This is a genomic window from Pseudomonas sp. NKUCC02_KPG (genome assembly GCF_019345465.1).
GTDB lineage: Bacteria > Pseudomonadota > Gammaproteobacteria > Pseudomonadales > Pseudomonadaceae > Aquipseudomonas.
Genome location: NZ_JAHKRC010000002.1, coordinates 55,577 through 167,303, shown reverse-complemented (window position 1 = coordinate 167,303; position 111,727 = coordinate 55,577). Strand labels below are relative to the sequence as shown.

The window sequence follows — 111,727 nt, the reverse complement described above, 5'->3', positions numbered from 1 at the left end:
TTAAACAGGGTTTGCGGAATCATTGAACGCCTCCTTAGGCTTCCAGAACTTCAGTCAGCCACTGGTTCGTGACCTCGATTTGGAAAATCGGGTTTTCCGCCGGCGGCACATCGGTAAAGCGAATGGTCCAGTACACCTTGCCCTGCTCGATCTGCGTGGCAGTGGTCTTTTCAAGGTCGGGGTAGACCTCAAAATTGATCACCGCGCCCTGGGCTTTCAGGTCACGCATAAAGGCATTGATCGTCTCGGTCACATCCTTGACGTACGTCTTGGTGATACCCCGGTCGACCGCCCATTTCATGCCCGCCTGAATGGCATCCATCACCATGTCGGTGGTGCGCACGCGGGTGACAAAAGCCCACTTGGCATCACTCGACAGGGTGCGGTTGCCCCACAGGCGATAGCCCCCGTCACGGATGATGGTGGTGATATTGGCGCCGTTGAGCAGGTTGGCGCGGCAGGTCTTGTCGCCGTCCAGGTACTCGACTGGGCGCACCGTGCCGGTGATGCCAGCAATTTCCTTGTTCGATGGTGACGACCAGAAACCAAAGCGCGAATCCGTTTGCGCGAACAGGCCTGCAGCGATAGCCGAACCTGGCACCGATACGTCACCGTTGAGGGTGGTGCTCCACTGTTTGACCGCCGGATCAACCATAAACAGGCGCTTAGAGCCGAAGTTTTCGGCGTAGGCGATCGCGGCCTCGTCGGTGGTGTTTGGACCGTCGATGATGCCGATGGCCTTTAGCTTGCCGGCCAGTACATCCATCGCGGTGGCCACCGCTTCCGTGGCGCTGTGCTTGGGTGCAATGACCAACCGCGGCTGCAGGTTGAACAGGCTTTTGCCATCGAGCAACGCCTGCATGCCGGTGCGCTTGCCGTCCGCCGCCACACCGCCAATGATCGAGCTGGTGAGTGCTGCGGCCTCGGTGCCGATCGGCACGCCTACAGCCACAATCGCCGCTGCCGACTGATTGAAAATAGCCTTACAGGCCCGGGTGATGGACGAGTCAGCGCCGAACGCAGCCACCGCTTCGCTCTCACGGGTCAGCAAAGTGGGTACGTTGGACTCCACCAGACCCAGCCCCGGGGCGAAGGTATCGACCAGGCCGATGATCGAGGACGAAGGCAGCGCGATGACACGGGCGCCGGTCTCGACCAGGGCCACGGTAATGCCGTGAAAGAAGTCGGTAGAACTCATGGTTTTCTCCATAGAAACGAAAAAACCGCCCTATAGGCGGTTGCGGTAAAGCAGTAAAACGGGGGCTTAAGGGATAACCACGGTGGAGTTTTTGCGGGTCAGATTTTTATCCCGGCACAAAAAAAACCGCTTTCGCGACTTTGTGTGCTCAACAGTGCAGTGGCTATAGGGCAGCGAGACGCTCGATCACCTGAGCGCTTGCAGCCTGCACTTCGTCCGCTGTCCCGGCGTTGGTTACCAGGGCTTTACCACTGATGCGGACGCCTTCGATTTCCCCTGCTACCTGATGCCACGCATCCCTGGCCGCGATGACTTCCGACGCCAGAGCGGAGACCGTGATGCCACGGGCTTCGGCCTCAGGCTTCAGCAGAAAATAAGCGGAAGCATCAGCCGGGCTGCCGGCCTGCAAGAAAGCCTCGGCCTCGCTGGCCTTCGCCAAATACGTCGAGTCTTGGCCGATACCCGAAGTCAGGTAGCGGCCGCGCGCTGTACTCGCCGCCGCATCAATGGCCACCAACGCGCCAGGCTTGAGAGCACCGGCCAGAACCATGGCAGGCACGCCCATTTCGACAGCCTTAGCCAACGGCCAGGCCTCGTAAGAAGCGCCGTTGTATTCAAAGCTCAAAAGCACATCGCCCGATAATTCTCGAATAATCTCTCCCATAACTTTCTCTCCTTAAACCGTCGCTGGCAGCGGCACGTTGCACAAAATATTGATTGGATTACCGTTAATGTCACGAACGATATTACCGATCAAATCACCCAACTTTACGCCCGCAGGCAAGGTCATCGTAGCAAAGGACGCCTTGATCGGCACTCCACTATCGAGGTCAACTAACTTACCTGTACCAGGCGTGCTGATTACGACACTATAGGCCGAAAAGTTAATATCAGAACCGCCATTTGGAAGACGTAGAAATGACGTCTGACCAAGTTCCACATCGCAGACAAATACCGCCACATAACCACTAGTCAGGTCTTGACGGACGATGATTCCAGAGCCATTTGACTGAACGTCAGGATACCCCTCCGGGCGATCAGACGTTTTTAGCTTTATGTACGAGAACAGCAAAATAGAGTTTCTCAGCACGAACCCAGAACTAGCAACCCCATTGGTCGCCGGCACATAAACCGATTCATTGGTAATTGACGGCTTGGCCTTGTCTACTTTCCCAACAATTGCTACACGCTTATTGATCAGCTCGATATTTTTCCCATAAGGAATAATATGTGCCTGATCCGGAATCAACTCAACACTTCCGCTACCCCCTACAGGAATAGTATCAACAGCCTTTTTGATAGTTTTAAAAGGCGCAGCAGAAGTGCCTGAATTATCATCGTTACCCAGTACAGCATCGACATAATAATATCGACTCATCGAAATCGCTGACAAAGCCGCCGCCACCGCAGCAGTAACTTTATTTTTCTCCGCAGTGAAGGATGCCAACAAGCCAGAGGCTTCGTTAATAAGTTGCGACATACCCATCTGATAACTCTCCTAACAACCCTGTTTATTTTTTAAGGTCTTGTTGACCAAGCCGCCCTTCAATAACTTGTAAACGACGCTCAATACTTTCAGAGCGATCCTTTTCATTAAGAAGGGCTCGCTGGGTTTGCAGCAAATTGACGCCATAGTCCGCCGCCACCGCTTCTATTTGCGCCGCTGCCCAACTACCTTCGTGATACATCGGATAAATCGGAAAACGCAGGCGAAGCGAGCCAGCGCCCTCAATGGCGGGCAAAACCGAGTACAGGCCCGATGCCCTGACAGAACGCGCCACACCGCCACCATCCAACATCCACCGCGGCGTTGCACCGGTATCCGCAGGATCAGGATCAGCCACAGCCCCCGCGAACAATTCCGCGGGCGTCAGGTAGTGACGAGACGAGTCATTGCGGCCGTTATAAGCCGTTGCGGCGCTCAAACCATCGCCCGTACCACCCACCACGGTCTTAATGCCGTAGGGGTTCCAGCTCTCCAGCGGCGTGCGCAGAATCAACTCCAGGGGAATGGCATAGCTGCGACGGTAACTTTCTGCCCCATCGGTAAACGCCGCGACCTCAGGCCGGGTATTGGCTGCCACAAACAGCATAGGGTCGTTGTAGCCACGGATGACCTTGGAGCGACCACTGGCATTGGTCGAGCTGCCATAACGGCGGTTGTAGTTGGCGGCATTGAGCAGAACGCCAGGCTTGCCCCACTCCGCCATTTGCGTTTGCACGCCGGCATCGGTGTATTTCTCGGCGATGTTGGTGCCTACGCCATTGAGCCCCGGCACCTTCGCCATTAGCTCATCCAGCAGATCGATCGTCGCCGAGTCCGTATAACCGCCCCAGTGCGGGTCCTCCGACAGATCGCGGTTAACCCTCCAGCGCGCACTTCGCGTGTTTGCCAACTGCTGGGCGTTCCAGTTGAAGTTCCAACGCTGAATCGGCAGATCCAACGGGGTCAGCAATTTTTCAACCGGATAATCGCCAATCGAACCGACATCATTCGCGGTAATCCGATAGCGCCACGCCACAAACTGCGGCTGACCTTTTGCGCTGATCTTCCGGACCGAGCCAGGTATATAGCTCCCGTTCTCGCCCGTCATGCTGTGACCGGCAGAATTGAGCATCAGCGTCCGATTTAGCAACTGCAGATAATCGGACACCTCTTCATGGTGGCGGAAAGAGTCGAATGTGTCGGTGACATCCCCGGTTAACAGCTCCGGCCAGATTTCCAGCACTGAGAGCGTCCAGCGAAAGTGCGGACGGTAATCGCGAATGCTGATGTCTCTCGCAGCGAACGCCTCGAAATACTTGCGCATTTCCGCGACCTTGTCCGCCACTGCAGGGGGTGCATTGACGCTCGCAGGAGTTGCCGGCGGAGGTACATCCGCCATGGCCAAGTACGCGCCCTGTACAGCCTGGCGCAGGCGATAATCATTGTGCCGCGTGCGCAGGTACTGGCCATTCATCAGCACCGCAATTTCACCCAGGCCCGCCGTCGCCAGCAGGTTCGGATGGTTATGCAGGTTGATCGCCGCATAGGCGTTATCGAACGTCCGGTTAAAAGCCTCGGTGCCGCCGCGACCATACTGCCGGCTGCCAAGCACCCCCGACTGGCCCATGTGACGAAAAATTTCAGCGAAGCATTCCGCTTGGCTCGACTCCAGCATCCAGTCGGTTTCGATGAAGTTGGTCAGCGGGAAGTTATACGACTCCCCCTCGGGGTGCTCCCCCGACAGATCACCCTTGATCTTGGTCAGCTCGACCTCAACAAAATCCTTCACCCAGGCCCGGGTTGCCTGAATGACCGATCCGTCGAGCACCAGCGTCACGTTGTCGGCATTACTGGTGGTGAAAATCGTGCGAATGTTGACTTCGCGCCCAGCACCGGAGGCAATCAGCGGCTTGAACGATTCAGGGTATTTGCCGATGGCGTACAGCACACCCGTGTCTGTCCAGACAGCAACCTCACGAATCCAGAACCCTCCCACGCTTTGGGGGATAATCGCTTCGACCACCAGCCAGGCCGTGTTCGTTTTGTCTTGATACAGGTTGCTGAAGTTGCCTTCCCAGACCGTTCGCCTCAAGGCAACTTGCGTATCGACTGGGTTGTAGGTGGCTCCATTGCCGTCACCCACGCTCATTTTTACCAGTTTGATCGGCTTGCCTGAGGCCTTGCAGGCGGCTTCATATTGCATGCCGGCCTTGGTCAAAATCGTGTAGAACTCTTGCGCTGCCATCACGCCTCCAACGGGTAAATAGTGGTTAACTCCCCCGCGTCTGCGGTGATGGACTGGCAGGCCGGTTCGGCCTGTTGCTCCAGCTCAGTGACCTGCAAGGGGTGGATTGTGGTTTGCTCGCTGTAAGCACTGCCAGCCGCCTCTTTGGCGGGGTAGGCGTGTTGTTCCAGCAATGTGGGTTGAAGCGGGTAAAGCGTGGTGTCTTCGGCGGTCATGGCAATGTTCGCCGCCTCTCGAACTGCGCAGGTGAGGTCCATCAACGTGACTTGTAACGGGTAAATCGTGGTGACTTCACCCTCTACAACACAGGCACCGAACCGCAGGGTGCTGGTTGTTTCCAGGCTGATGCGCAGGAGATTCATGTGCCGACTGACCGGCTTGGTGTCCTCAATAAGCCGGATCAGCTCCTGGCACACTTTCTCGGTGAAGCCGCTATCCCGAACCTCGACCTTCAGCGCATAGGTGCCCGGCTCGCGTTCAGGTAGGGTCTGCCACCACTCTTCCACGTCAATGACGTAGCCCAGGGACTCGGCCACCCGCTTCAACGCGCCCACGGTGCCCTTACGCTTGTGGATCTTGAAAGAGTCTTTAATCACCTTGCGCTTGATCGCTTCCGACCAGTCAGGGTCCCAGCGATCGACACTGCGTTGAATGGCCAGCCAGGGCAGCAACTCCACAGGACAGGTGTCCGGTGAGTTCATGCGGCGAAGGACGTTCGGCAAATCCGGGTTTTCCATCGACACCAGAGCCAGCGCCTGCTCCAGCGTCGTGCGATTCGACGGCAACAGGCTGGCATCACTCATCGGTGCCACCGAACGCTACGCTAAAGCCCGTGCAATTGGCGGCCTGATGGTCCAGCACCACCACATCCTCAACCGGGTGGATCAGCTCCACGTGCTGCACCCGCGACGCATGCAAGGCGGCATGGATAGCCGATCGACGGATATCCCGCCCCAAGCGGCGCTGGGTGTTGATGTAGCGATCCAGGGACGACCGGGCTTCAGCCAGGATCAGCTCAATCTCCGGGCCCGGGTAGAGGTACAAAACAGCCTCGATCCGGTAGTCGATCAGACCGGCGGACTGGACGATCACGCGGTCGCCTAACGGCCGCACATCCTCATCACTGAGGGCCACCCGCACCACTTCAAGCAAATCCTCAGACGCCACGCCATCGCCAATCCGGCTAAGAATACTGACCTCAACAATGGCCGGGCTTGGGCTGACGACTCGGGCATCCGCCACCCGACCATCGGCCGACATGGCGTGAAACACGTAGGCATCCCGAGGGCCTGCAATCGATAGGCCCTCAAACGCAAACAGCGTGCGCTCCACCAGTGAATCGTCCGACTCGTACTGCGCCTCAATCGGCGGCACCGCACCAGGATCAGCGGCGACTACCAACAGCCGTTGCACGTTGTAGTTGGCCGCCAGGTGATCCAGATCGCTGTCCCGGGCGAAGGCCAACAGCAGCGCCTTGGCCGCATCGTTGATGCGCGCCCGCCCCATCATCTTGTCGTAAGCGGCCTTTTCCAGCAGCTTGACCACCGGATCGGACTCCAGCGCTGCCGACCAGTTGCCCCCCATCAAGGCGCGAAAGTCGGTCAGCGCTTCCTGATACAGCGCCTCAAAATCCAGTGGTTCCAGTACAAGCGGGGCCGGTAAACGGGACAGGTCAAGGGTGCTCATACGTTCACTTCCAATAGCTGGCTATCGCCCTTGTAGATACCCGACAGGCGAAAAGTGATGCGCCCATCAAGAACGGATAGGACTTGAACCTGCGTCAGTTCAAGACGCGGCTCCCAGCGTTTCAGGGCGCGGGCGGCCTCAGCCTGCACAGCGCTTTTCCAGCCCTCACTGACGGGCAGATCGACAAAGCGCCGGATTGTGCTGCCGTATTCCGGGCGCATCAGCCGGGACCCCAACGGCGTGGTCAAAATATCTTCAATGGACTGCCTCAGGTGCTTAACGCCTGAGATAGGCAGCCCGGTACGGCGGTCCATTCCGATCATGGGACTACTCCGGCAGACGCTCTAAATCAGGGTGTTTGTCGAGAAAGGCTTGCGCGTCGGCGTCCGGCGCCTCGACGTGGTGCTTGCTGACCTGCAGCAGGCGGCTGTCGCTCATCACCAGAGTGCGAGAAATAAAGGCCCGATCACGGTAAACGACCGGGCTGACAGGCTTGTCGATCGAGAGGGGTTTGCTCGTCATCGTTTTCTCCAGGCAGAAAAAAGCCCGCATAGAACGGGTTAGTTGAAGGTTGGTCTTAATGCGTGTGGTGGTTCGAGTTTCCGGCAACATCGATCAGCGCTCCATCGGTGCTGATATCAGCCGTTGCGTGCAACGCGCCGTTGATCAAGACGTTCCCGTCAATCTGCACATCCCCCTTGAGCAGCGAAGGACCATCCAGAGTGATATGCCCAGACGTCACCAATATGGTGCTATCCGCCACTGTCGCCGATGAACCACCAACCTTGATATCCACCGAGCCGGTCGGCAGCACAATGCTGTAACTGTGGGCCTGCCAGTCATAGGTCAGCGACCCGCCATCGTCGAACAACCAGCGTTCGACGTGATCACGGTTATCCGGGGCGGGGCCGGCATCACCAAACAAGCCCGGCACAAAGGTGCCTTGTGACACGTCGCCGCTCGGGCTAAGCAGAGCGCCCTGCTCGCCCATGCTGGGTACCCGCCAGTGTCGCGCCTTACCTGCCGCCTGACTGTGCCAGCGTACCCAGGCGCTGACCCACTCGCCGTCAGACACCCGGCACACCGGTGGCCTGACCGTCAGATCCAGAGCAACCACATAGCAACTCTTGACCACCCCGGCGATCATGCGGTCGTGCTCGGCCAGGGCGTGGCTCACGGATCAACCTCATCGCCCACACTGAACACCAATGAACCGGGCGGCTCGTCGGGCCACAGCCATTCCGTTTCACCGAGGTAAATCGTCTGCGTCCACTCCACCAGCCAAACGGTATAGCCATCCAGCTCCGGACGGGTCCAGTCTTGGGTCGAACGCTTGAACTCGGCAGGCTCGACCGCTAGGCCCCACGTCTGGGTGCGCAATAACACCGCCAGTTGCGTGGCCAGATGAATGGCCTGCTGGTAATGCTGATCGCGGATCACGTCGACAATCACTCGTGCTTCAAAGGTGACGTTCAGGGTGCTTTCCCCTGTGCCGATATCGGTACCGGGCTCAATCTCGGCGATGTCGAGAAACACTGCCGGCAGCGGGATATGCTGCTCGATGTCAGGCCAGAAGCGGACCAACTGGACACCTGACAGCTTCTCTAGCAAATGCTGTTCAATGGTTTGATACAACAGGTCGAGGCTAAACGGCTGCTCAGACACGGCGTGTCCCCTTCAGGTATTTCTGTAGCTCAAAGTTCATTTCCTGCCGGAGGATTTGCAGCAAGCGCTCATCGGCCTTGCGGCTCCAGGCTTCGAAGTGAGGTCGCACCGAGTCGAGCGAAATCTTGGCCTTGGCCAGTGGATAACGGTCAGTGTTTTCAGCAATCCAGCCCGAGCTGTCACCCTTGCTCGAAGTGACTTCACTGTCGGGGTAATCGGCTCGGTCAAAATGCTTACTGGCGGTACGAATCCAGATATCGGCCTGATTGCCGTACACCTTTTTGTAAAAGGCACCGCGATAGCGTCGACTGCCCACCGACACACCGGCCTTGGTCTGCCGTGGACGCCCACTCCGACTGGCTTCCAGCGGGTTGATGCCGAACCAGAGCTTGCCGCGCATCGCGCCGCCCGCGATCGGGTAACTGCGCAAACGCTGCCGCACCGCCTTGACCGCGATCCGCTCCTGCTTGCCCACGGCCCGGGCGATATGTGTAGCAAGCCAGCCCAGGGTTTTGTTGATAGCGCGGCGTTGCGCGTTAGCCGCAGCCTTTGGCACCAACGTGGCCAAGTCCGCAAATGCCTTCACATCCTCGGCCGAGACCTGAATATTGAACATCCCACTGCTGGCCCTATTCTCACTGAAGCTACCAATGCTCATGCGCGTTTCCTCAAGATCAGCGACACCAGCCCATCACCGCTGGGCTCCAGCTGCAGCAGGTCGTAATCGCCGCCACCGTCCAGATCGGGCAGATCGATGGTGACCAGCAATCCCTTGCTCAGGCCATCAGAGTCCGCCACCCGCACCACAAGGTGCGGTTCGCGAAGGCCGGTGTTGAGACGACCAATCTGCGGCTGTTTCCACGGTGCCGAGAACATCCCCAACACCGGTTCGGCGCGACCTTCGATACGCGCACTATCGCCCAGCACATCGAAAATCACGCTGTCGATATCGGCCACCAGATCACGAATGCCCACGGTTACAGCTCCAGCAGGATCTGAGCGCGTGGACGGGTGCAGATATGCAGCGGGTTGGACTGGGCTTCGCCGGCCATGCCCTTGTTGAAGGCCATCGGCTCGATCTTGCTGTAGTACGGAATGCCTTGGGTGTTGACCGTTTCCATATAGTCAGCCGGGGCGAAGGCAGAGATATACAGGTCCGGAACGCCTTCAGGGATCAGCAGTGCCTTGTCGTCATGGACGAACGCAACACCCGCGACCTTGCCGCGGTAGCGCTCCCACACAATGCCACCGAACTCGAAGCTCTCACGGGCATCACCACGCAACGCGGCAGCCTGTGCCGAGTTGACATAGGTGTCCTTGATGGCCTTGAGTCCCATCATCTTGTTCCAGAAATTCTTGCCACAGAACGCCCGGGCACCGGTACTGGTGACACTGCCCAGCGCATCTTCCTGCAAGTCCAAGGCTTCGCCGCATTTGACGCGGAAGTCTGTGTCCGCGACGGTCAAACCCATCGACATTTTTTGCCGTTGAACGCCAAAGCGCTTGTACAGATCGAGCAACACCGTTGTGCCGTCTGCATCGAGAATCTGGCCATTCAACGCGCCCATACGCTGATATTCGTGGGTGACGTCCAACTGGCGGCGGGCCTTCAAGAGGCGTGCATTGACCACGTCCTGCACGGCCTGCAATTCGCTGCGGGTACCGAAAGCCCGGATACCTTGAATCTCATCCGCCTTAATGGTGAAGCGCTCCGGCAAATGCACGGTGTTGAACGGGATCAAGGTGCGCTTGCTGGCACCCACGACCAGACCCGAAGTCCCGCGCTCACCGGCCGGTACCAGAGCCAGGGTGTCACCGTCTTTTTCGATCTGCACGGTCAGGGTGGTGATGCCCTCTTCCTGAAACAGGCCAAGGCTGCTCAGGCGCCCGGGCAAATATTGCTGTTCGTTGATGGCAGCGGTCAGCGAGGAAACAGAAAACGCTTCGTCGTCAAAGATGGCGATGTCGGCCATTGGGGACTCTCCAGAATGTAAAAACCCCGCTCAATGGCGGGGTGCGATGAAGGGGCGGTCGGCTTAACGCACGATCACAAAATGTTCAGCCAGCGATTTCTCACCCTCCAGATCTAGGCCGGTCAGGTGGGCTTCACTGACTTCGGCAAGGCGCACCACAGCGCGGCCACGACGCACGATGTCGGATTCGCCCAGCGGGCCGTACAAGATGGCCACGGCGTTTTGGGTACCGTCTTCAGCAGTCGCCTCATACGGTGCGAATTCGCCCGAAGCGGTCACCAGCCCAAGGACTTGCCCGGGATACAGCGCCGGTCCTGCCGCGACGTTGATGGCTTCGCGGGAAATGTTTCCAGCTCCTTCAGACAGCAGGAACTCACCCGCGTGCATCGGCTCTTTTTTAATAGTCATGCTTTTACCCCTGTCTGGGCGGCGCGACGGGCCGCATAAATGGCGTTGGTGTCAGGCTGTTTGGCCTGGGTTTTCGGCGCCGGGTCATCGTTGATCGGCAGGCTGTTATCGATTTCAAACCCGCCGCCACTGACCAGTTTGTCGAACAGCCGACCGCGCACCGCTTCGACCGTCAGTCCTGCGGAAACAAACTGCTGGGTGAACTCCGGCAAGCGCGCCGCCACGCACAGGTCGCGCACGGCCTTAGCGTTGGTGAGCGCGGCATTAACCGTAGCCTCATCGGCCAGTTTGGTGGTGCTGATCAGAGATTCGATCAGGTTGCTGATACCGGCCGTGTTGCAGCTCTGTGTGATCAATAAAGCCAGCTTGGCCGAATCGACGATGGGCGGATTTTCCGGTTCTGGTTTCACAGGTTCCGGGGTAGGTTCCGGCTCAGGCGGTTCCTCCAGCTGGGCCAGCAACGCTTGCGGTGCATGCTGGTAACGCTGCAACGCACCGCCCTGGCCGAGGCAGGCTTTGACCGTGACGCCCTCGCCCACTTCGTCGGCCAGGCCCAAGGCCACCGCCTCACTTGCCGTGAGCCATGTTTCGGCATTGACTAGGCGTCGCAACTCGACCTCGTCTATGTTCGGCGCCTTGGCTTTGTAGGCCGCGATGATGGCCTCCATTGCTTGATCCAGCGCCGTGGCGACTTTACGCAAGTCCTCGGCATCGCCGGAGGCGTAGGTCCACGGGTTGTGGATCATCAGCATGGCATTGGACGCGATCACGACCTTGTGCGCGCCGCACACCGCGACACTGGCCGCGCTGGCTGCCAAGGCATCGACCCGGCCGGTGCAACGCTCGCCCAGCCGCGACAGGGCGTTGTGAATGGCCAGGCCGTCAAACAAGTCACCACCGACGCTGTTGAATGCCACCACGATTGGCGACACACCATCATCGAGTGCTGCAAGGTCGCGGACAAACTGGTTGGCAGTGATGCCCCAGGTGCCGATCTCGCCGTAGACGTAGACCTCGATGCTGCGGGTCTCAGCCTCGCCGCTGGCTTTCAGGCTGTACCAGTGTTTGTTCTGCGGCGCCGGTGGGTCACCGGCTTTGTTGAAAATCCGTAGTAGGTGCTGCTTGATCATGGTGTCTCCTTGTCAGCGGCCGGTTCAGGCTGGTCGACGAGCGTTTTGTAGTTGAGGCCCAGCTTTTGGGCACGGGCCTGATCGGCAGCGTTTTCAGCGTCGACGGTTTCGGCGTCATAGCCCGAACGCAGGACCATTTCGCTGCGAGAGTTAAAGCCCGCGTTGACCTCCATCATCCGCGCCTGAATGTCTTGCACCGGCTGGATGTAGGCCCAGCCCTGCGGTACCCAGCGGGTGCGCAGGTATTCGCGGCGCCGTTGCGCGTAATCGTCCAGCTTCAGGCGCCCGGCCAACACCGCCATGTCCATCCAGGCGGCCCGCACTGGGCGACACAACTGGTGCACGTACACCCCGAACTGCAGTTGTTCCAGGCGACGGCGGAACTCGTTGAGCACCACCCGTAGCGCCCGGTCGTTAACCTCGCGCATATCGCCTGTGAGGATTTCGTAGGGTGTGCCGGTACCGGCGGCAGCGGCCATCAATTGCTGCCGCATAAAGTCCGGGTAGTTGTTGCCGGCGTCCGGTGGTTTGGAAAACTCCACCTCTTCACCGGGCCCCAGTTCCTGCATGGTGCCGGGTTCCAGCGCGACCATCGGGGTAAAACCGTCACGGTCATCGTTGAAGGGCTGGCCGGTCACCGGGTCGAGCGCAAGCTGCCTGCCCTCCGGCGGCGGCCTGCTGATAAAGCCGGCAAACAGGTTGGCCACCTCCTGACGAAACAGCACCGCGTCGTCGTAGTTGTCCAGGCTGCGCAAGCGCTTGAGTACTGGTGCCAATCGCGGCACCCCGCGCAACTGGCCAGGCTCGACGGGCTCAAAGATATGCAGCACCTGCTCGGCCGGAACCCGCACCAACTGGTTGTAACCGGCGTTTAGCGACGACGCATCACGGGGATGCACCCGGTACATGTGATACGCCACGCGCTGGTGAGCCGGGTTGAATTCGATACCGGCACGGATGCTGTTGCCATTTTTGGCCGGCTCAAATTTGTCATGGGGTACAAACTCGGGGGCCAATACCTGAAGCTGAAGCGGTACCGCCAGATCCTCATCCTGGCCGCGTGGGCGCAAGCGCACAAAGCATTCACCGGCAGTTTCGACGGTGCGGGCAATCAATGCCTGCTGGCCGTAGAAGTCGGTCAGGCCATCGGCGTCCGACTCATCGACCCAGTCCTCCCACAACTCCTGCTGCACTTTGCGCAAGGCATCGTCATCGATCTTGGGTCGAGGGGTGATGCCAGTACCGATCAGGTTGCTGACACGCTTGTCGATAACGTTGAACGCATACGGGTCGTTGCGCACTGCAGCCCGCGAACGTGCCCGCAGGTTGCGCAAGGCCGGGGTATTGATGCTGTTGATGCCGATGTCGGGGGCGTCCCAACTGGCCGAACGCCTGCCCTCTCCGGCCCCTTCGTAACTGGCTTTGATCCGCTCCGGCAGTAAAAAGCCGTTGCGAGTCAGGGTTGGATATTGGCGCGCCATTAGAGTCCCTTGCCTCCGTGGTAAAGCCTCACCACTTTTGAACGTGGCCCAGCGGACGCGACCAGCGAAGTGCGGATCTGATCGCGGGCTTTGAGCAGCTCATCCACCGTGCGGTACTCCACGGTGCGATCGGCATAGCGCACGGTTTTCTCGCCACGTGCGATGGCCGCCTCAACCGCGTCGAGGTGCTTCTGGGTAAAGGACATAATCAGCGTCTCTTGAGATAGCCGCTTCGACTGACGCGGCGAGCCGGGGCTGCAGCGACCGGTTTAGGAGTAGTTACCGGATGTGCAACTACAGCCGGAGCAGAAGGTAGTATTTGCACAACTTCAACAGGGGGTGCTGCAGGGTCCTCTGGTGAGGGGTCGACATGGGCATCGTCGGCAGGCAGCGTTTTGTCTTCAAACAAATGATGCTGCATCAACGATTGTCGAACCTTCTCCCAGTCGCTTTCGTGATAACGGCCCAGTCCCAGGTACTCGGCCATTGCCAGGGCGTACACCATCAAGTCGAGAGCTTCGTTACGCTCAGACTTGCTCTTGGTCCACTCAACACGACGTTTGCCTTTGACGTAGCGTGCGACCTTGCGCTCAGCTACGCACTGGGCGAAAAAGTCGTCCGGAAGGTCTTTCGCAAAGTGCAATGCACCTGGGCCGGACTCCAGCGGATACCGGTTATAGATCCAGTCCTTGGCCGTGTCGGTTCCTATCATCCACAGCTCGGCACCGTTCTTTTCGATGTTGCCGCGCCAGTTCACATCCACCCGCGAAGGACGCTGGGCAATAATGTTTTTACTGGAGTGGCTATCTCCTTTGACTGCGAACACGTTGCGCCATCGACGAATGCGGCAGAACTGGTAGACCTCATGGGTATGATGACCGCCTGAGTCCACAGCAGTGGCCAAAATACCCAGGCCAACACCACTCGCATGCCGATAGCGCACTTTGAGTTTGTCATCTAGCACTTCCCAGGTTCTGGAGTCAGAGGGGTCACCCATGATCACCTGATGGTCGATCACCCAACGCTCCATGCCCATACCCCAACCGATGACGATGAGTTCAAGGCGGTTCCCCTGAACATCCACCGCCGCCGTGAGCATCAATGCTCCAATAGGAACAGTTCCCAGCACGTAATTCTCAGCACGCGCACGCGCCTGCAAGACATCCGCTTTGGTTTGCTCCATTGCGTTGTCCCAAGGCAGGGCAAGTTTGGTGTTGTAAAACACCTGCATGGTGGCCTGGTCACCTTGTTTTTGCATGACCAGGGCGTCATCAAAATCCTTGGCCAAAGACGCCCAACTGGTCCAGCCCAAAGGCGCATAAAGGGCATTGAGGTGAAAGCCTACTGTTTCACCATCGCCATGCGCGTGGGAACGCCACTCGCCTTTAGAAAGCATGCTGGCCTTGGCGTGCTCATCAATCATTGCGCCGCACTCAGGACCGCTGCAGAGGTACTGCACCAACCGATAGATTTCATCCCACTTGAGGTTGGCCCATTCAAGCACCTGCATATGGCCACAGTGAGGGCATGGGACGTAGTAGTGACGCTGGTCACTGATCTTGAACAGGTCAGCGATGCGCGAAGCACCTTTGATCGTGGGTGAACTGGAGAAGTAAAACTTGGCGTTGCGGCCGAATGTAGAAGCGCGAGCCTCTGCCAGCTTTACTGGGTCGCCTTCGTTATCAATGTCCATTTCCCAGCGATCTACTTCATCGCCGTAGACATAACGCACTGACTTCTCGGCCAGGTTGGACGATGAGCCAGCGGTTGCGATGAACAACCGGCCACCTTCAAACTGCTTGTTCTCCCAGGTGTTTGTGCCCTTACGAGAGCGCGGTACAACGACTCTTGCACGCAGCTCAGGAACGGCCTCCACAGCCTGATCAACGCGTCCGGCAACGCTCTGGGCCAGCTTCTGCGTAGGCTCCAGAAGAAGAATGTTAGCCGGAGCCATGTGAATACAGCCGCCGATCCAGTTTAGGGCAATCTGGGTTTTCATCAACTGTGAGGCCACCATAGTGACCACACGTTTGCATGGATGTGACGGTGACAGGCAGCGCATCGGCTCACGCGCATATGGGGTTCGTTCAGTACGATATGGACCAGGCTCGGCAGCACCAGAGCTCTGAGGGATGCGCATGTAACGATCCGCCCACTCATCGACCCACAGCTCTGGCTCTGGGCGCAGGCCACGAAAGTAGCCCTCGCGGTAGACCTCTTCGCCCCCACGCTGATCACTAACCATTGTTGTCCTTCTTGATTGACAAGGAATGCCGAAGGTCGGCACTAGAGATGCGCTCTGCATCCTCAAGAGCGCGTCGGATTGAGGCCAGCAGGTGTTTTTCTACTCCCCATGCGTCGCTCATTGCCGCAAGCTCCGGCGCGATCTGCGTCGGCACCGCCAACAGCAAATCGCGTAGAAGCCGCCCAGTGGCATAAGCAGCCTCGTCCACGTCCGACATTTCCACCAGCGTGCCCTGATTTTTGTAGAAGTCTGCTTCTACGGTCATGGCGTTAAAGTGTTCACGCCGGGCGCGAGCCTTTTGAAAGTCGGGCTTGAGGTCCGATGGCTCAGAAAGGCTGAGTGGCGCAGCCTGTAAAAACGCGGAGGGGCCCAAAGGCTCAGCCGATGGGTGACCTTTGCTGACTCGTTCTTGCTCATGCCGGACAGTAACGCCGGCTTTGCTTGGGTCGCTGGTTTTATCGATCAGGGCATTGGTTGCAGCAACATCGACCAGACCTGCCGCGTTCAATACCAACCGCCCTTGTTTAGCGAGCTTAGACACCCAGGGTTTCGACCAATTACGACTCGCGGCATAAGCCGACTTGCTCAAATATTCCATGATTGAACTACCAGTTAACCCAATGAATACAGGCAGTTAACTGTTAACCGCAGTTAACTAAGTTTGAAGGCCAGCCAGATACGCTTTCCCGCGGGTTTCCTGCCCCGTACCCCCGGAAATTCCCCAGGGTCCCCGGTAGAATTTGAGAGACGAGAATTATTCTGATTGGTCGGAACGGGGTGGGGTTTCACAAACCCCGAGGCGCTTAGCGGCCCAGCGCTCGTAAAGGCCGATGGCAACGTCTGCCCCGGCCATCGCCGTGAGGCAGCCCACCGCCGATGACGCCCAGATTGATACGCCGTTGGCATGCAACAGCATCATCGTGGACAACCCGCAGCCGATACAGGCACCTGACCGCAAGGCAAGACGCCGCACCAGTGACCAACCCCGGGCACCATCCTTGTCCGCTCGCCACATCTCACCCGACACCCCACCGATCAAGGACAGTGCAATCACCAGCCAGATCGGCATATCCGCTAACGCTTGTTGCTCTGTTGTCATTGCCTGCCCCTAAACGCAAAAAACCCGGCGCAATGGCCGGGTTTAGTGGTGGGTGTCGGCCGCTCTCTGCGGTCGCACCTATCGAAGATGACTACTTTTTACAGGTGGAATTTACTGGCAGCAAGCAGGTTTTAATGCCACCGGCGAATAAGTGGGTTAGGCAGCTGAACGCCCGGCGAATGTCGGCGAATACATCACCCCGGCTAGCGCTTTTGGAGGCTGTCTGTCCTGCCCCACTGTTCAAGATCAAGGTGGGACAAAGGAGAGTGCCTAAATCAAAGGCTGTGCCCCACTGTCCTACTTCTTTTACTTTTTCCTCGTATATAGAAAGATTATTAAGAACACGCATGCGCGTGAAGCGCGCGTATTGCTGCCCGCTACGCTCACATGTGCGAGGGGCATTAACAGGCGGGACGGTGGGACAGCCCAGTAACGGCGCGGGCTGCGCTTGACCCACTGCTGTTGAAAGCAGCGGGACAAGGTGGGCCATAGATAATGGGTGGGCAAAGGGAGAGGCATCGATCACGCAGCTTTTTTCCCGAGCAGCAGTTCAGCAATACACTCATGAGCTTCGTGCAGCCGATCGTAGTAGGTTTTCCGGCAGCACCCGCAGTGAGTGATCTTCTGCGACAGGAAGCTGTCGTGGTTGCAGTAGTGCTCACGCACCACCACCGACAACTGCGGTGGCAGGTGTTTATTGACAATCAACTCAATGTCGGCCGACTCATCGAGCAATACCCGACTGCCCCGCGTGCCGCGAATCAGCTCGCCCTTGGTTTCCATGAGCATGGCAATCATGTTGCCGCTGCCAGTGCCTTCGGGCGCTGCGCTGTGCAGATCCTCTGCCCAGAGTTTGAGCATGGCGTCGATGTGCTTAATCAAAGCAAGGCTCCTCGATCTTCTGCACCTGCAGGGCTGACTGGCCGCCCCAGTTATCAGGCTTCTTGTAAGCCCAGGGACGCTGCCCGCTTTTGGCCAGGGCTGGCAGGCGCACACGACGCCATCCAAGCCGGTGCATGATCGCGCCGACGCGCATCTGCTCGGGCTTGCCCCAGTGGCCGAAGTCGAGTTTGAGTGCGCTGGCCAGCACTTCACTGCCGCTGGTGGTTTCGCCGATCTGCGACTCTTCCAGCCAGGCCAGGATCGGACCTTCCCATTCATCCACCACAAAGCGCTCGTCCTGGGCTTCGGAGAACATCGCGGTTTCGTCGCGGTTAACCCACCAGATCTCATCGGCCTTGTAGCAGAACATCGCCTCAGCCCAGAGTTGGTCACGGATCTCGCGCAGCTGCTCCAGATCGACCTTGGTGCAGGCCACCGGCCAATAACGGCGGTTGCCCGTGGCGTCTTTGAGGTATTCGTCCTGGTTCGTGGTACCCACGAAAACACACTGGCGTGGCACGTCATTTGTTCTGCGGCCGTAGCTCTCACGGTAGGTGTCGGTGGATGCCGAGAAAAACTGCTTGGCTTTGGTGCTTTCGGCCTTGTTGAAGCTGTCCAACTCGCCCAGTTCGATGATCCATTTACCACGGATCGCCTGAAAGCCGTCCTTGTCGCCCAGAGCAAACGGCGTATCCATAAACCAGTCGCCGCCGAGGATGCTCATGGCCGTGGACTTGCCTTCGCCCTGCCCGCCTTCAAGGATCATTACCGAGTCAGCTTTGCAGCCTGGGCGCATCACCCGGGCAACCGCCGAGATCATCCAGCGCTTGCCGACCTTGGCGCTGTAACCGCTTTGGGCCACACCCATGACCGTGGTCAGCCAGGTATCGAGGCGCGGCACGCAGTCCCATTCAAGCTTGTTCAGGTAGTTGCGTACCGGGTGAAAGGAGTTGTCATGGGCAACAACGCTGACCGCCTCGATCACGCTGGAGGCTTTGACGCGCAGGTTGTATTGCTGGGCCAGCCACTTCATCACCCGGATGTCGTCGATATCGCCCCAGTCCCCAGTACCGCCGCCATACGGGGGCGTGCGCAATTTGACGATCTTGGAGCTAAAGGCACTGAAGGTGATCACACCGGCCCAGCGCTCGTCGTTGCCCAGTATCAGTTCGACGTTTTGCATATGGGCGATCAACGAGCCGTTTTCAGTGCGTGCCAGTTGGTCTTTCCAGCCACCTGCAGCAGGTGGCCTGACCACCGACAACACCTGGCGGCGGACAGCATCCAACCCTTCGGCACAATGCAGGTCGTTGAAGTCGGTCCACTTGATCTCGCGCTCGCCCGAAAACACCGGACCAACCACCTGACCGCCAACGATCAAGGCCGCGTTGCTGCCCTTCTCTTCGCCCGGGTTCCAGGGCTCGCCGTTGGCGCGTTTGGTCTTCCAGTCATCGTCGCGGCAGACGATCAGGGCACGGCCCGGGAAACGCTCGCGCATGGCCTTGGCCACCACACTCAAATTACCCGCGTCAAACGCGATGGCCACCGTCAAAGAGGTGGCCATATGCAGGCTTGCGCCGGTGGCGTAGCCCTCACATACCAGGACGGGTTCGCCCGGTTCAGGGTGCGGGCCAATCAGGTGGAAAGCGCCCTCTTTGGACATGCCATAGGGCCAATACGATTTGTCGCGGCCAGTGTCCCGCTGCTTCTCCGGGTAGATAACCTGCAGCCCGACGATCTGATCCCGCACATTGCTCATCGGCACCAACACAGCACCGGAGCGCGGGGCGTAACGCACGCCCATGCCGACGATCTGTTTACGATCCAGGTAGGCGCTACGGCCCTTCTCCGGCATGCGCTGGAACAGGCCAGATGCACGATTGGCAGCACGGCGTGCAGCATTCGCGGCAATCTCGGCGGCACGGCGTTTACCTTCCTCCTGGCGAGCGCGCATCACATCGCGCTCTTCCTGGCTCATACGGCCGGCCTTGACCTTGATCTTGTTGCTGTCGCCCGAGCGCCAGTCACCGAAGCTGCCGAAAATCAGCGTCTCATTTTTTTCGGTGCGGTGCTCATGGATCACATACCAGCCGTTTTTCTCTTTGCCCTTGTCCTGCGTGGTCTTGCAGCGGGTCAGCTTGCCGAACGTGAGTGGTTGCGCAGGCTCAAGGCCGTGCTCAGCGAATTGACCGAGAACGTCATCGAGCATAACGGGTACCTATTTGTTCATTCAGTTGTTGGCAGGCTGCACAGCGCGTGCAGCTGGTGACGGCCAAGCGGCGGGCCAGGGGAATTAATGAATCGCAGTCCACGCAAGACTCGTAAGACGCAAACACCGGCTGCGCTTTACGCGCTGCCAGTGCCAGGTCGATGCGTTCCTGCACCAGGTCATTAGCAAAATCTGCGATATCAGCCACGGTCAGTACCCCGCGTAGTCGAGTTGACGTAGCAGGCACGATTGAACATGCCCAGCAGTCCCTGAATGCCGCGAAACACCTGCAGGCGGATCTCGGCCAGTTCGCGGTCACTGACCACCCCGTCGCCAATGCTCTTGGCCCAGGTGTCGGCCAGATCTGCTACCTGACGGAAATACACGGCAAGGCCAGTGGTCAGCGTCTCGGGCATATCGTCGGTATAGGCCTCGGCCAGTTCCTGCCAGATCGTGTCCCCCACCAACGCATGCACCGCATCCAGGATGCGGCGATCTTTAGTCAACTCCAAGATCTCAGCGAACTCTTGAACATTCACCGTGTGGCTCGGGTGGGTCGGAGACAGTTTGTGCTGCAGCGTGGTGGGATTGCGGCCGGTGGTGGCGGCGATGGCGGCAGCGCCACCCGGGTAATCGCGGGCAGCGTGATACAGGGCCAGATCGAGCGGCAGAATTTCGCGGCGCGCTCGTTGGGTGCAACTAAGAGCAATACGGCTCATGGCATTAATCCTTGAATGTTGCCAGTGCCGCGCGGCGTGCTGTGGTGGTACATTTGCCGCGTGGCTTGAAAGGGCCCAAAAGCCGGCCAGGTCCGCAAGACCAAAACCGGCACCGTGCCGAGGCAAGCGATCCGTCGCTCACCTCTGGCGCAACAGCTGCCAGATCTGTGGTGGAGAAGGCAGCAACCCAAAGCTTCCGAGCCTTGGAAAGCGCGGTGAAGGGAGGCGGTATTGCATGTGGTGTGCCCGCCTACCTTGACCGCGACCCGGCGACACTGTGGTGGTGTGTGCCGGGAGGAACTGGGCGGCCTTATTGGTCGCCTTTTTTCTTTCTATGCCGCCTTGGTTTCCGTCACGCCGAAGTGATCCAGAACCTCAGCGAGCGATACACGACCTTCGCTTTGGCGGGTCAATGACTTGATCAGCGATACGCTTGGGTCTTTGCTGGCGTACTTAACGTGCAAGCGCAGGTAGTTGACCGCGATCTTGCAACGCCCGGCGTATGCCTGTAGTGCTTCTGAATCTAAGCTGTCGATGTAGTCTCGCAATTTCATGTGGTGTACCTCCGGGAAACGCAATTTAACCACAAAGGTTAACTATTGCAATACCTCAGAGGACATTCACCCCATAGGTTAATCTGGGCACAATCACTGCATGAGAATTTCAGATACCCGCCTGCACAATTTCCGCCAGATCCTGGCCGAAAAAAAACTACGCCTGATTGACATTGCTGAGCTGCTCGGCAAAGCGCCTGCGCAAGTGAGCGCTTTCGGCGGGAAGAACCCAACCAAAGGAATTGGCGATCAAATTGCGCGTGAAATTGAAAGAGCCCTCAGCCTGCCTAACGGCTCGCTCGACATCCCGCATGGTTTTGCAAATTTCGATAACGGTTCTGTACTGGGCTACACCGGCAGGAAGCTGCCTGTGATCGGCTCAATTGCTGCAGGCGCTTGGTGCAGTTCTGAAGATAATTTCGATCCGCGCGATGCCGAAGAATGGATCGAAGCGCCGGGGCCGGTTGGGCCGCGTGCATTCATCCTACGCGTTGAAGGCATCAGCATGGAGCCCAAGTTTATGGAGGGCGATAAGGTTGTTATCGATCCATCGCTTGATGCTTTCCCTGGGCATTTTGTTGCAGCCAAGCGCACCCGCGACGAGGCAACGACGCTGAAACAGCTAAAGCAGGAAGGGAATGAGCTGTATCTTTACGCGCTCAACCCTGATTGGCCAGAGCGCATTATTCGGATGACTGAAGAGTGGAGCATTTGCGGTAGGGCTAGATGGAAGATTTCTGACCTCTGAGGCATCTCCTTTAATGGAGAAACACAAAAATAGGTGGCAATTAGACATCATCCCTAGTAAAACGGAGAGGCTTTGGGGGATGTTGAGAAATCAACCATCCAGAAATGGGTGCAACTAATCCAGAAGGGCCTAGCCCTTAGTCATAAGACTTCGTCTTAGGACTTGCTCGGCAACGAGCGTTACACTCTTAACTATAATAGACCCCCAAAGCTCTTTTTAACTAGGAGGGTCGCGTGTTCGCAGACAATATATGGTGGACTCGCAAGTCCAGAATACAAGCAGAAAAGCGTTTACTTTCCAACGCATTCCAAGCACAACTCTTACTAATCTGGTATTCATTTCTATCAGCTGCAGTATCAATTTACTATTTGAAATCCACTACCAGCAGCAACTTAGAAAGTGTTTCCTGGGTTGCATTTTCCGTATTAATACTTAGCATATCAGGCTTCATTAACGGCCTATCCTATAAAGAAAGAGCAAGCCAGATCAAAGAATGCTACGAGGCACTGCAGGAACTATACAGCGCCGCAAAAAGCACAACCGCTGATATCAACGCATTAAGCGCACGATACCAAGATACACTTAAAATATGTGAAAACCATGAGGATATAGACTTTTATATAACTCTCTGCGACACATACTTATGCCATCCATGTCCTCGCGACTCCGCTAAAGGGCTGAGCAAGCTACCTACAAATTTCATTTGGTTCAAAGTAATCTTATATTACATAAAGCGTTACATCGCTTTAGCATTTCTATACGCACTCCCAATCTTAATGCTGATATTTATCCAATAAGATTATTAGCACGAAGTTAAAGGAGACCAGCAAATGAGCGCTAAGGCACGCTTCAACAAAATATTCAGGGTGAGAAATTTAGGAAAAATCTATGCCACCCATATTCAACTATCACGCGCAACGGGAATAGACAATCTCACTCAGAAACAATTTTGGAAAATCTTAAAAGAACAAATATCCATAATCTCAAGAAAAACAAAATCCAACTCATATACTTTCACAAAATACAAATTGAAACTTGTGAGCAAAGGCAGGGGCAAAACCCCGAGGGAAATCTCTATTCCTGCCATACGGGACCGCATATGCCTAAGAGCACTGTGCGATCTACTTATGGAGACGTATAAGTCTACAATCTCCTTCGCATTACCCCAGGATACAGTGAAGCAAGTTAAGCTGGCTGTGAATTCAGGCCAGTACAATAGCTTTATCAAACTTGATGTAAGCAACTTCTACCCTTCAATTGATCATGACAGACTAATCAAGGGACTTCGAGGTAAAATCAGATCAGAGACAATATTAGACTTAATTAACAGCGCAATCAAAACCCCCACAGTAAGCAAGGCAAAAAAAGACGACCTCCCAAATACCATTGGTGTACCTCAAGGCCTTGCGATATCAAATGCACTAGCTGCTATCTACCTAATAAATATCGATAAGAAACTTTCAAAAAAAACAAATATAAAATATTTTCGCTATGTAGACGACATTTTAATACTGTGTGACTCAGTCGACGTAGTGAATATAACCACAGACATAATTGCAGACTTTAAAAAAATAAACCTTGAAATACATGACCCCATAGAAATGCCCCACAAATCATCCATAGGGACAACTGGGGAAAAATTCGATTATCTTGGTTACGAATTCAAAAATAAAATCATACATAAAAAAGAAACAAACATCACAACTGCCAGATCAGGATCACTTGAAAAGCTTAAAGAGTCTTTAGTTTCAATATTCACAGGATACAAGCACTCCAAGATAAGAAGCATTGACTTCCTAACCTGGCGTCTAGACATGCGCATTACAGGATGTGTCTTTCAGGGCAAAAGCCGCGGATGGTTATTCTTCTTTTCCGAAATTGATGACGAAAGCATGTTGCACCAACTAGACCTGTACGTTGAAAAACTCAAAAAAAGATTCAATGTCGTGGTCAACCAAAAAAGCTTTGTCAGAGCCTTTCATGAAATTGCTCACCGAAGACATGAAACAACATACGTTCCAAATTTTGATAATTACAATATTGATCAAATGAAAGATCTTCTTCAAAATTACTTCAACAAAACCATTACTAACCTCACAGATGAAGAAATTGAATACGAGTTCAAGAAGCGTATTGACCGGCAGTCAAGAGAACTGCTGATTGACTTGGCAACGAATAGCTCAGCTTCTTAGCAACCAAAATGGTATCAAACCTCTTGCATAATTAACCCTAAAGGTTATTATCAGCCTCACTCTCCCACCACAGAGCGAGGCAACACCATGCACACCACCGCAACCCTGCACATCCACCCAGCGTGCGCCAGTAACCGTCGACTGATCGAGCATCTGCAGGCCACCACCGGCTACCTGGTCATTCTCCGCAACCACAAGCCCAGGCTGGTCCCGCACAGCAACCGCCCTGCCCCGTTTGATCCGAACAACGGAGGGCATGCAGCATGAACCGGTTTTCTTTGGCTGATAAAACCCTTCGCTTGCTGGCTGCGCAGGTCAATTTGAACGGCACGTTTCACCACTCGTGCCGCTTCAATAATACCAACCTGCCATTGATTTTCGTGCTGCAGGTTGAGCGCGGCTCCTTCGGTACGCTTTTCACCATTGTTTCCGGCGATGAGAAGCACAGTCTGACGGTGTACGACCCCAACAAAGACACGCACCGGGTGCTCGCTGACTTTATTGAGTCCATAGCAAATGGCCGCATGGATACTGCCGAGCCCGCAACACCGCGTGTACTGGCTGAATCTTTCGACCGCGGCCAACTATTGGATACCAATCAACAAGAGCATCTACACCAGCTGGTGCGCAATGGTGGCTCGTTGTTGCTCGATGTCGGTCTGGATGAAGCTGTGAGCCTGTCTGTGCATCGCACGCAGAGCCGTAAAGGCATCACGGCGATTCTGGTCGCCGGCGACAGTTGCCCGCGCACTCAGTGCTTTACGGCTTATGGCGACGATCAACACAGTTTTAACAGGCTGCTGCAGTCCCTCGATCACTTGGTCGCGTCGGCAGCTCCTGCCGCGTTCGCAGCCTAGGGGGTGCTATGGAACGCACCCTCGCCAAAGCCGCTGTGTGCCTGGGCACTACCCGGCCAAAACTGATCAAGTTGATGCGCGAAAAAGGACTGCTCAACGAGCGCAACCTACCTGCCTCCCCGGTTAGGGACCGCGAATATTTGCGGATAAAGGACAGCAACTGGTTCCACGCTGAACTCGGCATGCAGTACAGCCAATCAACCCGGGTACGTCAGTCCGGCATCGCTTGGCTGGCCGAACAGTTGGACCTGGCCCTTCCAGAAATTCCGGCTGATCACCGTGACGTGGCCTAGGGAATACGCTCGGCAGATCGTGGCCATGCCCACACGCGAGGAGCGCAACGCTGCGCTCCTTGAAGTGCCGGAACACTTGCGCGAACTGACCAAGCGCCACTGCCTGAATGCCTGGAACCACCCAGCCCGCCTCCAACCCAAACCGAGCACGCCAGCCCATGAGTAATGCCAACCAAAGCCCGCTACGGCTGCTGCCTGCACCGGATGCGGACACCGTAGAGCTGCTGTACCGCAACTTCGGTGACGTGCTGATACCCCTCGACAAGCTGCGCGCGCAGTACTTCCGACACCTCAACGAGCAGTCGTTTGCGGCAGAAATCATCAGCGGCCGGATTCAAATACCCGTGATCACACTCGACAGCAGCCGCAAGGCGCCGAAGTTCGCTCACATCCGCCACGTTGCCGCGCTGATTGATATTCGCGCCTACAAGGCTGACGAGGAGCTAGCCAGACCGCAAAGCGACACACCGGATAAAGACGACTAGCCAAGCGCTGCCACCACCGGCGCCGCACCAGGAGCACACCACATGACCCCGACCCAAATCAGTGCGCTGATCTTTTTGATATTGAGCGTGGCCCTGCTCTATTGGCTCGGCTACCGCAACGGCCTGGCCGATGGCCGCAAGCATCAACCCGAACCCAGCACCCGGAGAAAAGCGGCATGACACACTCACTGACCAACCGCTTGCCCCCGCCCGCTTTGCTCTGCAACACCAGTGGGATCGACACGCCTGTAAAAAACAGTCTCTGCTGCGCAGCGGCAGGCATTACTAAAGCTTTTCGCGCCACTGCGGGGGTGCTTATACCCCACATAAAGCTGCGCGAGGCAGCCCACCTTGATGCCCCGCTAAACGCTCTAAATCGCCCGCCCGCGCAGCCTGTGGTGGGGTATACGCACCTAGGCACCGCTATTAAAGGGGCTGACCATGCGTAAAGAGCTGATCAAAATTAGCGAATACCAACGCCGCCGCTGGGGTGAGAACGGGACACCGCTCTGCTCGCAAGCCATCCGCAATTACATCCGCAACGGAAAGCTGCCGGGCGAGCAGATAGGCTCGCTCTGGTATGTGGACTGGAACGCACTGAACATAGCTGACGGCAACGATCTGGTCGCTATGGTGCTAAGAGGAGTTGCCTGATGGCTCCACGGCCACGCAATAGTGCGAACAAGCACCTGCCGCAGAACCTGTACTTTGATCCACGCCGCTCGACCTACCGCTACCGTCGCCCCAGCGACGGTAAGTGGTTTCAATTCGGTACCGATCGGATCAGGGCAATCGATGCTGCAAAACAGCTCAACCTGGCCTTTATGCAAGGCGCCGATCTGGTCCGCTCTGTCATGGGCAATCCATCGGGCTCATTTGCGGGTTTTCTGGACAAATACGAAGCCGAGATCTTGCCTCCCCGCGAGCTGGCCAAGGGTACGCTCGGACTGTACGCCGTTCACTTCAGACGCTTCCGAAAGCATTTTGAGGGCAAAGCCGTCGATCAAATAACCATACGCATGGTTGCCGAGTTGCTGGACACACTGACCCCAAGGAGCGCCAATCAAAGCCGCGCTCTGCTGGTGGACATTTTCAATCATGCCGCGTCCAAGGGCTTATGCCCGGACAACCCGGCATCGAGCACCATCAACCGTATCGAGAAGAAGCAACGCAAACGCCACACTGTGGAAGGTCTGAGGGCGATCAGGGAGGTGTCCCCACCTTGGCTGCGCAACGCCATCGACTTGGCACTGATCACTGCTCAGCGGCGCTCCGACATTCTGGATATGCGCTTTGATGGCGTTCGGGATGGCTTCCTGTACCTGGTACAAAAGAAGACTGCCAAGGCCAGTGATACTGCGTGGATTCGTTTCAAGGTGACTGACGAGCTACAGACCGTCATAACCCGCTGCCAGGACAACATCGCCTCACCTTTCCTGATTCATCGCAAGCCGCAACGACTACTGCAGAAGCAGGCGCAGACCAAAGAACACTGGACGAAGGTTGAGGATCGCTTTCTAACTCGCTCTTTTAAAGAGGCGCGGGAACTTGCTGGCTGTTATGCGGAATGGAAAGAAGAGGAAATGCCGGGCTTTCACGAAGTGCGGGCGCTGTCGCTACACCTGTACAAAAGAGCCGGTAAAGATGGCCAAACCATTGCGGGCCATGCCAGCGAGACCATGACCAAGAACTACCAGAAAGACCACGCTGATGTGATCTGGTCGGATGCGACTCCAGACCTGAATATCAGCGAAATTACCGGTTAGTTTTGCGCCCATTTTGCGCCAGTTTTGCGCAAGGCAGAAACGAGAAAGGGAATCAAAGGCCTAAACCCTTGATTCCCTTACAGAATATGGTCGGGACGGAGTGATTCGAACACTCGACCCCTAGCACCCCATGCTAGTGCGCTACCGGACTGCGCTACGCCCCGACTAGGCGTTACAACTTGCTAGTACGTCGAGAAATATACCTTAAGCTTTTGAAATACGAAAGTATTTTAAACGCTGTAGTTACTTTCTAAGGACCAGCAGAACATCTTCCAACTCGGAAATGGTTTGGCGAATTAATTGCTTGTACTGGGTGGTGTCATCTTTGGCTTCATCCCCAGAGAGTCGCAAGCGCGCTCCTCCAATGGTGAACCCTTGATCGTAAAGCAGTGCACGAATTTGCCGGATCATCAGCACATCCTGACGCTGATAATACCGGCGATTTCCGCGACGCTTCACAGGGTTGAGTTGAGGAAACTCTTGCTCCCAATAGCGCAGCACGTGCGGTTTTACCGCACAGAGCTCGCTGACTTCGCCAATGGCGAAGTAGCGTTTGCCTGGGATCGGCGGGAGCTCGTCGTTATGACTTGGTTCCAGCATAAGCCTCTACTCGGGCCTTCAACTTCTGCCCTGGACGAAAAGTGACTACTCGGCGAGCCGTGATCGGGATTTCTTCTCCCGTTTTCGGATTGCGGCCTGGCCGCTGTCGCTTGTCACGCAGATCAAAATTGCCAAAACCTGACAATTTGACTTGCTCGTTGTCTTCAAGAGCGTGCCTGATTTCTTCGAAAAACAATTCCACCAATTCTTTGGCTTCTCGTTTATTCAGGCCCAACTCTTCATAAAGACGTTCCGCCATTTCAGCTTTCGTCAGAGCCCCCATACGTCACTTCCTTAACGTGGCGTTCAACCTTTTTTCAAGCGAGGTGAGAATATTTTGCGTCGTGGCGTTCACCTCATCGTCATTAAGAGTGCGCGATGGATGCTGCCAGGTCAAGCCAACTGCAAGGCTTTTTCTATGCGGATCAATACCTTTACCCTGGTAAACGTCAAATAACCTTAGCTCCGTGAGCCACTCGCCTGCATTTTCACGAATTACATCCAGTACAGCACTGGCTGCAACGTCACGATCGGCCAACAACGCCAAGTCACGACGCACTTCAGGAAAGCGCGATAACTCATGGAATTTAGGCATTTTACCTAGCGCCACTTCAGCCAAAACCAGCTCGAAGACAAACACTGGCCGATCAAGGCCGAGGTTTTTTGACAGCTCCGGATGAATGGCACCGACATAGCCGACTTCTCGACCATCACGTTCAATACGAGCGGTCTGGCCTGGGTGTAGTGCAGGATGCTTTCCTGGCACGAAACTGAATGCATCCAGTGCACCAGCAAAACCCAAAACAGCCTCTACATCCGCTTTGACGTCAAAGAAGTCAACGACTTCGCGCCCTTGCGCCCAACCCTCAGGAAGACGGCTGCCGCAAACCACACCTGCGAGCATCGGCTCTTGCTTAAGACCTTCAAGCTGACCTACAAAACGTAAACCACTTTCGAACAGGCGAACGCGATCTTGCTGACGGTTCAGGTTGTGCTGCAATGACTTGACCAAGCCTGGCCACAACGAGGCGCGCATAGCTGCCATGTCGTTTGAGATCGGGTTTGCCAGCAACAGTGGCTCAACACCCGGGCTGAACAGTTCGAACTGTTTCGGGTCGATGAAACTGTAAGTGATCGCTTCCTGATAACCACGCGCTACCAGCAGACGACGCAGCTCAGGCAGGTCGCTGCGTGCTTCAGCCTTGGCTTGCGGTGCCAGTCGGGCCTGCGGATAACGAACCGGCAGGCGGTTGTAGCCGTACAGGCGGGCCAGCTCTTCGATCAGGTCAACTTCCAGGCTGATATCGAAGCGATGACTAGGCACTTCTACGCGCCACTGCCCTTCACCTTCCGCGGTAATAGTCAGGCCCAAGGCGCTGAGCAGTTGCTCAACTTCCGCCAAGTCCATTTCCATGCCCAGCATCTGGCTGATACGAGCCGCACGCAAAGTGATCGGCGCAATCGATGGCAGATACTGCTCATTCACGGTTTCGATGATCGGGCCGGCTTCGCCGCCAGTGATCTCCAACAGCAGACCAGTAGCGCGTTCCATCGCTTCACGGGCCAGCTTCCAGTCAACGCCACGCTCGTAGCGGTGCGAAGCGTCAGTGTGCAAACCGTATGAGCGGGCCTTGCCAGCGACAGCAATCTGATCAAAGAAAGCACTTTCAAGGAAGACATCGCGGGTTTTGGCTGTTACACCGCTGTGTTCGCCACCCATTACACCTGCAATCGCCAAGGCACGGGCATGGTCTGCAATCACCAGTGTGTCGCTACGCAGGGAAACTTCCTGGCCGTCGAGCAAAACCAGCTTCTCGCCTTCATCAGCCATGCGCACACGAATGCCGCCATTGATTTCGGCAAGGTCAAACGCATGCAACGGTTGGCCCAGTTCCAGCATCACATAATTGGTGACGTCGACAGCCGCATCGATGCTGCGCACATCGGCGCGACGCAAACGCTCAACCATCCACAGCGGCGTTGGCCGGGACAGATCAACGTTGCGGATTACACGCCCCAGGTAACGCGGGCAAGCAGCAGGAGCCAGAACCTCGACAGAACGGACTTCGTCATGTGCAGCCGGTACAACAGCCACAACAGGGCGAGTCACTGGTGCCGCGTACAAAGCGCCGACTTCACGAGCAAGACCTGCAAGCGAGAGGCAGTCACCTCGGTTAGGGGTCAGGTCCACTTCAATACTGGCGTCTTCGAGGCTCAGGTAAACCCGAATATCTTCACCCACTGGAGCATCTGCAGGCAGCTCCATCAGACCGTCGTTGCCTTCACCCACCTGCAGTTCTGCTTGCGAGCACAACATGCCGTTTGACTCGACACCACGCAGTTTGGCTTTCTTGATTTTGAAGTCGCCTGGCAGCTGGGCGCCGATCATGGCGAACGGAATCTTCAGGCCTGGACGCACGTTAGGCGCGCCACAAACCACCTGAAAAGTCTCAGAACCATTGCTGACCTGGCAAACACGCAGCTTGTCGGCATCGGGGTGCTGCTCAGTGCTCAGCACCTCGCCCACGACCACACCACTGAATACACCGGCGGCCGGCGAAACGCTGTCGACCTCAAGACCGGCCATCGACAGACGAGCAACCAGCTCGTCGCGACCTACCTGCGGGTTTACCCAACCACGCAGCCATTGTTCACTGAATTTCATCCTGCTCTCCTAAGAATTCGTTACGACTAGCGAAATTGCGCGAGGAACCGCAAGTCGTTGTCGAAGAACAGACGCAAGTCATTCACGCCGTAACGCAGCATCGCCAGACGCTCAACGCCCATACCGAAGGCAAAGCCCGAAAACTCTTCCGGATCGATTCCGGACATGCGCAGCACGTTCGGGTGAACCATGCCGCAGCCCATGACTTCCAGCCAGCCCGTCTGCTTGCAGACACGGCAACCTTTGCCGCTACACATCACGCATTCCATATCCACTTCAGCGGAAGGCTCTGTGAACGGGAAGTACGACGGACGGAAGCGCACGGCCAGTTCTTTTTCGAAGAACACCCGCAAGAACTCTTCGATAGTCCCTTTCAGGTCCGCGAAGTTGATATCGCGATCTACCAGCAGGCCTTCAACCTGGTGAAACATCGGCGAGTGGGTGATATCGGAGTCGCTACGATACACACGGCCCGGGCAGACAATGCGGATCGGCGGCTGCTGCGATTCCATGGTGCGGACCTGTACCGGCGAGGTATGGGTGCGCAACAACATGTTTGCATTGAAATAGAAGGTGTCATGCATCGACCGGGCCGGGTGATGGCCTGGGATGTTGAGCGCTTCAAAGTTGTGATAGTCGTCTTCGACCTCAGGGCCTTCGGCAATGCCGTAGCCAATATGGGTGAAGAACTGCTCGATACGCTCCAGAGTCCGGGTAACCGGATGCAGACCGCCTGAGGTCTGGCCACGACCAGGCAGGGTCACGTCAATGGACTCGGCAGACAGTTTGGCGGCTAGATCAGCCTCTTCAAACAGTGCCTTGCGTGCATTGAGAACCTCTGTGACACGTTCCTTGGCAACGTTGATCAGGGCACCCACCTGCGGACGCTCTTCTGCCGGCAGATTGCCCAGGGTCTTCATCACCTGAGTCAATTCACCCTTTTTGCCAAGGTATTGAACCCGGATTTGCTCCAGGGCATTGATATCTTCAGCGCTTTGCACAGCCTCTAGTGCTTGAGAGACCAGCGCATCCAGGTTTTCCATGTACAGACTCCAGATACAAAATAGGGGAAGAGCTTGAAGGCTCTTCCCCTATTTAAGACGTTTAGCACCTGGGCTCACACAGGCAAGCCCAGGTGAATGTCGGGGATACTTAAGCCAAGGTGGCTTTAGCTTTCTCGACAATCGCAGCAAACGCCGCTTTTTCGTTCACTGCCAGATCAGACAGAACCTTACGGTCGATCTCAATGGAAGCTTTTTTCAGGCCGGCGATGAAACGGCTGTAAGACAGACCGTTGATACGTGCACCAGCGTTGATACGAGCGATCCACAGAGCGCGGAACTGACGTTTTTTCTGACGACGGTCACGGTAGGCGTATTGGCCTGCCTTGATTACCGCTTGCTTGGCAACACGGAATACGCGTGAGCGTGCGCCGTAGTAGCCTTTAGCCAGTTTCAGAATTTTTTTGTGACGTTTACGGGCGACAACGCCACGCTTTACACGAGCCATGAGTTACTTCCTCTATTCTTGACCGAAATTAGCAAAGGCGCAGCATGCGCTTCACTTTTGCCACGTCAGACGGATGCAGCAAGCTGCTACCGCGCAATTGACGCTTACGCTTAGTCGACATTTTGGTCAGGATGTGGCTCTTGAAAGCGTGCTTGTGCTTGATGCCGTTAGCAGTTTTCAGAAACCGCTTAGCAGCACCACTCTTAGTTTTCATCTTTGGCATGTTCGGTACTCCGCATTCAGTTGATAAACATAATCAAAAGGCCTGCCGTGCCCTAGTGATTACTTCTTCTTTTTCGGGGCGATGACCATAATCAGTTGGCGTCCTTCCATCTTAGGATGCTGTTCGACGGTCCCGTATTCAAGCAGGTCACCTTCAACCCGCTTCAACAGTTCCATACCCAGCTCCTGGTGGGCCATCTCACGGCCGCGGAATCGTAAAGATACCTTGGCCCTGTCCCCATCACTCAGGAAACGTACCAGGTTGCGCAGTTTTACCTGGTAATCCCCTTCCTCCGTCCCTGGACGAAACTTGATTTCTTTAACCTGGATCTGTTTCTGGTTTTTCTTTGCAGCGGCAACCTGTTTCTTCTTTTCGAAGATAGATTTGCCGTAGTCCATCAGCTTGCAAACTGGGGGTACTGCATCAGCGGAAATTTCCACCAAATCCAGTTTGGCCTCTTCAGCTTTAAGAAGCGCGTCTTCAATTGACACAATCCCAAGCTGCTCGCCTTCAGCCCCAATTAACCGAACCTCGCGTGCCGAGATATTCTCGTTGATCGGGGCTTTCGGTGCAGCTCGTTTATCTTGTCTCATTTCACGCTTAATAATAATTACTCCGAATCATGGCGACCACGCCGGGAAACCGCTTGTGCGAGGAATTCAGCGAATTGCGCGACGGGCATCGAGCCCAGGTCAGCACCTTCACGTGTACGCACAGCGACAGTCTGCATCTCGACTTCCCGATCTCCGACAACCAAGAGATAAGGAACCTTGAGCAAAGTATGCTCGCGAATTTTAAAGCCGATCTTTTCATTTCTCAAGTCAGACTTGGCACGAAATCCGCTCTGATTGAGAGTTTTTTCAACTTCAGCAGCAAAATCTGCCTGTTTATCAGTGATATTCATGATCACTGCCTGAGTCGGCGCTAGCCACGCAGGGAACGCACCTTCGTAATGCTCAATCAGAATTCCGATGAAGCGTTCGAACGATCCGAGGATCGCACGGTGCAGCATAACGGGTTGCTTGCGACTGTTGTCTTCAGACACATATTCTGCGCCAAGACGGATCGGCAGGTTGAAATCGAGCTGCAGGGTACCACATTGCCAGACACGACCCAGACAATCTTTCAGAGAAAATTCAATCTTGGGCCCGTAAAAGGCACCCTCGCCCGGCTGCAAATCATAAGCCAGGCCAGCGCTATCAAGGGCTGAAGCCAATGCGCTTTCAGCGCGATCCCACAGTTCATCAGAACCAACGCGCTTTTCAGGACGCGTCGACAGTTTGAGCTCAATGTCCTTGAACCCGAAGTCTGCGTAGACATCCAGCGTCAGCTTGATAAAGGCAGCAGACTCAGCCTGCATCTGTTCTTCGGTGCAGAAAATATGCGCATCGTCCTGCGTAAAGCCTCGAACACGCATGATGCCGTGCAAGGCACCCGACGGCTCATTACGATGGCAAGCGCCAAATTCCGCCAGACGCAGTGGCAGCTCACGGTAGCTTTTCAGGCCCTGATTGAACACTTGCACGTGGCAAGGGCAGTTCATCGGCTTGATCGCGTAATCGCGGCTTTCCGACTGAGTCGTAAACATGTTGTCGGCGTAGTTGGCCCAGTGCCCGGACTTTTCCCACAAGCTGCGATCTACTACCTGGGGAGTCTTGATCTCCAGATAACCGTTTTCGCGCTGCACTTTGCGCATGTACTGCTCAAGCACCTGATAAAGCGTCCAGCCATTAGGGTGCCAGAACACCATGCCCGGAGCTTCTTCCTGGGTGTGGAACAGACCAAGACGCTTGCCGATTTTACGGTGATCGCGCTTTTCAGCTTCTTCAATGCGCAGGACGTATGCCGCCAGCTGCTTCTTGTCAGCCCAGGCAGTGCCGTAGATACGTTGCAGCTGCTCGTTTTTCGCATCGCCACGCCAGTAGGCGCCCGACAGCTTGGTCAGCTTGAACGACTTCAGGAAGCGAGTGTTCGGGACGTGAGGCCCGCGGCACATGTCGACGTACTCTTCGTGAAAGTACAGACCCATGGCCTGTTCGTTCGGCATGTCTTCGATCAAGCGCAGCTTGTAGTCTTCACCACGAGCGGCAAACATCTCGATCACTTCGGCACGCGGAGTCACTTTCTTGATGACGTCGTAATCTTTTTCGATCAGCAGCTGCATGCGCTTTTCGATTGCAGCCATGTCATCCGGAGTAAACGGACGCTCATAAGCGATATCGTAATAAAAACCTTCGTCGATAACCGGACCGATCACCATTTTGGCCGTCGGAAACAGTTGCTTGACTGCATGGCCAACCAAGTGGGCGCAAGAGTGGCGAATAATCTCCAGCCCCTCTTCATCCTTGGGCGTGATGATTTGCAGGGTGGCGTCGTTTTCAATCAGATCGCAGGCATCCACCAGCTTGCCGTTGACCTTGCCGGCCACGGTAGCTTTAGCCAGGCCAGCGCCAATCGAAGCGGCGACCTCGGCAACTGATACAGGATGATCGAAAGAGCGTTGACTGCCGTCGGGAAGAGTAATAGTTGGCATGGCGCCTCCTCTCCTAGTGGTGACCCCTACCAAAGGTCACGTGGGTTGGGATGAGCCAGTACGCGATTCGGTGGTATGCCTGCCTCACAGTGGCAGGAGCCTTGCGGCCAACCTAAAACCGAACCAGAGTGACTGGAGTTCAAATCAATAAGGTTAATGGCATTGCCCTGCAACTCTGAGAGCATGCAAACACACAAAATAGCCAAGGGCGGCATGCTAGCACAGATGCACGCGCCCTGTTATACGCACTGCCCTGCATCCAAAATAAAGGGAGGTTTTTTACAGATGGGTGAACTTGAGCTGCACTAACCTCTCAGATACTCAGTGATACACACTCGGTTTTAATGCTTACAAGGAGCATCTTATGCGCATGATCCGCTTACTCGCCTTCGCAGCACCTTTGGCAATGCTGTTACCCCTGAGCGCCCAGGCCGACAACTGGCCAGCCGGCGCAAAAAAAGACTACATGAAGGACTGCGTAGCGGCGGCAAGCCAAAGCGTCGACGTAAAGACAGCCCAACAGCATTGCGCATGCGGAGCGGACAAGTTGTCCGAGAAGTTTTCGACTGCCGAAATCCAGCAACTGATGAGCAAGACAACCCAGCCGAGCGCAGAGCTTAGAACCAAAGCTCTGGATGCAATACAGGCCTGTCGAGCCACTAAATAGCCCTCATTCCCATGACGAATCGGGACCTGATTGAGGGCAAAACAGGCCTAAAAACCTGTTTTGCGTAAAAAACATGCATTCGGGCGTGCTTTTTTTTTAAGTGTTTTCAACCCTCAACCCCCCGTAAAACGGGGGTTTCGAGAGTTTTGAACAGTAAAAGAAAGCGAACATTGCAGCAATCTGCAGCTCAGGGGGGCTCCCAAAGCGCACATTTCGACTATGATACCTCGGTGTGCCCAGTTGGCCTGAGCAGCACAGTACTACTGAAAATATAAGTTTCTTGGAGATACACCATGTCTAATCGCCAAACCGGCACCGTAAAATGGTTCAACGATGAAAAAGGCTTCGGCTTCATCACTCCTCAAGGTGGCGGTGACGACCTGTTCGTACACTTCAAAGCTATCGAAAGCGACGGTTTCAAAAGCCTGAAAGAAGGCCAAACCGTTTCCTTCGTGGCTGAGAAAGGCCAAAAGGGTATGCAAGCTGCACAGGTTCGTCCGGAGTAAATCTCCCTCGAACAAAAAAACCCCGTCCATGTGACGGGGTTTTTTATGCCTGAAACAAAGCCAGCCGTGCTGCTTAGCCGCAGTTCACGCGGGTAATGACTGCATTGTCGTCAGTATTAAGGTTCAAGCGGTCCGAGCGATACTCGAGCGTCATGATGTCGTGCGGTGACAAGAGGCGTGCATTCTGCGCTCCCGCCTTGACACGAGCCTGCTCCAGGAGCTGCGCCGACGCTTTTTGGCCAATCACAAATGCTGCAGCTTTAGCATCGCAACGACTATGCCCTGCCTCAGTGACGGGGTCCTTATCCGAATTCGACGTGCTGCACCCTGACAGCGCTACGACCGCCAACAACGAACCCAATGACACTAGCTTCCAAGACATGAAGCCTCCTTAAAATAAATAGTCCGAACCCTTGCGACAGCTATATCGCAATTAGGTTTCATGGTGCCTGATAGCATCTTCTGATTGCTCAACGCACGAACAAGTGTGCCCGAGCAGGCATTTAACGCGCACACCCAATCATTGCCAAATATGTGGAAATCAGTACACATCAATGTAGTCAAATGGCGGATTAGGCCAATTGTCTTTAAGGGCATTGGAGATCTGCATCACCCAGACCTCATCACTTGCCGCAACTTTCCCGACATAGCCTGAACCTGCCGCCCATGTCTCCAGCCTGAAAAGCAGCCCGTCGATGTCTACACCGCCCACCACACCCGATGAAATGTAGGCAATACCCGCCTTGGTCACGCGCAACTGCGTATGTGCATCGTCACTGGCCGAAGCCAGTAACTGACGTACAGCAGCAAGGGTTAAACCTTCAGGGTCGTTAAGATCAATTTGCATGGCCTGCACCACTCTTGAAAAGTGCAAGTGTGGCATGCAGCATGGATCTCATGGGAAAGTTGAGGCCCCAAAATATCAGTCACACGATTTACGGTGGTCTCGTGATAGCTTCGGGACGACTTTTTGCTAAAATCTCTTTCCCACGCCCCTTATCATGAGCACCCAATGACAACAGTCAGCATCGATGCAGATATCAAGGCCAAATGGCATCAAGGGCAATGTTCCTACAGCCCTGGCAGCCCTGAAGAGCTGGCCATCATCGGCATCGACCTTTTAGTCAAGGAGCTTGGGACAGAGGCTGCCCGAGCTTTTGTCAGCCAGGTTTTCGAAAAGTACAAACCGACTGAACTGTCGAAACTGACCTGACTCTGCGCCCCGCCAAATCACTTCAACCGACCCAGGCGCGTCGTCAGCAAATCGAAAAAACCTTGCGCGTCGCCGTTCTCGACCCAAAAGGCGTTTTTGGGTTGGTTCAAGGTGTTGTACCAGTCAGCAATTGTCTGGCCAAAGGTGGGGCCTTCACGGGTATCCACGACCAGATTGACCTCACGCCCGGAAAACAGCCCCGGATTCAGCAGGTAGGCAATAACACTGGCATCGTGGACAGGCCCACCCGGCAATCCGTAGTGCGCCATATCCCCTTTGACATATTCATTCAGAATATCGCCGACCAGTTTTCCAGCCGTATTGCCCAACGCTGCGATCTGCTTGAGACGGGCCTCGCTGGTCAGAATCTTGTGCGTCACATCAAGTGGCACATAGGTCAGTTTCACACCGCTCTTCAACACCACCTCTGCAGCATGGGGATCAGCATAAAGGTTGAACTCGGCGACCGGAGTAATGTTGCCCCCGTTGAAGTGAGCGCCGCCCATGACAACGACTTCCTTGATTCCCCGAGTAATGTCAGGCGCCTGGATCAAGGCCAGCGCCAGGTTTGTCTGTGGGCCGAGCATGGCGATGGTCACACTGCCAGGCTTGGCAGCACGCAGTGTCTCGATCAGGTAGTTAACCGCATTGGCTGGCTCAAGCCCTTTTGCAGGCTCATGGACAGGCACACCTGTCACACCTTCCTGACCATGAATGTTCTCGGCATAAATCGGGGAACGCACCAAAGGCTTGGGCGCCCCGGCATAAACAGGCACGTCTTCACGCCCTGCCCACTCCCGGGCCAGACGGGCATTACGCGAAGTCTTGTCCAGCCGCACATTACCGGCCACGGTTGTGATTGCCCGCACATTCAGTTGCTCGGGCGAAGCCAGGGCCAACAGCAGCGCAACAACATCGTCAGCACCGGGGTCGGTATCGATAATCAAATCAATCGTGTCTGCGGCTTGAACACTTGAGATCGTGATGGCGGACAAGAAAAGGACACTCCTTAGCAATGGCTGAACAATCTGTTTAAAGCGCGACACGACCAACTCCCTGTAAAAATCATTCAAAAGGTTACGCCTGAGACTAGGGCAATATTGCTATACGGACGACACTCTCCAGTACGAACGATCACTTTTGCCTGCAAGCACAGCTCCTTGAAAGCGCTGTGAGTAAGCGTAAGCCTCGAACCCAACTCGCCCGCACTGGCAAGCGCCTCGATGCACATGAGAGCCGGACAAGGTGCGAGCAGTAGCTCACTGGCCAACACATGGCTTTGCACCTGCATCTCGCTGAGCAAGGTACGCAAGGTACTGGCGACATCCGGAATGCCCTGGGTCAGAGCCAGATCAATCAGCTCTACCCCCTTGGGCACCGGCAATCCGGCATCTGCAATGACCACGATGTCGCCATGCCCAAGCGAAGCAACAAGCCGCGACAGGGCAATATTAAGCAGAGGTGTTTTTTTCATGGTGTGGCAAAGCCCTGGACATCACGCAATGAGGGAATGGAAGGCTGAGCGCCCGCACGGGTTACCGACAAGGCTGCAGCAACTTGAGCAAAGCGAATGGCGTCGTCTTGATCCATGCCCGCCGCCAACCCGGCAGAAAATGCCCCGACAAATGTATCGCCTGCCGCCGTGGCATCCACCGCTTCAACCTTGGGCGCAGCAAAGTGCGCAACACGCTGCGCACTGACAAACAGGGCGCCCTTGGCCCCCAGGGTCACAATCACCTTGCGCGCCCCAAACTCGACCAACCGGCGAGCAGCCAGTTCCGCCGATTCAAGTGAGTCGACGGTCACGCCACTCAGCGCCCAGGCTTCACTTTCATTGGGAATCAGATAATCGATGGCGCCGTACCAGTGTTTGGGCAACGGGCCACTCGCAGGCGCGGGATTAAGAATCACGATTTTATCCAGTTCTCGCCCACGACCAAGGACGCAGCCGACAGTCTCCATCGGCACTTCAAGCTGACAAACAAGTACTTTCGCGCCTTGCAGCACCTGATCACACGCCTTGATATCTTCAGGTTCAAGACAGCCATTGGCTCCCGCCACGACCACAATCGTGTTCTGGCTGTCGGCATCGACCGTTATCAGCGCCACACCGCTTGCAGTACCGGGCACGGTGCGTACGGCCAGGCAATCAATCCGGTCAGCCAGCAGCCCTTCACGCAACTGCACGCCATAGGCGTCACCACCGAGACACCCGACCATGGCCACGCGGGCCCCCAGGCGCGAAGCGGCCACCGCCTGGTTCGCGCCCTTGCCTCCGTGCACGGTGCCAAAAGACTGCCCGAAAACCGTTTCTCCCGGGCGAGGCAGTCTCTCGGTACGCGTGACCAGATCCATGTTCAGACTGCCAACCACCACTACATTTGCTTGCATGTATCGGCACTCATCCATTGATATTTTGGGGATACTTAAAAGGTGCCTCGACATAGGCTCTGGTGGACTCTCGCAACACGATGTCAGGCTTCACGATCCGCTGCTCTACCGCTCGCTCGGGCGATGCAATGCGGCGCAGCAAGAGTTGTGCTGCCATTTCGCCCAATTGCAGAATCGACTGCCCGACCGTCGTCAACGACGGATAGACATAACGACTCATCTGCACATCATCAAAGCCAATGACCGACAACTGTTCCGGCACCCGGATGTTGCGCTCCGCTGCGGCCCGCAATACACCAACCCCCATCATGTCGTTGCAGGCAAAGATAGCCGTGGGCCGATTGTGCTCCAGCAGGCCGACAGCGGCCTGATAGCCACCCACACTGCTGAAGTCGCTCTCGACCATCCAGCGCTCATCCGCGATCACACCCGCCTCTGCCAAGGCCCGCAGATACCCGGCCGTGCGCAGCTGCGCTACACGGGTGATTGCCGGCCCACCAATACAGGCAATGGCACGGTGCCCCAGGTCGAGCAGGTGACGTGTAGCCAGATACGCCCCAAGCTCGTGATCGATTCGCACCAGATCAGCCTCGACACCCTCAAGGCTGCGGTCGACGATGACCATCGGCGTTCGAACCCCGACCAGCCCGCTTGCCATGCCCAAGTCGCCACCGGCAGAAGCGACCACCAGGCCGTCCACCCGTTTTTCAAGCAGTACCCGCAGGTAATTGCGCTGCTTCTCAGGATCGTCGTCGCAGTTGCACAAAATCACGCAGTAATTGTTGCGCTCGCAGTAGTCCTCAATCCCACGCGCCAACTCGGCAAAGTACGGATTCAGGCTATTGGCAACCAACAGACCGATAGTCGCGGTGGTTTTAGCTTTCAACGAGCGCGCTACAGCGCTGGGGACATAGTCGAGGCGCGCGATGGCCTCCTCGACCTTCAAGCGAACCGGCTCGCTCACTGGGCGCGTTTTATTCAGAACATGGGAAACCGTCGTGTACGAAATGCCCGCCATTGCCGCGACATCTTTAATAGTTGCCATCGCTTAGTTCCGTCGCTGTGCACGTTGACTGCGGTAGGTGTCCAATACCACTGCTATCACTATGACAGCACCGGTAATGATACGCTTCGTAGGCTCAGTCGCGCCGATTTGAGCGAGTCCTGCGGCCAATACCGAAATAATCAGCACGCCGAAAAAAGTACTGATGACCGAACCACGCCCGCCCATCAGACTCGTACCACCGATCACCACCGCCGCAATAACCTGCAACTCAAGACCCGAGCCGGCATTGGGATCCGCGGCCTCCAGCCGGGAGATCTGGAACAGCGCCGCAACCCCTGCCAGTAATCCCATCACGCTAAAGACCAGGATCTTGTAGGGCTTGGGATTGATACCGGCCAGACGCACTGCTTCTTCGTTGGTCCCGATGCCTATCAGGTAGCGACCAAACACCGTGCGTGTCAGTACCGCTTGAGCAATTACGATAATCAGCAATGCAATGATGAACGAGGGCGAAATCCCGAAGGCAACCGGGTTCGAAAGCCAGGCGAAAGCATCACCTATATAGGCTGTGCGCGAACCTGTCATTTGATAGGCCGCACCCCGGGCCATCTCCAGCACCCCCAGCGACACAATAAAAGAGGGGATTTTCCAGGCCACCGTAATTGAGCCCGTAATCGTACCCGCAAGGGCTGCACACCCCATGCCCAGCAACGCGGCAGGCATCACGCCCCAGCCCCAGCCCAGAATCGCGACACTGACCGCTGACGCGGCCAGGGCCAATACCGACCCAACCGACAAATCGATGCCGCCGATAATCAATACAAACGTCATGCCCACAGACAGCACCATCAAATCCGGAATCTGATTGGCCAGGGTGCTCAACGTGTCATAGGAGAAAAAGTGATCACTGAGGCTGGAGAACAGAATAATCATGGCCAGCAAGGCGCCCGCCAATCCCAGATATGTGCCCGTTCCGTAATAGTTGTGTGCATTTTTTTGCGGCACGAGGGTGGCTTTCATGAGGCTTCCTTTGGCGCGGCTTCTGCGAGCAACGCATCTCGTTTTTGATAACCGGCAAAGGCTGCTGCCAGTAACTGTTCCTGGCTCCAGCTGTCACGCTCGAAGGTATCTATCAGACGCCCCGCAGACAGCACGCCGATGCGATCACAGATCAACATCAATTCTCGAAGGTCGCTCGACACCACGACCAGCGCCTTGCCTTTGCGCGTCAACTCGCCCAACAGTCGGTAAATATCGAACTTGGCACCGATGTCGATACCGCGAGTGGGTTCATCAAACAGCAGGACCGTACAATCGCGCTCCAGCCAGCGGCCAATAACCACTTTCTGCTGGTTGCCGCCGGACAATTGCGACACCACTTGTTCCGGGCCGCTGCTGCGGATCCCCATTGCGTCGATCTGGCGCCGGGCCAGCGCGGCCTCCTGCTGACCATTCACCACCCCCGTGCTGGAGATACTGTGCATGTTGCCCAGGCTGATGTTGGCACTGATCGACTGGGTCAATAGCAAGCCCTCGCCCTTGCGGTCCTCCGTAATCAGGGCGATACCCTGCTTCACGGCATCAGCCGGCGAGCGGATACTGACCACCCGCGTCGGCGAGCCCACCGCCACGGTACCGCTATCGGGCAGGTCAGCACCGTAGATCAATCGCAAAAGCTCGGTGCGCCCTGCCCCGATCAGTCCCGAAATACCAAATATTTCACCCTGTCTTACTTCAAACGAGACATCTTGAACCTTGTTCGAGCGGCCGATCCCACTCACTTTGAGGGCCGTTTCACCCAATGTGCGCGGCCCCAAATCCAGTTGGTCTCCCAACTCACGGCCCACCATCAGATTGACCAGTTGCTCGCTGCTGTAATCGGCAATGGGTTCGACACAGACCAGACAACCGTCGCGCAGTACGGCAATCCGCTGCGCTACACGCGCCAGCTCTTCAAGTCGATGGGAGATGTACACAATCGCCACGCCGCGGGCCTGAAGCCGTTCGATTTGCACAAACAGCATTTCAACTTCACGGGCCGTGAGCATCGCGGTGGGCTCATCCAGGATCAGGACATGACAGTCCCCAATCAGGTTGCGGGCGATTTCGACCATTTGCTGGTGGCCAATCCCCAGCTCCCCGACCAGGGTGTCGGGATCTATCGCCTCCAGCCCCACCTGGGCCATGGCCTCAATGGCCGACGTGCGTAATTGCTTGCGGCTGATCCACCCCATGCGGCTGGGCAGGTTGTCCAGAAACAGATTTTCCGCCACTGTCAGTGTGGGCAGCAGGTTCAGCTCCTGCATGACCATGCGCACGCCCTGCTTCTCGGCGTGGGAGCGACTGCCAGGGGCATAGGCCTGGCCATTGAATTGCATCTGACCGAGAGTCGGAACTTCCAGGCCACCGATAATTTTCGACAGGGTGCTTTTTCCGGCGCCATTTTCACCCGTCAAGGCCAGCACTTCGCCGCGATACAGCGACAGATCGATATCGGCCAGCACCGCCTGCTGTGTGTACGTTTTACCAATCCCGCTGACCGTGAGGACCACGCCGGCATCAGGAGCAGACATATCATTTCTCCCGGCACCCGCCCTATCGGACGGGTGCCTGCGACACCGAGTGGAATTACTTGTTGATGACCAGTTCGACAGGGGTATCGATGACACCGTCCTTCAGGTTTTCAACCGGCTCTTTCTTGACCAGCTTGAGCGCGGTTTCAATGCCAAAAACCGCCTGCTTGGCTGCAGCCTGGTCGGCCGTGGCTAGCACCCGGCCATCTTTGAGCATCGGTTTTATCGCATCGATATTGTCATAGCCGACCACTTGAACCTTGCCGACCTTGCCTGCTGCACGGATGGCCGACACCGCGCCCAGTGCCATGCTGTCATTACCCGCGAGGATGGCCTTGAGGTTGGGGTACTCGCTGAGCATGCCTGCCGCGACCTTGTTGCCACCGTCGATTTCCCAGTTACCCGACTGCACCGGCACAATTTTCATACCGGCGGCGGTCATGGCGTCCTTGAAACCTGCCGTGCGCATTTGTGCATTGGTGGTGGTCGATACCCCCTCAATGATCCCCACTTCATCGCCCGCCTGGAGTTTTGTCGCCAGGTACTCACCCACTTCACGGGCGCCCTGGCGGTTGTTTGGCCCCACAAACGGCACCTCGATGCCTTTGCTTTTCAACACGTCGGGGTCCAGCTGGTTGTCAATGTTGACCACCACGATCCCGCGGTCCTTGGCTTTCTTGATGGCCGACACCAAAGCCTTGGAGTCCGCCGGTGCAATCACCAGCGCATCAACCTTGGCGATGATCATCTGATTGATGATGTCGATCTGGCCTGCGGTGTCGGTTTCGTTCTTGATCCCGTTGGAGACCAGGTCGAAACTGGCCGCATGGGCTTTTTGATAGTCCTCACCACCCTTTTGCATCGTGACAAAGAACTCGTTTGCCAACGACTTCATCACCAGCCCGACTTTGGGTTTTTCAGGCGTATCCGCATAAGCGACAGGGAGGGTAAGGGATGCCGCAGCCAGCATGGCGACAGCGAGGAGGCGTCCAGCAAATGGCAGCTTCATGGAAGTAACTCCGATCTTATGATTATTGTGAGCAACGTCCTGCTCGCGCTACGCCTGACTGCCAAAAGCCGTGTGACTGGCAATAGGTCATGATTCAGAACCTGCCAGGGCTGGTTCAAAAAACGCCGCGCAAACGTTTGCTTGAACCTCACTATGGAAAGCCGGCTGTTATTTGTCAATGTGAAAAAAGGACGACGCCAGACCGACGGTCATTCGAATCTCCGAACGCAAAAACCTTTTTTGTTCGGGAAACCGTACCAATTCAATACAAAAAATTTCATGCGTTTATTTTTACATTATAAATCAACGGCTTATCATAGATTCCGAGCGAGCGTGTACTGGCATAAATAATGCTCCCCTACACCGCTCACGGCCAATGGATCACTTGTGCCGTGTTTAGTGTGCGAACACCGGCACACTCACTAATAAGAGAAAAAACAATGAAAAAAGCTGTGTTGAAAACCATCGTTCCGGGCGCACTGGCCCTTCTGCTTGCACTGCCAACGATTGCTCAGGCGCAAGAAACCGCCACCAAGCCCAATGTCGTCATTCTTGCTACAGGCGGCACCATTGCCGGTGCAGGCGCAAGCGCTGCAAACAGCGCAACGTACACCGCTGCCAAAGTGGGTATCGACAAACTGATTGCCGGTGTTCCCGAGCTGAGCCAACTGGCAAACGTTCGTGGCGAGCAGGTGATGCAAATTGCATCCGAGAGCATCACCAACGAAAACCTGCTGCAATTGGGCCGCCGTGTAGCCGAGCTGGCTGACAGCGATGATGTCGACGGCATCGTTATCACCCACGGCACCGACACCCTGGAAGAAACCGCTTACTTCCTGAACCTGGTCGAAAAAACCGACAAGCCAATCGTCGTGGTCGGCTCCATGCGTCCGGGCACCGCCATGTCGGCTGACGGCATGCTGAACCTGTACAACGCCGTTGCCGTTGCCGGCAGTAAAGACGCCCGTGGCAAAGGCGTACTGGTCACCATGAACGACGAAATCCAGTCCGGCCGTGATGTCAGCAAATCCATCAACATCAAGACCGAAGCATTCAAGAGCCCTTGGGGCCCACTGGGCATGGTCGTTGAAGGCAAATCCTACTGGTTCCGCTTGCCAGCCAAGCGTCACACCATGGATTCGGAATTCGACATTAAAGACATCAAGAGCCTGCCAAACGTAGGCATCGCCTACTCCTATGGCAACGTCGATGACACCGCCTACAAGGCATTGGCACAATCCGGCGCCAAAGCCATCATCCACGCGGGCACCGGCAACGGTTCGGTATCTTCCCGCGTTGTTCCGGCCTTGCAAGCACTGCGCAAGGATGGCGTACAGATCATTCGCTCTTCCCACGTAAACAACGGCGGGTTCGTACTGCGTAACGCAGAACAGCCTGACGACAAAAACGATTGGGTTGTAGCCCACGACCTGAACCCACAGAAAGCCCGCATCCTGGCGATGGTCGCACTGACCAAGACCCAGGACAGCAAAGAGCTGCAGCGGATGTTCTGGGAGTACTGAGTCGCACGCGTCAGCGCTCGCGGTTTGAACTCGAAAAGGCCGTCTCCCCCCGGGAGGCGGCCTTTTTATTTGGCGCTGAATAACCACCGGATGTACCCGCCCGCGCACCAAACAGTTGCCAAATCTTACACAGTTAAATACTGTATGCGCATACAGCACACCAAGGATCGCATCATGGCTAAAAAAGCGGCGAAAGCGCCTACCCTACCGAGCCCCTACGAAATCTTCGGCGCACGCATACAAAAAATCATCAGTTCGCCCAAAGCCCAAAAAGACAAAATGGCGGTGCTTGAGCGACTCGAAGGCGACAATCCCGAGTTCTGGGAACGCCTGCTGGAAGAGATTTCCGAAAACGACAACGTCACCGTTGCCCATCGCGATGATGGCAGCGTCAATATTTTCTGGACCGTGCTTGAGGAAGACTGAGTCAATGAGGTTTTGTTTACTGGCACTGGTCAGTCTTTTTACCGTTGCAAGCGCACATGCTGCTGCCCCACAAACCTTCAGCGAAGCCAAAAAAGTCGCCTGGAAACTCTACGCACCCCAGTCCACCGAGTTCTACTGCGGTTGCAAATACAACGGCAACCGCATCGACCTAAAAGCGTGCGGCTACGTCCCACGCAAAAATGCCAATCGTGCCGCTCGTATCGAGTGGGAACATATCGTTCCCGCCTGGCAAATTGGTCATCAGCGCCAATGCTGGCAAAGTGGCGGGCGGAAAAACTGCACCCGTAACGACCCGGTATTCAAAGTGGCCGAAGCTGACCTGCACAACCTGGTGCCCAGCATTGGCGAGGTCAACGGGGACAGAAGCAACTTCAGCTTTGGCTGGCTTCCCGAGAAAAAGGGCCAGTATGGTTCGTGCCTGACACAGGTCGATTTCAAATCCAAAAAGGTCATGCCCCGCCCCAACATTCGCGGCATGATCGCTCGTACCTACTTCTACATGAGCAAGCGCTATAACTTGCGCCTTTCAAAGCAGGACCGGCAGCTCTACGAAGCCTGGGACAAGTCCTATCCCGTTCAGTCCTGGGAGCGTCAGCGCAATCAGGCGGTGGCATGCGTGATGGGTCGCGGCAACGAGTTTGTTGGCCCGGTCAACCTCAAGGCCTGTGGCTGAAACCCCTCTGCTTGACTGCAACAGCCTTGAGCCCTGATGTCAGCGCAGGCTCAAGGCGTTTCTCCTGCCATAGAATGTCCATCAACAGCCAATGAATTATGGCTTTTTCAGGGGTACGCACATTGCCGAACCTGCATTGCTGAGCTATTACTTGCGGGATGATCAAACAGGTTCGATTTACTAAAAAACAACGGGTGGTCGACGAGCTCGTCCACCGTATCGAAAGCGGGCTCCTGGCAGACGGACATCTGCTACCGGGAGAAGACCAATTAGCTCAAGAACTGCGGGTCAGCCACAGCACGTTGCGCGCAGCACTGGCCGAACTGGAAAGGCGAAAATATATCGCTACGCGAACAGAAGGCGGCGCCATCGTCACGTATGACGGTATTACGCTTGACCAAAACAACGGCTGGACTCAGGCGCTGGCCAATACGGGTGCCCGCATCCACACAGAACTGCTTCGACTTGAGGCCATCGAGCGCCCGGATCTGCTCCATCAATTGGGCTTGAGTCAATTTGTCATCCTGGAGCGACGTCGCCGTCGGGACGATGGCACCGCGATTTCGCTGGAGCGCTCCTTCATGCCCGCCACGGGCGGCCTGGAAGGCCTGCCACGAGTAGGGCTGATCGACGACTCGCTCACCATCACCCTGGCGGCCTACGGCTTTGTCGGCGACCGGGGCGATCAATGGATTGGCGCCGAACCTCTCAATGAAGAAGACGCGCTATTGCTTGGACGCCCTGCCGGAACCGTTTTCCTCAAGGCCCTGCGCACCACTTACGACCGCCACGGACGTTTCATGGAACTGGTCGAAAGCTGGCTTGATCCGGTGCACTTTCGCATGTACCACTCGTTTGGAACGCCCACATGACGCCCACTGACCGGGCGCTTGGCGCGTTTTACGGCCTGGCACTGGGTGACGCACTGGGCATGCCGACCCAGTCATTCAGTCGGGGGCAGATTGTGGCCCGGTTCGGGCACATCACGACACTTGAAAACGCCCCGGCCGATCAACCCATTGCGCCGGGCATGGTGGCGGGCTCAATCACCGACGACACCGAGCAAGCCATTCTGGTGGCGCAATTACTGGTGGAAGGCAAAGGCAGCATTGACCCCGACCAGCTTGCCCGGCGCCTGATCAGTTGGGAGTCCGCCATGCAGGCCAAAGGCTCTCAAGACCTGCTCGGGCCCTCCACCAAGCGCGCGATAGAGATGATCCTCGCGGGCCACAGCCCCGAAGAGTCAGGCCGCTACGGCACCACCAACGGCGCCGCCATGCGAATCGCCCCGGTGGGTATCGCCAGCGATATTTCCCATCCGGAACGTTTTATCAAAACCGTTATTCAGGCGTGCCAGGTCACTCACAACACCAGTCTGGGGATTGCCAGCGCAGCCGCCGTCGCCGCCGTGGTCTCCAGCGGGATCAATGGCAAAAAACTGGAGCACGCCCTCAATGCGGGCACCGAAATGGCGTTCATCGCCGAGCATCACGGCCACTGGGTTGCGGGCGGCCGCATGGGCCCGCGCATTCGCTGGGCCAGACACGCAAGTACCGAGTGCAACCCTGACAATATTGGCGACTTGTTGTATGACGTGATCGGCACATCAGTCGCATCCCAGGAATCTGTCGTCGCAGCGTTCGCCCTCGCACAGCGCGTGGCAAACGCCAGCATGAGCAGTTTTGACGCCCTGTGCATGGCCGCCAGCCTTGGCGGCGACACCGACACCATTGCCGCCATTCTCGGCGCCATGCTGGGCGCCTGTGGTGGTCTGGATCATTGGCCAGCGGCGCTGATCGAACAGATCACCGAGGTCAACAGCCTGCAACTGGAACCGTTGGTCCACCAACTGCTGGCCCTTCGTAACCCATAAGCAGCCTGCCTAGATCAGCAAAGCGACTGGCCTTGCAGTCCAGCCCTGGACACACCCTGCTGATAACGAGAACAACCGCATCAGGAGCCACTCTCCATGACACCTCCTAACGCCGGGCACAGTGCCGGGCAACTGGAAACACGCGGCATAGAGCCCGTTCCCGAAAATGAGTGCCACGGCAACCCCCTGCAACTGTTCTGGGTCTGGTTTGCAGCCAATATCAGCATTCTCGGCTTGCCACTGGGTGCGACTCTGGTGGCCTTTCATCAACTGGCCATTTGGCAGGTCGTCATCGTCGCCCTGATCGGTGCTGCCGGCTCGTTTGCCGTGGTCGGCGTGATCTCCATTGCCGGACGACGGGGCCGAGCACCAAGCCTGACGCTGTCGCGAGCGATCTTCGGGGTACGTGGCAATATTGGCCCCACACTGGTTTCACTGATTTCACGTATAGGGTGGGAAACAGTGAACACCACTACCGCCGCATTCGTGCTGCTTGCACTGTCCTCCATCGTATTCGACACCCCTGCACAAGCCAAAAACGCACCGGGGCTTACCCTGCTGTTTATCGGCATTTTCACGCTGCTGACCCTAAGCGTTTCCGGACTGGGGCATGCAACGCTGCTGCTGATCCAGAAATGGGCAACCTACGTGTTCGGCGCGCTCAACTTGCTGGTTGGCGGTTTTCTGTGCGCCACCATCGACTGGCAAAGCGTATTCAACACCCGCCCTGCCCCCATGAGCGCGGTCATTATCGGGATCGGCATCATGGCTGCTGGCACCGGCATTGGCTGGGCCAACGCCGGGGCTGACATGTCGCGCTACCAGAAGCGCAGCGTCAGCGCCTCGCAACTGGTCGCCTGCGCGGCCTGGGGGGCCGGGATCCCACTGGTGTTGCTGATTACCCTTGGCGGCTTGCTGTCTGTCGGCAACCACGACCTGGCTTCCGCCACCGACCCTATTGCCGCGATCCGCAACATGCTGCCCTCCTGGATGGCCATTCCCTACCTGCTAAGCGCATTTGGCGGCCTGTTACTGTCCAACCATCTGTCAGTGTATTCGGCAGGCCTGACCACCTTGACCCTGGGAGTGAAGATCAAACGGGTTCAGGCCGTCGTCGTCGATATCGTGGCGATTTCTTGTGGCTCGATTTACTTCATGTTGTTTGCTGGCAGCTTTTACGGCCCCTTCATCACCTTTATCTCACTCACCGCCATCCCGATTACTGCCTGGGTGGCCATCTTTGTCATCGACCTTGTTCACCGCCAGTACTACAGCGCCAAGGACCTGCTGGACGTCAGCGCCAACAGCGCCTACTGGTACAACGGCGGCATTGAATGGAGAGCATTGGGAGCATGGGCGCTGGCCCTGGTACTGGGCTTTTGCTTTACCCGTGTGGGCAGCAGTGACGCGGACTGGTTTGTCGGACCACTGGCCGACTCCTGGTTGGGTCATAACGGTTTGGGCTGGGTCGTGACATTCGTCGTGGCTGGTGGCTTGTACGCATTGCTGGGCGGTGCCAAAGACCGTCGCCAACCTGCATCGGATAACGCCCATGTCTAGATTGCTGCATACCGGCCAGGTCATCGTCGATCTGGCAATGGCACTCGACACTCTGCCCCGTTCCGGTGGCGATACATTGGCCCACAGCGCCCGCTTTCACGCAGGCGGCGGTTTCAACGTGATGGCCGCGGCCCAGCGCAATGGACTACAGACTGTGTACCTGGGGCGTCATGGCAAGGGCCAGTTCGGTGAGCTGGCCCGCCAGGCCATGAAGACCGAAGGCATACAGATGGCCTTGCCCATCGACCCGCACAAGGACACCGGACTGTGCGTAGCCCTCACTGAAGCCAGCGCTGAGCGCACATTTATTTCCTGCATCGGTGCCGAAGGCGGGTTATCCGCCCAGGACCTGGATCACGCCACCGTCCAGCCTGACGACTACGTGTATGTCAGCGGTTACAGCCTGCTCCATCCAGACAAGGCCAGGCCGCTATTGAGCTGGATACAGGGCTTGCCCCCCAGCGTACATCTGTCGTTCGACCCTGGGCCCTTACTGGCCGATATCGATCCGCACCTGCTCAACCTCCTGTTGCCCCGCCTTGACCTCTGGACCAGCAATCGGAGCGAAGCGCAGGTCTTCACCAACAGCTCCTCCCTGGCGGACGCCCTGACCCTCCTGCCTGCACGCCTGCCCAACCAGTGCCTCACGGTTGTGCGCGATGGGCCGCAGGGCTGCTGGATCATCGAGGGCCACGGCCCGCAGCACATGACCGGATTCAAGGTACAGGCCGTCGACAGCAACGGTGCCGGAGACACCCATGCCGGCGTGATGATTGCCTCATTGGCGACCGGTTGCAGCTCGGCGCATGCGGCTACACGGGCCAATGCCGCAGCGGCGCTGGCCGTCACCCGCCACGGCCCCGCCACAGCACCGGGCGCCGACGAGGTGAATGCTTTCCTGAGAAAAATAGAAAACCCCTACCCGCAACACGACCAAAGACTGTAAGCAGATATGTTCAAAAAGATCATGAAAAGCTGGAAAATGCGCAAAGTGCTGCACTAACCTTACGCCTTGGCTCCCATCAAGCGACACCAGCGCCCGATAACTCCTACAGGATGTCGGGCGACTTGCGTGTATGCAGGGCTGCGTTTCACCTGACTTGTGACGATACTTTTGAAACTCATCATTATTGCTGTCTATGTTTTGTCCATCGCCTATGTCCACCTGCGGGGCTCTGTTCGCCATAAGCTGGGACGTCAGCTGAGCGATCACTCCACCTTTCTGGCACCCATCAACTGCTTTCTGTACCTGTTCTCCAAAGTACCGAGCCAGCCGTACCTCAAACCTTCAGACTTCCCCGAATTGCAGCCCCTGCAAGCCCATTGGCAGGAGATCCGCGAGGAAGCGCGAAACCTGATGCAAACGGGCCAGATCAAACGCTCCGAACAGCCGAACGACGTGGGGTTCAATTCGTTCTTCAAAAGTGGCTGGAAGCGGTTTTATCTGAAGTGGTACGGCGACAATCACCCGTCAGCGATCGAACTGTGCCCGCGAACCATTGAGTTGCTCAACGGCATTGGAACCGTCAAGGCCGCCATGTTTGCCGAGTTGCCACCCGGTTCGAAACTGGTACGCCACCGCGACCCTTATGCAGGCTCGCTGCGGTTTCATTTGGGCCTGGACACACCGAATGATCCGGGCTGCCATATCAATGTCGACGGCCAGAGCTACGTCTGGCGTGACGGCGAAGTCGTGATGTTTGACGAAACCTTTATTCATTACGCCGAAAACACCACCGACAAGAACCGCATCATCCTGTTCTGCGATGTCGAGCGCCCGATGAAATATCCCTGGGCCAGCGCCTTCAATCAGTGGTTCAGCCGCACGGTCATGGCCTCTGCCAGCTCACCCAACGGTGCCAGTGATAAAACCGGTGGCCTGAACCGCGCGTTTACCCGGCTGTACAAGATCCGCCTGCGCGGCAAGGAGCTGAAAAAGCGCAACCGCGCACGTTACTACCTGGAGAAATGGCTGGTGTTTGGCGGTTTGCTGGCCATTTTTTTACTGGTCTAGGCTTGTAGCCGCCGTACTTAACCCACCACCAACGGCGGCAAAGTGCCAAGCAACGAAACCGCTGCCACTGCCGCCAGTCCAAACAGCCACTCAAAGGCAACACTGCTGCGCAACATTGCGATGTGCCCCAGGCGGCTCATGACCAGATTGAACAGCGCCAGCAGCAGCATCACCCCCACCAGAGTCACTTTGATCAACAGGATCAGTGCGAACCCTTCAAACAATGGCGTGGGCCAGAACGCTCCGGTCAACACCCGGGTGTTGATCAGCCCGGTCAGAATGATCCCGGCAACCAGCACAAACCCCAGGTTGCTGAAGCGATGCAAAACCGTGGTCACGGCTTGCCCGGCCGGGCGTCCAAGGATCAGCAGCAACCCCATCAGGCCACCAAGCCAGGTGGCGACACACAGCAGGTGAATCAGTTGATTGAGCATCAACAATTGACCGCGCCAGCCATCCAGCATCGCGCCGTGACCAACCGGCGCCAACGTGGCCAGCAGCAACAGGCTCAGCAACCCTGTGAGGTCAAAACGGACGGGGGCATACAAGATGATCAGCAACAGAACGCAGAACACCAGATGAAAGGCCCAGACCTGCCCGAAAAACGTGCTGCCCAGCACCAGCCACAACGTGGCGGGCTCCAGGGTTTCGGGCCAGCTACCGGCCATCGAATGGGTGGTCAACAGTAGCCAGGCCACGCCACTGCCAAGCCCGACCCATGCCAGGACGCGATTGACCTTGCGCAGCTGTTGATCAATCTCGACTGATGGCCAGGCACCCAACAGCAAGGGCCTGAAAGCACAGGCCCCGAACATCAGCAGCACAGCGCAAAAATGCACAAAACGGCAGATGACCATTTCACTGACAATCAACTCAGTTGCTCACCGTAAAGCTGTAATCGCCGGTGCTTTTGTGAGTGTCGACCGACACTGCATTCCACTTCACCTGATAGGTGCCCGCTGGCAGCGGCTGGGCCGGGGTCACGATCAGAACTTTCTTGTTGGCAGGCTCGGTCTTGATGCTGCTCACTGCAACCGGCGCCTGGTCACGGGTCACAACGACCTTGGTGAACGCCTGCTCCACACCCTCGGTAAAGACCAAACGCAGTTCGCTGGCACGGTTGACGGTGCTACCGGCAGCGGGCGTCGACTGTTCCAGATGGGCATGGGCAAACGCCGCGCTGGCACCGGCCATCAGTGTCAGCAATGCAGCGGTATTGAGGACTTTTTTCATTAGAGCAGCAGCCATTGCACAGTACCTTGAGAGTGAAATACGCGGTCATAATACTCGCCTAAACTGATTGAAGGGCGAGCGCACGCAACAACCCGGAACCAGACCCGACGCCTCCCCCGCAAGGATCCCAGCATGCCCACACGCCTGAGCTTTATCTGTCACGCCCGCACTGAAGCCCAGCGCCTGGGCCGCTTCGCACTGGATGAACCGGCAGAACCAAAAGGCTTGCTGCTGGCAGCCGAACTGAGTGCGAGGCTGAAAAAACCGGTACGCATACTCTGTGCGCCCGAAACCCGGACCTTGCAAACTGCCCAGGCCCTGGGCGGCGAAATAGAAATCGTACCCGCCCTGGGAGACTACGATGTCGGCGACTGGCAGGGGCTGCGTCTGTCGGACCTGCAACAGAGCATGCCGCAAGTCCTCACAAACTGGATCAACAACCCGTTTTCAGTGCCCCACGGCGGCGAGTCCGTGCAAGACCTTTGCCTGCGCGTCAGCGCCTGGCTCGATGAGTTTCGCGAAGAGGGCCACTTTGCCGTGGTGACTCATCCCTTTGTGATCCGTGCCGCCATTTTGCATGCACTCGCAGCGGACACGTCCTCCTTCAACCTGATTGACGTAGAACCGCTGTCGGTGGTTGACCTGCGCTTCAATGAACGCTGGCGGCTGCGGGTTTGAATCACTCCTCCAGCGTTAGCCCGCCCGGTGGCAGCGGCAAGGCGGTTTTGTAGCGCACCTGTTTGAGGGCGAAGCTTGAACGGATATTGGCCACACCCGGAACCTTGGTCAAAAAGTCCATCATGAAGCGCTCCAGTGCCTGAATACTGGGCACCAGCACCCGGATCAGATAGTCCGGGTCGCCTGCCATCAAATAGCACTCCATGACTTCATGGCGATCGGAAATCGCCGCTTCAAAATGCTGCAGGGCCTCTTCGACCTGTTTCTCCAGGCTGACATGGATAAATACATTGACGTGCAACCCCAGCATATCGGCGTCGAGCAAAGTTACCTGCTCACGGATCAGGCCGCGCTCTTCCATCGCCTTGACCCGGTTGAAGCACGGCGTCGGCGACAGATTGACCGAGCGCGCAAGGTCCGCATTGGTGATGCGCGCATTCTGCTGAAGGCTGTTGAGAATCCCGATATCCGTTCGATCCAGCTTACGCATGAGATAAAAACACCTGTTTTTTATGTTTATAAAGAATTCTTATCCTTAAATGCTTCAAAGCACAACGAACTACAGAGAAATATTCTTCAGCGTCAGGAATATGATTGTTGTAGGACAAGATCTTGGTCTTATATCAGACAGATCTTCGACGTTTCACCTAGCTCCCGCGCCTAATAAACACGACAAGATCGAGCGTAGAGAAAGCCATGAATGAATATGCACCGCTGCGCCTGCACGTTCCCGAACCGTCTGGCCGCCCAGGCTGCAAGACCGACTTCAGTTACCTGCGCCTGACCGATGCAGGTCTGGTACGCAAACCCCCCATCGACGTGGAACCTGCCGACACGGCTGATTTGGCCAAGGGCCTGATTCGCGTGCTCGATGATCAGGGGCAAGCCCTTGGCCCGTGGGCCGAAGGCGTTTCAACCGACGTGTTGCGTGCGGGCATGCGCGCCATGCTCAAGACCCGCATTTTCGACACCCGCATGGTGGTCGCCCAGCGCCAGAAGAAAATGTCGTTCTATATGCAGAGCCTTGGCGAAGAGGCCATCGGCAGCGCCCAGGCCCTGGCCTTGAATATCGACGATATGTGCTTCCCGACCTATCGCCAGCAAAGCATTTTGATGGCCCGGGACGTACCCCTGGTCGACCTGATCTGCCAATTGCTGTCCAACGAACGCGATCCGCTCAAGGGTCGGCAATTGCCGATCATGTATTCGGTACGCGACTACGGCTTTTTCAGCATTTCGGGCAACCTGGCGACCCAGTTCGTACAAGCCGTTGGCTGGGGCATGGCCTCGGCGATCAAGGGCGACACCAAAATCGCCTCAGCCTGGATTGGCGACGGCGCCACTGCCGAATCCGACTTCCACACCGCCCTCACCTTCGCCCACGTCTACCGCGCCCCGGTGATCCTCAACGTGGTGAATAACCAGTGGGCCATTTCGACCTTCCAGGCCATTGCCGGCGGCGAGTCCACCACCTTCGCCGGGCGCGGTGTGGGCTGCGGCATTGCTTCGCTGCGGGTTGATGGCAACGACTTTATCGCGGTGTACGCCGCCTCGGCCTGGGCTGCCGAGCGGGCCCGACGCAATCTGGGGCCGACCCTGATCGAGTGGGTCACCTATCGCGCAGGCCCGCACTCCACTTCTGACGACCCATCCAAGTACCGTCCTGCCGATGACTGGAGCCACTTCCCGCTGGGCGATCCGATTATTCGTCTCAAGCAGCACCTGATTGCCACCGGCAACTGGTCGGAAGAAGAGCACGCTGCGGTCAGTGCTGAACTCGAAGCCGAAATCATTGGCGCGCAAAAGGAAGCCGAGCGTTTCGGCACCCTGGCCGGCGGTCAAATACCCAGCGCCGCGACAATGTTCGAGGACGTGTACAAGGAAATGCCCGAGCATTTGCGTCGGCAACGTCAGGAATTGGGGTTATAACCAGATGAACGACAACAATAAAATTCAGATGGAGAACGCCGTGAGTACCAACACCATGACGATGATCCAGGCCCTGCGCTCGGCCATGGATGTCATGCTTGAGCGCGACGATAACGTGGTGATCTTCGGCCAGGACGTGGGCTACTTCGGCGGCGTATTTCGCTGCACCGAAGGCCTGCAGGCCAAGTACGGCAGCTCGCGGGTGTTCGACGCCCCCATCTCCGAAAGCGGGATCGTGGGCGCTGCCGTGGGCATGGGGGCTTATGGCCTGCGCCCTGTGGCCGAAATCCAGTTTGCCGACTACTTCTACCCGGCTTCCGACCAGATCGTTTCCGAAGCGGCGCGTCTGCGTTATCGCTCCGCCGGTGAATTTATCGCCCCGATGACCATTCGCATGCCCTGCGGCGGCGGGATCTACGGCGGCCAGACCCACAGCCAGAGCCCGGAGGCCATGTTCACCCAGGTCTGCGGCCTGCGCACCGTGATGCCATCCAACCCCTACGACGCCAAAGGGCTGCTGATTGCCGCCATCGAGAACGATGACCCGGTCATCTTTCTGGAGCCAAAACGCCTGTACAACGGCCCGTTCGACGGCCATCACGACCGTCCTGTCACCCCGTGGTCGAAACACCCGGCCAGCGCCGTACCCGACGGCTATTACACCGTACCGCTGGACTGCGCCGCCATCGTGCGCCCCGGCACCGAAGTCACCATCCTGACCTACGGCACCACCGTCTATGTGGCGCAAGTGGCTGCTGAAGAAACCGGCATCGACGCTGAAGTCATCGACCTGCGCAGCCTTTGGCCCCTGGACCTGGACGCCATTGTCACCTCCGTCAAGAAGACCCGCCGTTGCGTGGTCGTGCACGAAGCCACCCGCACCTGCGGTTTTGGCGCCGAGCTGATCGCACTGGTCCAGGAGCACTGCTTCCACTACCTGGAAGCACCAATCGAACGCGTCACCGGCTGGGATACGCCGTATCCCCATGCTCAGGAGTGGGCCTACTTCCCCGGCCCGGCGCGAGTGGGTGCTGCTTTACAACGGGTTATGGAGGTCTGAATGGGTACGCACGTTATCAAGATGCCGGACATTGGCGAAGGCATTGCTCAAGTTGAACTGGTGGAATGGTTTGTCAAAGTCGGCGACATGGTCAGCGAAGACCAGGTAGTGGCCGATGTCATGACCGACAAGGCCACCGTGGACATTCCCTCCCCCGTGGCCGGCAGAGTGCTGGCCCTGGGTGGCCAGCCCGGCGAAGTCATGGCCGTGGGCAGTGAATTGATCCGCATCGAAGTCGAAGGCGCGGGCAACCTGCGTGAAAGCGCCCAGCCTGCTGCGGCACCAGCACCAGCACCAGCACCTGCCGCCGCCCCTAAAACTGCGCCACAAGCCCGGGTCGAAGTTGCCGTGGTTTCGGCGCCCGCGATTAAAACCGCAGCGGTGCTGCGGGTCGCGCCTGTTGCCCGTGAAGCCAATGAACGCCCGCTGGCCTCCCCGGCCGTGCGCAAGCGCGCCTGGGATGCCGGGATCGAGTTGCGCTTTGTCGTGGGCAGCGGCCCTGCTGGCCGTGTGCTGCATGACGACCTGGATGCCTATCTGGCACAGGACTCCAGCCCCGCCGCCGCACCGGCCAGTGGTTACGCCAAACGCAATGACGAGCAGCAGATTCCGGTCATCGGCCTGCGCCGCAAGATCGCCCAGCGCATGCAGGACGCCAAGCGCCGCGCTGCACACTTCAGCTATGTCGAGGAAGTGGACGTCACCGCGCTCGAAGAACTGCGCGCCCAGCTCAATCAAAAATGGGGCGACAGCCGCGGCAAACTGACCTTGCTGCCATTTTTGGTACGGGCAATGGTTGTCGCCTTGCGTGACTTCCCGCAGATCAACGTGCGTTACGACGACGAAGCCCAGATCATCACCCGCTTTGGCGCGGCGCACATCGGCGTAGCAGCGCAAAGCGATGCAGGCCTGATGGTGCCCGTGGTTCGCCACGCCGAAACCTTGAACCTGTGGGGCGCCGCCGATGAAATCGCACGCCTGGCCAACGCTGTGCGCACCGGCAAAGCCACCCGTGAAGAACTCTCCGGCTCCACCATCACCCTGACCAGTCTTGGCGCGCTGGGCGGCATTGTCAGCACCCCGGTGGTCAACCTGCCCGAGGTGGCGATTATTGGCGTTAACCGCATCGTCGAGCGCCCTGTTGTGGTCAAAGGCCAGATCGTGGTGCGCAAAATGATGAACCTCTCCAGCTCCTTCGACCATCGCGTGGTCGATGGCATGGACGCGGCGCAATTTATCCAGGCCATGCGTGGCTTGCTCGAACAACCTGCCACCCTGTTTCTGGAGTGAACATGCAGCCAACACAACACACCACGCTGCTGATTATCGGTGGCGGCCCTGGCGGCTATGTCGCGGCGATCCGTGCCGGTCAGCTGGGGATCCCGACGGTCCTGATCGAAGGCCAGTCCCTGGGCGGCACCTGCCTTAACGTCGGCTGCATTCCGTCCAAGGCGTTGATTCACGTTGCCGAGCAGTTCCATACCACCCAGCGCTACAGCACCAACAACTCGCCGCTGGGGATCAAGACCCAGGCACCGACCCTGGACATCGGCCAGAGCGTGCAATGGAAAAACGGCATCGTTGATCGCCTCACCTCCGGCGTGGGCGCACTGCTTAAAAAGCATGGCGTCAAGGTGATGCACGGCTGGGCCAGGATCCTCGACGGCAAGGCCGTTGAAGTCGACGGACAGCGCATCGAATGCGAACACCTGCTGCTGGCTACCGGCTCGCAGACCGTCGACCTGCCGATCCTGCCCATTGGCGGAGCGATTATTTCGTCCACCGAAGCCTTGCAGCCCACCGCCATTCCCAAGCGCCTGACCGTGGTCGGGGCCGGATATATCGGTCTGGAACTGGGTATCGCCTACCGCAAGCTCGGCGCCGAAGTCACCGTGGTCGAGGCTCGTGACCGAATCTTGCCGACGTACGACAAGGATCTCACGCTGCCGGTGGCCGAATCCCTCAAGGCTCTGGGCATAACCCTGTACCTGTCCCACAGTGTCGAGGGCTTCCAGGCCAGCACCAAAACCCTTTCCATGCGCAACGCCATGGGCGAGAGCCAGACCCTGGAAACCGATCAGGTGCTGGTGGCTGTCGGTCGTCGTCCGCGCACTCAGGGCTTCAACCTTGAAACCCTGGCACTGGCCATGAACGGCCCGGCCATTCGCGTCGACAACCGTTGCCACACCAGCATGCGCAACGTGTGGGCGATTGGCGACCTGACCGGCGAACCGATGCTGGCTCATCGGGCAATGGCACAGGGCGAAATGGTTGCCGAGATCATTGCCGGTAAACAGCGCGAGTTCAGCCCCACGGCCATCGCTGCCGTGTGCTTTACCGATCCGGAAATCGTCGTGGTGGGTAAAACCCCGGCAGAAGCCGAGGCGGCGGGACTGGACCTTATCAGCGCCACCTTTCCGTTCTCAGCCAATGGCCGGGCCATGACCCTGGAATCCAAGACCGGGTTTGTGCGGGTCGTGGCGCGCCGTGACAACCACCTGATCGTCGGCTGGCAAGCTGTGGGTGCGGGGGTTTCGGAGTTGTCGACTGCCTTTGGCCAGTCAATGGAAATGGGCGCCTGCCTGGAAGACATTGCCGGCACCATTCACGCCCACCCGACACTGGGTGAAGCCGTGCAAGAAGCCGCCCTGCGCGCATTGGGGCATGCGTTGCATCTGTAAGAGGTGCATTTGTAGTTGCTGTCGAGGCACGAGGCTGCGATCGGCGACGGAGTCGTCGTAAATTCAGGTTGTGCGGTATGTCTGTCGGCACGGGGCTCAGGATTTACGATCGCTTCGCGACCGATCGCAGCCTCGTGCCTCGTCAGCGACTACAGGCATCCAGCATTGCTCCAGCAATCCAGCGCTGGGCGTAATGGCCCAAGACCAGTAGAATCGCGCTCTTTTTTCCAGGGCGCTCGCCATGACCTCTCTCAACACCCCGCCTGAAGCCGAGTCCCAGACCAGCGAGCTGGTCTTCGGTCTTGAAGACCGGCCCAAGCCATGGATCGGCTTTCTGGCCGCTCTGCAACATCTGCTGGCGATCATCGTGCCTATCGTCACCCCCGGCCTGCTGATCTGCCAGGCGCTGGGTGTGTCCAGCCGCGATACCAACCTGATTGTCTCCATGTCGCTGGTCATCTCCGGCATCGCAACGTTCGTTCAGTGCAAACGCTTCGGCCCTTTCGGCGCCGGGTTGCTGATCGTGCAAGGCACCAGCTTCAACTTTGTCGGCCCGCTGATTGCGGGCGGCGCACTCATGGTCAAGCAAGGCACCCCAGTTGAAGGTGTGATGGCGGCGATCTTTGGTGTGGTGATTGCCGGCTCGTTTGTCGAAATGGGTATCTCCCGCGTTCTGCCCTTTGTAAAACGCATGATCACCCCGCTGGTCACCGGCATCGTGGTGCTGATGATTGGCCTGACCCTGATTAAAGTCGGCCTGATCAGCATGGGCGGCGGCTTTACCGCGATGGCCAACGGTACGTTCGCCAACGGCGAAAACCTGATGCTGTCGGGCGTGGTGCTGGCAATCATCGTTATCCTCAACCGCATCCCGCTGGTATGGATGCGCAGTTGCGCCATCGTCATCGCACTGGCCGTGGGCTATGCACTGGCGGGTTATCTGGGCCGCCTGGATTTCACCGGCATGCACGAGGCAGAACTGTTCCAGGTGCCAATGCCGTTGCACTTCGGTCTGGGTTTCTCTTGGTCCCTGTTTATTCCGATGCTGGTGATTTACCTCGTGACCTCCCTGGAAGCCATTGGTGACGTGACCGCCACCAGCAAAGTGTCGCGCCAGCCGGTCGAAGGCCCGATCTGGATGCAACGGATCAAGGGCGGCGTACTGGTCAACGGTGCCAACTCGTTTCTGGCGGGCATTTTCAACACCTTCCCCAGCTCGATTTTCGCCCAGAACAATGGCGTGATTCAGCTCACCGGTATCGCCAGCCGCCATATCGGCGTATGGATCGCCGGCATGCTGATCCTGCTGGGGCTGTTCCCAAGCGTCGCAGGCGCCATTCAGGCCGTGCCCGAGCCGGTATTGGGCGGTGCCGCCATGGTGATGTTCGGTGCCGTAGCGGCCTCGGGGATCAACATTCTGGCCAGCATCCACCTGGACCGTCGCGCCCTGCTGATCATTGCCGTCTCCCTGGCCTTGGGTCTGGGTGTGTCCCAGGTGCCCGAGTTCCTCGCCCACATGCCCGCTGCCCTGCGCAACGTGCTGGAATCCGGCGTGGCCACAGGCGGCATCTGCGCGCTGCTGTTGAACTGGTTCCTGCCGCCAGTCGAGAAAAACCCGGCGTAGTCAGCACTCTGAAAAAGGCAGGACCGCCTTGCGCCGTCCTGCCTTTTTTTTGTCTGAAATCAGCCAACCTGCAGGGGCTGTTGACGGCTGACCTTTCCCTCTTACACAGCTTGAATTAATCTTTGCATGACGACCATGTTCCTATTCAGGTTACGCACATGAGTACCTACGGAAAACGCCTCAGAGAAGAGCGCCTGCGCCTTGATCTGACACAGCAGCAACTGGCGCTGGCCGGAGGAATCGGTCGCAACACGCAAAGCCTGTATGAGCGGGACCTGAGCCTGCCCCGAGCCGATTATCTGGCGTTGATCACCCTGCTCGGTATTGATGTGCTCTACATCCTGAACGGTCGCCACACCCTGTATCGCCCCCCCTCTGCCACTGTGCCTGCTGGCAATGGACAGCTCACCAAAAACTGATCTTGAACTCAGCAACATGACCTTATTCAATCAGGAGTCTTGTGTGACCGAACCCGGAACAAATCATCAAAAAGCCCTTGATCGCTTTCTCGCCGAACACCCGGAGCTGGCCGCAGAACTTGAAACGTTAAACCCGTTGGCTGCCCGCGCTGTCGGCCAGTCGATGAAGGAGTATCGCCAGGAACGCTTGAACGAAGCCTTTGAGGCCGAGGCCGAGCGCCTGGGCTTTTTTGCCTGGGAACTGACCCTGCAATTGACCAGTGCAAATGCCGAAGAATTCGAGGCCCAGCGTCTTGAGGTTCACCGCGAAGTGGCGCAAATGGCGGGCATGGACTGGGCAGAATATTGCGAACTACATGGCCTTGAAGGGCGCTGATTTCATAGGTTCCACACGTCACCTGAAACACCGCAGCACCTGCATCGCGAGCAAGCCCGCTCCCACAGGGGGGGTTGCGGTGCGGCTACAGGATTTACGCAACATTCACTGCGCCACCCAAATACTCGAACATACCTTCTCCAGCAGCGCCTTGTTGTGGCTGAACACAATCAGCCCCAACTCACGATGCCTGGCCTCTTCCAGCAAGACTTGCCAGACCTGGGCCTGAATATGCGGGTCCAGCTGGGCAGTGACTTCGTCAGCAATCAGGTAGCGGGTGCGCGGATCAAGGGCCCTGAGCAAGGCGATACGCGCCAGTTCGCCGCCCGACAACTCATCCGGACGCCGCGTCAGCCAGCCGGGATTTACGGCCAGGCGCGCCAGCCAGGCAGCGTCCGGCGACCAGGCATCGCGCAGGCTTTCGCCCGTGGTGCGATAAGGATTGAAGGTCTGCTCGGGATGTTGCGGCACTAACTGGACCGGGCAATAACCCTTTTGCGACAGGGGCTTGCCATCCACAGTGACCCGGCCCGAGGTTGCCGACTGCCATTGCGCCAGCACCCGGCCCAAGGTGGTTTTCCCATAGCCGCTGGGCGCCGAGATGCCCTGACGCTCTCCCGGCCGGACGTGAAACGACACCGAATCCCAAAGTCGGCGACCGTCCTGCACGATACTCAATTGCTGGACTTCAAGCATATTCAGGCACCCTGCGCGCCAGGAACTGCTGCTCGGGCAACGCCGCCCACAGCGACTGCAACCAAGGACTGCCACCGTTCTCCCGTAGCTCTGTCGCACTCAGGGTTTCGTGCAGTTCGCCCTGGTGCAATACGGCGATCCTGTCGGCAAAACGTGCCGCCAGCGCCAGATCATGGGTAACCCACAATATGCCGCGCCCCTGCAGGCAAAAACCCTTGAGCTGAGTCAGCAACTGACAGGCGTGCTCGTCATCCAGCCACGAGGTGATCTCGTCAGCGAGGATATAACGCGTATGGGTCAGGGCCGCGCAACTGGCCAGCACGCGCTTGGCCATCCCGCCCGACAGAGTACGCGGAAACTCATCCACCAACTCCGGCTGCAAGTTGTAGTGCCTGAGTTGCTCAGCCACATCCCCCATTCCCAGCCTGGCTCCGCTCAAGCGTGCGGCACGCATCAATTGCGGCCCGACCTTGATCAGCGGATTCAAGGCGCTGACGCCCTGGGGCACATAACACACCGTTTTACCGCGCTGATCGACCTTGCCGGCATCATCCAGTACCTGCCCGTCGAGCACTATGTCACCGCGACAGCGCATGTTTTCGGGCAGCAAGCCCAGGGTGCTTTGCAACAGCAGGCTTTTACCCTCACCGCTGGAACCCACCAGCGCCACCAGCTCGCCGGGATGAACCTCAAGGGAGATATTGCTTAGCAATGGATGCCAGGTTTTGTGGCCCAGCCAGTGGTAATGAGCAACATCGATCGAAAACTGGTCGAATTTGAGCATTAGGTAATCCTTATCCAGAGCTGCTGCAATGCTCGTGCAAATTGGTCAAACACCAACACCAGACTCACCAGGATCAAACCCGGAAAAAACGCCAGCCACCAGGCACCACTGCTCAAATACCTCAGCGCATCGGCCAGCAACAGGCCCAGGGACGGGTCATGGGGTGCCAGGCCAAAGCCCAGAAAGCTCAACGCCGCCGAATGCAAAACTGCGTGGGGGAACATCAATAAGGTCCCGATGATCCACTGCGGCAACAGCAAGGGCAGCAAGTGATGGCGCCAGCGGTAGAAGTTGCTGTTGCCCAGGCGGTGCGAGAGCATCACGAAATCCGTCTCACGGATACGCAGGATCTCGCCACGCAGGATCAATGCCAGCCGCGGCCAGTGGGTCAGGGCCACCGCCAGGATCACCCCCTGTTTGCCACCGCCCAGGGTGAAACAAATCAGCACCAGCAACAATAAATGCGGCAACGCCAGCATGCTGTCGATAAGGCCGCGAATCAGGTAATCCAGGGTTTTGTTCAGCGCACACAAACTGGCGGCCAGCATGGCCAGAAAACCACTGCTGAAGGCCGCGGTCAGGCCGATCTGCAGGCTGGTGGTCATCCCCTGAAAGCACCGTAGCCAGAGATCGCGTCCCAGGCTGTCGGTACCAAACCAGTACTCGGCCGACGGTGGCAGACGCCGCGCCAGCAGGTCCATGGAGACATCAACATTGATGATCGAAATGCCATAGGCGATCAACACCAGCAATATCAATAGCGAGAGGCAGAGCCTGAGCAAGGCGCGATTCGGATCGTACGTCATGACTGGCGCGCCGCCCCACGGTTGAGGCGCAATAACAGCGCGTTGGCAATGCTGTTGCCGGTAAAGACCAGCACCGCGCAAAACATCACAATCCCCATCAACAACGGAATATCACCGCGCAACCCTGCATCAATCGTGGCCTGCCCCAGGCCTGGATAAGCGAATACTTTTTCAGCCAGCAACGAGCCCCCTATCAACTCCCCCACGGATGCAAATTGCAGACACACGCCAGGGGTCAGGGCATGGCGCACGATATGGAAGTTGATCAAAGGCCAGCCCTTATCGCCCTGGGCACGGGCGTACCGTATGAACTCGCTGTTCATCACCTCGGCCACCCGCGAGCGGGTATGCAGGGCGATATTGCCTACGCCCAGCATGCCAAGCGCCAGCATGGGCAGAATCAAGTGCCTGAGCTTGTCGCCCCAGGTGGCGGTTTCGGCATTACTGCCAGGGGTCCAGGCGCAGCAGATCGGCGCCCAGTTGAGGGTTACGGCAAACAGCGACAGGAGCAACAGGCCAATCCAGAAGGTCGGCAGGGAGGCGAGCACATAGGACAGGGTCGAAATCAGCCGGTCAGGCCAACGGTTCAAGTAGCGCCCTGCCGTCAGGCCCAGGACCATGCCGACGATGCCGGAAAACAGCCAGGCCGAGAACAGCAGTGCGAATGAGGTGGCGAAGCGCTCGCCGATCACCTGCGAGACCGGCGCGTTATAGAGCATCGAGTAGCCAAAATCCCCTTGCAGCATTTGGCCGAACCAGCGCAAGAAGCGCTCCCACAACGGCAGGTCGAGCCCCCAGCGCGCGGCAATCAACGGGTATTGCTCGGGCGGCACGTGCAGCAAGTCGTTGCCTATATAGGCGCGTATCGGGTCCACCGGAGAAAAGCTGAGCAACGCAAAGGTGCCCGCTGCTGTCACCAGCAGCAAGCCCATCAAACGCACAACGAAGAGCGAGAGCCCGCGTATCACTTGCAGGTCCATTTCCAGCCATCGATGCTGTTGAGCAGCGACCAGGACCCGTGGATTTCCGGCGCGCCTTTGCCCAAATCCACACACTCATCGGCCAGATAGGTGTGTTGCACGTTCAGTAGCCAGGCCCAGGCCGCATCGCCTTTGACGCCAACGCCGGTCTTGCCGTCCCACTCCACTTGCTGCCAGAACGGCACCGCCTGCTGCCAGGTCGGCGCATCCAGTGCTTGCTGGAGATGCTGATCGACTGCCGGATTTTTGTAATAGCCGGGGTTGTAGTACTCGACGCCCGCCGCCTGGCTGCTGTAGTGGTGGTAAAGCTCCATCGGGTCAAGACTGCCCCAGCCAAAGAGCGTCGGATTGGCGTGCATATTGCGCTCGACGGTCTCCCAACTGCCGGACTTCAGGTCCACGTCGATACCCACGGGTTTGAGCATTGAACGCACGGCCTGGGCCAGGTCACGACGGGTGGCATCGCCACTGGCGTACCACAGGGTGATTTTGGCCGGCTGGCCATTTTTCTCACGGACACCGCTGGCGGTTTCTACCCAACCGGCCTGATCCAGAATCTGCTTGGCCTTGGCGATATCGCCGTCCTTGAAGGCCGCATCCGGGTTAGCCCACGGCAAGCCCTGGACGCCGGAATACGCCGGCACAGCATGCCCTTCGAGAATCTGATCGGCGAGCAGTTGACGATCGATTGCATAGTTGATGGCTTTGCGGATGGCGACATCTGCCGTCACATCATTGCCAATGGGATAACCGTGGGCATCTTTTTTACCCGAGGCGATGGTCGGCATCACAATGCCACGGTTTTCAACGCTGGGGCGCACCCACAGTTTCATGCCGGGTGCCGGAGTCACTGCCAGCGAAGGGGCAATGCGCACAATGCCCAACTGCTTGCTTTGGGCGGCAGCAAAAGCGCTGTCTTCATCAAGGAAAACAAACACCAGTTTATTGAAATCGTTCTTTTGCCCCGCGTAGAACGGGTTGGCCTCAACAATCAACTGCTGGCCCGGCTGATAACTGACCAGTCGATAGGGCCCTGCGCCAATCGGCTTTTGCGCGTAGGTTTTGGCATCGTATTTGTCCGCCGAAACAATACCCAACGAGCCGAGCACATTGACGAAGGTGCTTTGCGGCGCCTTCAGCTCGATACGCACGGTGAGTGGATCAACCGCCTCGGCCTTGAGGAAGTTACCCATGTCGACCTTGCCGCCACTGGCCGCCGCATTGTTGTAGGTGTAGGCCACATCCTTGGCTGTCAGGGGAGAGCCGTCAGAGAACTTGAGGTCGGGCTTGAGCTTCAGGGTCCAGGTCTTGCCATCGTCACTGGCCTGATAATCGCTTAGCAGAAAACTGCTCCAGGACAAGTCTTCGTTCTGCTTGAGCAACGGGCTGTGCAACAGCAAGTAACTGCCGTGGCTCCATCCCAACATAGGGTCAAAACCCTCGGTCGGCTCATCGCCAATGGCCAGTTGCAAGGTGCGGGCCTGCGACGAATAAGCCGGCGCTGCCATTACACTCAGCAAAGCAGCCGCCACCAAGGTGTTACGCATCCATGCAGTCTTTGACATCAATCCTCCCGATCAGAAATAGGCTCGCCCAGACAGCCTGAAAAGCGGCTATGCGCACGTCATCGCGCCCAACAGTAATAGCAGTCTGACTCTAAATAGCCAGTTATCCATCTGATTTTTTAGGGTTTTTCCGGCCTTCTGGCATCACTTTGTAACAATTGCCCCAGGTCAGGTTCCAGCCGTATGACTGTGCTATACCAATGGGGAAGATTATTCAGTCACGGTAAACAGACTCAACTGACAGAGGTTCGCATGTTCAAAGGATTAGCCGGTCACCTCAAAGATAAAAACGTCCACTCGATCAACGCCCTGCCGTCCAACAACATTGAACTGTTCGACTGCTATACCGGTTTGATCCTGGGCCATCTTTACCGCAACTTCCCCTTGCCGATCACCCTCACTGCAGAGAGTTTTATCGATTACAAAACCCTGGGCGACCGCGACCGCGAAGCCCTGGAAAAGGAAGAAAACCTGTTCCTGGCCACCGTCAAATGGCTGGCCGATATCGGCTACATCCACTTCGACGGCATGTCCGGAGTGGCGTTTTACGAAGTCGTACTGACCAACAGCGGGCTATTGATCTTGCGCGCCTACCCTGAAGGCACCGACTGCGCCCCGACCCTTGGCGAGAAACTGGCGCAGTGCATCAAGGACGAAAACACCGCTGACCTCAGAGCACTGGTGACGCAAGCGCTCAGCTTGGGAGTGCGGATGATCAGCCCGATGAGTCGGTCGGGGATTTAAGCCAGATTTGACGAGTACTTGGCCACAGGGGTAGTGGCCAAGCACTCGTAGACCGCCGCTAATCATCCATTCACCAACCTGCGCCCTCCCACTCGCCACCCCAATTGAATCCCGGCAGCAGCGACCAGAATCGCGCCAACCCCGATCCATTGCAGAAGTTCCAGGCGATGGCCAAAGGCAAACCAGTCCACAAATATCGCGGCGATGGGGTAGATAAAGCTCAGGGCTCCGATCAATGCCGTGGGCAATTTCTGGATTGCGCCGTAGAGAAGTACGTACATAAGACCGGTGTGGACGACGCCCAGCGTCAGCAATGTGCTCCAGGCCTGTGTGCCCGTGGGTAGTTCCGTGAAGTTGGTCATCGGTGCCAGCAGCAGAACTCCGGTGCTGACCTGGATCAATGCGATCAGGTGCGGGGGCACGCCTCGCAGACGCTTGATGATCAATACGGCCACGGCATACATCAGCGCCGCACTCAACGCCAGGGCAATCCCCAGCAAATATTGCGTTCCGCTCTCCCCTTGCCCGTGATGGGCACTGACGATGGCCAGCATTCCTGCGAAAGACACCCCAAGCCAGGCCAGTTTTTGCAGGGTGATTTTTTCGCCGAGAAACAACGCCGCCAGGCCAAGCAAAATGAACGGCTGGACGTTGTAGACAGCAGTGCCAATGGCGATGGAGGCCCGTGAGTAGGAGGCAAACAACAGCACCCAATTGGCGACGATGGCTACCCCGCTCAACACAATCAGTAGAAAACTATGACGATTCAATATACCGGGACGCAGGAAACCCATCAGCGCACAAATCACCAGCAACGTTGCCGCACCGAATACACAGCGCCAGAACACGACGTCCAGTACCGCCTGCCCGGAGAGCAGGACCAGCCAGCCGATGGTGCCGGAAATCAGCATGGCAGCGACCATCTCCAGCGAACCACGCTGCGTTGTTTTGTCCATGTTTGCCTCCTTCAAAGTAGGAAACCAGTATGGCAATCTCGCCGCACGCAGCTCCATAATCCAGAAAAGGCAAATCAACCTATTTGCCTTTAGTGTTGAGGCATTCTGCTGGTTTTGCCTAAGGAGCAAAAAATGAACGACGAGATAGATCAGCTATTGATCAGCGCCTTGATGGAAGACTCCCGCTGCTCCCTTAAAACCCTTGCCAGCATCAGCGGCCTGTCGTCACCCAGTGTTGCGCAGCGAATACACAAGCTGGAGGAGCGCAAAGTCATCACCGGTTATACCGTGAACGTTGATCCCAAGGCCTTCGGCTATCAGCTCCAGGCCATCATCCGCATTCGACCGCTACCCGGCCAGTTGCAGGAGGTGGAGCGCCAGATCCAGAACACCCCTCAGTTCACTGAATGCGACAAGGTCACGGGGGATGACTGTTTTATCGCTCGTTTACATGTGCGCTCAATCGAGCAGTTGGACAGCCTGCTCGATGGCCTGAATGCCTATGCCGAAACCAATACGTCAATTATCAAGAAAAGCCCGGTCAAACGCCGCTTGCCGCCCATGGCGTGAACTTCCCGGTTGAGGCCCTGCCCGCCCTAAGCATGGGCTTGAACCACCCATTTCACTTTGGCCAGGCCCTCTCGCAGTGAATTCATGTCCACCGAGCCCAGCGCCAGCCGGATCGCATGGGGCACATGAGCTGAGGTGGCAAACGGCTGGGCGGTTGAGACCGATACCTGCTCACGCAGCAACGCCGCAACCACCTGATCCGCCCTGGCGTCCTCCGACAGGGGTAGCCAGACAAAGTAGGAAGATGGATGACGAACTGTATGCAGCCCGGCCAGTAGTTCATCAGCGATAAGTTGCCTTGCTTGTGCGTCCTTGCGCTTTTGCGCCTCCAGGCGGCTTACGGTGCCATCGTCAAGCCAGGCACTGGTGATTGCGGTCATCACGCCGGGGGCGTTCCAGGCGGTCACCCTGATGATTCGCTCCAGTACACCGACTTTTTTTGCGGGCGCAACGATAAATCCAACCCGCAGGCCCGCCGCCACACTTTTGGAAAACCCGGAAACGTAGACCGTCCTTTCAGGTGCCAGCTCGGCCAGGGGCGTAGGTGGGTTTTCGACTAAAAAAGCGTAGGCAGCGTCCTCAATGATATGCAGATCATGCTTGCGGGCGATCGCTACCAACTGCTCGCGCTGCTCAAGGCCCATCACCCAGCCCAACGGGTTATGCAAGGTGGGCATGCTGTAGATCGCACGCACCGAGCGGCTGCGGCAGAGCTTTGCAAGGGCATCCAGATCGGGCCCGTTTTCTGTTGTCGGTATGGGCAGTATTTCAAGATGCAGGGCAAGGGCCAGTGCCTTGAAGCCCGGGTAAGTCAACCCGTCGACTGCGATGACATCCCCAGGTTGTAGCAAGGCCATCAGGACGACGGTCAATCCGTGTTGCGCGCCATTGACGATCAGCACCTGTTCGGCAGGTACGTTCAGCCCGCTCATGGCCAGATGCCGCGCCACCGACGCCCGCTCATGCAGACGCCCGCCATGGGGCTGGTAGCGCAGCAGCGACTCAAGATCACCGGATAACGCAAGCTGACGCAACGCGGTGCGCAGCATATCGGCCTGGCCCGGCAATGAGGGGTAGTTGTAGTTGAGGTCCAGCATCCCGGCAGTCACATCGGGCTGGTCAATGCCGTGGCCAGGTGGCAGCGAGGTTTCCCTGACGAACGTGCCACGCCCGGTTTCGCCACTGACCAGCCCCATGGCCTCAAGCTCGGCATACACCCGGCTGGCCGTAACCAGCGCCAGGCCTTCGCTGGCCGCCAACTGGCGGTGCGTAGGCAGCCGCGTGCCTGGAGGCAAACGCCCTGAGCGAATATCAACTGCAAACGCGTCGACCAGCGACTTGTACCGGAATCGAGACATCGAACTTGTATCCATGACAATATTTTGATTGTCATTAATCATCAGCCCTAGGATGTGCTGCATGCAATCCCGCGATTAGCCGTGAGCGTGAGACTCGATGGAACGTACCTCCAAGCTGCAAAACCCCAGTGCTGAAAAAAACCTGAGCGGCTGGATCAACGGGTTTATTGGCGTGGTCATTTTCAGTGCTTCACTGCCCGCGACCAAGGTGGCTGTGCAGGCGTTTGATCCGGTGTTTCTGACCCTGGCCCGCGCCAGCATTGCCGGTGTGATTGCGTTGGCCATGCTGGGGTTGCTCAAGGCACGGCGGCCGCAACGAAGCCATCTGGTCCCGCTGTTACTCGTGGCAACCGGTGTTGTCGTCGGATTTCCCTTGTTGACCGCACTGGCTTTGCAGCATGTGACGTCGGCCCACACCATTGTTTTCCTCGGCCTGCTGCCTCTCTCCACGGCAGCCTTCGCCGTCGTCCGTGGCGGGGAGAGTCCAAGGCCTGCGTTCTGGGTTTTTTCCATCCTGGGCAGTGCGTTCGTGGTGGCTTATGCCCTGTCCCAGGGCCTGACAGCGGCTCCTGAAGGCGACATCCTGATGCTCCTGGCCGTCCTGATCTGTGGCCTGGGTTATGCCGAAGGCGCAAAACTGTCCCGCACGCTGGGCGGCTGGCAGGTGATTTCATGGGCGCTGGTGCTATCGCTGCCCATCATGGCTCCACTGGCATGGCTGTGCGCCCCGTCTTCATTCGCCGGCATCAGCCCCCCGGCCTGGTTTGGCCTGGCTTACATCTCGGTATTCAGCATGCTGATCGGCTTCATATTCTGGTACCGCGGACTGGCCCAGGGCGGAATCGCAGCGGTTGGGCAACTACAGCTCCTGCAGCCTTTTTTCGGGTTGGCACTGGCGGCCACGTTGCTGCACGAAAGCGTCAGCATGGGCATGTTTGGCGTCACCGCGGCGGTGATTCTGTGCGTGGCAGGTGCCAAAAAGTTTGCCCGGTAGCCTGTAGCACACGGCGTTAATCCGCGGATCAGTCGGTGCTGACTATGCCGATGACACTTTTGGAGCGAATCACATCAACCGCTGCCTCGATAATCACGACTAACTGATGACAGGTCGAGGTTCAGCATGACGAGCGTATCCACAGAGCAGGTCAGCCCGAAAACGCTGAGAAAAGTAATCGCCGCCGCCACCATCGGTAATTTCGTCGAATGGTTCGACTTCGCCGTGTATGGCTTTCTGGCCACCACCATCGCCCAGCAGTTTTTCCCCAGTGGCGATACCAGTGCCGCGCTGCTCAAGACGTTTGCGGTGTTTGCCGTGGCCTTCGCATTCAGGCCACTGGGAGGGATTTTCTTCGGCATGCTGGGTGACAGAATCGGGCGCAAGCGCACACTCGCCATGACCATTCTGCTGATGGCCGGTGCTACGACCTTGATCGGAGTGCTGCCCACTTATGCCGCTATCGGGGTTGCAGCGCCGATTCTTCTGACCCTGATCCGCTGCGCCCAAGGGTTTTCTGCCGGGGGCGAATATGCGGGAGCCTGTGCCTACCTGATGGAGCACGCGCCCAACGATAAAAGGGCCTGGTACGGCAGCTTTCTTCCCGTGTCGACATTTTCCGCTTTTGCCGCCGCGGCCGTGGTGGCCTACGCACTTGAGGCTTCATTATCGGCCGAGGCCATGGGCAGCTGGGGCTGGCGCCTGCCGTTCCTGATTGCCGCCCCCCTGGGCCTGGTGGGGCTTTACATGCGCTGGAGGCTGGACGAAACACCGGCGTTCCAGGCGGTGACCGAGGAACATGAGATTGCCCACTCCCCTCTCAAGGAAACCTTGCGCAACCATGGCTCGGCCATCTGCTGCCTGGGGGCCTTTGTGTCGCTGACGGCGCTGTCTTTTTACATGTTCACCACCTACTTCGCGACCTACCTGCAAGTGGCAGGAGGGTTGAGTCGCGCCACCGCCTTGCTGGTGTCGCTGATAGCGCTGATCTTCGCCGCTGCAATATGCCCGCTGGCCGGGCTCTATTCGGACCGGGTCGGGCGTCGGGCTACAGTGGTGACGGCATGCGTGCTGCTGATCGTCGCGGTGTACCCGTCGTTCATGATGGCCAGCTCCGGAGGGTTCACAGCGTCCATCATCGGCGTGATGCTCCTGGCCATAGGTGCGGTGTTGTGTGGCGTGGTCACCGCCGCGTTGCTCTCGGAAACCTTCCCGACACGCACTCGCTACACCGCGTCGGCAATCACCTACAACATGGCCTATACCCTCTTCGGTGGCACGGCTCCGCTGGTAGCTACATGGCTGATCAGCTCCACGGGCAGCAATCTGTCGCCTGCGTTTTACCTGATGGCAGTGGCACTGCTGGCTCTGGCTGGCGGCCTGGCATTACCCGAGACCTCGCGGATTTCACTGCATGATGTTGCCACGCCGGAAAAAGGGAGCGCGGCGGCGGCAACGGTCTGAAGGATTGGAAGAACAGGACTGAGAAGGGATGGCGCCGAACCAGGGCTCGGCGCCAGCAAGATCAGGACACGGCGTCCAGGGCGGCTTTTTGCGCCTTGGCAATGGAACGACCACGCACCCAGTTGAAACAGATGGCGAGGATCAGGGCGAAACCGACGTAGCCCAGCAGCGGGTAGACAGTGCCTACCAACTTGCTGAAGCCGCCCAGGCTCAGGCCCAGCCCCACGCATACCGTCACTGCACTGATCATTTTGAAGCGACTCGTTTCAGGCTTGGAGAAACGTGCGCTGAACGCAAAGAACATCCCCACCGCCGTGCTGTAGACCATACACACCAGCGCCACCGACATCACCACCGAAAGGATTGGCGAGATGCGCCCCGCCAGTGCCAGGGATGGCATTTCAATGCCCTGCAACTGGTTGATGTTTGCAAACAGGCCGATATTCAACAGCAGGATCAGCGCACCCAACCCCAGGCCGCCGAGTACGCCGCCGAGTGCAGCAGCCTTGGGCTGCTTGGTCATGCCGCCAATCACAGCCAGCATCGGGAAGCCAACGGCGATATTGAACGATGCGTACAACAATGCGCCGACAAACCAGTTGCCAGTGACCGTCTCGTTGTTTTCGCGGGCCACTGCATCGAGGGTCTCGATAGGGGCGTTGTAGCTGAAAATCGAGTAGGTGGTGATGATCAACACCATCGCCAGCAGGAAAGGCATCACCGCGCTGATCAAATCAATGATTCGTTTGACGTTCATGCACAGGGTAGCGATCACCAGTACAGCCATCAGTGCACCGCCAAACAATGGAGACAGGTCGTATTGCTGGGCAAAGATCGAACCGCTACCCGCCAGCATCACCACTCCGACGCCGTACAGGAAGAAGGACAGCACGACATCAACAACCCACCCCAGACGTGCTCCGAACAGGATGTAAAGAACTTCCTTGTGGGAGTTCGCTTGCATCTTCGAACTCAATCGAGCGATCTGCATACCGAGGAATGCGAACATCAAACCGCTCACCAGAGTGCCTACGATGCCTATCAACCCATAGCCGGTGAAAAACTGTAGCACCTCCTGCCCGGAAGCGAAGCCACCGCCAATGACGACAGACATGTATGCAAGAGCAATCTGGACCGACTGTTTATTCATTACACTTTTCTCATTCTTAGACTTATTAGGTGCACGGGAAAAGTGAGGCCATTAATGCCCTATCCTTTCCGCAGAGCGACTATCTCCATGGCAGCTCAAAAAAACATCGTGCTTTTTCGAACGGTGCAGGTACGCAGACGCCGAGCGCAGTATAGGAAGTGTTGAGCAGTTATTTTCACCATATAAATCACAAAATACGGAGCAAAATCCGTAAAAACCATTTATTTACAGCACATAAACACAGAGCATGGCGAAAATAACCGCAAAAACACTCGAAACATTATGAAACAAGTATGTTTTTACAAATCAAACACTTAGCCAATTTCGACAAAAACACCCAAGCGCGCACTCTCGCAGCGCAAGGCCTGAAGCCTGCCATCCCTCGAATCAGGCCAGGTGCAAAAATACGCGTCATTTACTGAGCGTTCCTTGCAAAAATAACTGACAATTGTCGTTACAGAACACCGCTCCATAGCGTCCATCAACGCCCGTGTGGAACAGCACTTACACGCCGAGTAGAAGACATGAACCGTCGCAAGAAAATAACGCAGCTATTGAAGGCTCACGCCAAGAAAGCCAGTGCCAAGCTGGCACCGAAAAACAAGGTCAAGTACATCAGCAAAGCTGACCGGCTGAAGCTGGCTGCCGAGACCAGCCAGGACCCGATCACCTCATCCGAGAGCTGACGGATTTCAAACGCTGATTCAGCCAAGCGCCCATAGGGATCAGTTGCGCCAATGAATCAAGCGCTGCAGCCAGGATGAATTGACAGAGAAAGCATCACGCAATTGCTTGGCAGTGATCGTTCGATCTGCCACATCGAAAGCCAGCGCCGTTCGCAGGGCTGACCAGCAGTGTTTCGGCATGTTCTCAGGCGCTTGCAGCTCGCGCTCCAGATGCTGATTGCGGGCGTGATTCGAGGGCACTCGGCGAAAAGGGTGCTTGCCCTGCGCCAGCTCGTAGATCACGCAGGCCACGCCGTACACATCGGCACTGGCCGACAGCGCTTGGCCATCAAGCAGTTCCGGGGCCGCATAGCCCGGCGTCCAGCCATTGAAGCGCTCGCGGCTCAAGTGCGGCAGACCTTGCAGGATGCCCTTCTGCGCCTGGCCGAGTCCGAAGTCAAACAGCCGCACACCTTCTTCGCTGAGCATCACGTTGCTCGGCTTCATATCACCATGCAGCACGCCGCGGGCATGGGAGTAGGCCAATGCATCGAGCAACGGCAGCACGATGTCGTGCAACTCCTTCCACGGCAGGCCCAGGGGGCGATCACAGAGCAAGTTATCCAGGGTCAGGCCACGCATGAACTCCATGGTGACAAATGCTCGTTGGCAGTCCGTGTCCACTTCAAAGGTGTACAAACGCAGTACGTTGTCGTGGCGCAGGCACCGGGTCAGGGCGAACTCGTTGTAGAGCAGCGCGCTGGCGTCCGGCGACTCGGCAAATTCTTCGCTGAGCACTTTCAGCGCGACGTAAGGGTCGGGATCGCCGAACTGTTCTCTCAGCAAGTCCCGTGCACGGTAAACAGCACCCATACCGCCGGCACCGAGCAGACGCTCGATGCGGTAACGGCCAGCCAGCACCTCGGGAAGTTCACCGGTACTGGTCTTGGTAGGCGCCAGCGCAGCGTCAGCGTTGTACGATTTCGCGAACGCAAAGCAGGTCAGGCTGCTGCCTTGCTCTTCGCTCTCCAGCAGGTCGTTGATCGGTTGCATGTGCTCAGTCATTGGCGGATCACTACGGCTGTCAGGTTGTCCCGAGCCGAGCCCCGCAATGCGCCGTCAAACAATCGTTCCAGAGCAACTTGCGGGGCGGTCAGGCTCAAGGCATTGCCGAGTGCATCGCTGCCGAGTCCTTGATACAACCCATCGCTGCAGAGCAAAAACGCATCGCCGGGATACACCTCCAGTTCCAGCACATCCAAGGTCAGTTGCTCGGCAGCGCCTACAGCGCGGGTCAGAGCATGAGCTGCCGGATGGTCCTTGGCCTGCTCGACGCTCATTTGTTGCTCGTCGATCAGTTGCTGTTGCAGCGAATGGTCTTTAGACAGCTGATACAAACGCTGGCCACGCCACAGGTAGCAGCGGCTATCACCGGCCCAGATGCAGGCCGCGCGACTGCCTTCTACCAACAGCGCCACCACGGTGCTGCCCATGATGCTGTCGTGACACCCATCAGTGACCGTCAACTCCTGACTCAATCGGCGATTGAGCCAGTGCAGGCACTGGCGAATACCTTTGAGTCGTTCATCGAAATCATCCAGCACCGGCAATTGCGCCAGGCTGTCGACGATCAACTGGCTGGCGATATTGCCTTTCTGATGCCCCCCCATGCCGTCCGCAACCACCCACAACCCTTGCTGCGCAGCGTCCAGGAAAGCATCTTCGTTGCGCGCCCGAACCTTGCCTGCATCGGTGCGCGCAGCGCTGCGCCAGGGACTGGCCACCCGCATCAGAGCTGCACCGGCAGGCGGAAGGTGCGCAACACGCCCGTGTCGAAAGGGTTTGGCGCGCGCTGACTTGTTAACAAGTAATTGGCGCGCAGGCCTCCTACGTCAGCCTTGAGCACCAGCACGTCACGGCCGGTCAGGTATTCGGTCTGCATCAAATCAAACAGACGGAACAACGACCAAGGGCCGGTGTTCTTCTCGATCCCCAGCGGGCGGCCGACCATTTTGTCGAGCACCAGACTGGCACGTCCGTCTTCAGCGTCGGTTGGCCATTTGAACGACACCGGTACTATCGGGCCATGACGGTATTCAATGGTCGTGTCGCCAAACCTGAGCGCCGAACGGCTGACAGCCGGGTCGAGGGTGTACGGCTCCAGTTTGAACTGCACCTGAGGCTCGGCCGGATTGTCGGCGAAGAAGCTCTGCCGGATCACGCGCGCGGCGGCCATCTGATCAAGGTAGACCTTGGAAATCGGCAGACTCTGACCATCGACGCTGCGCATGCGATAGTGACCCGGATCTCCGCTGACAAACGCACGCAGGTAGCTGTCGAAGAACTGGTCGGCAATCCCTTGGGCCTTGAAAAACTCGCGAAAGTCGCTGATTGCCACGTCACTGGCGCTGTGGGCGCTAAACGGGTAGCGCTTGCTGATCGCCTTGGCGTAAAAACTGTACAACTCACTCTGATAGCGCTGATTCAAATATCGATAGGAGTCGCTGAGTACCAGGCGCCAGGTGTCTTCAGCCAATACGTTGAACCACACGCCTACAGGCCGCGGCAGACGTCCAGACGCAGTGCGCAGGTTGCTCAGCGCATCACGCTGGCCACCCATGCGGATCTTGGCCGCTTCGAACGCGGCCTGCTCCGGCGAGCTGGAACGGGCCAGACTGGCCATCTGCATTTGAAGCTCATTGAGGGCGGTCATGGCCGGGATCAGGTCAGCGGTTGGGCCATTGTTGTCGTCGAGTAAGCGGTGCAGCGACTCAAAGCGACTTTGCAAGGATTTCCTCGCGGTATCCGGCAGCTTTTTCACCAAGGCGTCTGACGCCTTGCCCGCCGTAGCGACCGCCAGTTTTCCGAGCTTACTGCCCTTTTCTACCGGTTTCCCTGCCGCATCGGCGGCGTCATCTACAGTATCGGCGACCACTGGGAATCGGGTGTTTTCACGCACTTGCACCAGCAGTTGCAGGATCGGTGAATTGGCAGATGTCAGACCCGCCAACTGCTCGGCGCCGTCACTAAAATCGCTAATGGCCGCCAGCGCGATCCGGCCCACCGCTTCACCCCAGTAGTTGGCGTAGTCGCGAAAATACAGTTGCTCGAGTTCGACCAACAGGCGACGCAAATCCATACCACTGATACCCGAGCTTTCACCCAGTACCCAGTTGTCACTCAGGATCTCAGTGACCAGCATCGAGCCCTGAACCGAAAAATACTGCTCATAGCCTTGTTGGGTGTAGAACCCCGGAATCACGTAATCAGTGCCCACAAACAGCGCCCCCTGTGGGCCTAGGTGTTGGCTGAAACGGTAGTCCGGCAGATCACGGGCCTGCTCGCGCAGCATCCGATAGACGACGTTGGCCAGGGACTCGCTGCGTAAAACCTGACGCGCCTGAGCCACTAGCTGATCATTTAGCGGATAGATAAACGGCTGCTTCAGCAAGCGCTCGAAGTGGCTGTTCAATCCGTTTTGTACAGCGGTATTGCCGGTGTAACGTTGAGACCATTGGCTAGCGACCCAGTCCTTGAGCCACGGCGTGTCGCGACGATCCTCCATGTTCAGCATCAGGTACGCACGCAGGCTGTTGAGCAGGCGCGTGCGGTCTTTCATGTTGGCGCGAACCTGCCCTTCCAGCAGGGTCGCGACCCGTGGCAACAACTGCCCTTCCAGCTCACGCTCATAGGCGGTCTGGACCACCGGGTTGACGTCTTCACCCTGATACAGGCCGCCTCGTTCGTGGTAACTCACATCGCCTCTTTTCGGGAACACCTGAGACGCCGCGTAGAAGGTGTCGAGGGTCTTGAGCACCGCCATGGAATCATCACGGGGGCTGAGGGCCGAGCGCTGCTGGCTCCAGGCTTGTGCCAGGGTGCGCAGGTTTTCCAGGCGCTCGTAGTTGGCGGAGAAACCGCTTGCCCAGAGCAGGCCAAATAGCGCCAATGCAGCCAATGCGCCTGCGTACAGCGCACGCTGGCCCCAGTGGATGCGACTGCGTTCGTGTTTGTCCAGGCCCGCAAGATCGGCCTCGGGGAAAATCACCCGGCTGAGCACATGGTGAATGAAACGTGAACGGCCACTGTGCAGGGTCGGCAACACGCCGGTTTTCATGCTCAGGTTGGCGCCGATGCTGGCGGTAGTTTCGTCCATTTTTTTTGTCAGATGTGGAGCGCTGGTCAGGTAAAAACCGCGCAACTGGCTGGCACGCTGGTAGCGGTTGCCGGTGAATGCCATATCGACAAACAGGCATAGACGCTCTCCGACTTTTCCCAGTTGATGCGGAAAGTCGAGGATACGGCCACGGCGCTGGGTATCACGCTCTTGGTGCATGCGCATGATCACCTGGCTGTTGAGGCGATGCAGCAGCCCTTCGAACTCGGTGCGTAGCACGGCTACATCAGCGCCGCTCTGTTCCTTGCGGAAACTGGAGCCGAGCACCTGATCGCTCTCTTCACGCGTCAATTGGTCGAAGAACTCATCGAAACCTGGCAGGCGGTCCGCCTTGCTCAACACAAGGTAAACCGGAACATCGACGTGCAATGTCTGATGCACATCCTGAAGACGCGCACGCACTTGGCGGGCCAAGGCTTCAAGCTCCTGCTCAGTGTCGTTCAACAGGGCTTCCACCGGGAGGGTCACCAGTACACCGTTCAGCGGGCGATTGCGGCGACGCCTGCGCAGCAGGTCGAGCAACGTGTTCCAGGCACTGCCATCGACGTCGTCATCTGGTTGGGTCAAGTAACGGCCAGCAGTGTCGATCAGCACGCCGTGATCGGCAAAATACCAGTCACAGTGGCGGGTACCGTGGGTGTCGCGGGTCAGTTTTCGATCAATTTTGTTGATCGGAAACTCAAGCCCCGAGAAGTCCAGCAAGCTGGTTTTGCCACTGGCCTGCGGACCAATCAGCAAGTACCAGGGTAAATCACTGCGCCAGCGCTCACTGCGACCGCGGTAACGGTCGTGCATTTTCCTGCTGGACACGCAAGGCCTTGTGGGCGTCTTTCTCGTTGTCGATCGGCGCACCGGGAGTGAACAACTGCGTGGCGGCCTGCTTGACCTGGGCCACAGCAGCGCCGACCAGACCGGGTTCCGGCTGGTTGTCAGCAGCACGCTGAACCAGGTTTTTTAAACGGCGGGAGATTGGCAGCAACAACGGGGCGTCGTCGCCCAAATGTTCGGAGCAGGCTGCATCCAGGCCTTCCAGGTGCTCCACCAGCCGGCGAAACAGCGGCAGTTGCTCTTTGATCGCGATGTTTTCGTTCAGCACCTGCTCAAGGCGTGGCACCAACCAACTGAGGGCCGCTGCGCGGGTGCGAGCCTTGCCTGGATGAATTTCAGCCCAATGGTTCTCACACAAGTGTTGCAAAAACCCCAGACCAGCCAACAGCCCCTGGAAGGATTCGCGCTGGTACAAGCCCCAGGTCAGCCAGGCACCCACTCGCAAATCCTTGGACTGGGTACGTAACAGGGTTTCGCTGTTTTCACAGACCTTAACCCAGTCAATCTGACCGCTTTCGTGCATGGATTGGGCTTTACTCAGCTCGCTTTCCAGCCCTTCATACTCGCTGGAAAAACGAACGTCCTCGCCCGAAAAACCCTCTTCGGAAATTGAGGTTTTCGCGAGTTCAAGATAGTGAGCCGAAAGTTTACTGGAGTAGGACATCCATGACCTTAAATTAAGATTTACGCGACAAATTCAAAGAGCTGTAAGACGCGGAAAAAAAGAAAAATTTTTAGATTCTTAGTTGCGAGCTCGTCTATTCATGAGTAAGCGTCGAGCATAAAGAATGAAATACAAGAATCTCTCATAGGAAATATCTTGTTTTCATGCCCTTACAGCGCCGCGAGAATAAGTAATGCGAGAGAACCATACACTCATCTCAAGAGCAGGCATGTAGGACTATTCCTAAAAGCAGCAAAGAAGATTCCTGAGTGATTGATTTTTGCGGATGCTGTAACCGCGCAATATTACCTTGCTGTACATGCGCCAAAAGTTGCGCACCTATATGTGGACAACCCTGTGGATAGATCTCTGCGAAGTGCAAACTTAGCCGCCCACAGGCAAGTGCGCAAGAAGTTGCACAGTACTGCGCAACTTCTTGCGCACTTTATTGATAACTTCCGCACCATACGCTAGCTGAATTTTAGCTTTTAAATTTAAGCTATTGACATATAACGGATTTATTTATTACGGCATGAACTTTGATAGTTGGTTTGGCGTCTGCAGTGCAATTAAGCCTGTGGACTCCTCTATTTTTCAGCAAGGAAAGCATTCATGGCTACGCCAGCATATATGTCTATCACGGGAACCAAACAAGGTCTGATCACCGCCGGCGCTTTCACCGCCGACTCGGTCGGCAACACCTACCAGGAAGGTCACGAAGACCAGGTCATGGTTCAGGGTTTCAGTCACGAAGTGATCATTCCTCGCGATCCGCAATCGGGTCAACCGACCGGTCAACGCGTTCACAAGCCGGTCAAGATCACCAAGGTCTTCGACAAGTCGTCACCGCTGCTGCTGGCGGCGCTAACGTCCGGCGAGCGCCTGACTGAAATCACTATCGAGTGGTATCGCACTTCGTCGGCAGGCACTCAAGAGCACTACTTCACCACCAAACTTGAAGACGCGATCATCGTCGACATCAAGGACTACATGCATAACTGCCAGGACCCATCGAATTCGCACTTCACCCATCTGGAAGACGTTGAGTTCACTTATCGCAAAATCACCTGGACCCACGAAGTGTCCGGCACTTCCGGTTCTGATGACTGGCGCACCCCAGTCGCAGGCTGACACTGACTCGCTGTTTCGCGGCATCAATCTCTTTGGCGGTTGATGCCGTTTGCGTTGTGTCTCATCTCTCCGCTAAGGACAAGCCTATGTTCGCGCCAGCCAATGCTGCGCATTTCACGTTACTGATCCCCTCTGTTCGCAACGACTTCAAGGTCCTGGCCTTTGATGGCACTGAAGTCATCAGCCGCTTGTATGCGATCCACATCGAACTGGTCAGCGAGTACCCTGATTTCGATCTGGAGAGCCTGCTCTGTCAGCCCGCTTTTCTTCAGTTTGGCCTCAATGGTGAAGGCATTCATGGCCATATCGAAGAGGTCTTCGTAGGCGAGTCCGGTCGCCGCCTGACCCGTTATCAATTAACCCTCGTGCCTGCCCTGCACTACGTGCAGTTCAGTCATAACCAACGGATTTTCCAGCACCTGACGGTGCCGCAGATCGTGGCCCAGGTCCTTAAAGGCCATGGCATCCAAGCCGATGCGTACACCTTCCACGTCAACACCAGCCCGGAACGCGAGTACTGCACTCAATACGGGGAAAACGACTTCGAGTTCATCCAGCGGTTATGCAGTGAAGATGGCATTTCATGGCACCACCAGCACAGTCAGGATGGCCACCTTCTGGTATTCACCGACGATCAGACCTATTTCCCAAAGCTGGGGGGCACGCCCTACCTGCAAGGCTCCGGTCTGGTGGCGGATCACCCGGTCGTCAGCCAGTTCTCGATGCGTTACAGCACCCGAACCAGTACCACCACACGCCGGGGCTATGATCTAAAACGCCCAAGCCTGTTGCTGCAAAGCCACTTCACCGCCGAGTTCAGCCCTGCGCTCGAAGACTACCGTTACCCGGCGCTGATCGAAAATGAAAAGCTCGGCAGACACATTGCCCGGCAAGCCCTGGAGCGACACCGCACCGACTACCAGTTAGCCGAGGGCAAAAGCCACCAGCCAACTCTGCGCAGCGGCCACTTCTTCGACCTGACCGAACACCCCCGTAAAGCCTGCAACGACTTGTGGCTGTTGCTCAGCGTGACGCACACAGGCAAGCAACCTCAGGCGCTGGAGGAAGCGATCACCCACGACGTTAACCCCGAAGACGGCTTCACCCAGGGTTACCGCAACACCTTCAGTGCGATCCCCTGGAACGTGTTCTACCGGCCTCCCTTGGTCACGCGCAAATCCGTATTGGTCAGCCAGACGGCTCGCGTTACGGGGCCTGTAGGGGAAGAGATTTTTTGCGATGAATACGGCCGGGTCAAAGTCGAGTTCCATTGGGACCGCGCCGAGCTGGGCAGCGACAAGAGCAGTTGCTGGCTGCGGGTGTCATCCAGCTGGGCGGGAGAAAGTTTCGGTGCGGTGACTATCCCGCGCATCGGCATGGAAGTCGTCGTGACGTATCTGGAGGGCAATCCCGACCATCCACTGATTACCGGTTGCATCCCCAACAAGGTCACGCCGGTGCCCTACCCCTTGCCCGCGCACAAGACCAAAACGGTACTGCGTAGCCACAGCTCACCCGCCAATGGCGGCTACAACGAACTGTCGATTGAAGACCGGGCCGGGCAGGAGTTGATCCACCTGCGGGCGCAGCGCGACATCGAACAGGTGATCCTCAACGACAGCGACACCCACATCGGTAACGACCGCCGCGAGCACATCACGCGGGACAGCCACAGCCTGATCAGCAACGACCGCGTTGAGCAGGTGGACAACAACAGCTCCAGCCTGATCAAGGGTGACGAACTGCACACCACCCAAGGCCTGCGTAACACGGTGATCGGTGGCAACGAACTGATCAGCATCACCGGCAACAGCAGCACGACGGCCGACGGCACGCTGGTGATTCAGGCCGGGGCACACGCCCATGTCACTGCGGCCAATGTGGTGATCAATGCCGGCATGAGCCTGACGCTTCAGGCCGGTGGTCAACACATCCTCATCACCGCAGGCGGCATTTTCAGCAGCGTGGACATTGTTCAGGGGGGCGCACCCGTGGCAGGTGTTCCACCGCTGCAAGCCGCCCAGGCGCTGGCCAGCGCACCGCAATCGATTATCGCTAGTCCGCTGTCCATCTTGGCCGCCGTCAAACAGAAAGCGGCGGACAAATGCCCACTGTGCGAGGCCTGTCGTGATGGTCTATGCAGCACTGGAGAACGTGCATGATTACCCTTGAACAATGGTTGCAAGAGCAAACCCGGCAGGGACGACACCTTTACCTGGTACTGGATTCAGATGGCCAACTTGACGAGCGCAATGGGTTGGTCAGTGAACTGGGCGTCGATCACTACCGCAATCTGTACAGGGGAACACCTGCTGATTCATTGGCGAACGTTGCTCCCTGCCTCTTCCGGTTGGACGCGGTTGAGCATCCGACCCTTCAGGCCCTGCTCAAGACACCGGACCGTCATTGGGGCTGGCTTGCCAGCGCCGCAAGCGCTGACCTCGATGCGTTGACCGCCCATTGGCAGAAGCGTCTGGTGACCGGTGAGCGGCCGAACCAAGCGCTTTATCGCTTTCACGATAACCGCGTACTGGGGCGTGCACTGGCCTACCTGCAACCCGAGCAGCGTGCGGACTACCTCGGCCTCATGACCAGCGTGTGTTATTGGCAGGCTGAGCAGTGGACTGTTACCGACAACCCTGATCCCGGTATTCATCCCCTGCCCACAGACCCCGCCTGGTGCCATATCCCTACGCCTGACGAAACCTTCATGGGCATACAGTTCGACAATACGCGCCGTTACCTGGTCCGCGAGCACTTCGACACGCTGCTCGATCTGGCCCGAGAACAAGACATTGATGCCTGGCTACGGGGCCAGCTCGACCTGGCGCACACCTGGGGCTGGCAGGGACCCGACAGCATTCACTTTTTGCTGATGCAAAGCTTGCAGGCGCCGGATTCCAACCCACCCAAAAACTGGCTACCCCGGCCAAACGAAACTCCGGCGATGCACTTTGACCGGGTTTATCAGCAAGCGCTGTATTGGCAGGGAGATGGCCCCGTATGAAACGCGTTATTCACCGTTTAATTCTTGGTAGTTGCCTGGCCCTGACTGGCGGCTGCTCAGCCACAGGGAAGTCCGACACTTTTACCCTGACCGCCGACATGCCACCGGGCTTTGCCTATGTCGCGAAAGTGACCTACGTACCTGTCCCCGGTCAATCTTGCAACCTGGGCAGGTATAACAATGTGAAACAGCAGTTCAATCGCGAATGGTGGTCTGAATACAAGCCCGATGTAGAGATTGAAATACACCTCACCCGCAAAGGCTGTGAGTTGGTGCTGAATGGCATAGACCTTGAGATCAATGGGGTATATGGCAAAGATTTTGGTGACTCCGGCGGAGATTCCGGGTTTATCGCGGTGCGCGATTATCTCGACGCTCGCGACAAAGGCTCCTTCAATGCTGCTGGCGAAAGCCAGATTTCGGGGCAGTGCCAGTGGACTTTCCGGACCTCGGGAGGCTTGCGTCGTATTGTAAAAATCCTCTTCTGCAAAAACACCGATACCCAGGGCAATGTCACCAAAGGTCGTCCGTTCGCCGCGTACACCCTTGATCAGCTACCGGGCAAAACCGTGAAACTGAAAATCAAGTTGGCCGATGAGGAAAGACCTTACATGAAGGACACCTGGGTCAAGGTGCCCGGTGGATGGAAACGCTGTATGGGAGACAATTTTGAAGACCAACATGCCTTTTGCTATGGCAATTACAAAGACTTCAGCACCTTTCGCATGCCGGATGGTCGCGACACCTGCACCATTTACCCCGGTTGCACGGAAAACAAGGAGGTGACCCCATGATCCGTGCACTGCCAGAACGTGACAGGTCATCCATGGATGGCACAATTCACGCTTGCCCTTTACGGGAACACTCGACCAGTTTTCAATTAGTGGACGAGTTCGGGGATGGACAACCTTATGCCGGGCTGACTTATCAGATCATCGACCACGAAGACATTATCTACACCGGCAAGCTGGATGCGACAGGCTCCGGGAAAGTGGAAAACCACTACTGCGGCCCTGTGGTGCTGACGCTGAATCAACCCTATCAGGGACGCGAGAAAACCTACACAGTTTTAAGTGGAAGAGATCACTACCCCCTACCCATCACCGAACTACAGGTGCGAGCCGAGAAAACTCGCTTCTCCAATAAGTCCGGTCTTCGCACTCAATCCAATCCTGCACAAGACAAGACCAATGTGGGAGCCTTTTATCAGGTAGAGGTACGAGAACTCGTGGAGTACGGCGCACACCTGCCGCCGTTGTCCGCACGCCATTTCCCTCCCAACTTCCATGTCTTTAAGCTGTTTCGACCGCTACCGGTCAAAGGAAGTACTGGCTACAAGCCTGAGCTAGCAAAACGTTTCGGCGTTCCGCTGATGCCGAACCGGCACCATGTACTGGAAGTGCGCCCGTTGCGCGCCCTGCGCCCAATGCTGTCACCCGGCAACGATTTCTGCGCGCTCAACCTCTACCAACTGGCGCTGATGTCGACACTGAGTTACAGCGACTTTGCCCAGCAACCCATCGATCATCCGGTAGACACCGACACAGTGAGCTTTCCGCTACAGCCGAGCATCGGCAATTGGTTTGCTGACGCGCTAGCAAAATTTGACGAGCTTTGGCAGGTCGATGCAGCGCAGGCTGGAGGAAAGGCGTATTACCCGTTGTATGAGGAGGTGCCTTACTCCAGACGCCTGGAGGTGGTGCCCTTCGACCCGGCACTATACCCGCAGGTTAATAGCCCGAGCCTGGGGGAGAAGCAGGAAAGTCCGGCGACTATTCACTGGCTTGATGACCGCGCTGATGACGACGGTACCGATACCCAAGCCTTTATCACTCACCATGATGCGCTGATTCTTCTTTCGATCCGGGGCACCGCCAGCGTGGCTGATGCCTTGCGTGACATGGATGCGACTCAGGTGCCCTTTGGCGATTCACCTGGCAAGGTGCACAACGGATTTTATGGTGCGGCCAAGGTAGCCTACCTTTTTGTCACTCGTTACCTGGACATGTTTTACAGCGGACAAAAACTGGTTATCACCGGGCACAGCCTGGGCGGGGCGATTGCCTTGATCGTGTCTGAAATGCTACGACGTCGACCGGATTTCACTTATGACATCGTGCTTTACACCTATGGCGCCCCCCGGGCCGGTGACAAGGTCTTTGTTGAGGGGGCCAAGCCGCTGGTTCACCACCGCATAGTCAACCACAACGACCCGGTGCCAAGCGTTCCATCGACATGGATGAATACGTCCACCCAGCGGGAGTACATGGCACAGGGTGTCGTTACCGTGCTGAACCCGGCTATCGGGGTGGCATCGCTGGTACTGGGCATGGTCAACATGACCGGTGAGCCCTACGCTCACCACGGCACACTGCGACACTTCATGCCGGTCTACTTTAACGCGGGTTTCATGTCCTCGATCCTCTGGAAGCCAGGGTGCAGCACCATCAACGACCACGGTTGTGCCGTAGCGCTGAAGGCAACCGACGGCCTGCCCTCCCGTGGCCCATTCTTGCGGCAGGTGATTGATAATGCCCACCACAAAATGGTCGTCAGCTACATTCCCAACTGCTGGGCCAGCCTGCGCCGCTGGCAGGATGCTCAGGAGTCCAATCGCTCATTGGTGACTATTGATGAGTTTGAGCAGGTGGATGAGGCATTAACCAATGCCAAGCGGCAAGTACTCACTCTGGAGAGCCGTCTGGCGGCGAGCTCCGACAGTTATGTCCGTAATCAAGCCGCGGCGATGGCCGCTCTTCAACAAGAGTTCCGCAACATAGAGATCACGCGCACGCGGCTGAGCGAGTTACGGGTTAGCCGTGTCAGTGAGGCCGATGTGTATGGCGTGTTCGCGGGACTACCCGAACTGACTGATGAGGATTTGCCTCGCTGGAAAGCTCATGCAGAGAACCGTAAGGAGGAACAACTGGCAATGGCTCCGCCATCTGCCAACGATGATGAGCGAGCGATAGCAGCCATTATCGGAGTCCGCATTCCGGGAACACCCTTCAATTTTGATATTGATTCGATTGTCTAGCCTGATACCTGCAGCGTGTGAGCATTTCATGCAACTGCGGGCTAGAAAATGGCACCTGATGCTCCCATGACACCCCGGACGCCAACACAACTTACACCCGGCAAGTTCTGGGCATCCCCCCGCCTTGCACCGTTACGGCATGAACTTCAAGGAAAAACGCCGCTGACCTCATCATGAGAGCGCGGCGTCTTTCTTGGCTAGAGTCAGCCAGGCACCAAACACCTTTGAGTGACTGTAAAGGCTACTGACTCCAGACGATTCACAATGACTGATCCCAGTTAGTCATCAAAAAGCTGAACACGGCAAACACGACCAGAACAATGACAAATATGTGTTTCTTATGGATTTTAGTTTTCATATCGCTCCCCTTTTTTGGTCTAAAAATGCCTCGGTAGCCAAAGCCAGGGATTGAGCATAGCTAATCAGGCCAAACCGTTGTGCCTTTGCTCCTAGAAAACACTGCCTTAACGTTTTTATCGGCGCGAAAGCTCGTCCAAAGGCTTGCCCCTATCCTTCTCCAAAGCCTCAAACCCGCGCTGCAGATCCTCGATCAAGGCGGCGACATCCTCCAGCCCGATATGCAAGCGCAACACAGGGTTCAGTGAGCGATCAGCCGCACTGTTGCGATCTTGTGTATCGGCTACGGTAATCAGACTTTCAAAACCGCCCCAGGAAGCCCCCAACCCGAACACCTGCAGCGCATCAATGAAGCGTTCAACACAGGCAGTGTCCGTGTCGTTCAACTCAAAAGACAGCAAGCCATTGCTGCCCGTGAAATCCCGCTTCCAACAAGCATGATCAGGATGATCGGGCAAAGCCGGATGGAATACACGTTTCACCTGCGGTTGCGCCTGCAACCAATGGGCGACTTCCAGGGCCTGACGCTCATGCACTTCCAGTCGGGGCGCCAGGGTTCGAGCGCCGCGCAGGACCAGGTAGGCGTCATCGGGGCTGACCGTTGCTCCAAAGTTGTCGCTCATGGAAGCGAGTGCCGGCCATGCCTCTTCACGGGTGCAGACACTGCCCATGAGCACGTCGCTATGGCCGCTCAGGTACTTGGTCAGCGCCATGATCGAGATGTCTGCACCAAGCGCCAGCGGTCGGTACAGATAACCCGAGCCCCAGGTGTTGTCGACGGCCACCAGGATGCCGCGCTTTTTGCACAGCGCCACAATGGCCGGCAAATCGCACAGTTCATACAGCAATGAGCCTGGCACTTCGGTGTAGATCATTTTGGTGTTGGCTTGCAGTTGAGCCTCAAGGTCGTGGCCGTTCGCAGCGAAATAGCTGACCTCAATACCGAAAGGCTGGAGAAACTCCCGCGCCAGACGCCGCACCGGCGCGTACACCGCATCGGTAATCAGCACATGATCACCGGGCCGCAGGTACGCCACAAACACCTGCGCCACAGCCGCCAGGCCGGTACCGAACAACCGCGTGCGGTACCCCCCCTCCAGCTCAGTGACCAGGTCTTCGAGGGCGAACGCCGTCGGGTTGCCGCGAGCACCGTAGCTGAGCACGCGCTCATGATCGCGCCGGGCCCGGGCGTCACGCATCTGTGCCAGGTTATCAAACAGCACGGTGCTCAGACGAGTGACCGGCACATTGACCGCCCGCCCGCCGATACCCTGGGCCCGTGCCGCATGCACCAAGCGCGTGCGCACCCGTTCATCTGGACGTACTGTCGGCTGCAAAGGATTGAGGCTGGCGATTTCGTCGGCGCTCATTTGCGCCAGCAGACCGATTTCCCAGGCAAGGTACTGGCGCGCCGCATCCTTGTTGCCCGTGTGGCGATCATGGGTGAAGAACAGAAAATCGATGCATTGATCATCGGATGGACTGTCCGGGCTTTCCTCCACGGCGAATCCTGCTGCACGCCAGGCCTCGAGTCCGCCGTCCAGCAGTTGCACGTGCACACGCAGGGCTTCGGGCAATTCACGGGCGGCAAACGCAGCGAGTTGCGCTTGATCGGCCAACAACACAACCGGTCGCTGCTCACCCGCCACATGCTGCGCGAGCAACGAGCGGATCGACCATCGTGAACCGGCAATATGGCCTTTGCGATAGGCACTGCTCGCACGCAGGTCGATCAACGCAACCGCCTTGTCTTTCAGTGCATCCGCCAGTGCCTGCGCCGAGATCAATGGCAGCGCCTCGTGGCCGACCACATCGCCTTCGGGCAACGCCAGACCGCTGTTCACGCCCTCTGCCAGCAGATACACCTCATGGCCCAACTGGCGCAGCCAGCTCGCAACAATCGGCGCACGTACGCCATCGCTGTCAATCAGCACCACCCGCGCCTGGCGCACACCGATATACAGGTCGGTCGATTGAATCAGCTGTCCGCCCGGCGTATGTTGCGCGCCGGTCAGGCTGCCCGCGGAAAACTCCTCTGCAGTGCGCACATCACACAGGAACAGGCTGCGCCGCGCATCCGCAGCCCACTGCTCAACCTGGACCGCGGCTACCGTTTTCACCCCCGCCCGTTCCGCCAGTTGCGAAGCGGCCAGCCGCTGCGCAGGCAATGACGCCGTGGTCACCCCATCGGCATAGCGACGGCGGCTGCCGTGCTCCAGCTCAAAGTCTTCAAGATCCCAACCCTGAGTGCCGTTTTCCAAGGCATAGACCGGATTCTTCACCCCCAGATTGATGAGGGTTTGTGCGCCGATGATGCTGCGGGTTCGCCCGGCGCAGTTGACCACGATCGGTGTTTTTTCGTCCGCCACCAGGTCATGGATGCGATACCCCAACTCACCGTTCGGGCAGCACACAGAACCCGGAATGGTCATTTTGCGGTATTCATCGAACGGACGACCGTCGAGTAGCACCAAAGGCTCGCCCCGGCTTTGCCAGTCGGCCAGTTGTTGTGCGGTGACATGGGGCGTATGGCTGACCTGTTCGACCAATTCGCCAAATGCCTTGGACGGTACATGTACCCCGGCAAACAACTGATAACCAGCAGCCTGCCAGCCATCGGCACCGCCCTGAAGCACGTGTACGCGTTCATACCCCAACGCCTGGAGGCGCCGGGCTGAACGTGCAGCAACATCGCTGCCGTTCTGGTCGTAGATCACCAGTCGCACCTGCAGGTTGGGCGCCAGTCGCCGAGCCTCCAGTTCCAATCGGCTGTACGGCAGGTTGACCCCGAAAAACAGATGGGCCTCTCCATACTGGCCATGCTCGCGCACATCAAACAGGGCGATTTCCTGCCCGTCGAACAGCCACTGCTGCAAGTGTCCCGGGGTTACGGTCTGGCTCATGGGAATTCCGTTAAAAAATGATGGATGCGCCGCAAGGCGCTTATGAATAGGCCTTGATCGACGGCGCCATTTGCGAGGCGTTGTAATTGAGAATGCGCCCGTCGGCCTCGACGCCGTAGCGACCATTGAGCGACTCCAGGGGCAAACCGTAGAGATGGAAATGCAAGGTCGCCTGCTCGCCTTCGACGCGAATGCCGTGCAGGTCGTCGCCCAGAAACGAAATCGACGTGCCAGGTTGCACGACCACTTCCTGCTGCAGATGCAATGTCGTGAACCCTGGCTCGCGACCTTCGTCGTCACGGCCATACACGTAGTTGATCTCCTGGCCTTCAACAGCGCTGATAATTGCCCAGGTTTCATGATTGTGAGCAATCGTGCTTTTGCCCGGTAGCAACGAGTTCAGGTACAGCGTTGGGGTGTCGCCATCGTCATTCAGGCGGTAGCGAAACGCGGTGGTGCCCTGCCCCGGCACCGGTGCCGGAAATTCATCGAAATTGAACAGATCACGACGCTCGGCCAGTGCCTCGAGCAGGGTAACGATGTGCACCAGTGCGGAACGGTCGACACCGGATTGGTTAATGACACGGATTTTCTTCAGGAAATCCTCGATGACGGCGGCACGGTTTTCGGTACTCATTGGCAGGCTCCTCGTTATTAGACAGACAAGCTGTAGCGACCCAGATTGGTCAGCAGGTACGGATCGTTGGCAACGACGGGACGGCGTCCCGGATCGCCCAAGGCATGCCGCAGGAATGCCTGGGTGCGCACGCTGGCCGGGCGTTGAAAAATCTGTTCGGCGCTGCCGTGCTCGACGATCACGCCGTTTTCGGTGAAGTAAACAATGTCACTGATCTCTTCGGCGAAACGCATCTCGTGGGTGACCAGCACGCACGTCATGCCCTCTTCGGTCAACTCGCGAATCACCGTCAGTACTTCGCCGACGGTTTCAGGATCGAGAGCAGAGGTCACTTCATCAAACAGGATCAGTTCCGGGCGCATCGCCAGGGCCCGGGCAATTGCCACGCGCTGTTGCTGGCCCCCGGACAGTTGTCCCGGATAGGCATCGGCCTTGTGCTCCATGCGCACTTTGGCCAGCAAGGCGCGGGCGTCTTTTTCGGCATCGGCGCGACTGCGCCCCAGCACTTTGCGTGGCGCGATCACCAGGTTCTCCAGCACTGATAGATGCGGGAACAAGTTGTACTGTTGAAAGACAAACCCCACGCGCTTGCGCAACTCGATGCGCTGCGTTTCCTGGGCCATCGTGTGTACCTCGGCGGCACCGACGCGCAGGGTGCCGCGCTGGGGCTGCAACAGCCCGGTGATGCAGCGCAGGATGGTCGATTTGCCAGACCCCGACGGGCCGATGATCGATACGGCCTGACCTCGATACACGTCCAGGTCAATGCCCTTGAGCACCGGGTTACCGCCAAACGACAGGTGTACATCGCGCAGGCTGACCAGAGGCTCGGCGACGGTTTCAATAGAAGGCATAACGTCGCTCCAGGCGCTGGGTGAGACGGGAAATCGGATAGCAATATGCAAAGAACATCACCAGCAGACTCAGGTAAACCACCACGGTGAAGCCGGTCATGTTCACGGTGTTGCTGGCAATCTGGGCGGTATCGATCACGTCGTGCACGCCCACAAGCGAGGCCAGCGCCGTGCCCATGGTGATCACCGCATACAGGTTCATCCACGGCGGCAACATGCGCTTGAAGCACTGGGGCAGGATGATCGAGCTGAAAATCTGCCAGCGTGTAAACGCCAAGGATCGCGCGGCTTCCCACTGCGTGCTCGGGATCGAAGCAATGGCGCCGCGGAAGATTTCAGCGACATTGGCACTGGCCGGCAAGGCCAGCCCGATCGTTACCTTGACCCAGTCCGGAAACGGGAGGTAGGCGCTGCCGATCTTGATCTCGAACGGGAATACATAAGTGGTGAAATAGATCAGCACCAGCCAGGGCGCATTGCGAAAAACGTGCACCCAGATTCGCGCAGGCTGTCGCAGCACCCACAATGGCGACAAGGCCAACGCCCCCACCAGCAACCCCAGCACTGAACCCAGCGTGATGGCGACCAGGCTGATCAGAATGTTCTGGCCAAAGCCCGCAGCCAAGGCTGGCGACCATTGCACAAGCGCTTTCAACACCGGGCTTTGCGGGGTAAACCACAACAGCCAGAATACGGCGCCGAGCAACAGCAGCAGCGTGCCCAAATGCCGTCGCGACCAGGCCTCTGATGCAGTGGCAGACGATTCAATGGCCATAGCCGGGCATCCTCAGGCGCGCTTCCAGATAGCGCCCCACTCCATTGACGATAAAACTCAGCAGACCAAAAAAGCTCAGGATCAGGATCATCAGTTCCAATACGTTATCGCTCTGCGTCCAGATCATGATCGACGCGTAGGTGATGTCGCCGACGGCAATTGCCGAGGCGACGGCGGTCATCTTTACCAGGTCGATCAGGTTGTTGATCAACGACGGCAATGCGAAGCGCAGGGCCAACGGCAACTGCACGTGCCATAGCAACTGGCGGCTGCTGAATGCCAACGAACTGGCGGCTTCCAGCGTCACTGCCGGCACAGCTTCGATGCCCGCACGCAGGGCCTCTGCATGAAAGGCCCCCTTGTGCAGCGAGATCACGATCACAACCCAGGCAAAGGGCGTCAGCGGGTTCGACGCACCGACCGCCTGGGTCAGCAGCATGTTCAACACGAGAAAAGCGCAATACAGCTGCACCAGGGTCGGCGTGTTGCGGGTGACTTCGACGAACACCCGCGCAGGTTTTGCCAGCAACGGGTTTCCCGATGTCAGCATGGCCGCCAGTCCAACCCCGGCGAGCAAACTGCCGATGATGGTGAACAGGCACAACCACACCGTGGTCAACGCCCCTTGCACAAGGGTGCCCCGCTGATAGGCATCCAGCAGAAAGTTGTAGTTCAGACCAAACCCGGCGGCCCAGTGGACGAAAATCTCCAGCCAATGACTCATGGGCAACTACCTTGGAGGGCAGCCGCAATGCGGCCACCTGTTAAATACGATGGAGGGGAATCAGGCGCCGTCGCCCTGGAACTGCTTTTGCAATTCGACCAGTGCAGGTGACGCGGGAGTGATGTGATTGCGGGTCTGGGCTTCGATCAGCCAGCCGCTGCGGTGCAGCTCCTTGACGATCGGCTCAAGCCTGGCCTGGGTGTCGCTTTCACCACGACGCGTCCAGATCACGGACGGTGCCGGGTTGAGCTCCGGACTTAGGGCACGATAGCCTTGCCATTCGGGGTTGTCGGCGATTAACGGATTGATCAGTGTGGCGTCATGTACCGCAGCAACGCAGTTACTGCCACGCAGTGCCAACAAGGATTCGGATGAACTTTTGAACGCCTTCAACTCAACGCCCAACTCGGTCAGCGGCTTGATGTAGCTGCTGCCTTGAGAGGTGCAGACGGGTTGCCCCTTCAGGTCTTCCCAACGAGTGATCTTGCTGTCCTTGAGCACCGCGGCGGTACCGCCAACCCGGTAAAACGGTGTCGGTACAAACCCGAGGATTTCGCCGCGCTCTGGCGTCCATTCCATGTTGGCGATCAGCAAGTCCACTTTGCCCTGCTGTAGAAATTGCACACGGTTGGCAGGTAATACCGGCACCAGTTGCACTTCAACATTCAACTGCCGACCCAGTTCCTGAGCGAGTTCAACGTTCAAGCCGCGCGGCTTCTGAGTGCTCGGGTCTATACCGCCAAAGGGGCCACCTGACAGCAGCACGCCAACGGCCAACACATGACGCTGCTCGATCTTGTCCAGTGTCGCGTCAGCCTGGACAGCAGTGCTGGCCGCCAATGAGACCAGGGCGCCCAACAGTACAGGCAATAGACGTCTTACAGGCGCGCGCTCAAGCAACATGGATTTCCCCTCATGAATGACCGGGAAAAGCCCGATCCAATAAGTGGACATCCTGCGTACAGCACGGAGGTAACGGAAATACAAATATCTAATATCGTTATAACTGAGCCGGTTTCAATTTTTAGATCAATGCTTATAAGCCTGGATTCACTGGCCAATGTGAGTATTCAAAGAAATAACTTCGTGCAAACACATAAAAATATGTAATGTTTAGGTTCTCACTCCTGATATAAAAAAAGCCTCCATGTCGACCCTTGATCTCGAGTTACTGCGCACCTTCATTGCCGTGGTCGACCACCACAGCTTTGCCGAGGCCGGCGTGCAACTGGCCCGCACACAATCGTCGGTCACTCAGCACATGCAACGCCTGGAGCAACAGGTCGGGGTTAGCCTGTTTGAAAAGCGCGGCCGACAAAAACAGCTCACGGAGGCCGGACAGCAGTTGCTACGCCATGCCAGACAGATGCTCTCGCTCAACAATGACGCGCTTAACTCCTTGCGCGAAAGCAGCCTGAGCGGCGTGCTGCGCATTGGCTCACCCCATGACATCGCGGACACCATCCTGCCCCCCATCCTGAGCCACATCGCGCGCTCGGCGCCGCGTTTGCGCCTGGAAATCGACGTCGGCAGAAGCCCTTTCCTGATGGACGACCTGCACCGGGGCAAGGTGGACATGGTGATTTCCACTCGCGAAGACCCGAACCTGGAAGGCTTTGCCCTGCGCACCTCACCTGTATGGTGGATTTGCTCCGCGCAGTACCTTCACACCCCCGGGGAGCCGATACCGTTGATTCTGGTGGATGAGCCCAGCATCTATCGACGATATGCCCTTGAGGCACTGGAGAGCGCCAACATTGCGTGGCGCCAGGCTTACCTGGCATCGAACCTGATCGGCATCAAGGCGGCAACACGTGCAGGCCTTGGCGTCACTGCCAGAAGCATGGAAATGCTGGGCCCGGATATGCGGGTGCTGGGTGAAAGCGATGGTTTGCCTCGCCTGCCGGACGTCACCTACTACCTGTGGATTCGGCCCAACACCCTGAACCCCCTGGTTCGTCGGGCCTATGAGTTGATTCGCAGCCACCGCGGGCACTGAGTGCCGCTGAAGCCTGCGGCACAGGTCAGTCAGCACGAACGAAGCAAGGGGCAACGGCGTGGCTGCCCCTTGATAATGGATCAGGCTCACTAAAACGAAGGCACAAAAAAGGGCACCGCGTTAGCGTATGCCCTTTTTTATCGAATCTTGGCGGGAAACCAGGGATTCGAACCCTGGGAACGCTATTAACGTTCGCCGGTTTTCAAGACCGGTGCATTCAACCACTCTGCCAATTTCCCGTACTTCAAATGAATCACCGCCAGCGTGCTATTGGAAAGCACCCGGGATAAAAAAATCATGAACCTGTTACAGTCTACGACTTTCAAGACTGCTGCTTTAAAGCAACAAGCCCTACCCCCTACCGTTGTTTCGGGCGCCATAATACCTGAATGAAACACGTTGTCAAACTCTCTTGATCCCTTGTTTCAGAGCCTCTGCTATGATCTTTGCTACTTAACATTTCTAACCACAGGAGTATCGCCATGCGCGAACAGGATTACGCAGTTAATAACAGCGTGCAGGCCGAGCAGCTAGAGGTTAGCCGCGTCCTGCGCAACACGTACGGCTTGCTGGCTCTTACCCTGGCTTTCAGCGGTGTAATGGCTTACGTCTCGCAGCAGATGCGAGTCGGCTACCCAAATATTTTTGTTGTACTCATCGGTTTCTACGGCCTGTTCTTCTTGACGAACAAGCTGCGTGATTCGGCATGGGGCCTGGTGTCCGCCTTTGCCCTGACCGGTTTCATGGGATTCCTTCTGGGCCCGATTCTCAACCGCTACCTGGGCATGCAGGGCGGCGCTGAAGTAGTAAGCTCGGCATTTGCGATGACTGCTCTGGTATTTGGTGGCCTGTCAGCCTACGTGCTGATCACCCGCAAGGACATGAGCTTCCTGGGCGGCTTCATCACTGCCGGCTTCTTTGTTCTGCTGGGCGCGACGCTGGCCAGCTTCTTCTTCCAGGTCAGCGGCCTGCAACTGGCGATCAGCGCAGGTTTTGTATTGTTCTCTTCGGTCTGCATCCTGTTCCAGACCAGCGCCATCATTCATGGCGGCGAGCGCAACTACATCATGGCGACCATCAGCCTGTATGTTTCGATCTACAACCTGTTCATCAGCCTGCTGCAAATTTTCGGCATCATGAGCCGCGACGACTGATCAACAACCGCTACACAAAAGCCCGCTTCGGCGGGCTTTTTGTTGTCTGCTGCAAGCATCTTTGGGCATCTGGCTTTATCATTACCGCAGATTTGCTGACAGAGCCCACCATGAAATTTGCCATTGCCCTTTATTCGGCAGCCCATGCACCCTCCTCCCGTCGTGCCCTGCGTTTTGCCCAGGCAGCACTGGCGGGCGGCCATGAAATTGTCCGGCTGTTCTTTTATCAAGACGGTGTTCACAGTGCTTCGAGCAATATCGTGACGCCCCAGGACGAACAGGACATCGCACAACAATGGGCGACCTTCGTCAGTCAGCATCAGCTCGATGGCGTGGTGTGTATTGCCGCAGCCTTGCGCCGGGGCGTACTGAATGAAGACGAAGCAACGCGCTATCAGCGCCCGGGGGTCAACCTGAAAGCACCGTGGGAATTGTCCGGACTGGGGCAATTACACGATGCCATTCAATCTGCCGATCGACTGATCTGCTTCGGAGGGCCTTGAAATGCCCAAGTCACTGTTGATTATCAGCCGCCAGGCTCCGTGGTCTGGCCCGGGGGCAAAAGAAGCACTGGACATCGTTCTGGCGGGCGGTGCATTTGACTTGCCTATTGGCCTGCTGTTTATGGATGACGGTACTTTCCAGCTCGCTCCAGAACAAAACGCCGGCGCCCTTCAACAAAAAAACCTCACCGCCAACCTGCAAGCCCTGGCCATGTTTGGCGTTGAGGATTTGTATGCTTGCCGCCACAGCCTTGACGAGCGTGGAATCTCGCCTGCAGGGCTTGCAGTCGCTGACGTACAGCCACTGTCAGCAGATGAAGTGCGTGCAGTCATTGACCGTTATGACCAAGTGATCACCCTCTGATGTCGACCCTACACGTTGTGAGCCACTCACCTTTTTCAGACACCCGCCTGGGCAGCTGCCTGCGCTTGCTGGGCAGTGAAGATGCCGTGCTGCTTTGCGGCGACGGGGTATACGCCCTGCAGCTACAAGGCAGCGCCCTCACATCCCTGGAAGAAAAAACCGTTTTTATCCTTGAAGAGGACTTGCAGGTGCGCAACCTCAAATGCCCGACATGGGCAACGGGTGTTGATTACCCAGCCTTCGTCGAGCTGTCGATTCGTTATGACAAGGTCAACACCTGGCTATGAATGTGCTTACTCTCAGCGGCAAAAGCATCGAACTGGACAAGGACGGCTACCTGCTGGACCTCAACGATTGGTCTGCCGAAGTCGCCCAGGCACTGGCCGTACAAACGGGCATCGAGCTAAGCCCCGAACACTGGGAAATCCTTGAGTTGTTGCGCAGCTTCTATCAAGAGTTCCAGCTGTCTCCTGCCACGCGCCCACTGATCAAGTACACCGCTCTGAAACTGGGGCCCGACAAAGGCAACAGCTTGCACCTCAACCGACTGTTTAATGGCACCCCAGCCAAACTCGCCGCCAAGCTGGCGGGCCTGCCCAAGCCGACCAATTGCCTATGAACACTCCCGCTGCGCTGACTCTCGAAACTCCGGCCGAACACCCGTTTGCTCAATTTGTACGCATCCTGGGCAAAGGTAAACGGGGTGCCCGCAACCTGACCCGCGAAGAAGCTCGCGAGGCAATGGGCATGCTGCTCGACGACAAGGCAGAAGACACCCAGCTGGGGGCCTTTCTGATGTTATTGCGGCACAAGGAAGAAAGCTCAGAAGAAATGGCAGGTTTCACCGAAGCCGTCAGAGACCGCCTGGCAGCACCCGCGATCAAGGTCGACATCGACTGGCCGACTTATGCAGGCAAAAAGCGCCACTTGCCTTGGTATCTGCTGGCCGCCAAGTGCCTGGCCCAGAACGGCGTACGTATCTTCATGCATGGCGGAGGCGCTCATACGGCGGGCCGAATGTACAGTGAGCAGCTGCTTGAGGTGCTTGGCATCCCGCTGTGCCGCAACTGGCAGAGCGTCAATGAAGCGCTGGACACAGGCAATCCGGCGTTTATGCCGCTGCAGGACTGGGCGCCGCAATTGCAGCGCATGATAGACCTGCGCAACACTCTGGGCCTGCGCTCGCCGATCCACTCCCTGGCACGCATTCTCAACCCCCTGAGTGCCCGCTGCGGCCTGCAAAGCATCTTCCATCCGGGCTATCAAAGCGTGCACCGAGAAGCCAGTGGCTTGCTGGGAGACACCAGCATCGTGATCAAGGGTGATGGCGGCGAAGTCGAAATCAATCCCGACACATCAAGCCATCTTTACGGCACAACGGCAGGCGTGAGCTGGGATGAAGAGTGGCCCGCCTTGTCGTCACAACGCCATGTCAAACCCCCATCGCTGGATCCGGAACATCTCAAGGCGCTTTGGCGTGGCGAAGTCGAAGACCGCTACCCCCAATTGGCCCTGTTGTCGACGATGGCCCTTGCATTGCGAGGGCTGGGCACCCCCCGGGAGCAAGCCTTTGAGCTGGCACAGCGCTATTGGGACAATCGTGACACATCGATCTAAACCTGTTGCTGGCCACCCGACTCTGCCTTTTTGCGAGACCACACCATGCTCATTCCCTACGACCAGCTTGAACCCGACACCCTCACCCGCCTGATCGAAGATTTCGTAAGCCGTGATGGCACTGACAACGGCGATGACACGCCTCAGGAAACCCGCGTGCTGCGTGTCCGACATGCGCTGAGCAAAGGGCAAGCGGTTATTTTTTTCGACCTTGAAAGCCAACAGTGCCAGCTGATGCCCAAGCACGCAGTGCCAAAAGAGTTCTTTGATTAATCCTTTGCAAGTTCGCCGCTGGCAAGGCGCCCAGTATTGCGGTCTCGTATCCGCTTATAGATTTCATCGCGATGAACACTGATGTCCCTGGGGGCCTCGACCCCCAGGCGCACGCTTGTACCGTTTACGGCAATAACGCACAGCGTTATTTCTGATCCGATTGAAATACGCTCGCTTGCGGCACGACTAAGTATCTGCATGGCTGTCATCCTAGGATCTGAGTAGGCATAAAGACTGCACTGCGTAAAACTACCCATCAATCCCTACAAATGAATTCAGCGCACGCCTACTACTTCCTCGGATACCTCCTACAGACTAACGGTCGAACAAGGCTTTAAGGGCTTGAAAAGCGCGGTCCCAGCAAGATGATGGTGGCGCCAATCACACACAACCCTACCCCAATCCAGTCTGAACCCAGTGGTCGAATGCGCTCAACGACCGCCAGCCAGGCAATGGACGTCACAATGTAAATCCCGCCATAGGCGGCATAGGCACGCCCGGCATAAGCCGCTTCGACCTTGGTCAGCAGCAAGGCAAACAACACCAGACTCACGATCGCCGGCAACGCCCACCATGGGCTTTTGTCCTGGCGCAACCACATCCAAAACCCATAGCAACCTGCAATTTCAAACAGAGCTGCCAAAAAAAACCATACGTAGTTGAGCATGCGCGTGTCTCCAGATATGCAGCGCGCCACCCTACCTGCGGGCCTGCTGGTGATCAAGGTCGAAGTCTTTTAAGACCGCCCTGAATAAAAATTGAATTATTCACCTTGCGCTCGAGTCGGATTTTATAAGCACTGCCCACCCCTGTATCTCAAGCGGCGCCCCAAAAAACTGCCTATCGGCGCAACACAATAAAGAAGGAAATATTCATGACCACAATTCTTCTGATCGTTCTTATTTTGCTGTTAGTCGGCGGACTGCCGGTGTTCCCGCACTCAAAAAGCTGGGGATACGGCCCCTCGGGCATTATCGGGACCGTGCTGGTAGTGCTGTTGATATTGCTCCTGCTCGGCAAGATCTGACGTCTGCAGCGCAATAAAAAAGAGGCCCTGAGGCCTCTTTTTATTTATCGGGCTGATTACTTGGGATCAGCCACGCCTGCGGTGTTATCCAGCAGGCTTTTGGTAGCGGTTTGCAGGAAGGATTCGAGCTTTGTCTTAAGCTCGGTCGCTTCAGGCGAATCGGTTACCACTTTTGCGTCAGCATTGGCGCCCAATTTGTACTGCCAAACCTTGGCCGGCATATCCTTGGGTTGAACCAGCAAGTAGTCGTCACTGATGATCGCCACGGTCTGGTCACTGCCGGACGGCTTGATCACACCGCTGCCCTTGTCGCCTTCTGGCAGGGTCAGCAGGTCACGGCCCCAGCATTGCTGACGGAACTCGCCACCCAGACGACCCATGATAGTCGGCACGATATCGACCTGAGTCCCCACGGTGTCATTTCGGGCACCGAACTTCTCCTGAATACCAGGCCCGATCAGCAGCAATGGCACGTTAAAACGCCCAAGGTCCATCTCGGAAATTTGCTGTTCGTTGCCGAACCCGTGGTCGCCGACCACGACAAACAGGGTTTCCTTGAAGTACGGCTCTTTACGCGCTTTTTCGAAGAACTGCCCCAACGCCCAGTCGGAGTAACGCATCGCCGTCAAATGCTCGTTGAGCGAACCACGATCAGTCACCGGCTCAACCGGCAACGGCGTAGGCAAGGCATACGGCGTGTGGTTGGACAGGGTTTGCAGCAACGCATAGAAAGGCTCTTTACCTTCACGCTTTTTCAGCTCTTCGAGGCCACGGTTGAACATGTCCTGGTCAGATACGCCCCAGGTAGGGTCCGAGAACACAGGGTTAACGAAATCGTTACGACCCACAAAAGTAGTCATGCCCTGGTTGCTGAAGAAGCCCGACTGGTTGTCCCAGGCAAAATCACCGTTGTAGACATACACATCATCGAACTTGCGGGCACTCAGCAATTCCGGCAGGCCGGACAACTTGTGGCTACCTTCCGGGGTTTGCATCAGGTATTCAAAACCCGGCAGGTTCGGGAAGCAGGCCATAGTGGCGAACATGCCCTGATGGGTATGGGTGCCGTTGGAGAAGAAGCGCTCAAACAGCAAGCCTTCCTTGGACAGGTTGTCGAAGTAAGGCGTGATATTGCCCGGGCGACCCAGCGCACCCACCGAGTGTCCGGCGAAGCTTTCCATCAGGATCACAACAACGTTCTTGATCGGCAGGGTTTTTTCCGCAGGCGGCGTGGTGTCACGGCGCACAGGGGCCGTATCCGGATCGACCAGCTTGTCGTGTTCGGTCAGCAGCATGTCGCGCACGGTCTGCTGAGCCACAGGCTCTTCCAGCGTGGCCTTCCAGATATTGGTGCGATCGTCACCGAAGCGGCTTTTGGCAGCAGCAATCAGGGACAGGGAACCGTTGAGACCCAACTGGTTAGCGAAGTTGGAGTCCGTTGTGTAGGCATCACCCCAGCGCAGCGGAGGCCCCTGACGCAGGGTGCCGCGAGCCGCAACCACACACACCAGCAGCAGCACCATGAACACGGCAACACGGCCATACCACGGCGCTACAGTGCGCGAAGTGCCCGAGGCAACTGCGCCAGCACTTGGACGGGTTACGCGGTCTGCACCACGGAATGCGAAGTACAGGATCACGGTGCCTACGGCCCAGGCCAACAGGTAACGCACTACCGGGAAGCCATACCACAACATGCTCATGACGGTTTTCGGGTCTTCCTTGACGTACTGGAAAACCAGGCCGTTGAGGCGTTGATGGAACTCACGGTAGAAGTCCATCTCCATCAGGCCCAAAAACAGTGCCAGGCTGGAGGCTGCGAGAAGCCAGAAGCGCAGCACCCCGCGCATGGCCATTGCCTTGACACTGAGCAGCGCCAACAGCAGTGGAATGCTGAAGTAAACGACAATGCGCAAGTCGAAACGCAGGCCGTTGGCGAACGCTTCGAGGAAAGTCGAGGCCGGGGTATCGAGGATCATTTCCCGGTTGTAAACCAGCAATGCCACCCGTAGCAGGGTGAACATCACCATCATGATCAAGGCACAGAGCAGCGTAAACGCCAGATGCGATTTGACGGTCGGTTGCAACACACGCGTGGCAGCATGTTGTTGGCTTGGGGCGTCCGGGTTTGCCATGTCGTTTTAGGACCCATTGGTTCAAGTTGAAGTGGCTTTATTGAGCATTGCCCTGCCCTTGGCACCCATGCGCTTTGGCACAGGCAGAGAGGTCACTCATAGGGGGGCAAATGTTGCATGATCACCCGTGGATTTCCACTGGAACATCGCTCTTCTTTACGCAGGATTTGGCCCGACACTAACCGCTAAACACCGGACTAGAGGCGTTTACACGTTGTGAAGCCGAAAATTTGCGTGCGAATTGTCTTAAAGTTTCCGTGAAAATTTCGTTCAAAGCACATCTTGATACACAAGAAAGGGCCATCAGGCCCTTTCCAGTCATTGCGTCGCCGTTGAGTGTCAGCACCGCCGATTGATCGCGCAGCAGCTTAAATCCGCACATTACCCCGCGGCCCGGCGATGGCCCAAATGACCAGCCCCAACACCGGCAGGAACAGAATCAGCAAGATCCAGAGGATTTTTGCCCCGGTACCCGCACCACTTTTAAGCACGTTGATGATGGCCCAGATATCGAGAGCCAGAATGATCAAACCGATCAGACCATTAAACGTTGAACCCATGATGACGCTCCTGAGTGAGTACGTGTGCACATAGGATAGTCACCCGCAGCCAGGGTTCCGCTTTTAATTGCACAGGCATGGTTTCAGCCGTGCACGGCAACCTTCAAGGCTTCGAGCGAAGGCGCTGCCGCGATACCCGCCTGGGCACACAACTCCAGCACGCGAGGCACGTCGTTGCCATACACCAGTACCACTTGAATCTCGTCATCCAGCGGCTGGCTCAGGTTCAACAGCACATAACCCCCCTTATCGGCGCTCATGCTGCCCATCTGGATCTGGATCCGGTTAAGCGCCGTCAGCGGCTCGGTCTTGGCCAACTGCTTGGGCTTGATATTGAACGCTACGTCCGGGCCAAACGAGGCTACGATCTGGGCAAACAGATCCATGTACGTATCTGCCTGGAACAACACCGTGTCCGGCAAGCTACCCACAATCACCCACTCGCCCAGCGGGATAGGGAAGCTGTCGTCGTAGTTGATGTCCGGATTGGCGGCCAGAAAGCCTGCCTGATCAGCGTAAGCTTGAGCCGCCTCATCAGCGATTGTGGCGATTTCGTCGTCACCCATGCACCCAGAGCTGATTTTGCTGATGAGTTCAACGAGAGTGGTTTTCATGGGCGAGGCCTGTCACAAGGAAATTTAAGGGCGCGCAGGATATAACAATTGCGCCCTTCAAGGGCAATCAGCCCGACAGCTTCTCGAGTTTGGCCACAGCGTCGGTTGCGCCCATGGTCTTGGCCGCATCCAGTGCCGTGATGCCATTGGCATCCTTGGCCTTGGGATCTGCACCCTTGCTGATCAGGTAATCAATGATCTCGGTGCGATTGAACATGGCGGCCATCATCAACGCGGTCCGGCCATCAAACGAAGCGCCTTCGACTTGTGCACCGCCCTCGACGAGGGTTTTGACCATGTGCAGATCACCCTTGAACGCAGCACCGGCAATCGGGCTCTGGCCGTTTTCATTGCGGATTTCGGGATCGGCATTGTGCTCGAGCAGCACCTTAACCGCCTCTACGTGCCCGTGATAGCTGGCCAGCATCAGCAAGGTATCGCCCTTGTGATTGCGCAAGTTGGCCGGCAATCCCTTGCTCAACAGAGCGGCCAGCATCGCAGCATCGCCGTCGCGCGCCTTGTTGAACACCTGTTCGGCAAAGTCGGCGGCCTCTTCAGGGCTCATCTGCCGGGCTTGATCTGCTGGCTTGTTGTCTGACATGTAAAGCTCCACCTTCGCTACAAAAAAACCTAGTTTCCTGAGACGGAGCAAAGGTGTCATCCCTTTTCTTCGCAAGATGACCATAGAAACAATCAATCGACGCTCAGACGCTCATATCAACTGGGCAAAATGCAGGATGCACGATGGCCCTTCATGCAAAATGCACGACAAGTGCATTTTGCATTAAATACAAGCTATTGATTTATAAGGATTTTCTAAAAAAAGAATAGTGGCACAATCGCTGCAACCTCTCCTCCATAGAAGCCCTTCAAGAGCTATGGAGCAAAACACATGAGCCTGATCCAGGAAAAATTCGCATCGTTGTTCTCCAACCACACAGTGACTGTCAAACCCCGCCCGGATGGCGGCGTGCTATTGACCCTGTGTGACAGCGATGGAAAACAGACCCAGCGCACGATCTCCTACGCCCAGTTGCATACCGCAGAACAATTGACGTGGGCCATCAGCGCCATTCGCCGTGACCTCGCCGGCACTGCCAGCGAACTGCCAACGATTTCGCTGCTGCAAAGCCAGCACCGCTTCGCCCTGCCGACCTACCACACCCGCTGATACCGAATGCCTGATGCAAAAAAGCCAGCGATCGCTGGCTTTTTGCTGTGCTCGATTCGGTCGCCTTAATCATCAAGGCCCGGGAAATGGCTGGCGATGTCTGCTCCCGTCGGATGAGCAACCATGCCCTGGGCATTGCCGAACATTCTGATGGCTACAAGGTGCGGGTGCTCACCCATATCAAACCATTGCGCCATGCCGGCAGGCACCGAGAGCAGATCGCTGCGTTCGCACAGCACTGCATAGAGATAATCACCGATGTGCAGCGAAACCAGCCCACGCCCGGCGACAAACAATCGCATTTCATCAGCACCGTGACGATGCTCGTCCAGAAACCTGGCGCGCAACTCGGCTTTTTGCGGGTGTTCGCTGCTGACGCTGACAACGTCAAGGCTGGCGCAGCCGTGTTCGCTCATCAGCCGATCAATCGGCTCACGGCAGGCCTGGACCACTTCGTCCTGGCTGGCGCCCGGCCGGATCGGTGTTGTGGTTGGCAGGCGATCAAAAACCACGCCCTGTTCGGCCAGTGTAGAAACGATGTCTTCAAAGTGGGTCAGCACCTTGTTGGGTAATTCAGGGCTCGATACGTGGTAAACGGACAGGCTGCTCATGGGACGGGGTTCCTTGGCTTGGGCGTGCATTCGGCTGTTGCGGGCAAGGCTCAGTGCCTGTCCTCTTTCAATCGAGTGGCAATGATAACGGCTGCGGTCAGGGCTGCGACGCTTGCCATACTAAAGGTGAAGGTGGGACCCAGGGTGTTCCAGCTATAACCGGAATACAGTGCCCCCACTGCGCCGCCAATCCCGGCCAGGGTGGCGTACAAGGCCTGGCCCTGCCCTTGCTGGCCCGGGCCAAAACTGCGCTGTACAAAGGTCATGGCCGAGGCGTGAAAACTGCCGAAAGTGGCGGCATGCAGCAGCTGCGCCAGCAGCAATACCCACAGGTGCTCGGCAAAAGAACCCAACAATAGCCAGCGCACGGCGGCCAGCATGAAACTGAACATCAACACCCGGCGCACTGAGAACTTGAGCAGGATGCGGCGCATGGCCAAAAACATCAGCACTTCGGCGACCACCCCCAGGGCCCAGAGCAGACCGATCACGCCCCGGCTGTAACCCAGGTCCTCGAGGTGCAGGGTGAGGAAGGTGTAATACGGCCCGTGGCTCATTTGCATCAACGCGACACAGGCATAAAACGCCAGTACACCGGGGCTGCACAATTGCTTTAAAAAGCCGCCCACGACGGCTGCACGCCCCTGACTGGAAGGTTGCGCATTCGGTACCCACAGGCTGCACAGCACAATGCCGCCCATGATCACGATCAGCGCTACCGGGTAGATATCCAGGCTCAGCCACTCAAACAGGCGTCCCAGAATCACCACCGCGAGGATAAAACCGATCGAGCCCCACAGGCGAATCTGGCTGTAACGCTCAGGCTGCTCGCGCAAGTGGGCAAAGGTGATGACTTCGAATTGCGGCAATACGGCGTGCCAGAAGAACGCGTGCAGCGCCATCACCAGTGCCAGCCAGGCATAACTCTGGCTGACGAAAATCAGGGCAAAGCTGAGCAAGGTGCAGAGCGCGCCAAGCCGCACAATCAACAGCCGCTGGCCGGTGTAGTCGCCAAGCCAGCCCCACAGATTGGGGGCCACGCAGCGCATCAACATCGGGATGGCCACCAGTTCGCCTATGCGCGCACTGGAGAAGCCGAGGTGATGAAAGTACAGCGCCAGAAACGGCGCTGTCGCGCCGAGCAAGGCGAAATAGAAAAGATAGAACCCGGACAGGCGCCAGTAAGGAAGTGTCGCCACGGTCGTCAGACCGTGGCGCCCAGCAACCCTTGCATTACAGCTGGCCCAGCACAGGCGTGCTTACACGCACGTCGGCATTTTGCCCACGATGACGCAGCAGGTGGTCCATCAGCACGATGGCCATCATGGCTTCGGCAATCGGGGTGGCACGAATGCCTACACACGGGTCATGACGGCCCTTGGTGATCACGTCCACCGGATTGCCATGCACGTCGATCGAGCGGCCCGGGGTGGTGATGCTCGATGTTGGCTTGAGGGCCAAGTGTGCAACGATCGGCTGGCCGGACGAAATCCCGCCCAGAATGCCGCCCGCGTTGTTGCTGAGGAAGCCTTCGGGAGTCATCTCGTCGCGGTGCTCGGTGCCACGCTGGGCAACGCTGGCAAAGCCGGCGCCAATCTCGATGCCCTTGACCGCGTTGATGCTCATCAGCGCATGGGCCAATTCAGCGTCCAGGCGGTCGAAAATCGGCTCGCCCAGACCCGGAATCACACCTTCGGCGACCACGGTGATTTTGGCACCGACCGAGTCCTGATCACGACGCAGTTGATCCATGTAGGCCTCAAGCTCCGGCACTTTGTCTGGATCAGGGCTGAAAAAGGCGTTTTCTTCAACCGAGTCCCAGGTCTTGAACGGGATTTCGATCGGGCCCAGCTGGCTCATGTAGCCGCGAATCACAATGCCCTGGGTTGCCAGGTACTTTTTGGCAATGGCACCTGCGGCCACACGCATCGCCGTTTCACGGGCCGAGCTGCGACCGCCACCGCGGTAATCCCGCTCGCCGTATTTGTGGTGGTAGGTGTAATCGGCGTGGGCCGGACGAAACAGATCCTTGATCGCCGAGTAGTCCTTGGACTTCTGGTCGGTGTTGCGGATCAACAGGCCGATGGCGCAACCGGTGGTGCGACCTTCAAACACCCCGGAAAGGATTTCGACTTCGTCGGCTTCCTGGCGCTGGGTGGTATGACGGCTGGTGCCGGGCTTGCGTCGATCCAGATCACGCTGCAGGTCTTCAAGGGACAGCTCCAGCCCTGGCGGGCAGCCATCAACAATGGCGACCAACGCCGGACCATGGCTTTCGCCAGCGGTGGTGACAGTGAACAGCTTGCCGTAGGTATTGCCGGACATGCAGGGCGCTCCGCGAAAATCAGCCGATAAAGTTCAGCCCGAAATCGGTTCAAGTTGTGTTGCAGCCACAACAGAAGTTGAACAGATCCCAGATAACCAAATGCGCCAGTATACGCAGGCTACCTCCGTAGTTCATCCTCGAACCTTACTCATCCGGGTTTGTCCAACCGGCACACTAGACAATGATGGCGCTATGATGCTGCGAATACTCTTCTTTGCACTGACCTTGCTTGGCTTTGGCTCCCAGGCCCTGGCAGCCCCCCCTTCCAATGTCTTGCTGCGGCCCATTGAGCTGGATACCGGCTCCGGCACGCTGTATGGCTCGCTGGTATTGCCCAAGAGTGACAAGCCCGTACCTGTGGTGCTGATCATTGCGGGTTCCGGCCCGACCGACCGCGACGGCAACAACCCCATGGGAGGGCGCAATGATGCCCTGAAAAAGCTGGCATGGCGCCTGGCCCAGAGCAATATCGCCAGCGTGCGTTTCGACAAGCGCGGCATTGCCCAAAGCCGGCCTGCCGGGCCTGATGAGCGACAGTTGAACCTGGATCAATATGTCACCGACGCGGTGGCCTGGGGCGAGAAGCTCAAAAGCGACCCGCGCTTTGGCAAGGTGTTTGTGCTCGGACACAGTGAAGGCGCATTGATCGCAAGCCTCGCAGCGCCCAGGATTGGCGCCGCCGGGGTGATTTCCATTGCGGGGACGGGACGTCCGGTGGGCGTCTTGTTGCGCGAACAATTGCAACGCAATCATCTGCCACCGGCACTGCTCAAACGCAGCTTCGAGCTGATCAGCACCCTCGAGGCCGGTCGCACCGACGATAACGTGCCTGACGACCTGCAACTGGTGTTCCGTCCCAGCGTGCAGCCTTACATGATCAGCCTTCTGCGCTACAACCCTGCTACCGCCTTTGCTGCGCTGAAAATGCCGGCGCTGATCATTCAGGGCACTCATGACATCCAGGTTGAGGTCAAGGATGCGCGCCTGCTCAAGGCAGCCAAGCCCGATGCCGTTCTGACGCTGATCAATGGCATGAACCACGTCATGCGGATCGTGCCAATGGACATGAAGCGCCAGATACAGTCCTACAACGACCCCAATCAGCGTCTGGCGGGAGAGCTGGGCGATCGAACTGTGCGCTTTATCACGAAAGTGAACGCCGGCCAGCCCTACAGTCCTGCGCATAACGGCCGATAAACCGGTGTCGGCCGCCTTTGCTTTGCTGACATTTCGGGCTAGCACAGGATTGAGCCGCTATGAGCGACACCCCATCACAACCCGCCGGGACTGAGGCACCGGCAGCGCCCGAGGCGCCGCCCCTGCCTTGGGCTGACGTGCAGCCCGAGCATTTCAGAATGCTGCGCCTCGCCCCTCTGCAGACAGACCGCAGCACCGGGGCACGCCCCCTGCGGTTTGTGCAGTTCGGGTATGCCGAACGCAACAGCAAGGAACTCAGCCTGCTGCGACTGGCTGTCTCCTTGCCTGGCCAGCGGGTACGCGAGGAGCAAAATCATCTCGATGTGTGGGTCGACCACCTGACTCACCGCGTGCGCTTGAGCCCTGAGCGCGGCCTGCAGATTGAACCCCTGAACCGCGGAATAGGCCGCTTCTTACTGGCTCAAGCTGCAAAATGGGTGCAAAAAAGGTGGGCTCAGTACCGCATTGACGGGATCGATCTGCCCAGCAGGGACGCCCTGAACGAAGACAGCCGCCTGCGCCGCGACCATTTTTTGCGCGTGCACGGGTTTGATGTGGTGTATGCCGATGCCCAGTTTCTGAAAGCACGGCTGGAAGACGTACAGGCAGGCGAATTACTGGACAGCTGGAACGTCGAGAAACTTCAGATCCTGGAGATTCTTGATGCCGCGCAAATGCTCCAGCAGGCTGAGCAGAACCTGCAGGAGCAAGATGTGAAGCTGCGGGACAAGGAAGAAAAACTCAGCAGGCACCGGCGCGAAGAGACCGGCTTGCGTTTTACCATCACCTGCCTGGTGGCCTTTTCAGTGTTCCAGGCAGGCTTGTTGATCTGGATTGCGACACACCGCTGAAGCAGGTCGCAATCCGTAGCAGCCTTCGTTCCCAGGCAGCTGCTACTCACCTGCCATCAAACCCGCGAAGCGAACAGCGCCTGATGCTCTCGGCACTGCTCGGCGGTCAGCATGAACACCCCATGACCACCACGCTCGAAATCAAGCCAGGCAAAGTCGACTTCCGGGTACAGCGACTCGACGTGAACCTGGCTGTTGCCCACTTCAACAATCAGCAGGCCTTTTTCGGTCAGATGGTCAGCCGCCTCGGCCAGCATCCGGCGTACCAGGTTCAGACCATCATCGCCGCAAGCCAGGCCCAACTCCGGTTCATGCTGGTACTCGGCAGGCATGTCGGCAAAATCTTCAGCATCGACATACGGCGGGTTGGACACGATCAAGTCGAAGCGCTGCCCCGGCAAACCATCAAAGCCATCGCCCTGAACGGTGTATACGCGCTCGTCAACGCCGTGACGCTCAATATTCTGGTTAGCCACTTCAAGGGCTTCAAACGACAGGTCGGCCAGCACCACTTCGGCGTTCTGGAACTCATAGGCACACGCAATACCGATGCAGCCCGAACCGGTGCACAGATCTAGAATGCGCGACGGCTCAGTCCCCAGCCACGGCTCAAAACGTTTTTCGATCAGCTCACCAATGGGTGAGCGCGGAATCAGTACGCGCTCATCAACAATAAACGACATCCCGCAGAACCACGCTTCGCCCAGCAGATAGGCTGTTGGTACCCGCTCTTCGATGCGGCGCTTGAGCAAATGCTGCAGGTTGACCAGTTCATCGTCTTCAAGGCGGCAATCGAGATAACTGTCCGCGATTTCCCACGGCAGGTTCAGTGCACCCAACACCAGTTGACGGGCTTCGTCCCAAGCGTTGTCGGTGCCATGACCAAAGAACAGCTCTTCCCCATGAAAGTGGCTAACGGCCCAGCGAATATGGTCGCGCAAAGTGCGCAGGCGGGAAGTGATCAATGGTCTTACTCCTCAAAATCGATTGGCGATTCTAACAGCCAAACCTCGACGCGCCAAAGGCAGGCCACCGGTCTACACACCCCGCTGTTTTAAAACGTCAGAACACGTCCATGAAAAACCTGAAATCGCTCCAATTTGTACATTTTTACCTTTCTGCGTTACTCCTTGACATCGCTACAGGCCAGCAACCACACCGCTTGCACGACAGGCCATTCACATAAACGCTCC

General features: G+C 57.3%; 124 protein-coding genes, 2 tRNA genes and 2 pseudogenes (1 of these 128 only partly in view). 52 read left to right on the top strand and 76 right to left on the bottom strand.

From position 1 onward, the window contains the following. The 26 genes from KO536_RS03625 to KO536_RS03500 form a co-directional block, all read right to left on the bottom strand. Positions 1-23: the beginning of a phage major tail tube protein gene (locus tag KO536_RS03625; RefSeq protein ID WP_150628529.1), read on the bottom strand. 481 nt of this gene lie to the left of the window's left edge; 23 of the gene's 504 nt are visible here — the first part of the coding sequence; its start codon is at positions 21-23; the stop codon falls past the left edge of the window. Between the two features lie 11 nt (positions 24-34). After that, positions 35-1,198, bottom strand: coding sequence for a phage tail sheath family protein (locus tag KO536_RS03620; RefSeq protein ID WP_219261103.1), 1,164 nt, complete (start codon positions 1,196-1,198; stop codon positions 35-37). Between the two features lie 163 nt (positions 1,199-1,361). Further along, positions 1,362-1,862 carry a hypothetical protein gene (locus KO536_RS03615; RefSeq protein WP_219261102.1) on the bottom strand — a complete coding sequence of 167 codons (501 nt, stop codon included), beginning with the start codon at positions 1,860-1,862 and terminating at the stop codon, positions 1,362-1,364. A gap of 12 nt (positions 1,863-1,874) precedes the next feature. Next, the gene (locus tag KO536_RS03610; RefSeq protein ID WP_219261101.1) at positions 1,875-2,684 is read right to left on the bottom strand and encodes a hypothetical protein; all 810 of its coding nucleotides are present in this window, start codon (positions 2,682-2,684) and stop codon (positions 1,875-1,877) included. Between the two features lie 25 nt (positions 2,685-2,709). Further along, on the bottom strand, positions 2,710-4,929 hold the full coding sequence (locus tag KO536_RS03605; protein ID WP_257622762.1) for a phage tail protein: 2,220 nt from the start codon (positions 4,927-4,929) through the stop codon (positions 2,710-2,712). Continuing rightward, positions 4,929-5,732: a phage tail protein I gene (locus tag KO536_RS03600; protein ID WP_219261099.1), complete on the bottom strand. Its 804-nt coding sequence runs from the start codon at positions 5,730-5,732 to the stop codon at positions 4,929-4,931. The genes KO536_RS03605 and KO536_RS03600 overlap by 1 nt, the downstream gene beginning before the upstream one ends. Beyond that, positions 5,725-6,615, bottom strand: a complete 891-nt coding sequence (locus KO536_RS03595) for a baseplate J/gp47 family protein (protein ID WP_219261098.1) — start codon at positions 6,613-6,615, stop codon at positions 5,725-5,727. Before KO536_RS03595 ends, KO536_RS03600 begins: the two co-directional genes overlap by 8 nt. Beyond that, complete coding sequence (locus KO536_RS03590; protein ID WP_016781374.1) at positions 6,612-6,938, bottom strand: GPW/gp25 family protein; 327 nt, start codon at positions 6,936-6,938, stop codon at positions 6,612-6,614. The genes KO536_RS03595 and KO536_RS03590 overlap by 4 nt, the downstream gene beginning before the upstream one ends. Before the next feature lie 4 nt (positions 6,939-6,942). Further along, on the bottom strand, positions 6,943-7,137 hold the full coding sequence (locus tag KO536_RS03585; RefSeq protein WP_219261097.1) for a hypothetical protein: 195 nt from the start codon (positions 7,135-7,137) through the stop codon (positions 6,943-6,945). Positions 7,138-7,192: 55 nt separating this feature from the next. Then, positions 7,193-7,792: a phage baseplate assembly protein V gene (locus KO536_RS03580; RefSeq protein WP_219261096.1), complete on the bottom strand. Its 600-nt coding sequence runs from the start codon at positions 7,790-7,792 to the stop codon at positions 7,193-7,195. After that, positions 7,789-8,280 carry a hypothetical protein gene (locus tag KO536_RS03575; protein ID WP_219261095.1) on the bottom strand — a complete coding sequence of 164 codons (492 nt, stop codon included), beginning with the start codon at positions 8,278-8,280 and terminating at the stop codon, positions 7,789-7,791. The genes KO536_RS03580 and KO536_RS03575 overlap by 4 nt, the downstream gene beginning before the upstream one ends. Then, positions 8,273-8,938 carry a phage tail protein gene (locus tag KO536_RS03570; RefSeq protein WP_219261094.1) on the bottom strand — a complete coding sequence of 222 codons (666 nt, stop codon included), beginning with the start codon at positions 8,936-8,938 and terminating at the stop codon, positions 8,273-8,275. The genes KO536_RS03575 and KO536_RS03570 overlap by 8 nt, the downstream gene beginning before the upstream one ends. Beyond that, positions 8,935-9,255 carry a hypothetical protein gene (locus KO536_RS03565; protein WP_219261093.1) on the bottom strand — a complete coding sequence of 107 codons (321 nt, stop codon included), beginning with the start codon at positions 9,253-9,255 and terminating at the stop codon, positions 8,935-8,937. Before KO536_RS03565 ends, KO536_RS03570 begins: the two co-directional genes overlap by 4 nt. 2 nt (positions 9,256-9,257) lie before the next feature. Continuing rightward, entirely contained in the window at positions 9,258-10,253 is a 996-nt protein-coding gene (locus KO536_RS03560) for a major capsid protein (RefSeq protein ID WP_219261092.1), read from the bottom strand. A 63-nt stretch (positions 10,254-10,316) separates the two neighbouring features. After that, positions 10,317-10,661 carry a head decoration protein gene (locus tag KO536_RS03555; RefSeq protein WP_219261091.1) on the bottom strand — a complete coding sequence of 115 codons (345 nt, stop codon included), beginning with the start codon at positions 10,659-10,661 and terminating at the stop codon, positions 10,317-10,319. Next, entirely contained in the window at positions 10,658-11,791 is a 1,134-nt protein-coding gene (locus tag KO536_RS03550; RefSeq protein ID WP_219261090.1) for a head maturation protease, ClpP-related, read from the bottom strand. The genes KO536_RS03555 and KO536_RS03550 overlap by 4 nt, the downstream gene beginning before the upstream one ends. Then, positions 11,788-13,272 carry a phage portal protein gene (locus KO536_RS03545; RefSeq protein WP_219261089.1) on the bottom strand — a complete coding sequence of 495 codons (1,485 nt, stop codon included), beginning with the start codon at positions 13,270-13,272 and terminating at the stop codon, positions 11,788-11,790. The genes KO536_RS03550 and KO536_RS03545 overlap by 4 nt, the downstream gene beginning before the upstream one ends. After that, positions 13,272-13,478, bottom strand: a complete 207-nt coding sequence (locus KO536_RS03540) for a phage head-tail joining protein (RefSeq protein ID WP_016781386.1) — start codon at positions 13,476-13,478, stop codon at positions 13,272-13,274. Before KO536_RS03540 ends, KO536_RS03545 begins: the two co-directional genes overlap by 1 nt. 2 nt (positions 13,479-13,480) lie before the next feature. Then, complete coding sequence (locus KO536_RS03535; protein ID WP_219261088.1) at positions 13,481-15,517, bottom strand: phage terminase large subunit family protein; 2,037 nt, start codon at positions 15,515-15,517, stop codon at positions 13,481-13,483. Then, positions 15,510-16,115: a terminase small subunit gene (locus KO536_RS03530; RefSeq protein ID WP_095032271.1), complete on the bottom strand. Its 606-nt coding sequence runs from the start codon at positions 16,113-16,115 to the stop codon at positions 15,510-15,512. Before KO536_RS03530 ends, KO536_RS03535 begins: the two co-directional genes overlap by 8 nt. 156 nt (positions 16,116-16,271) lie before the next feature. Continuing rightward, positions 16,272-16,616, bottom strand: coding sequence for a phage holin family protein (locus tag KO536_RS03525; protein ID WP_219261087.1), 345 nt, complete (start codon positions 16,614-16,616; stop codon positions 16,272-16,274). Positions 16,617-17,138: 522 nt separating this feature from the next. Further along, positions 17,139-17,498, bottom strand: coding sequence for a hypothetical protein (locus tag KO536_RS03520; RefSeq protein ID WP_219261086.1), 360 nt, complete (start codon positions 17,496-17,498; stop codon positions 17,139-17,141). Then, on the bottom strand, positions 17,491-19,707 hold the full coding sequence (locus KO536_RS03515; protein ID WP_219261085.1) for a VapE domain-containing protein: 2,217 nt from the start codon (positions 19,705-19,707) through the stop codon (positions 17,491-17,493). The genes KO536_RS03520 and KO536_RS03515 overlap by 8 nt, the downstream gene beginning before the upstream one ends. Next, positions 19,697-19,915 carry a TraR/DksA C4-type zinc finger protein gene (locus tag KO536_RS03510; RefSeq protein WP_219261084.1) on the bottom strand — a complete coding sequence of 73 codons (219 nt, stop codon included), beginning with the start codon at positions 19,913-19,915 and terminating at the stop codon, positions 19,697-19,699. Before KO536_RS03510 ends, KO536_RS03515 begins: the two co-directional genes overlap by 11 nt. Beyond that, complete coding sequence (locus tag KO536_RS03505) at positions 19,908-20,426, bottom strand: phage regulatory CII family protein (RefSeq protein ID WP_219261083.1); 519 nt, start codon at positions 20,424-20,426, stop codon at positions 19,908-19,910. Before KO536_RS03505 ends, KO536_RS03510 begins: the two co-directional genes overlap by 8 nt. A gap of 332 nt (positions 20,427-20,758) precedes the next feature. After that, a complete protein-coding gene (locus tag KO536_RS03500; RefSeq protein ID WP_048383173.1) occupies positions 20,759-20,980 on the bottom strand; it encodes a hypothetical protein in 222 nt (73 codons plus the stop codon). Positions 20,981-21,080: 100 nt separating this feature from the next. Here KO536_RS03500 and KO536_RS03495 point away from each other — a divergent pair, with 100 nt between their 5' ends. The 11 genes from KO536_RS03495 (at position 21,081) to KO536_RS03445 (ending at position 27,321) form a co-directional block, all read left to right on the top strand. Continuing rightward, positions 21,081-21,728 (top strand): LexA family transcriptional regulator, encoded by a 648-nt coding sequence (locus KO536_RS03495; protein WP_169868371.1) that lies wholly within the window; start codon positions 21,081-21,083, stop codon positions 21,726-21,728. Between the two features lie 233 nt (positions 21,729-21,961). After that, positions 21,962-22,525, top strand: coding sequence for an SLATT domain-containing protein (locus KO536_RS24480; protein ID WP_169868369.1), 564 nt, complete (start codon positions 21,962-21,964; stop codon positions 22,523-22,525). 33 nt (positions 22,526-22,558) lie between these two features. Continuing rightward, on the top strand, positions 22,559-23,920 hold the full coding sequence (locus tag KO536_RS03485; protein ID WP_219261082.1) for an RNA-directed DNA polymerase: 1,362 nt from the start codon (positions 22,559-22,561) through the stop codon (positions 23,918-23,920). Between the two features lie 87 nt (positions 23,921-24,007). Beyond that, the gene (locus KO536_RS03480; protein ID WP_219261081.1) at positions 24,008-24,187 is read left to right on the top strand and encodes a hypothetical protein; all 180 of its coding nucleotides are present in this window, start codon (positions 24,008-24,010) and stop codon (positions 24,185-24,187) included. Positions 24,188-24,198: 11 nt separating this feature from the next. Next, entirely contained in the window at positions 24,199-24,777 is a 579-nt protein-coding gene (locus tag KO536_RS03475; RefSeq protein ID WP_219261080.1) for a hypothetical protein, read from the top strand. Between the two features lie 8 nt (positions 24,778-24,785). Further along, positions 24,786-25,070 carry a phage antirepressor KilAC domain-containing protein gene (locus KO536_RS03470; protein ID WP_219261079.1) on the top strand — a complete coding sequence of 95 codons (285 nt, stop codon included), beginning with the start codon at positions 24,786-24,788 and terminating at the stop codon, positions 25,068-25,070. A gap of 25 nt (positions 25,071-25,095) precedes the next feature. Further along, entirely contained in the window at positions 25,096-25,236 is a 141-nt protein-coding gene (locus KO536_RS03465) for a hypothetical protein (protein ID WP_169868362.1), read from the top strand. Then, the gene (locus KO536_RS03460) at positions 25,229-25,555 is read left to right on the top strand and encodes a pyocin activator PrtN family protein (RefSeq protein ID WP_219261078.1); all 327 of its coding nucleotides are present in this window, start codon (positions 25,229-25,231) and stop codon (positions 25,553-25,555) included. The genes KO536_RS03465 and KO536_RS03460 overlap by 8 nt, the downstream gene beginning before the upstream one ends. A 42-nt stretch (positions 25,556-25,597) precedes the next feature. After that, positions 25,598-25,735: a hypothetical protein gene (locus tag KO536_RS03455; RefSeq protein WP_169868357.1), complete on the top strand. Its 138-nt coding sequence runs from the start codon at positions 25,598-25,600 to the stop codon at positions 25,733-25,735. Positions 25,736-25,996: 261 nt separating this feature from the next. Further along, positions 25,997-26,209, top strand: a complete 213-nt coding sequence (locus KO536_RS03450; protein WP_060693524.1) for a hypothetical protein — start codon at positions 25,997-25,999, stop codon at positions 26,207-26,209. Further along, a complete protein-coding gene (locus KO536_RS03445) occupies positions 26,209-27,321 on the top strand; it encodes a phage integrase Arm DNA-binding domain-containing protein (RefSeq protein ID WP_219261077.1) in 1,113 nt (370 codons plus the stop codon). The genes KO536_RS03450 and KO536_RS03445 overlap by 1 nt, the downstream gene beginning before the upstream one ends. 87 nt (positions 27,322-27,408) lie before the next feature. On the opposite strand, the gene KO536_RS03440 is transcribed toward KO536_RS03445, so the two are convergent. The 9 genes from KO536_RS03440 to thrS all read right to left on the bottom strand — a co-directional run bounded on the left by KO536_RS03440 (position 27,409) and on the right by thrS (position 34,851). After that, positions 27,409-27,485: transfer RNA gene (locus KO536_RS03440), tRNA-Pro, on the bottom strand. Positions 27,486-27,564: 79 nt separating this feature from the next. Continuing rightward, complete coding sequence (locus KO536_RS03435; protein ID WP_019829202.1) at positions 27,565-27,921, bottom strand: MerR family transcriptional regulator; 357 nt, start codon at positions 27,919-27,921, stop codon at positions 27,565-27,567. Beyond that, the gene (gene ihfA / locus KO536_RS03430; protein ID WP_002553164.1) at positions 27,902-28,204 is read right to left on the bottom strand and encodes an integration host factor subunit alpha; all 303 of its coding nucleotides are present in this window, start codon (positions 28,202-28,204) and stop codon (positions 27,902-27,904) included. The genes KO536_RS03435 and ihfA overlap by 20 nt, the downstream gene beginning before the upstream one ends. Before the next feature lie 3 nt (positions 28,205-28,207). Then, positions 28,208-30,586, bottom strand: coding sequence for a phenylalanine--tRNA ligase subunit beta (gene pheT / locus KO536_RS03425; protein WP_133076155.1), 2,379 nt, complete (start codon positions 30,584-30,586; stop codon positions 28,208-28,210). Positions 30,587-30,612: 26 nt separating this feature from the next. Then, entirely contained in the window at positions 30,613-31,629 is a 1,017-nt protein-coding gene (gene pheS, locus KO536_RS03420; RefSeq protein WP_019829200.1) for a phenylalanine--tRNA ligase subunit alpha, read from the bottom strand. Between the two features lie 109 nt (positions 31,630-31,738). Continuing rightward, complete coding sequence (rplT, locus tag KO536_RS03415) at positions 31,739-32,095, bottom strand: 50S ribosomal protein L20 (RefSeq protein WP_003442184.1); 357 nt, start codon at positions 32,093-32,095, stop codon at positions 31,739-31,741. Between the two features lie 28 nt (positions 32,096-32,123). Then, the gene (gene rpmI / locus KO536_RS03410; protein WP_003442181.1) at positions 32,124-32,318 is read right to left on the bottom strand and encodes a 50S ribosomal protein L35; all 195 of its coding nucleotides are present in this window, start codon (positions 32,316-32,318) and stop codon (positions 32,124-32,126) included. Positions 32,319-32,377: 59 nt separating this feature from the next. Then, a complete protein-coding gene (gene infC / locus KO536_RS03405) occupies positions 32,378-32,929 on the bottom strand; it encodes a translation initiation factor IF-3 (RefSeq protein ID WP_171970586.1) in 552 nt (183 codons plus the stop codon). Beyond that, complete coding sequence (thrS, locus tag KO536_RS03400; protein ID WP_219261076.1) at positions 32,929-34,851, bottom strand: threonine--tRNA ligase; 1,923 nt, start codon at positions 34,849-34,851, stop codon at positions 32,929-32,931. Before thrS ends, infC begins: the two co-directional genes overlap by 1 nt. Before the next feature lie 364 nt (positions 34,852-35,215). Here thrS and KO536_RS03395 point away from each other — a divergent pair, with 364 nt between their 5' ends. After that, positions 35,216-35,518: a hypothetical protein gene (locus KO536_RS03395; RefSeq protein WP_133076153.1), complete on the top strand. Its 303-nt coding sequence runs from the start codon at positions 35,216-35,218 to the stop codon at positions 35,516-35,518. Between the two features lie 293 nt (positions 35,519-35,811). Further along, positions 35,812-36,024, top strand: a complete 213-nt coding sequence (locus KO536_RS03390) for a cold-shock protein (RefSeq protein ID WP_003179963.1) — start codon at positions 35,812-35,814, stop codon at positions 36,022-36,024. A gap of 73 nt (positions 36,025-36,097) precedes the next feature. On the opposite strand, the gene KO536_RS03385 is transcribed toward KO536_RS03390, so the two are convergent. Together KO536_RS03385 and KO536_RS03380 are read right to left on the bottom strand one after the other, a co-directional pair. Further along, positions 36,098-36,406: an I78 family peptidase inhibitor gene (locus KO536_RS03385; RefSeq protein WP_133076152.1), complete on the bottom strand. Its 309-nt coding sequence runs from the start codon at positions 36,404-36,406 to the stop codon at positions 36,098-36,100. 159 nt (positions 36,407-36,565) lie between these two features. Continuing rightward, entirely contained in the window at positions 36,566-36,871 is a 306-nt protein-coding gene (locus tag KO536_RS03380; protein WP_133076151.1) for a hypothetical protein, read from the bottom strand. Between the two features lie 165 nt (positions 36,872-37,036). Between KO536_RS03380 and KO536_RS03375 the strand changes: the two genes are divergently transcribed. Further along, positions 37,037-37,237 carry a hypothetical protein gene (locus KO536_RS03375; protein ID WP_019829192.1) on the top strand — a complete coding sequence of 67 codons (201 nt, stop codon included), beginning with the start codon at positions 37,037-37,039 and terminating at the stop codon, positions 37,235-37,237. A 17-nt stretch (positions 37,238-37,254) separates the two neighbouring features. Here the strand turns inward: KO536_RS03375 and KO536_RS03370 are convergent, their stop codons facing one another. From KO536_RS03370 to KO536_RS03340, 7 genes are read right to left on the bottom strand one after another with little or no spacing between them, the layout of a single operon-like run. After that, the gene (locus KO536_RS03370; RefSeq protein ID WP_219261075.1) at positions 37,255-38,283 is read right to left on the bottom strand and encodes a nucleoside hydrolase; all 1,029 of its coding nucleotides are present in this window, start codon (positions 38,281-38,283) and stop codon (positions 37,255-37,257) included. Positions 38,284-38,306: 23 nt separating this feature from the next. Continuing rightward, positions 38,307-38,711 carry a D-ribose pyranase gene (rbsD, locus tag KO536_RS03365; RefSeq protein ID WP_133076149.1) on the bottom strand — a complete coding sequence of 135 codons (405 nt, stop codon included), beginning with the start codon at positions 38,709-38,711 and terminating at the stop codon, positions 38,307-38,309. Next, positions 38,708-39,628 carry a ribokinase gene (gene rbsK / locus KO536_RS03360; protein WP_133076148.1) on the bottom strand — a complete coding sequence of 307 codons (921 nt, stop codon included), beginning with the start codon at positions 39,626-39,628 and terminating at the stop codon, positions 38,708-38,710. The genes rbsD and rbsK overlap by 4 nt, the downstream gene beginning before the upstream one ends. A 10-nt stretch (positions 39,629-39,638) precedes the next feature. Further along, complete coding sequence (locus tag KO536_RS03355) at positions 39,639-40,673, bottom strand: LacI family DNA-binding transcriptional regulator (protein WP_219261074.1); 1,035 nt, start codon at positions 40,671-40,673, stop codon at positions 39,639-39,641. Between the two features lie 3 nt (positions 40,674-40,676). Further along, on the bottom strand, positions 40,677-41,654 hold the full coding sequence (locus KO536_RS03350; protein ID WP_133076146.1) for an ABC transporter permease: 978 nt from the start codon (positions 41,652-41,654) through the stop codon (positions 40,677-40,679). Continuing rightward, complete coding sequence (locus tag KO536_RS03345; RefSeq protein ID WP_133076145.1) at positions 41,651-43,207, bottom strand: sugar ABC transporter ATP-binding protein; 1,557 nt, start codon at positions 43,205-43,207, stop codon at positions 41,651-41,653. The genes KO536_RS03350 and KO536_RS03345 overlap by 4 nt, the downstream gene beginning before the upstream one ends. A 55-nt stretch (positions 43,208-43,262) precedes the next feature. Beyond that, the gene (locus KO536_RS03340) at positions 43,263-44,216 is read right to left on the bottom strand and encodes a sugar ABC transporter substrate-binding protein (RefSeq protein ID WP_219261073.1); all 954 of its coding nucleotides are present in this window, start codon (positions 44,214-44,216) and stop codon (positions 43,263-43,265) included. 440 nt (positions 44,217-44,656) lie between these two features. Between KO536_RS03340 and KO536_RS03335 the strand changes: the two genes are divergently transcribed. From KO536_RS03335 to lpxO, 8 genes are all read left to right on the top strand, one after another. Further along, positions 44,657-45,739 (top strand): asparaginase, encoded by a 1,083-nt coding sequence (locus KO536_RS03335; protein WP_219261072.1) that lies wholly within the window; start codon positions 44,657-44,659, stop codon positions 45,737-45,739. A gap of 174 nt (positions 45,740-45,913) precedes the next feature. Beyond that, positions 45,914-46,165, top strand: a complete 252-nt coding sequence (locus KO536_RS03330; protein WP_133076142.1) for a DUF1654 domain-containing protein — start codon at positions 45,914-45,916, stop codon at positions 46,163-46,165. A gap of 4 nt (positions 46,166-46,169) precedes the next feature. Then, complete coding sequence (locus tag KO536_RS03325; RefSeq protein WP_133076141.1) at positions 46,170-46,859, top strand: endonuclease; 690 nt, start codon at positions 46,170-46,172, stop codon at positions 46,857-46,859. 158 nt (positions 46,860-47,017) lie between these two features. Then, positions 47,018-47,731 carry a GntR family transcriptional regulator gene (locus KO536_RS03320; RefSeq protein WP_133076139.1) on the top strand — a complete coding sequence of 238 codons (714 nt, stop codon included), beginning with the start codon at positions 47,018-47,020 and terminating at the stop codon, positions 47,729-47,731. Further along, complete coding sequence (locus tag KO536_RS03315) at positions 47,728-48,732, top strand: ADP-ribosylglycohydrolase family protein (RefSeq protein ID WP_219261071.1); 1,005 nt, start codon at positions 47,728-47,730, stop codon at positions 48,730-48,732. The genes KO536_RS03320 and KO536_RS03315 overlap by 4 nt, the downstream gene beginning before the upstream one ends. Before the next feature lie 96 nt (positions 48,733-48,828). Beyond that, complete coding sequence (locus KO536_RS03310; RefSeq protein ID WP_133076135.1) at positions 48,829-50,292, top strand: cytosine permease; 1,464 nt, start codon at positions 48,829-48,831, stop codon at positions 50,290-50,292. After that, positions 50,285-51,238 (top strand): PfkB family carbohydrate kinase, encoded by a 954-nt coding sequence (locus KO536_RS03305; RefSeq protein ID WP_219261070.1) that lies wholly within the window; start codon positions 50,285-50,287, stop codon positions 51,236-51,238. Before KO536_RS03310 ends, KO536_RS03305 begins: the two co-directional genes overlap by 8 nt. A 168-nt stretch (positions 51,239-51,406) precedes the next feature. Then, positions 51,407-52,306 carry a lipid A hydroxylase LpxO gene (lpxO, locus tag KO536_RS03300; protein WP_219261069.1) on the top strand — a complete coding sequence of 300 codons (900 nt, stop codon included), beginning with the start codon at positions 51,407-51,409 and terminating at the stop codon, positions 52,304-52,306. Positions 52,307-52,323: 17 nt separating this feature from the next. On the opposite strand, the gene copD is transcribed toward lpxO, so the two are convergent. Beyond that, complete coding sequence (copD, locus tag KO536_RS03295; RefSeq protein ID WP_219261263.1) at positions 52,324-53,175, bottom strand: copper homeostasis membrane protein CopD; 852 nt, start codon at positions 53,173-53,175, stop codon at positions 52,324-52,326. Positions 53,176-53,179: 4 nt separating this feature from the next. Further along, positions 53,180-53,554: a copper homeostasis periplasmic binding protein CopC gene (copC, locus tag KO536_RS03290; protein WP_219261068.1), complete on the bottom strand. Its 375-nt coding sequence runs from the start codon at positions 53,552-53,554 to the stop codon at positions 53,180-53,182. A 117-nt stretch (positions 53,555-53,671) separates the two neighbouring features. On the opposite strand from copC, the gene KO536_RS03285 reads away from it, so the two are divergent. After that, complete coding sequence (locus tag KO536_RS03285; protein WP_133076129.1) at positions 53,672-54,217, top strand: histidine phosphatase family protein; 546 nt, start codon at positions 53,672-53,674, stop codon at positions 54,215-54,217. Position 54,218: 1 nt separating this feature from the next. On the opposite strand, the gene bkdR is transcribed toward KO536_RS03285, so the two are convergent. Then, entirely contained in the window at positions 54,219-54,707 is a 489-nt protein-coding gene (gene bkdR / locus KO536_RS03280) for a Bkd operon transcriptional regulator BkdR (protein WP_016781430.1), read from the bottom strand. Between the two features lie 206 nt (positions 54,708-54,913). Here bkdR and KO536_RS03275 point away from each other — a divergent pair, with 206 nt between their 5' ends. From KO536_RS03275 to KO536_RS03245, 7 genes are all read left to right on the top strand, one after another. Then, positions 54,914-56,146: a 3-methyl-2-oxobutanoate dehydrogenase (2-methylpropanoyl-transferring) subunit alpha gene (locus tag KO536_RS03275; protein WP_133076128.1), complete on the top strand. Its 1,233-nt coding sequence runs from the start codon at positions 54,914-54,916 to the stop codon at positions 56,144-56,146. 4 nt (positions 56,147-56,150) lie between these two features. Then, entirely contained in the window at positions 56,151-57,206 is a 1,056-nt protein-coding gene (locus tag KO536_RS03270) for an alpha-ketoacid dehydrogenase subunit beta (RefSeq protein WP_219261067.1), read from the top strand. Continuing rightward, positions 57,207-58,496: a dihydrolipoamide acetyltransferase family protein gene (locus KO536_RS03265; RefSeq protein WP_219261066.1), complete on the top strand. Its 1,290-nt coding sequence runs from the start codon at positions 57,207-57,209 to the stop codon at positions 58,494-58,496. Between the two features lie 2 nt (positions 58,497-58,498). Then, positions 58,499-59,887, top strand: a complete 1,389-nt coding sequence (lpdA, locus tag KO536_RS03260) for a dihydrolipoyl dehydrogenase (protein WP_219261065.1) — start codon at positions 58,499-58,501, stop codon at positions 59,885-59,887. 241 nt (positions 59,888-60,128) lie between these two features. After that, the gene (locus KO536_RS03255) at positions 60,129-61,511 is read left to right on the top strand and encodes a nucleobase:cation symporter-2 family protein (protein ID WP_133076123.1); all 1,383 of its coding nucleotides are present in this window, start codon (positions 60,129-60,131) and stop codon (positions 61,509-61,511) included. Positions 61,512-61,669: 158 nt separating this feature from the next. Continuing rightward, the gene (locus tag KO536_RS03250; protein ID WP_133076122.1) at positions 61,670-61,930 is read left to right on the top strand and encodes a helix-turn-helix domain-containing protein; all 261 of its coding nucleotides are present in this window, start codon (positions 61,670-61,672) and stop codon (positions 61,928-61,930) included. A gap of 43 nt (positions 61,931-61,973) precedes the next feature. Continuing rightward, the gene (locus KO536_RS03245) at positions 61,974-62,306 is read left to right on the top strand and encodes a DUF6388 family protein (RefSeq protein ID WP_133076121.1); all 333 of its coding nucleotides are present in this window, start codon (positions 61,974-61,976) and stop codon (positions 62,304-62,306) included. A gap of 105 nt (positions 62,307-62,411) precedes the next feature. On the opposite strand, the gene KO536_RS03240 is transcribed toward KO536_RS03245, so the two are convergent. From KO536_RS03240 to KO536_RS03220, 5 genes are read right to left on the bottom strand one after another with little or no spacing between them, the layout of a single operon-like run. Further along, complete coding sequence (locus KO536_RS03240; RefSeq protein WP_133076119.1) at positions 62,412-63,002, bottom strand: ATP-binding cassette domain-containing protein; 591 nt, start codon at positions 63,000-63,002, stop codon at positions 62,412-62,414. Next, complete coding sequence (locus tag KO536_RS03235; protein WP_133076118.1) at positions 62,995-63,786, bottom strand: ATP-binding cassette domain-containing protein; 792 nt, start codon at positions 63,784-63,786, stop codon at positions 62,995-62,997. The genes KO536_RS03240 and KO536_RS03235 overlap by 8 nt, the downstream gene beginning before the upstream one ends. Continuing rightward, the gene (locus KO536_RS03230; RefSeq protein WP_133076117.1) at positions 63,786-64,592 is read right to left on the bottom strand and encodes an ABC transporter permease; all 807 of its coding nucleotides are present in this window, start codon (positions 64,590-64,592) and stop codon (positions 63,786-63,788) included. Before KO536_RS03230 ends, KO536_RS03235 begins: the two co-directional genes overlap by 1 nt. Further along, entirely contained in the window at positions 64,589-65,572 is a 984-nt protein-coding gene (locus KO536_RS03225; protein ID WP_219261064.1) for an ABC transporter permease, read from the bottom strand. The genes KO536_RS03230 and KO536_RS03225 overlap by 4 nt, the downstream gene beginning before the upstream one ends. Beyond that, positions 65,557-67,137 (bottom strand): ABC transporter substrate-binding protein, encoded by a 1,581-nt coding sequence (locus KO536_RS03220; protein WP_133076114.1) that lies wholly within the window; start codon positions 67,135-67,137, stop codon positions 65,557-65,559. Before KO536_RS03220 ends, KO536_RS03225 begins: the two co-directional genes overlap by 16 nt. A 252-nt stretch (positions 67,138-67,389) precedes the next feature. On the opposite strand from KO536_RS03220, the gene KO536_RS03215 reads away from it, so the two are divergent. Next, positions 67,390-67,881 (top strand): hypothetical protein, encoded by a 492-nt coding sequence (locus KO536_RS03215; RefSeq protein ID WP_133076113.1) that lies wholly within the window; start codon positions 67,390-67,392, stop codon positions 67,879-67,881. A gap of 62 nt (positions 67,882-67,943) precedes the next feature. Here KO536_RS03215 and KO536_RS03210 read toward each other — a convergent pair whose 3' ends face one another. Then, entirely contained in the window at positions 67,944-68,837 is an 894-nt protein-coding gene (locus KO536_RS03210; protein ID WP_219261063.1) for a DMT family transporter, read from the bottom strand. 132 nt (positions 68,838-68,969) lie between these two features. Between KO536_RS03210 and KO536_RS03205 the strand changes: the two genes are divergently transcribed. Then, positions 68,970-69,407 (top strand): Lrp/AsnC family transcriptional regulator, encoded by a 438-nt coding sequence (locus tag KO536_RS03205; protein ID WP_133076111.1) that lies wholly within the window; start codon positions 68,970-68,972, stop codon positions 69,405-69,407. A gap of 26 nt (positions 69,408-69,433) precedes the next feature. Here KO536_RS03205 and KO536_RS03200 read toward each other — a convergent pair whose 3' ends face one another. Then, on the bottom strand, positions 69,434-70,765 hold the full coding sequence (locus tag KO536_RS03200; RefSeq protein ID WP_219261062.1) for a PLP-dependent aminotransferase family protein: 1,332 nt from the start codon (positions 70,763-70,765) through the stop codon (positions 69,434-69,436). Positions 70,766-70,862: 97 nt separating this feature from the next. On the opposite strand from KO536_RS03200, the gene KO536_RS03195 reads away from it, so the two are divergent. Together KO536_RS03195 and KO536_RS03190 are read left to right on the top strand one after the other, a co-directional pair. Beyond that, positions 70,863-71,759, top strand: a complete 897-nt coding sequence (locus KO536_RS03195) for a DMT family transporter (RefSeq protein ID WP_219261061.1) — start codon at positions 70,863-70,865, stop codon at positions 71,757-71,759. A gap of 126 nt (positions 71,760-71,885) precedes the next feature. Continuing rightward, a complete protein-coding gene (locus KO536_RS03190) occupies positions 71,886-73,223 on the top strand; it encodes an MFS transporter (protein WP_133076107.1) in 1,338 nt (445 codons plus the stop codon). A gap of 61 nt (positions 73,224-73,284) precedes the next feature. On the opposite strand, the gene KO536_RS03185 is transcribed toward KO536_RS03190, so the two are convergent. Beyond that, entirely contained in the window at positions 73,285-74,373 is a 1,089-nt protein-coding gene (locus tag KO536_RS03185) for a hypothetical protein (protein ID WP_219261060.1), read from the bottom strand. 524 nt (positions 74,374-74,897) lie between these two features. Here KO536_RS03185 and KO536_RS03180 point away from each other — a divergent pair. Continuing rightward, complete coding sequence (locus KO536_RS03180; RefSeq protein ID WP_133076105.1) at positions 74,898-75,059, top strand: DUF2986 domain-containing protein; 162 nt, start codon at positions 74,898-74,900, stop codon at positions 75,057-75,059. Between the two features lie 39 nt (positions 75,060-75,098). Here KO536_RS03180 and KO536_RS03175 read toward each other — a convergent pair whose 3' ends face one another. The 4 genes and pseudogenes from KO536_RS03175 to KO536_RS03160 form a co-directional block, all read right to left on the bottom strand. Beyond that, positions 75,099-76,103 (bottom strand): serine/threonine-protein kinase, encoded by a 1,005-nt coding sequence (locus KO536_RS03175; RefSeq protein WP_219261059.1) that lies wholly within the window; start codon positions 76,101-76,103, stop codon positions 75,099-75,101. Then, positions 76,100-76,828, bottom strand: a complete 729-nt coding sequence (locus tag KO536_RS03170) for a PP2C family serine/threonine-protein phosphatase (RefSeq protein ID WP_219261058.1) — start codon at positions 76,826-76,828, stop codon at positions 76,100-76,102. Before KO536_RS03170 ends, KO536_RS03175 begins: the two co-directional genes overlap by 4 nt. Continuing rightward, a pseudogene (gene tssM / locus KO536_RS03165) lies at positions 76,828-80,013 on the bottom strand (type VI secretion system membrane subunit TssM); the annotation flags it as partial. The pseudogene tssM and the gene KO536_RS03170, both read right to left, overlap by 1 nt. Continuing rightward, positions 79,997-80,707, bottom strand: a pseudogene (locus KO536_RS03160) (ImpA family type VI secretion system protein); the annotation flags it as partial. The pseudogenes tssM and KO536_RS03160, both read right to left, overlap by 17 nt. A gap of 612 nt (positions 80,708-81,319) precedes the next feature. Between KO536_RS03160 and KO536_RS03155 the strand changes: the two are divergent. From KO536_RS03155 to KO536_RS03135, 5 genes are all read left to right on the top strand, one after another. Then, entirely contained in the window at positions 81,320-81,838 is a 519-nt protein-coding gene (locus tag KO536_RS03155) for an Hcp family type VI secretion system effector (protein ID WP_219261057.1), read from the top strand. Between the two features lie 86 nt (positions 81,839-81,924). Further along, positions 81,925-84,000, top strand: a complete 2,076-nt coding sequence (gene tssI / locus KO536_RS03150) for a type VI secretion system tip protein VgrG (protein ID WP_219261056.1) — start codon at positions 81,925-81,927, stop codon at positions 83,998-84,000. Further along, positions 83,997-84,845: a DUF4123 domain-containing protein gene (locus KO536_RS03145; RefSeq protein WP_219261055.1), complete on the top strand. Its 849-nt coding sequence runs from the start codon at positions 83,997-83,999 to the stop codon at positions 84,843-84,845. Before tssI ends, KO536_RS03145 begins: the two co-directional genes overlap by 4 nt. After that, positions 84,842-85,639 carry a hypothetical protein gene (locus KO536_RS03140; protein WP_219261054.1) on the top strand — a complete coding sequence of 266 codons (798 nt, stop codon included), beginning with the start codon at positions 84,842-84,844 and terminating at the stop codon, positions 85,637-85,639. Before KO536_RS03145 ends, KO536_RS03140 begins: the two co-directional genes overlap by 4 nt. Then, positions 85,636-87,882 (top strand): lipase family protein, encoded by a 2,247-nt coding sequence (locus KO536_RS03135; protein ID WP_219261053.1) that lies wholly within the window; start codon positions 85,636-85,638, stop codon positions 87,880-87,882. The genes KO536_RS03140 and KO536_RS03135 overlap by 4 nt, the downstream gene beginning before the upstream one ends. 473 nt (positions 87,883-88,355) lie before the next feature. Here KO536_RS03135 and metC read toward each other — a convergent pair whose 3' ends face one another. Genes metC through KO536_RS03105 form a run of 6 tightly spaced genes read right to left on the bottom strand, consistent with a single transcriptional unit; the run spans position 88,356 to position 95,035 of the window. Beyond that, positions 88,356-91,142, bottom strand: coding sequence for a cystathionine beta-lyase (gene metC / locus KO536_RS03130; RefSeq protein ID WP_219261052.1), 2,787 nt, complete (start codon positions 91,140-91,142; stop codon positions 88,356-88,358). Positions 91,143-91,182: 40 nt separating this feature from the next. Continuing rightward, entirely contained in the window at positions 91,183-91,779 is a 597-nt protein-coding gene (locus tag KO536_RS03125) for a cysteine dioxygenase (protein WP_219261051.1), read from the bottom strand. A 17-nt stretch (positions 91,780-91,796) separates the two neighbouring features. Further along, on the bottom strand, positions 91,797-92,633 hold the full coding sequence (locus KO536_RS03120; protein WP_219261050.1) for an amino acid ABC transporter ATP-binding protein: 837 nt from the start codon (positions 92,631-92,633) through the stop codon (positions 91,797-91,799). Then, the gene (locus tag KO536_RS03115) at positions 92,620-93,408 is read right to left on the bottom strand and encodes an amino acid ABC transporter permease (protein ID WP_219261049.1); all 789 of its coding nucleotides are present in this window, start codon (positions 93,406-93,408) and stop codon (positions 92,620-92,622) included. The genes KO536_RS03120 and KO536_RS03115 overlap by 14 nt, the downstream gene beginning before the upstream one ends. Continuing rightward, positions 93,398-94,132, bottom strand: coding sequence for an amino acid ABC transporter permease (locus KO536_RS03110; protein WP_219261048.1), 735 nt, complete (start codon positions 94,130-94,132; stop codon positions 93,398-93,400). Before KO536_RS03110 ends, KO536_RS03115 begins: the two co-directional genes overlap by 11 nt. 60 nt (positions 94,133-94,192) lie before the next feature. After that, positions 94,193-95,035 (bottom strand): transporter substrate-binding domain-containing protein, encoded by an 843-nt coding sequence (locus tag KO536_RS03105; protein WP_219261047.1) that lies wholly within the window; start codon positions 95,033-95,035, stop codon positions 94,193-94,195. Positions 95,036-95,279: 244 nt separating this feature from the next. On the opposite strand from KO536_RS03105, the gene KO536_RS03100 reads away from it, so the two are divergent. Further along, positions 95,280-96,131, top strand: coding sequence for a LysR substrate-binding domain-containing protein (locus tag KO536_RS03100; protein ID WP_219261046.1), 852 nt, complete (start codon positions 95,280-95,282; stop codon positions 96,129-96,131). A gap of 148 nt (positions 96,132-96,279) precedes the next feature. Here the strand turns inward: KO536_RS03100 and KO536_RS03095 are convergent. Then, a tRNA-Ser gene (locus tag KO536_RS03095) sits at positions 96,280-96,370 on the bottom strand. 243 nt (positions 96,371-96,613) lie between these two features. Here KO536_RS03095 and KO536_RS03090 point away from each other — a divergent pair. From KO536_RS03090 to KO536_RS03060, 7 genes are all read left to right on the top strand, one after another. Beyond that, positions 96,614-97,285, top strand: coding sequence for a Bax inhibitor-1/YccA family protein (locus KO536_RS03090; RefSeq protein WP_133076092.1), 672 nt, complete (start codon positions 96,614-96,616; stop codon positions 97,283-97,285). A 110-nt stretch (positions 97,286-97,395) separates the two neighbouring features. Further along, complete coding sequence (gene tusD / locus KO536_RS03085) at positions 97,396-97,788, top strand: sulfurtransferase complex subunit TusD (protein ID WP_133076091.1); 393 nt, start codon at positions 97,396-97,398, stop codon at positions 97,786-97,788. Between the two features lies 1 nt (position 97,789). Next, positions 97,790-98,152 (top strand): sulfurtransferase complex subunit TusC, encoded by a 363-nt coding sequence (gene tusC, locus KO536_RS03080; RefSeq protein ID WP_219261045.1) that lies wholly within the window; start codon positions 97,790-97,792, stop codon positions 98,150-98,152. After that, positions 98,152-98,439 carry a sulfurtransferase complex subunit TusB gene (gene tusB / locus KO536_RS03075; protein ID WP_133076089.1) on the top strand — a complete coding sequence of 96 codons (288 nt, stop codon included), beginning with the start codon at positions 98,152-98,154 and terminating at the stop codon, positions 98,437-98,439. Before tusC ends, tusB begins: the two co-directional genes overlap by 1 nt. Further along, on the top strand, positions 98,436-98,771 hold the full coding sequence (locus tag KO536_RS03070) for a TusE/DsrC/DsvC family sulfur relay protein (RefSeq protein ID WP_219261044.1): 336 nt from the start codon (positions 98,436-98,438) through the stop codon (positions 98,769-98,771). Before tusB ends, KO536_RS03070 begins: the two co-directional genes overlap by 4 nt. Further along, positions 98,768-99,769: a glycosyl transferase family protein gene (locus KO536_RS03065; RefSeq protein WP_219261043.1), complete on the top strand. Its 1,002-nt coding sequence runs from the start codon at positions 98,768-98,770 to the stop codon at positions 99,767-99,769. The genes KO536_RS03070 and KO536_RS03065 overlap by 4 nt, the downstream gene beginning before the upstream one ends. Positions 99,770-99,814: 45 nt before the next feature. Beyond that, positions 99,815-100,042, top strand: coding sequence for a YheU family protein (locus tag KO536_RS03060; protein WP_016781468.1), 228 nt, complete (start codon positions 99,815-99,817; stop codon positions 100,040-100,042). Here the strand turns inward: KO536_RS03060 and csrA are convergent. Both csrA and KO536_RS03050 read right to left on the bottom strand, forming a co-directional pair. Continuing rightward, positions 100,039-100,242, bottom strand: a complete 204-nt coding sequence (csrA, locus tag KO536_RS03055) for a carbon storage regulator CsrA (protein WP_219261042.1) — start codon at positions 100,240-100,242, stop codon at positions 100,039-100,041. The two genes, KO536_RS03060 and csrA, sit on opposite strands and share 4 nt — an antisense overlap. A gap of 134 nt (positions 100,243-100,376) precedes the next feature. Continuing rightward, the gene (locus KO536_RS03050; RefSeq protein WP_219261041.1) at positions 100,377-100,709 is read right to left on the bottom strand and encodes a YnfA family protein; all 333 of its coding nucleotides are present in this window, start codon (positions 100,707-100,709) and stop codon (positions 100,377-100,379) included. Between the two features lie 201 nt (positions 100,710-100,910). Here KO536_RS03050 and KO536_RS03045 point away from each other — a divergent pair, with 201 nt between their 5' ends. Next, a complete protein-coding gene (locus KO536_RS03045; protein ID WP_133076084.1) occupies positions 100,911-101,069 on the top strand; it encodes a DUF3309 family protein in 159 nt (52 codons plus the stop codon). A 56-nt stretch (positions 101,070-101,125) separates the two neighbouring features. On the opposite strand, the gene KO536_RS03040 is transcribed toward KO536_RS03045, so the two are convergent. The 4 genes from KO536_RS03040 to KO536_RS03025 all read right to left on the bottom strand — a co-directional run bounded on the left by KO536_RS03040 (position 101,126) and on the right by KO536_RS03025 (position 104,979). Further along, positions 101,126-103,204 carry an LTA synthase family protein gene (locus KO536_RS03040; protein WP_219261040.1) on the bottom strand — a complete coding sequence of 693 codons (2,079 nt, stop codon included), beginning with the start codon at positions 103,202-103,204 and terminating at the stop codon, positions 101,126-101,128. 368 nt (positions 103,205-103,572) lie between these two features. Next, complete coding sequence (locus KO536_RS03035; protein WP_133076081.1) at positions 103,573-103,764, bottom strand: PLDc N-terminal domain-containing protein; 192 nt, start codon at positions 103,762-103,764, stop codon at positions 103,573-103,575. Positions 103,765-103,847: 83 nt separating this feature from the next. Further along, complete coding sequence (locus KO536_RS03030; protein ID WP_133076080.1) at positions 103,848-104,378, bottom strand: hypothetical protein; 531 nt, start codon at positions 104,376-104,378, stop codon at positions 103,848-103,850. A gap of 67 nt (positions 104,379-104,445) precedes the next feature. Continuing rightward, positions 104,446-104,979 (bottom strand): ankyrin repeat domain-containing protein, encoded by a 534-nt coding sequence (locus tag KO536_RS03025; protein WP_133076079.1) that lies wholly within the window; start codon positions 104,977-104,979, stop codon positions 104,446-104,448. A 291-nt stretch (positions 104,980-105,270) separates the two neighbouring features. Between KO536_RS03025 and KO536_RS03020 the strand changes: the two genes are divergently transcribed. Next, the gene (locus KO536_RS03020; RefSeq protein WP_133076078.1) at positions 105,271-105,549 is read left to right on the top strand and encodes a DUF3509 domain-containing protein; all 279 of its coding nucleotides are present in this window, start codon (positions 105,271-105,273) and stop codon (positions 105,547-105,549) included. 65 nt (positions 105,550-105,614) lie between these two features. Here KO536_RS03020 and KO536_RS03015 read toward each other — a convergent pair whose 3' ends face one another. Genes KO536_RS03015 through aroC form a run of 3 tightly spaced genes read right to left on the bottom strand, consistent with a single transcriptional unit; the run spans position 105,615 to position 108,485 of the window. Beyond that, positions 105,615-106,160, bottom strand: coding sequence for an acireductone dioxygenase (locus KO536_RS03015; protein ID WP_219261039.1), 546 nt, complete (start codon positions 106,158-106,160; stop codon positions 105,615-105,617). A 50-nt stretch (positions 106,161-106,210) separates the two neighbouring features. Then, on the bottom strand, positions 106,211-107,359 hold the full coding sequence (locus KO536_RS03010; RefSeq protein ID WP_219261038.1) for a major facilitator superfamily domain-containing protein 6: 1,149 nt from the start codon (positions 107,357-107,359) through the stop codon (positions 106,211-106,213). Between the two features lie 34 nt (positions 107,360-107,393). Beyond that, on the bottom strand, positions 107,394-108,485 hold the full coding sequence (gene aroC / locus KO536_RS03005; RefSeq protein ID WP_019826578.1) for a chorismate synthase: 1,092 nt from the start codon (positions 108,483-108,485) through the stop codon (positions 107,394-107,396). Between the two features lie 193 nt (positions 108,486-108,678). Here aroC and KO536_RS03000 point away from each other — a divergent pair, with 193 nt between their 5' ends. Further along, on the top strand, positions 108,679-109,683 hold the full coding sequence (locus KO536_RS03000; protein WP_133076075.1) for an alpha/beta hydrolase: 1,005 nt from the start codon (positions 108,679-108,681) through the stop codon (positions 109,681-109,683). Positions 109,684-109,742: 59 nt separating this feature from the next. Further along, positions 109,743-110,534, top strand: a complete 792-nt coding sequence (locus KO536_RS02995; protein ID WP_133076074.1) for a hypothetical protein — start codon at positions 109,743-109,745, stop codon at positions 110,532-110,534. A 56-nt stretch (positions 110,535-110,590) separates the two neighbouring features. Here the strand turns inward: KO536_RS02995 and prmB are convergent, their stop codons facing one another. Further along, positions 110,591-111,499 (bottom strand): 50S ribosomal protein L3 N(5)-glutamine methyltransferase, encoded by a 909-nt coding sequence (gene prmB, locus KO536_RS02990; protein ID WP_133076073.1) that lies wholly within the window; start codon positions 111,497-111,499, stop codon positions 110,591-110,593. Positions 111,500-111,727 lie beyond the last annotated feature (228 nt).

Excerpts from the sequence above, each read along its gene's own strand:
- KO536_RS03175 (WP_219261059.1), bottom strand. The coding sequence starts at position 76,103 with ATGACTGAGCACATGCAACCGATCAACGACCTGCTGGAGAGCGAAGAG.
- KO536_RS03610 (WP_219261101.1), bottom strand. The coding sequence starts at position 2,684 with ATGGGTATGTCGCAACTTATTAACGAAGCCTCTGGCTTGTTGGCATCC.
- KO536_RS03120 (WP_219261050.1), bottom strand. The coding sequence starts at position 92,633 with ATGCCTTCTATTGAAACCGTCGCCGAGCCTCTGGTCAGCCTGCGCGAT.
- KO536_RS03070 (WP_219261044.1), top strand. The coding sequence starts at position 98,436 with ATGAATGTGCTTACTCTCAGCGGCAAAAGCATCGAACTGGACAAGGAC.
- KO536_RS03525 (WP_219261087.1), bottom strand. The coding sequence starts at position 16,616 with ATGACAACAGAGCAACAAGCGTTAGCGGATATGCCGATCTGGCTGGTG.
- KO536_RS03455 (WP_169868357.1), top strand. The coding sequence starts at position 25,598 with ATGACCCCGACCCAAATCAGTGCGCTGATCTTTTTGATATTGAGCGTG.
- ihfA (WP_002553164.1), bottom strand. The coding sequence starts at position 28,204 with ATGGGGGCTCTGACGAAAGCTGAAATGGCGGAACGTCTTTATGAAGAG.
- KO536_RS02995 (WP_133076074.1), top strand. The coding sequence starts at position 109,743 with ATGAGCGACACCCCATCACAACCCGCCGGGACTGAGGCACCGGCAGCG.
- KO536_RS03535 (WP_219261088.1), bottom strand. The coding sequence starts at position 15,517 with ATGGTTAGTGATCAGCGTGGGGGCGAAGAGGTCTACCGCGAGGGCTAC.
- KO536_RS03375 (WP_019829192.1), top strand. The coding sequence starts at position 37,037 with ATGACAACAGTCAGCATCGATGCAGATATCAAGGCCAAATGGCATCAA.
- metC (WP_219261052.1), bottom strand. The coding sequence starts at position 91,142 with ATGAGCCAGACCGTAACCCCGGGACACTTGCAGCAGTGGCTGTTCGAC.
- KO536_RS03545 (WP_219261089.1), bottom strand. The coding sequence starts at position 13,272 with ATGGCGCGCCAATATCCAACCCTGACTCGCAACGGCTTTTTACTGCCG.
- KO536_RS03590 (WP_016781374.1), bottom strand. The coding sequence starts at position 6,938 with ATGATCGGAATGGACCGCCGTACCGGGCTGCCTATCTCAGGCGTTAAG.
- KO536_RS03135 (WP_219261053.1), top strand. The coding sequence starts at position 85,636 with ATGATCCGTGCACTGCCAGAACGTGACAGGTCATCCATGGATGGCACA.
- aroC (WP_019826578.1), bottom strand. The coding sequence starts at position 108,485 with ATGTCCGGCAATACCTACGGCAAGCTGTTCACTGTCACCACCGCTGGC.
- KO536_RS03050 (WP_219261041.1), bottom strand. The coding sequence starts at position 100,709 with ATGCTCAACTACGTATGGTTTTTTTTGGCAGCTCTGTTTGAAATTGCA.
- KO536_RS03145 (WP_219261055.1), top strand. The coding sequence starts at position 83,997 with ATGATTACCCTTGAACAATGGTTGCAAGAGCAAACCCGGCAGGGACGA.
- rpmI (WP_003442181.1), bottom strand. The coding sequence starts at position 32,318 with ATGCCAAAGATGAAAACTAAGAGTGGTGCTGCTAAGCGGTTTCTGAAA.
- KO536_RS03315 (WP_219261071.1), top strand. The coding sequence starts at position 47,728 with ATGACGCCCACTGACCGGGCGCTTGGCGCGTTTTACGGCCTGGCACTG.
- KO536_RS03230 (WP_133076117.1), bottom strand. The coding sequence starts at position 64,592 with ATGACGTACGATCCGAATCGCGCCTTGCTCAGGCTCTGCCTCTCGCTA.
- KO536_RS03320 (WP_133076139.1), top strand. The coding sequence starts at position 47,018 with ATGATCAAACAGGTTCGATTTACTAAAAAACAACGGGTGGTCGACGAG.
- lpdA (WP_219261065.1), top strand. The coding sequence starts at position 58,499 with ATGCAGCCAACACAACACACCACGCTGCTGATTATCGGTGGCGGCCCT.
- KO536_RS03540 (WP_016781386.1), bottom strand. The coding sequence starts at position 13,478 with ATGTCCTTTACCCAGAAGCACCTCGACGCGGTTGAGGCGGCCATCGCA.
- KO536_RS03385 (WP_133076152.1), bottom strand. The coding sequence starts at position 36,406 with ATGTCTTGGAAGCTAGTGTCATTGGGTTCGTTGTTGGCGGTCGTAGCG.
- KO536_RS03505 (WP_219261083.1), bottom strand. The coding sequence starts at position 20,426 with ATGAGCCGTATTGCTCTTAGTTGCACCCAACGAGCGCGCCGCGAAATT.
- KO536_RS03515 (WP_219261085.1), bottom strand. The coding sequence starts at position 19,707 with ATGCTCGATGACGTTCTCGGTCAATTCGCTGAGCACGGCCTTGAGCCT.
- tusD (WP_133076091.1), top strand. The coding sequence starts at position 97,396 with ATGAAATTTGCCATTGCCCTTTATTCGGCAGCCCATGCACCCTCCTCC.
- tusC (WP_219261045.1), top strand. The coding sequence starts at position 97,790 with ATGCCCAAGTCACTGTTGATTATCAGCCGCCAGGCTCCGTGGTCTGGC.
- KO536_RS03480 (WP_219261081.1), top strand. The coding sequence starts at position 24,008 with ATGCACACCACCGCAACCCTGCACATCCACCCAGCGTGCGCCAGTAAC.
- KO536_RS03310 (WP_133076135.1), top strand. The coding sequence starts at position 48,829 with ATGACACCTCCTAACGCCGGGCACAGTGCCGGGCAACTGGAAACACGC.
- KO536_RS03180 (WP_133076105.1), top strand. The coding sequence starts at position 74,898 with ATGAACCGTCGCAAGAAAATAACGCAGCTATTGAAGGCTCACGCCAAG.
- KO536_RS03600 (WP_219261099.1), bottom strand. The coding sequence starts at position 5,732 with ATGAGTGATGCCAGCCTGTTGCCGTCGAATCGCACGACGCTGGAGCAG.
- KO536_RS03000 (WP_133076075.1), top strand. The coding sequence starts at position 108,679 with ATGATGCTGCGAATACTCTTCTTTGCACTGACCTTGCTTGGCTTTGGC.
- KO536_RS03255 (WP_133076123.1), top strand. The coding sequence starts at position 60,129 with ATGACCTCTCTCAACACCCCGCCTGAAGCCGAGTCCCAGACCAGCGAG.
- KO536_RS03265 (WP_219261066.1), top strand. The coding sequence starts at position 57,207 with ATGGGTACGCACGTTATCAAGATGCCGGACATTGGCGAAGGCATTGCT.
- KO536_RS03205 (WP_133076111.1), top strand. The coding sequence starts at position 68,970 with ATGAACGACGAGATAGATCAGCTATTGATCAGCGCCTTGATGGAAGAC.
- KO536_RS03495 (WP_169868371.1), top strand. The coding sequence starts at position 21,081 with ATGAGAATTTCAGATACCCGCCTGCACAATTTCCGCCAGATCCTGGCC.
- KO536_RS03155 (WP_219261057.1), top strand. The coding sequence starts at position 81,320 with ATGGCTACGCCAGCATATATGTCTATCACGGGAACCAAACAAGGTCTG.
- KO536_RS03485 (WP_219261082.1), top strand. The coding sequence starts at position 22,559 with ATGAGCGCTAAGGCACGCTTCAACAAAATATTCAGGGTGAGAAATTTA.
- KO536_RS03110 (WP_219261048.1), bottom strand. The coding sequence starts at position 94,132 with ATGAGTCATTGGCTGGAGATTTTCGTCCACTGGGCCGCCGGGTTTGGT.
- KO536_RS03200 (WP_219261062.1), bottom strand. The coding sequence starts at position 70,765 with ATGTCTCGATTCCGGTACAAGTCGCTGGTCGACGCGTTTGCAGTTGAT.
- pheS (WP_019829200.1), bottom strand. The coding sequence starts at position 31,629 with ATGGAAAACCTGGATGCGCTGGTCTCTCAAGCACTAGAGGCTGTGCAA.
- KO536_RS03305 (WP_219261070.1), top strand. The coding sequence starts at position 50,285 with ATGTCTAGATTGCTGCATACCGGCCAGGTCATCGTCGATCTGGCAATG.
- KO536_RS03270 (WP_219261067.1), top strand. The coding sequence starts at position 56,151 with ATGAACGACAACAATAAAATTCAGATGGAGAACGCCGTGAGTACCAAC.
- KO536_RS03285 (WP_133076129.1), top strand. The coding sequence starts at position 53,672 with ATGCCCACACGCCTGAGCTTTATCTGTCACGCCCGCACTGAAGCCCAG.
- KO536_RS03615 (WP_219261102.1), bottom strand. The coding sequence starts at position 1,862 with ATGGGAGAGATTATTCGAGAATTATCGGGCGATGTGCTTTTGAGCTTT.
- KO536_RS03195 (WP_219261061.1), top strand. The coding sequence starts at position 70,863 with ATGGAACGTACCTCCAAGCTGCAAAACCCCAGTGCTGAAAAAAACCTG.
- KO536_RS03040 (WP_219261040.1), bottom strand. The coding sequence starts at position 103,204 with ATGGCAAACCCGGACGCCCCAAGCCAACAACATGCTGCCACGCGTGTG.
- KO536_RS03435 (WP_019829202.1), bottom strand. The coding sequence starts at position 27,921 with ATGCTGGAACCAAGTCATAACGACGAGCTCCCGCCGATCCCAGGCAAA.
- KO536_RS03035 (WP_133076081.1), bottom strand. The coding sequence starts at position 103,764 with ATGGGTTCAACGTTTAATGGTCTGATCGGTTTGATCATTCTGGCTCTC.
- KO536_RS03445 (WP_219261077.1), top strand. The coding sequence starts at position 26,209 with ATGGCTCCACGGCCACGCAATAGTGCGAACAAGCACCTGCCGCAGAAC.
- tusB (WP_133076089.1), top strand. The coding sequence starts at position 98,152 with ATGTCGACCCTACACGTTGTGAGCCACTCACCTTTTTCAGACACCCGC.
- KO536_RS03620 (WP_219261103.1), bottom strand. The coding sequence starts at position 1,198 with ATGAGTTCTACCGACTTCTTTCACGGCATTACCGTGGCCCTGGTCGAG.
- KO536_RS03325 (WP_133076141.1), top strand. The coding sequence starts at position 46,170 with ATGAGGTTTTGTTTACTGGCACTGGTCAGTCTTTTTACCGTTGCAAGC.
- KO536_RS03025 (WP_133076079.1), bottom strand. The coding sequence starts at position 104,979 with ATGTCAGACAACAAGCCAGCAGATCAAGCCCGGCAGATGAGCCCTGAA.
- KO536_RS03015 (WP_219261039.1), bottom strand. The coding sequence starts at position 106,160 with ATGAGCAGCCTGTCCGTTTACCACGTATCGAGCCCTGAATTACCCAAC.
- KO536_RS03275 (WP_133076128.1), top strand. The coding sequence starts at position 54,914 with ATGAATGAATATGCACCGCTGCGCCTGCACGTTCCCGAACCGTCTGGC.
- KO536_RS03140 (WP_219261054.1), top strand. The coding sequence starts at position 84,842 with ATGAAACGCGTTATTCACCGTTTAATTCTTGGTAGTTGCCTGGCCCTG.
- KO536_RS03355 (WP_219261074.1), bottom strand. The coding sequence starts at position 40,673 with ATGGCAACTATTAAAGATGTCGCGGCAATGGCGGGCATTTCGTACACG.
- KO536_RS03115 (WP_219261049.1), bottom strand. The coding sequence starts at position 93,408 with ATGGCCATTGAATCGTCTGCCACTGCATCAGAGGCCTGGTCGCGACGG.
- KO536_RS03605 (WP_257622762.1), bottom strand. The coding sequence starts at position 4,929 with ATGGCAGCGCAAGAGTTCTACACGATTTTGACCAAGGCCGGCATGCAA.
- rbsD (WP_133076149.1), bottom strand. The coding sequence starts at position 38,711 with ATGAAAAAAACACCTCTGCTTAATATTGCCCTGTCGCGGCTTGTTGCT.
- rbsK (WP_133076148.1), bottom strand. The coding sequence starts at position 39,628 with ATGCAAGCAAATGTAGTGGTGGTTGGCAGTCTGAACATGGATCTGGTC.
- KO536_RS03395 (WP_133076153.1), top strand. The coding sequence starts at position 35,216 with ATGCGCATGATCCGCTTACTCGCCTTCGCAGCACCTTTGGCAATGCTG.
- KO536_RS03235 (WP_133076118.1), bottom strand. The coding sequence starts at position 63,786 with ATGCTCAAATTCGACCAGTTTTCGATCGATGTTGCTCATTACCACTGG.
- KO536_RS03585 (WP_219261097.1), bottom strand. The coding sequence starts at position 7,137 with ATGACGAGCAAACCCCTCTCGATCGACAAGCCTGTCAGCCCGGTCGTT.
- KO536_RS03595 (WP_219261098.1), bottom strand. The coding sequence starts at position 6,615 with ATGAGCACCCTTGACCTGTCCCGTTTACCGGCCCCGCTTGTACTGGAA.
- thrS (WP_219261076.1), bottom strand. The coding sequence starts at position 34,851 with ATGCCAACTATTACTCTTCCCGACGGCAGTCAACGCTCTTTCGATCAT.
- KO536_RS03030 (WP_133076080.1), bottom strand. The coding sequence starts at position 104,378 with ATGAAAACCACTCTCGTTGAACTCATCAGCAAAATCAGCTCTGGGTGC.
- KO536_RS03465 (WP_169868362.1), top strand. The coding sequence starts at position 25,096 with ATGCCCACACGCGAGGAGCGCAACGCTGCGCTCCTTGAAGTGCCGGAA.
- KO536_RS03065 (WP_219261043.1), top strand. The coding sequence starts at position 98,768 with ATGAACACTCCCGCTGCGCTGACTCTCGAAACTCCGGCCGAACACCCG.
- KO536_RS03470 (WP_219261079.1), top strand. The coding sequence starts at position 24,786 with ATGGAACGCACCCTCGCCAAAGCCGCTGTGTGCCTGGGCACTACCCGG.
- KO536_RS03450 (WP_060693524.1), top strand. The coding sequence starts at position 25,997 with ATGCGTAAAGAGCTGATCAAAATTAGCGAATACCAACGCCGCCGCTGG.
- KO536_RS03340 (WP_219261073.1), bottom strand. The coding sequence starts at position 44,216 with ATGAAGCTGCCATTTGCTGGACGCCTCCTCGCTGTCGCCATGCTGGCT.
- KO536_RS03555 (WP_219261091.1), bottom strand. The coding sequence starts at position 10,661 with ATGACTATTAAAAAAGAGCCGATGCACGCGGGTGAGTTCCTGCTGTCT.
- KO536_RS03390 (WP_003179963.1), top strand. The coding sequence starts at position 35,812 with ATGTCTAATCGCCAAACCGGCACCGTAAAATGGTTCAACGATGAAAAA.
- KO536_RS03250 (WP_133076122.1), top strand. The coding sequence starts at position 61,670 with ATGAGTACCTACGGAAAACGCCTCAGAGAAGAGCGCCTGCGCCTTGAT.
- KO536_RS03100 (WP_219261046.1), top strand. The coding sequence starts at position 95,280 with ATGTCGACCCTTGATCTCGAGTTACTGCGCACCTTCATTGCCGTGGTC.
- KO536_RS03335 (WP_219261072.1), top strand. The coding sequence starts at position 44,657 with ATGAAAAAAGCTGTGTTGAAAACCATCGTTCCGGGCGCACTGGCCCTT.
- KO536_RS03570 (WP_219261094.1), bottom strand. The coding sequence starts at position 8,938 with ATGAGCATTGGTAGCTTCAGTGAGAATAGGGCCAGCAGTGGGATGTTC.
- KO536_RS03215 (WP_133076113.1), top strand. The coding sequence starts at position 67,390 with ATGTTCAAAGGATTAGCCGGTCACCTCAAAGATAAAAACGTCCACTCG.
- KO536_RS03500 (WP_048383173.1), bottom strand. The coding sequence starts at position 20,980 with ATGAAATTGCGAGACTACATCGACAGCTTAGATTCAGAAGCACTACAG.
- KO536_RS03345 (WP_133076145.1), bottom strand. The coding sequence starts at position 43,207 with ATGTCTGCTCCTGATGCCGGCGTGGTCCTCACGGTCAGCGGGATTGGT.
- rplT (WP_003442184.1), bottom strand. The coding sequence starts at position 32,095 with ATGGCTCGTGTAAAGCGTGGCGTTGTCGCCCGTAAACGTCACAAAAAA.
- KO536_RS03560 (WP_219261092.1), bottom strand. The coding sequence starts at position 10,253 with ATGGCCGACATCGCCATCTTTGACGACGAAGCGTTTTCTGTTTCCTCG.
- tssI (WP_219261056.1), top strand. The coding sequence starts at position 81,925 with ATGTTCGCGCCAGCCAATGCTGCGCATTTCACGTTACTGATCCCCTCT.
- KO536_RS03210 (WP_219261063.1), bottom strand. The coding sequence starts at position 68,837 with ATGGACAAAACAACGCAGCGTGGTTCGCTGGAGATGGTCGCTGCCATG.
- KO536_RS03185 (WP_219261060.1), bottom strand. The coding sequence starts at position 74,373 with ATGAATAAACAGTCGGTCCAGATTGCTCTTGCATACATGTCTGTCGTC.
- KO536_RS03060 (WP_016781468.1), top strand. The coding sequence starts at position 99,815 with ATGCTCATTCCCTACGACCAGCTTGAACCCGACACCCTCACCCGCCTG.
- KO536_RS03350 (WP_133076146.1), bottom strand. The coding sequence starts at position 41,654 with ATGAAAGCCACCCTCGTGCCGCAAAAAAATGCACACAACTATTACGGA.
- bkdR (WP_016781430.1), bottom strand. The coding sequence starts at position 54,707 with ATGCGTAAGCTGGATCGAACGGATATCGGGATTCTCAACAGCCTTCAG.
- csrA (WP_219261042.1), bottom strand. The coding sequence starts at position 100,242 with ATGCAGATACTTAGTCGTGCCGCAAGCGAGCGTATTTCAATCGGATCA.
- KO536_RS03330 (WP_133076142.1), top strand. The coding sequence starts at position 45,914 with ATGGCTAAAAAAGCGGCGAAAGCGCCTACCCTACCGAGCCCCTACGAA.
- copC (WP_219261068.1), bottom strand. The coding sequence starts at position 53,554 with ATGGCTGCTGCTCTAATGAAAAAAGTCCTCAATACCGCTGCATTGCTG.
- KO536_RS03460 (WP_219261078.1), top strand. The coding sequence starts at position 25,229 with ATGAGTAATGCCAACCAAAGCCCGCTACGGCTGCTGCCTGCACCGGAT.
- KO536_RS03380 (WP_133076151.1), bottom strand. The coding sequence starts at position 36,871 with ATGCAAATTGATCTTAACGACCCTGAAGGTTTAACCCTTGCTGCTGTA.
- KO536_RS03225 (WP_219261064.1), bottom strand. The coding sequence starts at position 65,572 with ATGGACCTGCAAGTGATACGCGGGCTCTCGCTCTTCGTTGTGCGTTTG.
- KO536_RS03170 (WP_219261058.1), bottom strand. The coding sequence starts at position 76,828 with ATGCGGGTGGCCAGTCCCTGGCGCAGCGCTGCGCGCACCGATGCAGGC.
- KO536_RS03090 (WP_133076092.1), top strand. The coding sequence starts at position 96,614 with ATGCGCGAACAGGATTACGCAGTTAATAACAGCGTGCAGGCCGAGCAG.
- KO536_RS03550 (WP_219261090.1), bottom strand. The coding sequence starts at position 11,791 with ATGATCAAGCAGCACCTACTACGGATTTTCAACAAAGCCGGTGACCCA.
- KO536_RS03125 (WP_219261051.1), bottom strand. The coding sequence starts at position 91,779 with ATGAGTACCGAAAACCGTGCCGCCGTCATCGAGGATTTCCTGAAGAAA.
- KO536_RS03240 (WP_133076119.1), bottom strand. The coding sequence starts at position 63,002 with ATGCTTGAAGTCCAGCAATTGAGTATCGTGCAGGACGGTCGCCGACTT.
- KO536_RS03020 (WP_133076078.1), top strand. The coding sequence starts at position 105,271 with ATGAGCCTGATCCAGGAAAAATTCGCATCGTTGTTCTCCAACCACACA.
- KO536_RS03220 (WP_133076114.1), bottom strand. The coding sequence starts at position 67,137 with ATGTCAAAGACTGCATGGATGCGTAACACCTTGGTGGCGGCTGCTTTG.
- pheT (WP_133076155.1), bottom strand. The coding sequence starts at position 30,586 with ATGAAATTCAGTGAACAATGGCTGCGTGGTTGGGTAAACCCGCAGGTA.
- KO536_RS03190 (WP_133076107.1), top strand. The coding sequence starts at position 71,886 with ATGACGAGCGTATCCACAGAGCAGGTCAGCCCGAAAACGCTGAGAAAA.
- KO536_RS03105 (WP_219261047.1), bottom strand. The coding sequence starts at position 95,035 with ATGTTGCTTGAGCGCGCGCCTGTAAGACGTCTATTGCCTGTACTGTTG.
- KO536_RS03530 (WP_095032271.1), bottom strand. The coding sequence starts at position 16,115 with ATGGAATATTTGAGCAAGTCGGCTTATGCCGCGAGTCGTAATTGGTCG.